Genomic DNA, 112474 nt, shown 5'->3' on the forward strand with positions numbered 1-112474 from the left:
ACGACCGAGTAGAGATCGGGCTGTCGCTGCTCGCGGTCGTGGCGGGCGCCGCAGCCGCGTACTACACCGGGAAGACCGGCGAGCCACACCCGCTGTTTCTGGTGTGTACAGGACTGACGCTGTTCGTCCTGTTCTTCACAGGCGACGAGTAGGGCTTCCGGAGAGGTAGTTTCACGACGGGGGCGGGGCAACCGTCATCCGTGTCCCGCGACCAGTTCCTCCCCACGAAGCTGCTCTTGTTCGTCGCCCTCCTCGTAGTGGTGCCGTCGTACGGCCTCTACACCGGCAAGATCGGGGTTCTGTGGACCGCGTTGTGGCTCGGTGGCGTGCTGTTCGTCTGGAAGTGGCGGTGGTGGTGGGAGCCGATCCGGAATCGCGTCGGGGCCGACCCGGAGCAGCAGTAGCGCTCACTCACTCGAAACCGACTCGACCGTCGCGTTCGCGAACTGGCCCGGCGGCGACGGCCCGAGTCCCGCGGGCACGCAGCGATCCGGCACGGGACAGCGCTCCCGCGTCGGCGACAGCGCGCGCACCTCGTCGCCGCTCGTGTCGACCGGGAACACCAGCTGGTAGCTGTACCCCGTACTCGGGCCGGTCGAGACGAACACGGTGACCCGGAGCTCGTCGCGGTCCTCGACGGCGAAGGTCCCCGACTCCCGGACCCCCTCGCCCGCGAGCGTCGCCGTCCCCCGTCGACAGTGAGCGTCAGTTCCAGCGACCCCGCGCTCGCGTTCGCGGCGGCGTACGTCTGTCCGGCGTCGCCGCCGGCCCGGATGGAGACCGACTCCGCACTCTCGGGAACACCGACGGCGGCGTCGAGTCGGACCGTCGCCCCCGAGACGCGCTCGACCGGCCGGAGTTCGGCGGTCACAGCCTCGCCGTCGACGGGGTTCCACGCCCCCGAATCACGTAGCGCCGGAGCTCGTGGTCGGGGTTCGCGGCAGCCACGTCGAGTTCGTCGTCGTCGCCGAGCGCGTACAACGAGCGCCCGTCGAAGCCGGGATCGTTTCGCACCGCCTGGAACGGGTGGTTCAGCCACGGGCCGTACACCGGCGGGAGGAAGGTGAGCGTTCGCTCGTCGGTCCGGTTGCCGTCGAGTGCGGCGTTCCCGGCCGAGAGCCCGCCCGCCTGCTCGAACGGCTCGTAGGCGGCTGCGAGTTCGTCGCTGGTAGCGGCGTTGTGCTCGATCGGTCGCTCGGCGGCCGCGACCGCGACGGGCGCGCCGGCGCCCGCCGCGACGACGATCACGGCGACAGCAACGCGCTGGCCCGTGGCGACCGCCGGGAGTCGCCCCGCGAGGGCCGCTCCCAGCCAGTCGGCCGCCCACACCGCCGCGACGGCGCCGAAGACGGCTGTCGGGACGAGCAGGTCGTAGTGGTAGTACGGCCCGAGGCTGTGGATGAGCCCGTCGTCCTCGACGCCGAGCGCGCCGAGGATGTTGAAGTTCCCCCAGAACGCGACGTTGCCCGCCGCGATCGAGAGGTACATGCCGGCGACGGTCGCCCGGCGGGCCACGAGCGCCGTCGACGCTCGGTCTCGCGCGTCACGAACCCACCCGCGAATCGCCGAGCCGGCGGTCGCCAGCACGCCAGCGGCCGCGAGCACGGCGCCCGCAGTCCCCATCGCCACCCAGTCGGTGAACAGCTGGGTGAGCACGCGCCGGTTCGACTCGATCCCGAGTGCGAGCGTGTACGTCTCCTCGTGGCCCAGGATCTGCCGGTGGCCGAAGCCGATCCCGTCGTGGGGGCGAACGCCTGGTACGGGAACACGAGCGGCTCGCCCGTGACGAGAACGTTGTACCCCAGCGCGGTGAGCACGCCGAGGATACCGAGGCCGGCAGTCGCGAGCCGGCGGCCGAACAGCGCCCGCTGCCCGTCGTCGACCGGCCCGAACCGTACCCCGTCGACCCGCGAAAGCGGTGCGCGCCAGCCGCCCGAACGGGCCAGCGTCGCGATCGCGTGGAGGATGAACGGTGTGGCGAACAGCACGGCAGTGTACGGGCGGGCGACGAAGGCGACGGCGATGGCGGCGCCGGCGACAGTCGCGAGCCGCCGGCTCCCGGTACGCTCCCCGCGGAGGTAGGCGACGGCGAAGCAGAGCTCCAGCGCCGCCGTCAGCGCGTAGGGGAGGTACACCCCGACTGAACCAGAAACAGCGGCGACGCCAGCACGAGGACGCCGGCGACGGCGCCGACGCGCCAGTCGAACAGTTCACGGGCCAGCGCGGCCGTGCCGCCGACGACGCCGGCGGCGATCGCCGCCAGCGCGAGCGGGTAGCCGCCGAGGAGCCGGCCCAGCGCGAACACCGCGGCCGGGACCGGCTGATACTTCGAGTACAGCCCCCGCCCGCTCTCGACGAAGAACCACGGCCGGAACGGGCCGTCGACGGGCGGGCGGAGGAACAGCCGGCCCGAGAGCAGCAGTTCGGCCTGCTGGAGGTAGACGCCCTCGTCGTGGTTGATCGAGTGGTACGGGAACACCCGGGTCGCGATCAGGAACGACGCCACCGCGGCGACGAGTGCGAGCAGGAGGATCGCGACTCGCCCGCGGTCCAGTCGGTCACGGGCGCTGGCGACGACAGTCGAGAGTGATGGAGGCAGCGACGCGGAGAACGAGGCCCGACTGGACATCTACGCTGCGGGGTACCACGCGAGCGTGTGGTCGGCCACGAGTCGGACGCTCACGCGCTCGCCGATCTCGACCTCCTCGGCGTGGTTGTGGAGACAGCGAACCACGGGGCCGTCGTCGAGCTGTACGTGGTAGACGAAGGAGGGCCCGGTGTACTGTCGCTGGACCACCTCGCCGTCCGCGGAGGCGACCGACGTCCCACCGTCGGCCGTCGTGACCGGCTGGGTCTCGGCGGATATCGGGCCGGCCTCGCCGTCGGCGGGGCTGAGTCGGAGGTCGTCCGGCCGGACCAGCACGTCGACCTCGGCCCCGACGTACTCGTCGGTCACGCCCTCCAGCAGGTCGCGGCCGTAGGAGCCGATCGTCGTGTCGACCGAGCTTTCGGTGATCTTGCCGGGGACGAAGCTGGCCTGGCCGAGGAAGGAGGCGACGAAGCGGGACTCGGGGTGTTCGAACAGCGACGCCGGGCTACCGACCTGTTCGATCTGCCCGTCGGACATCACCGCGACGCGGTCGGAGATCGAGAGCGCCTCCTCCTGGTCGTGGGTGACCGACACCGCGGTGACGCCGGCCTCGTTGAGGATGCGGGCGACCTCCTCGCGCATCTCGACCCGCAGCGCCACGTCGAGGTTCGAGAACGGCTCGTCCAGCAGCAACACGTCGGGCTCCGGGGCGAGCGAGCGCGCGAGCGCCACCCGCTGGCGCTGCCCGCCCGAGAGCTCGGTCGGCGAGCGGTCGCCGTAGCCGTCGAGCCCGACGAGATCGAGCAGGTGCGTGACCCGGCGATCGGCGGCCTCGCTGTCGGGGTCGTCGAGGCCGAACGCGACGTTCTCGGCGACCGAGAGGTGGGGAACAGCGCGAACTCCTGGAACACCATCCCCACGTCGCGCTCCTCCGGCGGGATCTCCCGGCCGTCGCCGGCGACGATCTCGCCGGCGACCCGGACCGTTCCCTCGCTCGGCGACTCCAGGCCGGCGATGGTGCGCAGGGTCGTCGTCTTCCCGCAGCCGGAGGGGCCGAGTAAGGTGAGCAGTTCGCCCTCCCTGACCGCGAGGTCGACGCCGTCGACGGCCCGCTCGCCCGCGAACTCCTTCACGACGTTCGAGAGCTCCAGCACCGCGTCCGCGTCGGCGACCGTCGAGTCCGTGCGGTCGGCTGCTCGCTTCGCCCTCGGCCCGTCGGTCGTGGATGTGGGTTGGTTGCTCATTTGTCGCGTCCCTGAACGAGGAGGGGGATCATCGAGAGCCCGGACACCACCACCAGCACCAGCGCCGGCAGCGCCGCCCGGCCGTAGTAGCCGCCCTCCTGAACTCGCCAGATGTAGGTCACCAGCGTTGTAAACCCTGTCGGGTGCAGGATCAGCGTCGTGTCGAGCTCCTTCATCGTCGTGAGGAACACGAGCGCGGCGCCTGCGAGCACGCCCGGCGCGATCAGCGGCAGCGTCACGCGGCGGAACACCCGCCGCGGCGGCTCACCGAGTACGCGCGCCGCGCCGAGCAACGCGGGGTCGACGCCGAGCACCGACGACCGCGAGGCGCCGACAGCCTGCGGGAGGAAGCGCACCACGTACGCGAACACCAGCAGCGGGAGCGACTGGTAGACGGCCCGAGCCGCGCCCGGGCCGAACCACTCCGCCAGCTGATTGCTACTGAAGAACACCAGCGCGAGCGCGAGCACGACCCCCGGCATCGCGTAGCCGAGGTACGTCGCGCGCTCGGCCAGCCACGCGAACCGTGCCCGCGAGCGCCCCGAGTAGTACGCGACCGGGATCGCGAGCGCGAGCGTCGCCGCCGCCGCCAGCGCGGCGACGTAGACGGAGTTGAGCGCGAACCCCCACTCGAACGCGCGGCCCCCCACGTCGTACTCGAGCGCCTCCGCGCGGACGAACCACATCGTCAGGATGCCGACCGGGAGCGCCAGCGTGAACGTCGACACCAGCGCCGGCAGCAGCATCGCCGGCCAGCGCAGCCGGCCCAGCGGGATCATCGCGGTCGACGACGACGCCGCGCCGTAGCCGGAGTCCTCGCCGCTGCCGATCCGTGACTCCAGGGCGACGACGACGGCGGTGACGGTGAGCAGCTGGAGCGACAGCAGCGTCGCGTTGTTCCGGCCGTCGCCGAAGCTGTTGAGTTCGACGTAGATCATCCGCGTGAACACGTCGTACTGCATGATCGACGGCGTCCCGAAGTCCGAGAGCGCGTACAGCGCGACGAGCAGCCCCCGGCGGTCACGGCGGGGAGAATCTGCGGCAGGATCACCCGGCGGAACGCCGAGAGGTAGCCGACGTTGAGCGTCCGGGCGGCCTCCAACTGCGTCTCGTCGAAGGAGAGCAACGCCGCCCGGGTGGTGAGGAACACGTACGGGTAGACGAACAGCGTCAGCACCAGCGCGGTGCCGCCCAGCCCGTACACTTCGGGGATCTGGACCCCGAAGGGCGCCAACGCGTCGGCGAGCGCCCCGTCGGGGCCGAACGCCGAGATGTACGCGAACGCGCCGACGTAGCTGGGAATCACCAGCGGGAGCGCGATGACGACGGTCCAGAACCGCCGGAACGGCAGGTCGGTCTGGACGGTCAGCACCGCGAGTGGCACGCCCAGCAGGACGGAGGCCGTCGTGACGACGGCGACGAGCGCGAGGCTGTTGGCGAACACGTCGCCCGAGGAGCCGATCAGCGAGAGCGCCTCGTCGGTCGGCACCTCGCTCGCCCGCAGCAACAGCCAGACCAGCGGCGACAGCACCGCGGCGGCGATCGCCCCGGAAAGCAGGACCAGTGGCGTCGACACGCCGTCGTCGTCCAGCCCCAGGAAGCGGCGGAGTCGCTGGCGAACCCCCGCGGACTCGGCCGCGGCGTCGCCGATGGCGCCCATCAGAGCACGCCCACCTCCCGCATGAGGTCCACCGTGGGGCCGATGTTCGACAGCTCGGCGAGGTCGAACTCCGGCGGGTTGAGTTCGTCGATACGGGGGAGGCCACCGACGGGCGGGACGCCCGGAATCATCGGGTAGGCGTACGCGCGGGTGGCAAAGTACTCTTGGACTTCGGCCGAGAGCAGGTGGCGCACGAAGTTCGACGCCAGCTCCTGCTGGGGGCTCGCCGAGAGCACCGCGGCGCCGGCGACGTTGATCAGCGCGCCCGCGTCGCCGCTGGTGAACGCGAGATCGATCGGCGCGTTCGGTCGCGCGGCCTGCACGCGGAGGGGGTAGTAGTGGTTCGCGAAGCCGGCCTGGAGTTCGCCGTCGGCGACGCCGTTGGAGACGAAGAACTCGTTTGCGTACTCCGTGACGCCGGCGTCGACCATCCCTGCAGCCACTGCCGGGTGGCGTCCTCGCCCTCGGTGAGCCGCATCGCGGTGATGAACGCCTGGAACGCGCCGTAGGTCGGCGCCCAGCCCATCTCGCCCGCGATGCCCGAGTCGGGCAGTTCCATCACGTCGTCCGGGATCTCGCTCTCGTCGAGCGCCTCGGTGTTGTACGGGATCGCTCGTGCGCGGCCCGCGGTGCCGACCCACTCGCTGTTGGGGTGGAACTCGTCCGGTACGGGGTCAGTCACGTCGCTCGAGAGCTCCGTCGTCAGGTCCTCGGCGGCGACGGCCGCCAGCGAGCCGGCGTCGACCGACCAGAACACGTCCGCGGGCGTCGCCGCCCCCTCGCTGATGAGGGTGTTCGCGGCGTCGGCGGTGCCGGAGGCCCGTGGCGTCGCTTCGAACTCGGGGTAGATCTCCTCGAGTTTGTTGATCAGGTCGCGGTAGAGGCCACCCTCCCCGCCGCCGAGGTAGATCGTGAGTTCGCCTTCGAGGTTCGGCAGGTCGCGGATGCGGGTGCCGCTGATCTCCTCGCGCCCCTCCGCGAGCGCGCCCGAGCCGCGGAACTCCGAGAACTCGGGGTCGCCGATGGTTTCGCTCCCGTCAGCCGGCGTGTCGGTGCCGTCGCCACCGGGGCCCTCGGTTTCGGTGCCACCGCCGCCACAGCCGGCGATACCGACGAGGCCGGCGCTCGCGATGCTCGCGAGCAGGCGGCGGCGACGCTTGGAGGTCGGTCCCTCAGTCATCGGCGGGCACCTCCACGGTGTCCGCGGCGGGCTGTTCGAGCGTATTCAGACAGTCGAGCCAGTCGTTCATGTACTCACCACAGTAGTTCAGGAACTCGCCGTTGTTCCACTCCGTGAACTCGCCGGTCGCCAGCGCGTCGGCCATCGACGCGAACGCCTCGCGGTAGGAGCTCGCGTCGGCGGCGGCGTCGTCGATCACCTCCCAGACGTGCTCGTTGAGTTCGAGGCCGGCGACCTCGTTCTGCAGGTCGTCGAACGTCGAGCGCGGGGCCTTGTTGTGCTCACACAGCGGGCCGCCGTTGTACACCTGCTTGCCAAGCACGTCGCAGGCGCGCTTGAGGAACAGCCCCGACCAGATGTCGTCGAAGCGCCCCACGTCCCAGCGGTTGTCGTCCATCGGCAGCTGGTAGAACGCCGGGATCACCTCGCGGCGGAACGCGAGGTTCATCGAACAGACCGTCAGGTACTGGCCCTCGGCGGCGACGAAGTCCTCGCCGAAGTCCGCTCGGGAGGTCCGACTCTGGGCCTGCCCCTGCAGGTCGCCGTCCATCAGGATTCGCACTGCGTCTAGGTCAGGGACGTTGGTCCAAAGACCCTGCGAAGCGACGACGTCGTCGACGCGGGTGGGCTCGCGCTCGAGTTCCTCGTCCATCGCCGCGTAGGGGTAGCCACGCGGGTAGAGGTCGGCGTCGGCGTCGGCGAGCACGTTCACCCAGGACTCGTCGGACTCCCGGGCCTCGATCTCGCCCTCGTAGGCGAGGTTCTCCATGTGCGTGCCGAAGAAGTCCTCGTCGTGGGGCAGCGTGTCGTCGTCGATGAACACGCCGTACTCGAAGCGCTCGTTCGCCCACATGTAGAGGAGCCCGAACGAGGTCTGGGCGTGGCTCGCTTCGGGGATCAGGTGGCTGTACTCGCTCGCGCCCTGCTCGGCGAACCACTCCTCGCGGGCGGTGCCGTCGAAGACGGCGCCGTCGACGCCGAGGTCGTCGAGCATCGCCGCCATCCCGTCGGTGTCACAGAAGTCCTCCGTGACGAGCACGACGAACAGGCGGTCCGTATCGAACCCGTGGTCGCGGGCGTTCGCGATGTACTCCTCCATACACTCCCACTCCCGGATCGTCGGGACGATCACGCAGATGTCCTGCTTACTCATTGCCCGTCGATTGTTTAGGGAGTCCTAAAACCCTGCCGGTTTTTCGGTCGGCCAAAACCCGTCGGGTGGCTGAAGCGACGGCGGCTCAGAGCCGAGCGTCGATCGCGTCGGCGGCTTTCAGCGCCAGCGCGGCGATAGTGAGCGTCGGGTTCATCGCGCCGCCGGTGACGAACACGGAGCTGCCGGCGATCGTGAGGTTGCCGAGGTCGTGAGTTCTGAGGTCGGTGTCGACGACGCTCGACTCGGGGTCGGCCCCCATCCGGGTCGTGCCCATGTGGTGGTACGCCGGCCCGGTCGAGTCGGGGCCCACGACCCACTCGATGTCGGCGCCCAACTCCTCGAGGACGGCGCGCTGGATCTCGTTGGCGCGCTCGATGGTCCGGCGCGTGCGCTCATCCAGCGACCAGACGACCTCGGGGACCGGGTTGCCGTGGTCGTCGGTCCGCGACCGGTCGAGGGTGATGCGGTTCTCCGCGCGCGGGAACTGTTCGACCAGCGCGCCCATCGCGATGTGGTTGCCGTACCCCTCGCGGACCTGATCCAACAGGTCGTCGCCGAACTGCTCGGCACCCATCGCGATGTCCGCCGGCGCGGGGCCGGCGTAGTTGAGGAACTCCAGCTTGATCGCCCCCCGACTCGCGTCCTCGCGGTCGTAGAACTGGTGGCTCTCGGTGGTGTTGAAGCCGACGTGCTTCTGTCGGGTCCGCTGGTCCAGCCGCCCGCCGGCGCCGGCGAACAGGTGGTCCATGAAGTATCGCCCCACCGCGCCCGAACTGTTCGCCAACCCGTCGGGGTACTGCTCGCTCTCGGAGAGGAGCAGCAACCGCGGCGTCTCGACGCCGCCAGCGGCGAGTACGAACTCGTCTGCCTCCTGCCGGTACTCCTCGCCCTCGGGAGTGACGTAGACGGCCGCAGTCACGCGGTCGCCGGCGTCGTCGTGGTCGAGCCGTTGGACCGGTACCTCGTCGATCACTCGGGCGCCCTGCTCCTGTGCGCTGTCGACGTGCCGGGTCGCGTCGTACTTCGCGCCGGAGGGACAGACCGGCCGGCAGGTACCGTACCCGACGCAGGCGCCCGCCTCCTCGGTCGGCTCGGAGTTGCGTGCGTTCGGGACCGAGTGGGTGGCGATGCCCAACTCCTCGCAGGCGTCCGCGAACAGCGAGTCGCTGTGGGAGGGCGGGAACGCTGGCAGCGGGTGTGGCTCCTCGCGCGGCGGCGCGAAGGGGTTGTCCGACGCGCCAGCGACCCCGAGCGCCGCCTCCGCGGCCGCGTAGTAGGGCTGGAGATCGTCGTAATCGATGGGCCAGTCCTCGGCGACGCCCACCGCCGAATCGAGCCGGAAGTCCTGCTCGTGCATCCGCATCACCATCCCCTGCCAGTGCAGCGTCGAGCCGCCGACGCCTTTCACCCGGGCGGCGTTGAGCGGGTAGAACCGATCCCCGGCCGAGGTGTAGGCGTCCCGCGGCCCGCCCATCCCCCAGATCGGCGTGTCGTCGCCGGGCCGGAGGTGAGTCTCCATGCGCTCCTCGCGCTCCTCGGGGTCGAATCGGGGGCCGGCTTCGAGGACGACCACCTCGTGGCCGGCGCTCGCGAGCCGGTCGGCGACGAGCGCGCCCGCCGGCCCGGCGCCGACGACGCACACGTCCGCGTTCTCGGTCGGCGTCCGATCCTGGGACGACTGTGTCCCGCTCATTCCGGCCCCCGCTGCTTCCCGCGGTTGTCCGTCACCGCCGGGCCCTGTTGGTAGCTCGCAGTGCCGCCGGGGTGGCCCGGGGGTTCTCCAGTCCGGCCAGCGAGGCGCCCGTCGGCGACGCGTAGAGGCCGAACAGCAGGTCGTTCACCAGGTAGTAGCGGACGCGCTCGTCGTCGTCGCCGTGGGGGTCGGGGTCGGCGGTGTCGACGGCCATGTAGGTCAGCAGTTCCTCCCGTTCCGCGGCGTCGAGCGCGGCGTAGCGTTCGCCTTCGAGGGTCTGTGCGTACTCGTTCAGCGTCTCGATCGCGTCGAGCAGTCCGCGCCCGTGCGCCGGGCGGCCGCTGACACGCGGACGGACGTACGCGTCCACGAACTCGGCGACGTTCTCGACCTCGCTCGGGTAGAGCACGTCCGCGAGCGCCACCAGCGTCTCGCGGTCGTCGTCGGCCAGTTCCGGCGCGTCCCGCTCGCTCGTCGTCGGGTCGTCGCTTCCCTCCGTGTCGGGCGCCGAACAGCCGGCGACGCCGGCGGCACCGACCGCCGACAGCGCCGCGAGTGCATCCCGTCGGGTGAGCCGCATCTACTCCGGGTTTTGGTTGGCCTAAACAAGAGCGTTGTGGTCCTTCCGCCGACGCTCGACGACGATCTCGCTGCCGGTGGGTGGCGGCGGGGCCGTTCGAGGTTCTGTTGAGCCGACAGCTCACGACCCGGCTCGGCGACGGCGAGCGGCGCGGCGAATCCGTCCTTTGAAGCCAGTCCGCATCGGCAGGAAGCATATGGACGGAAACGACCGGCGGATCGTCGGGCTCGCGGGCACGGCCCACGCGCTGGTCCACACGTACGAACTCTCGGTACCCATCCTCGTCGGCATCTGGCTCGCCGAGTTCGCGACGACGACGGCGGAGCTCGGGATCGTCGTCGCCGTGGGGATGGCGCTGTTCGGCATCGGCGCGCTGCCGGGCGGGGTGCTGGCGGACCGCTACGGCTCGAAGAAACTCATCGCGCTCTGTCTGGCGGGCATGGGTGGCTCGTTCCTCGTGCTCTCGGTCGCTCCTTCCGCGGCCGCTAGCGCCCTCGACGGGCTCCCCGTGCTCTCGACCAGCCCCGCGGTCGTGGCGATCGCGATCGCGCTGGTGCTGTGGGGCGCCGCGGCCAGCGTCTACCACCCCGCCGGGCTCGCACTCATCAGTAAGGGCGTCTCCGAGCAGGGTCGCGGCTTCGCGCTGCACGGGATGGCCGGCAACATCGGCATCGCGGCGGGCCCGCTGGCGACGACGGTGATGCTGGCGTTCATGGGCTGGGAGACGGTCGCGGCCGTGCTCGCGGTGCCGGCGTTCGTCGTCGCCGGCGCGGTGCTGTTCGTCGAGGTGGACGAGTCGAGCCACACCGAGTCCGATACCGACGAGGACGATACGCCGGACACGATCGGCGAGTTCCTCGGCGTGTCGGCGATGGTTGTCAAGAGCGCGTTCGCGTTCGTGTTCGTCGTCGTGATGATGAACGGGCTCTACTACCGCGGCGTGCTCACCTTCCTGCCCGAACTGCTCGCGGGACTGGAGACGTTCCAGCCGATCGACATCGCCGGCGAACCCCAGGAGCCCGCGAACTACGTCTACTCGGGGCTGCTCGCGGTCGGGATCGCCGGCCAGTACGTCGGCGGCCGGCTGACCGACTACCTCTCGCCCGGGAAGGGGATCGCCTACGCCTTCGGCAGCCTCGCGGTGCTCGCGGTGATCTTCCTCCCGCTGGCGTCGATGGGCGCGGCGCCGCTGCTCGCGGTGAGCGCGGTGCTCGGCTTCGCGATGTTCGTCGTCCAGCCGATCTACCAGGCCGCCGTCGCCGAGTACACGCCCGAGGAGGCTCGCGGGCTCTCCTACGGCTACACCTACCTCGGCAACTTCGGCGTCGGCGCGCTCGGCGCGGGGCTGGCCGGCGCGATCCTGACGTACTCCAACCAGACGGTGCTGTTCCTCGTGTTCGCGCTGATCGCCGGGATCGCGAGCGGGATCGGCGTGCTGCTGATCCGGCGGTAGCGGCGCGCTACTTCTCGACGGGAGTTCGCTCGCCCTCGGACGCGAAGATCGCGTCGACGACCTCCTGTACCCGGTTCGCTTCCGCGAAGCTCACCAGATCGCCGCCGTCGCCGTCCGAGCCGGCGGCCGTCGACTGCCGCCTCTCACTATCCGAGCCGGCGGCTGACGACTGCCGCCTCTCACTATCCAACTCGGCGACGAACTCGTCGACCAACTGCAGCGTGTTCTCGCCGGGGTCGTCGACGACGACCGCCTGCTCCTCCCCCTCCGCGCTCTCGGCGAGGCGGTACCAGTCGAGCAGCGTCAGCGACCCCTCGGTCCCGACCACCGTCATCGAGTTCTGCTCGTCGACGCCGCAGTCGGTCAGCAGGTCGATGGTGCCGGGGATCCCGTCGACGCCGAAGTAGCCCGTAATGGACTCCTCGTAGCGGTCGGGAGCGGTGTAGTCGACCTCGGCGCTCACCCAGTTGATGGTGTCGAACGCCTCCTGGACGCCGAAGAGGTAGTGCGTCCCCACTTCGCGCAGCGGCCCGCCCTGCTCGCGACCGGCGAGCCAGTCTACGTCCTGCCACTCGCGAGGCCACTGGGGGAACCGGAACGTGAGTTCGATGCGCTGGGGCTCGCCGATCTCGCCGGCGTCGACCCGATCGATCAGCTCTCGGACGCCGGGCGTGTAACGGAACGGGAGGTTGATCGCGGTCGGGCGGTCGGTCGCCTCCTCGAGCGCGACGAGTTCGGCGCCGACGGTGGCGTCCTCGGCGATCGGTTTCTCACAGATGACCGCCTTCTCGGCGTCGAGGGCGGCCGCCACGACCTCGTGGTGGACCGTCGGCGGCACGCCGACGTAGACGATGTCGACGGCCGGCTCCGAAACCATCGTCTCGTAGTCGGTGTAGGCCGCGGCGTCGTACTCCGCGGCGAACGATTCGACCTTCGAGGCGACGAGGTCGCAGGCGCCCCAGACAGTCGTCTCCTCGTGTTCGGTGAACGCGTCGGCGAGGCGGTGGCCGATGACCCCGCAGCCGACGATTGCGACGTTGTACACAGCGGATCGAAGGCACGGGGTGGCTTCAGCCTTCGGCACTCGGCATGGCTCCGGAGGGGTTATGTCCCACGGCGGCGACCCCGGAACTGTGTCGGCGACCGACCACGACGTGTTCGATCGGCTCCCGGAGCGATACGCCACCGCCTACCTGGTGGTGGCGTTTTTCGTCCTGCCCGCGGTGGCGGTGATCCTGAGCGGCGGCGGCGTCGAACGCCCGCCGGGCCCGATCGCGACGGCGCTGCTCTGGGGCGTCGTGATCCACCACAGCCTCTTTCTCGTGGTGGCGGTCCTGTTCGATTAGCTCCCCAGCGGCGGCTCGCGGCCGTCGGCGACGACGTAGGCGTCGTACACCGCGTACAGCCAGACCGCCGGGTAGAGAACGAACCCGATCAGCACCGCCATCGAGAGCACCGACAGGAAGCTGGCGACGATGATCGCCGCACCCTTGCTGGGCTCGCGGTTGTAGAACTGGCCCAGCCCCGGCAGGATCGCCGAGTAGACCGCAGCGACGAACGGGTTCTCGCCGTTGGTGAGCACCTCGATCACGGCGTCGAGCGACGACTCCGGCGACTGCTGGCGCACGCCACACTCCGGGCAGATCTCGGCCTTCTCGCTGATCACCGCGCCGCAGTCACGACAGTACACTTCGCCCGCCCCGGGCGTCGACGACCCGTCCGCATCCGCACTCGTCGTGGCGTCGCCGTCCGTGGCTGGCTCGCCCTCGTTGACGGGTGACTCGGCCTCGCCCGTGGGAGTCTCAGCCCCGTCGGCGACTGGTTCGGCCTCCTCGGCGGCCGACGCCTCCTGGTCGGCGACTGCCTCACCCTCGTCCTCGGCCGTCTGGTCGTCACTGTTGCTCATACTCCGACAGTGGGCTCGACTGCGGGTAGCTCTTGTGGCCTGCCGAACACCGAACCCTTTCTACGATAGGGTGTCTCAGCAGGAGCGATGGCTTCGACCGCTGTCGCCCGATACTACGCCTACAAAGCCACGAAAGCGGTGGAGCTGTACCGGCCGATCATGTATCTCTACTTCGCCAGCGCGGGGCTCTCGTTCTTCCAGATCACCGTGCTCGAAGCCGCCTACAACGTGACGACGGTGGCCGGCGAGATCCCGACGGGCTATCTCGGCGATCGCCTCGGCCGACGCAACGGGCTCGTGCTCGGAACCCTCGTGATCACACTCACCCTGGCAGGGCTCGGCCTGGCCGGGCGGTTGGCCGACCCGTTCCCGGCGTTTCTCGCGCTGTACGTCTGCTGGTCGCTCGGCTACACGTTCCGCTCGGGCACCGAGGACGCGTGGATCTACGACTCGCTGGTCGGTGACGGCCAGTCGTTCTCGGATCTGCGGGGCCGCGGCGAGTCGTTCGCGCTGACCGCTGGCGTGCTCGCCGCCGTCGCCGGCGGGTATCTCGCGTCGGTCGAACTCGCCTACCCCTTCTTCGCTGCCGCCGCGGTAACGGGCGTCGGCGCCGTCATCCTCCTGACCGCCGACGACGACAGCGCCGACGCCGGGGATCCGAGCGACCGCACGACGCTCGCAGCCAGCCTCGAGACCGTGCGAGCGGCGTTTGCGGATCCGCGACTCCGGGCGTTTCTCGTGCTCTACTACGTGCTGTTCTCGGCGGCGACGTATCTCGCCTTCATCTTCCTTCAGCCCCGGATCGAGGCTGTGGCGGCTGGCTACCCGCTGGGCGACGTGGAGACGCTGCTGGGCTGGTACTACGCCGCGATCAGCCTCGCGGCCGCGGGGTTCACCTACCGTGCGGAGTGGATCCGGAAGACCGTCGGCCTCCGGCGCTGGTTCGTCGCCGTCCCTCTCGGCGTGGGCCTGCTGCTCGTCGGCCAGTGGGTGCTCCCGGTGTCGGCGTTCCTCGCGTTCGTGCTGATCCGCGGGCTGTCGGAGGCGACGCGGGTGTTCGCGAGCCAGTACGTCAACGACCGCATCGACGCGGTCGGCCGCGCGACGACGCTGAGCGCGATGTCGATGGTCAGCGGGCTGAGCGTGATCCCGTTCCAACTCGGCAGCGGCCTGCTCTCGGACGCGCTCTCGCCGGGGATCGCGCTGGCGGCCGCCGGCGGGCTGCTGGTGGTCGGGGCGGCTATCGTCCACCTGCTGTCGACGCCCGTCGCCGAGTGACCTGACTGCGCCGGGGTATCGACGCGCCCCCGGCGCTGTCGAAGCCGGCGAGCCCGGCAGGATGGGTAAACCCTTTCGCGGTCGGGCTAGAACGCCGGGACGGTGTCCCGTACTGCCGCGGTCCTCCGGCTTCCGATCCTCTACATCGGGCTGGCGCTCGCCCGCGCCGGGCTGATCGACCGTGAGCGCGCGGTCGAGACCGCCGATCTGGCCTGGCCCCGGATCGTCACTGGCGTCGCCCGCATGTCGAAAAACGCCGCCGACGTGGCGATGGTGGGCGCGGTGCTCGGCGCCGACGCGATCGCGGGCGTCGGCGTCGCCGGCCCGTTCTGGGGGCTGGCGTTCGCCATCGGCGGCGGGGTCGCGGGCGGGACGATCGCGCTGGTCTCCCAGCGTTACGGCGCCGACGCCTACGAACAGCTCGGGCTCGCAGTCCGCGCCAGCACGGTGCTGGTCGTCGTGGTCTCCCTGCCCGTCGTGGTCGTGTTTTGGCTGTTCCCGACCGAGCTCGTGCGCCTCATCAACAGCGACCCGACCCAGATCGAGTACGGCGCACGCTACCTGCAGATCGTCGGGCTCGGCATCCCCTTCGCCGGGCTGAACCTCGTCGGCAGCCGCGTGCTCGTCGGCGCCGACGACGCCTACACCGCGATGCAGGTCCGGGCCGGCGGCGCCGTCGTCAACATCGCGTTGAACGCGGTGTTCATCATCGTCCTCGGCTGGGGCGTCGCCGGCGCGGCGCTGGGGACGGTGCTCTCGAACGTGTTCGCCGTCGGCGCGTTCGCGATCGGGCTCTCCCGGGGCAGCGCGCCCGGCTTCGGCCAGTTCCCGGTGGAGATCAACCCCGTCGGGACGTACGTCGACGGCGACACGCTGAAAGATCTCGTCCGGATCGGCACCCCAGTCGGCGCGCGTAACCTCGTCTGGACGGCCGCGGAGTTCCCGATGCTCGGGATCCTCGGGACCTACCGCGACGGCACGCTCGCGGCGTTCGTCGTCGCCCGCCGCATCTGGGGGATCATGAACACGCCCGGCTGGGGGTTCGGCCTCGCCTCCTCCAGCCTCACCGGGCAGGCGCTCGGCCAGGGGAAGGAGGCGCTCGCGGAGGCGTACGGCCGCGACATCATCCGGTTCTCGGTCGCGACGTACGCCGTCTCGGCGCTGATCGCCGCCGTGTTCGCCCGGCCGATGGTGAGCCTGTTCATCAACCCCGACTCCCCGCCGGCGACGGAGCCGATCGCGGTGAGCCTGATCTACGCGGCCTGTGTCGCGATGCTGTTCCGCGGGATCTCGGGCTCCTCGATCGGCCCGCTCGACGCCAGCGGCGACACGCGCGTGCCGTTTTTGAGCCAGCTCCTGGGCATGTTCGGCGCCTCCATCCCACTGATCTACATCGGCTCCGTCACGCCGCTGGGGATCTGGGGGGTGTACCTCGCCTTCCTCGCGGAGACGACCGTGCCGGCGGCGATCAACTACTGGCGGTTCAACAGCGGCAAGTGGAAGGAGATCAGTCGCGAGATCCGGCCCGAGCAGGACGAGGGCGGCGCCGCCGGTTGACCCCGGAGATCGACCCCGTGGGAACGCTTAACCCCGCGCCACCCAGTCGCCCTGTATGTCCGAACTGCTGCTCAGCGGTGGGACGGTCCACACGCTCGACGACGACCGGACGACCGCCGAGGCGGTGCTGTTCCGTGACGGCCGCGTCGCCGCCGTCGGCGACGCCGGGACGGTCGCTGCGGCGGCGAGCGACGCAGAACAGGTCGACCTCGACGGTCGCACAGTCCTGCCGGGGTTCAACGACGCCCACACGCACGTGTTTTCGGTCGGCATCGGCCTGCTGGAGACCGATCTCTCGGCGGCTGACGACCGCGAGGCCGCGATCGACCTGCTCGCGGCGAACGCCGACTCGACGCCGGCGGGCGAGTGGGTGCTCGGCTTCGGCTACGACGAGAGCACCTGGCCCGCCGGCGAACGCGGCTACCTCACCCGGGCCGAACTAGACGCCGTCTCCGAGGACCACCCCATCGTCGCCGTGCGCGTCGACGGCCACTCGGCAACCCTCAACAGCCGCGGGCTCGAGGCGGTCGATTTCTCGGGCGTCGAGCACGACGTGCGGAAGGAACACGGCGAGCCGACGGGCCGGGTCGTCGAGGACGCCACCGGTCGCGTGCGCGCCGCGTCGTACCCCGACGTGCCCAAGGCGCGCGAGGCGCTCGACGCCGCGATCGACCGCTACCACGAACTCGGCGTCACGTCGATCCAGACGGTCGCGGGACTCACGCGGGTTCGCGACCACGGCTCCGTCCAGCAGGAGGCGCTGTTCGCCCACTGGCGCGACGACGACCTGAACCTCCGGACGACGTTCTACGTCCCGCAGTGGCAGGCCCAGTCGCTCTCGGACCTGGAGTTCGCCTCGGGCTTCGGCGACGACTGGCTGCGCCTCGGCGGGCTCAAGACGTTCTCGGACGGCTCGATCGGCTCGGAGACCGCCAAAACCCACCGCGAGTTCGACGGCGGCGGCTTCGGCGAGATGGTCAACGACCGCGAGCAGCTCCGGGAGTGGTTCGCCCACGCCGCCCGCACGAACCAGCAGATCGCGACCCACGCGATCGGCGGCGAAGCGATCGACATCGTGATCGACGAGTACGAGCGCGCCCTGGAGCAGTACGACGACCGCGTCGACCCGCGGCTCCGGGTTGAGCACGCCGAGCTCGCGACCGACGAGGCGATCGAGCGCATGGCCGACGCGGGCATCGTCGCGTCGATGCAGCCGAACTTCCTGCAGTGGAACGGCGACGACGGGCTGTACGAGAACCGCCTCGGCGCCGACGTGCGTCAGGAGAACAACCGCTACCGCGACATGCTCGACGCCGGCGTCCCGCTGGCGTTCGGCAGCGACAAGATGCCGCCGGGACCGCTCTACGGGATGGGGTTCGCCGTCGGTTCACCACACGAGAGCCAGCGCCTCACCGTCGACGAGGCGCTCGCGGCGTACACCCGCGGTGCCGCCTACGCCGAGTTCCGGGAGGACGAAAAGGGCGTCCTCGAACCCGGGCGCTTCGGCGACGCCGTCGTCCTCGACGCCGACCCCTACGAGGTCCCGGACTCCATCGACGGGATCGGCGTCGAACTGACGATCGTCGACGGCACGGTGGTCTACGACGACCGATGACGCTCCACGACCTCTCCCACCCGATCGAGCCCGGCATGCCGGTGTACCCCGGCGATCCCGAGGTCACCGTCGACGCCGCCGACACGTTCGCGGCAGACGGCTGCCGGGTCAGCCGACTCACCTGCGGGAGCCACACCGGCACCCACGTCGACGCCCCCGCACACACCGAAGCCGACGGCGCGACGCTCGACGCCTACCCAGTGTCGGCGTTCGTCCGCGACGCCGTCGTCGTCGACTGCAGCGATCTCGACGCCCGCGAACCGATCCCCGCCGGGCGCGTGCCGGCGGCCGAGCCGGCCCCGGATGTCGACTGCGTCCTCTTCCGGACAGGCTGGGACCAGTACTGGGGCGAGGCGCGCTACCGGGACCACCCGTACCTCTCGGTCGTGGCCGCCGAGCGCTGCGCCGAGCGGGAGCTCGCGGTCGGGATCGACGCGTTCAGCCCCGACCCGACGCCGCCGGCAGCGGGGAGATGGACCTCGGGGATCGTGACCCCTTCGGTGCCCACCACGCGCTGCTGGGCGAGGGGCTGCTCGTGTTCGAGAACCTCACGAACCTCGCGGCGGTCCCGTCGCAGGTCGAACTCCGCGCTCAGCCGATCGCGCTCGGGGGCGACGGCGCGCCCGTGCGGGCCGTCGGCGTCGATCGCCCGTAACGCCGCGGACGAAGCCTGTATGGGACTCGACGCCGAACACGGGGTGTGAACCGACGCGAGTACCTCGCCGCGCTTGGGGCGGCGTCGACGGCGGCAGTCGCCGGCTGTACGTCCGGCGACGGGACGCCCAGCGGGGACGCACCGTTCGAGCACCCCGGCACGCTCGAAGAGACGTTCGTCGCGAACGGCGACTACCCCGACGACGACGATCCAGCCGACGGCTACCCGCCGTCGTTCCCCGACCCGCCGGCCGCGCCCGAGGTCGACGACGACGCCCTGGAGACGATCTCGGTCAACGACGAGACCGTCCGGCTGCTCCCGATCGACGACGCCATCGCGTGGTTCCGCCGCGCGGACGCACGGTTCGTCGACGCGCGCGGGCTGGACCAGTACACGCGCTCGCACCTCTACGGGAGCGTCCTCTCGCCGGCCCAGCAGGGCTCCTCCGGCGGCGGCATCGAGGGGTGGCCGGCCGACGATCGCGTCGTCGCCTACTGTGGCTGTCCCCACCACCTCTCCTCGGTGCGGGCCGCGGGACTCCAGAAAGCGGGCTTCGAGAACGTGTACGTCATCGACGAGGGGTTCTACGAGTGGTCCGACCGTGCGTACCCGATGGCCGGGACGACGTTCGGCGACGCCACCGCCGCGGACGTTTCGGAGTGGTTCATCGACGGCGAGATCGACCCGGCGTACGCGGGCTCGTACGCGTGGGCGGCGGTCGGCCGCCAGTACGAGGCGGCCCCGGTCGGCGACGACGGGCGCTTCTCGATCCACCTGCGCTTTACCGACGTCGACGCCGAGACGCCCGTACAGATCACGACACCGGCCTTTACGCGCACGGACCCGCTCGGGGAGCTCGCCGACGGCACGGTTCAGTGAGCGGCGAGCGGCCCGCCAACCCGGTAACACCCGTGTCACCCGGTTACCTCAGGGTCAAGAACGGCTTAAGGGTCGCGCGCGCATACGGGCATCCGTGCGCGAGAACATTCCGATTGGGCTGATCGAGACTGCGGCCCCGCGACGACCGGACGCCCGACAACTACCAGCAGCGAGGGGCGACAGTGAGCGACGTCGCCACGGAGGCGGAGATGGCCGACCTTCCGCCCAGCGCGAAGCTGGTCCACCTCGTGCTGCAGGAGCACGACCGAATGACCCAGAGTCAGGTCACCGAGGAGACCCAGCTCGCCGGTCGCACCGTGCGCGACGCGCTCGGCCGACTCGAGTCGGCGGGCCTGGTGACCGAAGAGATCTGCCTGAAAGACGCTCGCAAGCGAGTGTACACCGCGAACAGCCCCGACACCGATCACGCCGCCGCCGAGGCGGAGACGGCCGAGGGCGCCGCGAGCGGGGACTGACTCAGCTTCTGCCGGCCAGCGTCTCGATCCCCTCGGGGAACAGCTTCTCGATCGACTCGTGTTCGACCGAGCCGAGGCGCTCGCCGTTCAGCCGTTTGAGGTGGGTCCGGACGACGCCCTCCCGGCTGGCCTGTCGATACAGCGGCACCGCGTCCGTCGACCGGTAGGTGCCGGCGATCAGGAGCGCGGTCTCGGTCGCCGGGTCGAGCAGTTCGACGACGAAGAAAAACTCCCCGCCGACCTGTCGGCGGTAGGCGTCGTACTGCGGGAACGCGGCGCGGTCACAGGCGGCCGACACCGCGTCGGCGACGCTTTCGGGAACGACGTGGACGAACCCCGAGTAGCCACGGTCGGCGTCCTCGGGCACCGGCGCGGTGTCGACCGCCGGGACGACGACGGCCTCCCAGCCGTTCTCGCGTCGTTCGTCGGCCAGGCGGCGCGCGTCCTCGACGGCGGCCACACTCCCCTCCCTCCGCGTCTCGTGATCGGCCTCCTCGACGGCGTCGTCACGGGTCATGTGCGGAATCGGGGGAAGCGAAGGGAAAAACCCTCTCCCTCACCAGAACACGACGATCTCGAGCCCCAGCGACGCCAGCAACAGCATCGCCGCCGCCACGAACAGTTTCGCTGCGGGCGAGAGCCGGGCCTCGGGTTCGAGCCCCAGCGTCGGCAGCGGCGGCACGCGCTGGACGGCCGCCTGGAAGCGGGACTCGTCGCGGCTCCCGACGACGCGGCCGTTCTCGTCCGGGCGGACGATCTGGTACCCCTCCTCTTCGAACTTCACGTCCCAGCGCTTGGCCGGCCGGAGCTGGAACGCCGCGTACGCGAGCAGCGAGACGCCGAGGAAGAACAGCACCAGCTCGACCCCGAACCAGCCGACGCCGAACGCGAACGAGACGACACCGCTGCCGACGAACACGACCAGCGTGAACGCCAGCCCGTACACGAGCGCGTCGACGGCCTGGCGCAGTCGGAAGCGCGCGCCGCTGTCCGCGGGCGGGCGGCCTGGAGGGCGCCAGTCGTCGCTCATCACTCCGCGTCGCCGACGGACGGGCCGACCGCCGCGGGCTCGTCGTACTCGTCGTCGTGGCGGTGACAGCGGCTCTCACGCCCCGTAGCGTCGACGCCGTGTGCCGTCGGCTGCTCGTGGTCACAGACGCTGCCCAGCTCCGCACGGAGGTGCTCGAGCGCGGCGTCCTCGTCGCCGTCGCGGGCGAGATCGCTCGCGCGCTCGACCGGCTCCCGGATCGATCCGGGTAGCTCCCGGTCGGCGAACAGCTCGTCGACCACCTCGTCGACGGTGGCAAAGCGCGTCTCGAAGCCGAGGAGCCCCCTGGCCCGCTCCGAGAGCGAGCGCTCCGCACGGCCGCGGGCCCGCAGCGTCTCCCGGAACACCTCGATCGCCTCCCACGTCTCGTCGTCGACCGCCTCGAACCCCTCGGGGCGGATCTTGACCGGACAGCGCGTCGAGAACGGACAGCCAGTCGGCGGGTCGCGCGGGCTCGGCGGGGTTCCGCGGAGGGTCATCCGGTCGATCTCGGCGGTCGGATCCGGCTCGGGCACGGCAGACAGCAGCGCCCGTGTGTAGGGGTTCGCCGGGTCGTCGAACAGCTCCTCGGTCGGGCCGAGCTCCATCACGTTGCCGAGGTACATCACGGCGACGCGGTCACAGATGTGCTCGACGACGCTCAGGTCGTGGGCGATGAACAGGTAGGTGAGCCCCAGCTCCGCCTGTAAGTCCATCAGGAGGTTCAGAATCTGGGCCTGGACGCTCACGTCCAGCGCGGAGACGGGCTCGTCGAGCACGACGAACTCCGGCTCCAAGGCCAGTGCGCGGGCGATGCCGACGCGCTGGCGTTGGCCACCGGAGAACTGGTGGGGTAACGGTAGTAGTGCTCCTCCTGCAGGCCGACTTTCTCCAGCAGGCTGCGCACGCGAGCGCGGCGCTCGGCGGGCGTCCCCCAGTCGTGGACGTCGAGCGGTTCGCGGACGATCTCGCCGACGGTCATCCGGTCGTTCAGGCTGGACTCGGGGTCCTGGAACACCACCTGGGCGTTCCGGCGCCACGCCTGCAGGTCCTCGCCGGAGAGTTGGGTCACGTCGTCGTCGCCCACGCGGACCTCGCCGCCCGTGGCGGCTTCGAGCCGGACCAGCGTCCGACCGAGCGTGGTTTTCCCACAGCCCGACTCGCCGACGATGCCCAGCGTCTCGCCTTTCTTCACGTCGAAGCTGACGCCGTCGACGGCTTTCACGGGCTGGCCCCCGATGAGCTCGCCGGACTCGTAGTACGTCCGGAGGTCACGCACCGAGAGCAGCGTCTCGCCGGGGTCACAGTCCAGCCCGGCGAGCCCGGTCGCCCCGCGCTCCTGCTGGCTCATCGCGAATCACCTCCGGCGTCGTCGGCACCGACGTGGGGTTGTGCGGCCTCGCCGGCATGGCGATCGACCGCCTGCTCCCGGGGCTCGTCCTCGGGGTAGAGCAGACAGGCGGCGGTGTGGTCGTCGACGCCCTCGGTCGCGACGGGGACCGCCTCCGGGTGGACCTCCCGGCAGGCGTCGAACGCCTCGGGACAGCGCGGCGCGAACCGGCAGTCCGTCGCGGGCGCGTTCGGCGTCGGCACCTCGCCCTCGATCGTCTCGAGCCGCTCCGCGCCGCGCTGGGTGCTCGGGATCGAGCGCAGCAGCCCCCGGGTGTAGGGGTGGCGCGGGTTCTCGAACAGCTCCACGACCGGCGCCTGTTCGACGACCTCGCCGGCGTACATGACGGCGACGCGGTCACAGACCTCCGCGATGACGCCCATGTCGTGGGTGATGAACAGGATCGCCAGCCCGTGTTCCTCCTGGAGCTCCGCGAGCAGTTCGAGGATCTGGGCCTGGATCGTCACGTCCAGCGCCGTCGTCGGCTCGTCACAGATCAGCAGATCCGGATCGCACGCGAGCGCCATCGCGATCACGGCACGCTGGCGCATCCCGCCGGAGAACTCGTGGGGGTACTCAGACACCCGGCGGGCGGCGTCCGGGATCCCCACGTCCTCCAGCAGTTCGATCGCCTTCTCGGTGGCGTCCATGCCCGAGAGCCCGCGGTGTAGCGAGAGCGCCTCCTCGATCTGGTTGCCGACGGTGTAGACGGGGTTGAGCGTCGACAGCGGGTCCTGGAACACCATCGCGACGCCGCCGCCGCGGACGCGCTCGTACTGCTTCTCGCTCAGCCCGGTCAGTTCCCGGCCGTCGAACCGGATGGAACTGTCGGGCAGGAGTTCGCCCGGCGAGTCCACCAGCCCCATGATGGAGCGAGCGGTGACGGACTTCCCCGAGCCGGACTCGCCGACGAGCCCGAGCGTCTCGCCCTCGGCGATCCCGAAGGAGACGCCGTCGACGGCGCGGATCGTCTCGCGCTCGGTGTGGAACACGGTCTGGAGGTTCTCGACCTCCAGCAGGCGGTCGTCGCCGGCCTCCGCGGCAGCCCCGGCGTCGGCGGCCGATCGCGACGGATCGGCAGCCATCAGGCACCACCCCTGCGGCCGCGGACTGATCCTGTTGCCCGGTGTCGACGTCGCTCTGTGGGTCGATCGCGTCGCGGATCCCGTCACCCAGGGCGTTGAAGCCCGTGACGACGATCACGATCAGGATTCCGGGGAGGAGCGAGATGTGCCACGAGGGCGTGGCGACGTACGGCTGGCCCGCGCTGACCGCCCGTCCCCACTCGGGCGTGGGGGCGTTGATCCCCAGCCCGAGGAAGGAGAGCCCGGCGACGCCGATGATGACGCCCCCAGCGTGAGCGAGGCGTAGATCAGCAGGTAGCCCACCACGTACGGGAGCATGTGTTTCCGCATCGTAACCGAGGGGCGCTGCCCGAAGCTCTTGGCGGCGTCGATCCACTCCCGCTCGGAGACCTGGAGTGCGGGGCCACGCACCGCCCGCCAGAGCCCGGGCCAGCCCGTCAGCCCGAACAGGAGCGCGAGCACGACACCCCGTTGTAGAGGTTCGCCAGCCAGGTGCCCGAAAGGACGAACGAGGCGAGCATGATCACCAGCAGTTGGGGCATCGCCTGGATCGAGTCGCTCGTGATCACGATCCCCAGATCGACCAGCCCCTTGTAGTACGCCGTCGCGAGCGCGAACACGACCGCGGCCCCGCCCGCGAGCGCGAGGCTCGCGACGCCGATGAACAGCGACACCCGCGCCCCGGCCGCCATGAACGTGAACAAGTCCTTCCCGCTCGGCAAGGTTCCGAAGGGGTGGAAGCGGTCGTACTGGTCGTAGCTCAGCGGGCCGACGTTCTCGCCGCCCTGGCCGCGGGACTGGGCGTCGCCGTTGGCGTCGCCGACGTACATCTCCTCGACGCCGCCGGTCTCCTCGCTGTAGTACTCGATGGTGTGGAGGTACGGGTCGGCGATGTTGGCGTCGACGGTCGTCGGGCCGAGCGCCGGCGCGAACACCGCAAGCACGACGAAGGCGAAGATGATCGCCAGCCCGAACAGCCCCAGGAGTGGTTGCGGAAGCGCCCGACCATGTCGTCGACGGGCGCCCAGTTGGCGTGGCGGTAGTTGTCGCGGTAGACGAGGTAGCTCCACCAGCCGACGAGCAGCCAGACGAACCCGTAGGCGTAGATCAGCACGACACGGATCGCCCACGCGACCGCCGGCGAGAGCCCCATGAACGTCCCCTCCCACTCGCCGGAGGGGAGCTGGTAGCCGGCGTTGTCGATCACCGAGCGCGAGAGCAGCGTCGGGAGGCCGGCGAGCGCGTCGCCGACGCCCGCGAGCGTCGCCGCGACCCCCTGCACGAAGCCGGGCAGCGCCGCACCGACGGCGTCCCACGGGAGGCTCATCACGAGGTTCGCGAGCGCGCCGAACTCGACGGCGACCAGGGCGGCGACGACCGCGAACACGCGAAGCGCGGGGCCGGGCTCGTCGGTCAGCCGTTCGCGAAGCGTCGCGTCCTCGTCGTCGACGACGCTCATGCGCCATCACCCCCGTAGCCGACGCGGGGATCGATCAACGTGTACAGCAGGTCCTGGACGATGTTGATCCCGACCGAGAGCAGGATGAAGAAGAACATCAGCGAGCCCACCAGCGGCAGGTCGGCGTTGATCGTCGCCGCGTAGAACAGGTAGCCGAGCCCGTTGATGCTGAACACGGTCTCGACGAGCACGCTGCCGCCGAGGAGCAGGAACGCCTCGCCGGTGATGATCGGCACCAGCGGGATGAGCGCGTTCCGGAACACGTGTTTGTAGACGATCTTCCGGCCGGGGACGCCCTTCGCGCGGGCCGTTTCGACGTAGTTCTCGTTTTTCGTCTCCAGTACCGCAGTCCGGCCGATCCGCATCTCGTTGCCCATCGACGCCGACCCGAGGACGAGCGCGGCGGGCAAGATAGCCTTGAACGCCCCGAGGAAGTTCCGGGGGCCCAGAGTTCGGAGAGATCCGGCGGCGTGACGATGTTCGTCTCGACGAGCCAGGACTCCCACTGGAAGCCGAACAGCTGTTCGGACTGGGTCAGGACCGCCACGAAGATCACCGCGAGCCAGAAGTTGGGCATCGCCCGCCAGACGATGCCGCCGAAGGACGCGACGTAGTCGCTCAGCGTGTTGGGGTTGAGGCCGGCGTAGAACCCCAGCGGCAGCCCCACGAACAGCGGGAGCATCACCGACCAGAACCCGAGCCAGATAGTTCGGGGGCGTAGACGCCGATCAGCTCCCAGACCGGCCGGCCGCGGTTGACGACCCACGAGTAGCCGAACTGCAGCGTGAACAGATCACCGAGGTAGTCGACGTACTGGAGCCAGAGTGGTTGGTCGAGTCCGAGGCTCCGCCGCACGGACTGGTACGCCTCGGTGTCACCCGACGCCCCGATCACCGCCGCCGCCGGATCGATCGGCCCCATCCGGAGAATGACGAAGGTGATGGTAGTCCCGAAGAAGACGATCGGGATCATCAGGAGGACCCTGCGCGCGAAGTAACTCCAGCGACTCATTCGTGGGCGGATCAATTAGCCGCCCGTTAATACGTCTTCCCCAGCCGTCCGAATCGCCTGGGGGAACGTATTTCTCCTCAGAAACGAGCCTTGTGAAACCACCGCAACACCTAACCGTTGGCTCAAACAGAAACGGGTATGGCTGATTCAGACGAACTGCAACGACGGCAGTTCCTCAAAGCGACAGGCGGGCTGGCGGCCGCGGGGGCGCTCGCGGGCTGTACCGATGGCGGCGAGGAGACGCCGCCGGGCGAACTGGGAACCGACACGGACACCGACACCGAGACCAGCGGCGACGACACGCCGGCCGGGAGCGACGATCAGACGACGCTCCGGCTCATCAACGAGTCGGCGAACACGCTCGATCCGATCGCGACCGTGCTCACGACGGAGTCCGAGAAGGTCGCCCAGATGTTCGACGGGCTCGTGGGCAAGCCCCACGGAACCGCGGACGTGACCAACGCGATCGCCGAGAGCGTCGACGTCTCCGACGACGGCACCGTCTACACGTTCTCGCTTCGGGAGAACGTGGTCGCGCACAACGGCGACGAGGTCACCGCCGACGCGGTCGTCTACTCCTGGGAGCGACTGGCCGGGTCGAGCAACTCCACCTCGGACTACGTGCTGCTCGGCGACCTCGGCGTGGAACACGAGACCGACGACGAGGGGAACTACGTCCCCGGCAGCCTCGGCGTCGAGGCCGTCGACGAGTACACCGTCGAAGTGACGCTCTCCTCGCCGTACTACGCCGGCATCGACATCATGGCCGACTCCTCGTTCGTCATCGTGCCGGAGGGGATCGTCGGCGACATCGACGGGTACGACGGCCAGATAGCCTACGACGAGTTCACCAGCGAGCCCGTCGGCACCGGGCCCTTCGAGTTCGAGAACTGGAGCCCCGACAACGAGGCGTCGGTGGTCGCGTTCGACGACTACTACGGCGACGAACCGAGCATCGACCGGGTCCACTGGCAGGTGATCGCCGACCCCAACGCCCAGTTCAACTACGCGATGAACCGGAACGTCGACGCGTTCCCCATCCCCAACGCACAGTACGACCCGGGGAAGGTCACCGTCGACGAGACCGACGACATCGGCCGCCAGATCGGGACGTACGGCCCGCTCCAGAACGACGAGACCGTCGACTACCTCCGGATCGCCGGGCTCTCGACCAGCTTCATGCTGTTCAACACGAACAACGTGATCGAGCCGGCCCGGAAGGCGGTCGCGTACGTGATGAACCACGAGGAGTTGGCCGACGACGCGTACAAGGGACGCCAGACGCCGGGCTACCACATGACGCCGAAGTCGCTCTGGCCGGGCGGCCCGGAGGCCGCCGAGGAGCACGCCCGCGAGAACTACCCCTACGGCTACAACGAGTCCGACATCGAGTCCGCCCGCCAGCTGATGGAGGAGGCCGGTTACAGTCAGGACGACCCGTACGAGTTCGAGATCATCAACACCCCCGGCTCGACCAACAGCCAGATCGCCGGGGACCTGCGTGACCAGCTCTCGGCCGCCCACATCGAACTCACGATCAACACCGCGGAGTTCTCGACGCTGCTCGACCGCGAGTTCGCGGGCAACCGCGACTCCGGGCTCGGCTCCTGGGGGATGGCGTGGGCCGACCCGATGAACGTGCTCGCGCTGCTGTACCCGCCGAACACGCAAACCACCAACCAGGAGGGCGTCGACGCGCCGCCGCTCGTCGGCCTGAACTGGACCGAGACCGACGCCTCCCAGCGCGCCCGCGAGGCCTGGCAGACGATGCAGAACAACAAGCGTGACACCGAGGCGGACCGGCAGGCGCGCGCCGAGGCGATCCGCAAGCTCGAGGAGGCCAACTGGGAGGACTGTGCGCTGATCAACTACGGCTACCCCGCAAACGAGCGGTTCAGCTACGACTGGGTGGACATGCCGCAGTTCGGCCAGCTCGGCGCGCTCGGCAAGTACAGCGACGTCGAGATCGACACCGACGCCCAGCCCAACTGATCGGGGCCCTTTTTTAAGAACGACCGCCGCTACTCCGCGTCGCGTTCCGCGAGGATCTGCTCGACGACCTCCTCGGGGTGGTCCGCGAGCACACGCACCGCGGCGTCGTGGAACTCCCGCCCGGTCACGTCGCGGATCCCGTGCTCCCGGCGCAGCAGCATCTCCACCTCGAACTCGGCGTCCTCGAGCGTCTCGAGGGTCTCGGGGCGGACGTAGATGCTCTTGGCCGTCGTCGCGTCGAACTCGAAGGCGGGGCCGCCGCCCTCCTCCGCTTCCTCATCGGCCGGTTCCTCGGCGTCGTCGGCGCCCTCGTCGGCATCTGAGAGGCCGGCGAATCGGTTGTCGTCAGGCATCGTTCTCCACGATCTCGGCGAGTTGGTCGAGTCTGTCGAGCATGTCGTTGTCTGGGTCGTACTCCCGGAGCGTCTCTCCGTCCCGCCACGCCCGGCTGAACGCGATGCGGTGGCGGATCCCCGGCCCCGGGGAGTCGGGGTCGTCGAACTCGTCGGACTGGCAGAACGCCGGGAGATGTTCCTCGAACGGCGAGTCTTCCAGATCCTCGATGATGCGTCGCTCCTCGTTGTTGCCCGAGAGGTCGTTCGGCACGACCGCGAGCAGCTCCAGCTCCACCTCGTTCCGGATGGGGACGACCTGCTGGTCCCACATGCGCTCGAAGCCGCTGACGCTGGGCTCGCTCATCAACAGCGGCACGATGACGCTGCCCGTCCCGATCAGCGCCGCGTCCGAGAGCGGCCCGAGACTCGGCGGCGAGTCGACGACGATGTAGTCGTAGGCGTCGTCGAGCAGCGGTTCGACGATCCGGCGCCGGACCCACAGCATCCCGAACGTGGAGTTCCGGATGCGGTCCTCGATCTCGTCGAGATCCACGTGGGCCGGCAGCACGTCGAACGCGTCGCGTTCGACGACGACCTCCGACGCGTCGACGGGGTCGTCGTCGGTGAGCACGTCGCCGACGTGGGGGCTATCGCGCTCGTAGGCCGCCTTCAGGCCGACACCCTCCGTGGCGTTGCCCTGTTGGTCGAGGTCGACCAGCAACACGTCGTGGCCCCGGTCCGCGAGGGCGTCCGCGAGGTTGATCGCGATGGTGGTCTTGCCGACGCCGCCTTTCTGGAGCGAGACGCTGACCGCCCGCCCCATCAGGCAGCCACCTCACGGCGCGGGCGTCGTGTGTCCCGACGCGTCCCCCTTCGCACGACCGCTGCGTCCGGAAGCATACGTTCGATGCTCCGGCGGCGACTACTTAAGAGTTCTCACGATGCGTAGACCGTCGATACACGCTGGACATCTTCAAATTTCCAAAAATTTTGCTAGCCAACCCACGCCGCCTCACGGCCCACCGTTCGTTTTGCCCGACAAGCGGCGGATCCGTGCAGTAGACGGCTTCTCACGCGCGTTTCACCGCCAGAGCGGGATCGGGGCTGAATCGGCGGTAGCGCCGCTCATCCCGACCAATTCGGCCGTGTCTTCGCTATCCTGTGGTTTTTACCGAACCCGGTGTTCGCTCAGTCCAACTGGGATGAACACGAGAAAGCTCGCAGTGTTGGTCGCTGCAACGATACTGACCCTCCCGTGGTTGGGCGGGTGGCTAACCGGGAGCGCCCACGGACTGACGGCGGGACCGACCGTGGCCGTCGCCGGTATCGGCATCCTCGGGGCGTCGTTTCTCCTGACGTGGGGCGCCGAAACCGCAGAGAAGGACGTGCCCCGGGCCTTCGCCATCGCCGTACTGGCGGTGCTGGCCGTCGCCCCGGAGTACGCCGTCGACGCACTGTACGCCTGGCAGGCGGGCGTCCAGGCCGGCACGCCCGCCGGCGCCGAAGCCGGCAACCTCGCCGTCGCGAACATGACCGGCGCGAACCGCATCCTGATCGGAATCGGCTGGGCCGGCATCGCGCTGTTCACCGTCTACCGCGCCGGGGCGAGCAAGGATCCTGCGGTGAAGAGCAACAGCGGGTTCCTGAAAAACGCCGTCTCGCTCGATCGAGACATCAGCCTCGAAGTCGCGTTCCTGCTGGCGGCGACGCTGTGGGCGTTCCTCGTCCCGCTCGGCGCCGGGATCGACATCTTCGACATGGCGTTTCTCGTGGGGCTGTACGTGCTCTACATCGGCGTCGTCCTCCGGGGTGAGCCCGAGGAGGACGTCGAACACGTCGGCGTCCCGGCGATGCTGGGGCGAATCCCGAACCCGTTCCGGGCGCTGACGGTGATCGCGCTGTTTCTGTTCTCCGGGCTGATCATCTTCACCGCCGTCGAGCCGTTCGCTCACAGCCTCGAGCTACTGGGCGAGGACATCGGCGTCCCTTCCTTCTTCATGATCCAGTGGATCGCGCCGTTGGCCTCCGAGTCGCCGGAACTCATCGTCGTCGTCGTGTTGGTGCGGAAGGCCCGCTCGACGGCCGGGTTCAACGCGCTCATCTCCTCGAAGCTGAACCAGTGGACGCTGCTGATCGGGACGCTGGTGATCGTCCACTCGATCGCGCTCGGGAGTACGGCGCGCTGGCGTTCGACGCCAAACAGGCCGCCGAGATCTGGATCACGGCCGCGCAGTCGCTGTTCGCCATCGCGTTGATCCTCAACTTCGAGATCGACGTCCGTGAGGCGATCCTGCTGCTGGTACTGTTCATCTCGCAGGTGATTCTCGAGTTCCTCGCGCTCCGGGAGATCATCCACCTCCCAATCACGGAGATCGATCTGCTCCACCTGTTCACGCTGGTGTACGTCGCCCTCGCGCTCGGTCTGTTCGCCACCCGAAGCGGTGAGCTGGTCCGACTCGTCCGCGACACGCGCCAGATCCTCCGGAGTGCCGTCCACGGCGATCCCGAGGAACACCCCTTCAGCGACGACTGATCGTCGCGGCGCCGGTCGGCCGCGGCGGACGACTGATCTCGTCGGCACGCTGTCAGCCGACGAGGGCGACTGATCGCCCAGGCACTGGTCGGCCGCGGCGGACGACATCCCGCGACGCGTACTGACCCACAGAACGGCCGCGGGGCGTACGTTTTTGATCACTCGGTTCACACTCTGCCCGTGGACGAACTCACCCCGAGCGGTTCTACGACTTCTCGATCGCGTCCGGTGCCGCCGTCTCCCCCGACGGGGAGCGCGTGGCGTTTCTGGTCAGCGAGTTCGACGCCGAGGAAGACGACCGCCACACGTCGCTGTTCGTCGCGCCGACCGACGGCTCAGCGGAGCCGTACCGACTAACCCGCGCCTCCAGCGCTTCGAGCCCACAGTGGTCGCCCGACGGCGACCGACTCGCGTTCGTCGCGGCTCGCAACACCGACGCCGGCCTCGCCGTGGAGAACGGCTCCGAAGTCGAGGAGGAAGAGGAGGACGAGGAGGAGAACGGCGAGCCCGTCGGCGACGGCCCGAAGCCACAGGTGTGGTCGTTCGACATGACCCGCGGCGGCGACGCCCGCCAGGTGACTGACCGCGACTACGGCGTCGCGGAGTTCGACTGGGCGCCCGACGGCGAGCGCCTCGTCGTCGCCGCTCGCGACCCGACCGAAGAAGACGAGGAGTACCTCAGGCAGCGTAACGACGACGGCCCCATCGAGATCGATCGCCTCCAGCACAAAGGCGACGGGGCGGGCTGGATGGACGAGGTGACGACGTACCTGTTCGTCGTCGATGTCGAAAGTCGGGAGACCGTCCGGTTGGACCACGCGTACGACGACGAGGAGAAGGGCGACCGGAACGGCCTCCAGCCGGCGTGGTCGCCCGACGGCGACCGCATCGCCTTCGTCGCCCAGCACGAGACGGACCCCGACGACACCCACGTCCGGAACGTGTACACCATCCGCCCCGACGGCACGGGCTACGAGCAGGTCACCGACGCCGGGCTTCGGCTCGCCGGCCTCGAGTGGTCGCCGGACGGCGAGCGGATCGCGCTCGGCGGCGGCGAACCGTACAACTGGTACAAGCCGACCGAGGCGTACGTCCTGGACGTGGAGACGGGCGAGCTCGACTCCGTCTCCGAGTCGCTCGACCGGACGATCGCGTTCGGCGGCAACCCCCAGTGGCTCGACGACGACACGCTCGTGGGGCTGTTCGGCGACGAGGGGAACACCCGGATGGTGCGCCTCGACGCCGACGCGGACGACCCCGAGCGCGTGTTCGTCGCCCAGGGTCGCAGTCGGTCCGTGTCGGGGCTCGCCGCCAGCGACGACGGCAGCACCCTCGCGTTCCGGATGGACGATCCCGAGGACGGCGCCGACATCTACGCGATGGGCCGCGAGGGGCTGGATGCGGAGAAAGGCGCCGAAGCCGACGAGGCGGGGCTCGCACAGGTCAGCCAGGTCAACGCCGAGCTCGTCGACGAACCACACGACTGTGTCCGGGTCTCGTGGGAGAACTCCGACGGCGTCACGATCCACGGCCTCGCGTACCTCCCGCCGGGGTTCGACCCCGAGGATCCCGACCCCCATCCCGTGGTCTCCTCGGTCCACGGCGGGCCGATGTCCTACGACTCGCCGGCCTTTGGCTTCGACCAACTGTTCTGGACGAGCAAGGGGTACATCGTTCTCCGGACCAACTACCGTGGCTCGACGTCCTACGGTCAGGAGTTCGCCGAACGCCTCCGGGGCACCCGGGGCGACAAGGAGGTCGACGACGTGAAAACCGGCGTCGAGCATCTCGTCGAGGAGGGCTGGGCCGACGAGGACCGCCTCTACCTCACGGGGTTCTCCTACGGCGGGATCACCACGGCTGCGGCAGTCACCAAGACCGACATCTTCGCCGGCGCCGCCGCCGAGCACGGGATCTACGACTTCTACGCCACGTTCGGCACCGACGACAACCACCTGTGGCACGAAGACGAGTTCGGACTGCCCTGGGAGAACGTCGACACCTACCGCGAGATCTCCTCGATCACCGACGTGGACCAGGTCGACACGCCCCTGCTCATCACGGCCGGCGAGGAGGACTGGCGCTGCCCGCCGACGCAGGCCGAACAGCTGTTCGTCTCCGTCCGGAAGCAGGGCGTCGACTCGCGGCTGGTGATCTACCCCGGCGAGCACCACAACATCGGCGACCCCGACCGCGCGATCCACCGACTCGAAGAGCTGGAGAGCTGGTTCGAGGACCACTGAGCGTCAGGGGACTACTTTTCGGCGGCGACCACGAGCGTCGGCGGCACCTTCGCCATCAGTTCCGGCTCGAAGCTCCCGAAGTCGCTCTCGTAGGCGTCGGGGTCGGCGTACCCGGGCTCTTCGATACGTTCGACCTCGAACCCGGCGTCGACGAGCGCGTTCACGATTTCGCTCACGCGCCGTCGATACACCACCATCTCCGCTTCGAGCGACTCGCTGTACCCGCGGCGTGGCTCGTCGTCGAAGTAGCTCGTCGCGATCTCCCCCGTCTCGGGGTCGAGAAGCTTGTAGTAGGGGTGGTCGACGCTGAACACGAGCCGTCCCCCGGGCGAAGCACTCGGTAGGCCTCGTCGAAACAGGCCTGTAGGTTTTCTACCCACTGGAACGCGAACGCCGAGAACGCCAAATCGAACGCCCCCGACTCCACGTCCGCTAGGTCGGTCACGCTGCTTTGGACGAACGCCATATCGACGCCGCGCTCGGCCGCGAGGTCACGGGCGTGTGAAAGCTGTTCAGCCGAGATGTCGACGCCGGTCACGTTCGCGCCCTGCTCGGCGAGCGCGATGCCGAACTGCGCACCGCCACAGCCGAGTTCGATGGCGTCCGAACCGTCGACGTCCCCGAGGAGCCCCAGATCGTCACCCTCCGGGGCCCGGGCCCGAAGGCGATCGCGATGGAGTGTCCGCCCTCCTCCTGAAACGTCTCGGCCCACGCGTCCCACCAAACTCGTGCTTGCTCCTCGTCTGTCTCGTTCGACATGGAACCGAGGAGGGCGCGGTGGCCAATAGTGATTTTCAGCAACGCAGTACTGTTGTTCATCTGACCTTTCCTCCGCCTGAGCCAGCTATAAATCTCGGAGGCCGTAACCACTCGGCACGGATGGAGGAGCAGACGCCGTCGATACGCCGACAGTCAGCGGCGGAGGTGTTCGGCCGCCTCGCCGACGAGACACGAGTCGAGGCCCTCCGGGCACTTGCAGATCCCCCGACGAGCGCAAGTCGTTCTCCGAACTGTTCGACGCCGTGTCGATGACGGATACGGGGAACTTCAACTACCACCTGTCGCGGTTGGTGGGTTCGTTCGTCGCCAAAACCGACGAGGGGTACGAACTCACCTACGCCGGCCGGATGGTCGTCGGCGCCATTCTCGCCGGCACGTACGACGCCGAAGCGACGGTGGCCCCGATCCCGCTCGACTGGGACTGCCTGCAGTGTGGCGGAGCGTTCACGCTGGGCTACGAGGACGGATACGCCCGCCTCCAGTGCCAGACGTGTGACTCCGGGGCAGTCATCCCGATCCCGCCCGGCGCGCTGGATTCGGTCCCGGTAGACGAACTCCCGACGGCAGTGATGCAGTGGTACCGCGCCAGAGTCCAGCGAATCCGGTCTGGCTTCTGCAGTGTCTGTACCGGCCGAACCGAGCGTCGACTCACCGACGGCGTCGACCCCGAAGCCGACGATCCGACCCCTTCGACGGTTCGCTTCGAGTGCCGTCGGTGTGACACCGTCACGACGCTCTCGGGGGCGACATTGGTTACCTACCACCCGATCGTCGAGGGGTTCTTCCGCGAACACGGGATGGCGACAGACCGACGACACCCGACTCAACTGTGGAACAGTATCGAGTCACGCGTTCAGACAGTGTGCGACGAGCCACTGACGGTCGAAGTCACGTTCGGCACCGATTCGGAGAGTGTCAGCGCCCGGATCGAGGCCGACGGGCGCGTGACGAACGTGGAACGCCGGCACTGAGCCGACAATCGCTATCGCGAGAGAAAGTGTACGAGTCGAGTTCGCGACGCCCGAACGACAGTCACCTGACACCGAGCGCCGTCCCGAGATCCCGCCCGACGCCCGCGGCCACGTCTTCGGCAGCGTCGATCGCCATCGTCGCGAACCCGTGTACCTGCGACGGGTAGTTCTCGTAGCGCACGTCGACGCCGTCGGCGAGCAGTTGCTCGGCGTACCCGTTGCCCGCATCCCGGAGCGGGTCGAACCCGGCCGTGATCACCGTCGCCGGCGCGACCGACGAGAGATCGGCCGCGTTGCTCGGGTCGGCGTAGGGGTTGCGACGGTGGATCTCGCTGTCGAGGTAACACTTCTCGAAGAACGCCAGGTCCGACTCGTCGAGGACGATGCCCGCGTTCTGCTGCACCGACTCCTGGCTCGGTTCGACGCCCGTGGCCGGGTAGAGCAGCGCCTGATGGGCGAGCTCGGGTCCGCCGCGCTCGGCGGCCATCAGTGCGACGACGGCCGCGAGCGTGCCGCCCGCACTGTCGCCGGCGACCGCGAGCCCGTCGGCGCCGCCGAGCCGCGCCGGGTTCGCGGCGGCCCACTCCGTCGCGGCGTAGCAGTCCTCGACGGCCGCCGGGAACGGGTGTTCGGGCGCCAGGCGGTAGGCGACAGAGAGCACCGCACAGCCGCTCTCGCGGGTGAGCCGCCGACAGAGCACGTCGTGGGTCTCCAGCCCGCCGATCACGTAGCCGCCGCCGTGGAAGAACACCACCGTGGGTACGTCGCCGTCCGTGTCCGGCCGGTAGCGTCGCATCCGAATATCGCCGCCTGGCCCCGGGAGCACCAGGTCCGTCACCGAGCCGACAGCGGGCGGTTTCGAACCCGGTAGCGGCTCGCGAGCCGGGCGACGGGCCGGAGGAGTTTGAGCCCGATCCGACTGTGCGGGAGTGAGACCCGTCGACGCTGCAGCGCCGCCTTCGCCTGGGGGTCGATCGCGTCCGCTTGCACGGAGCGGGGTTCGGCGCGCCGGCGCATATAAGCATCGAGCGGAAAGTTCACACCGCTCCAGCGTAGAGGGGATGATATGGCGCAGATCGAGGTCGACCTCCCCGACCGCATCACCGGCGAACTCAACCGTCTCGTGGAGTCCGGCGAGTTCCTCAACCGCGAGCGCGCCGTCGAGGATCTCCTCCAGCGCGGCGTCTCGGCGTACGACATCGAAGAAGAGCCCACCGAAGAGATGGACAGCGACCTGTTCACCCAGACTGTCGAGGACCAACAGGACCCCGCGATGCAGGAAGGCGGAAGCGACGACGAACCGACGTTCTAACGCGGCTACCCGGGTGAATCGGTCACCGGCGCGGAGTCACTTTCTCGCAGGAACTTCCAGACACAGCGGCCAAAAGCAAGTAAGGAAGACCACGCCCGGTGTGACGCGGGCGAGGACGTGTCCGTCACTCCGAACCGTTACGATGTGGGGTGGTGGGGGGATGCCGGAATGCGTCGGCGTCACGGTTGGGTGTCTTCCTTACCGCATCGGCGCAGTACGGTGTGAAGACCATTAAATGATGGCTATATCGAGGAGTTCACCCGGGGGAAAACTATCAGATGAGCCCGGTTCGGTGGGGGCGCTCGCCGCCGATCCCTCGATCGATACGGGAGTCAGTCCGATCGGCGCAGCAGTGACACCCAGCCGACGGAGCGGACGGTACCGCATCCCACGACGGCCGGCCGAAGCTCAGGGTGTAAGGTGGGTGAGCGCGATTCGACCGTACTGCGTGCTGAATCGTACTTTTTGCCCCGCTATCCTCGTAACAGCACCTTCGTACAGAAATCGAGTTTCGAACACGCACAGTGTTTTTGTTGTTTGGCAATTTCAGTTGCTACAAGGCTGTATTTCCTTTTTCAATCAGAAGACCATTACCGAGTTGAACAACCTTAATACGCGGAAGGGTCATCTGTTGTACGATGGCTAAGACCAACCAAGAGTGGTGGCCACAGCTACTCAACGTGGACATCCTCGACGACAACGCACGGGACGTGAGCCCGTACGGGGAGGAGTTCGACTACGCCGAGGAGTTCCAGAAGCTGGACTTCGAGGAGGTGAAAAACGACATCCGGCAGGTGATGATGGACTCGAAGGACTGGTGGCCGGCGGACTACGGCACGTACGGCCCGTTCTTCATCCGGATGGCGTGGCACAGCGCCGGGACGTACCGGACCGCCGACGGCCGCGCCGGGGCCTCGGGCGGGCTGCAGCGGCTCCCGCCGGAGAGTAGCTGGCCGGACAACATCAACCTCGACAAGGCGCGGCGCCTCCTGCAGCCGGTCAAGCTGAAGTACGGCCGGAAGCTCTCCTGGGGCGACCTGATCGTCCTCGCCGGCAACGTCGCCCTGGAGACGATGGGGTTCGAGACGTTCGGTTTCGCGGGCGGCCGCGATGACGAGTTCAAGTCCAACGAGGCGACCGTCTGGGGCCCGGAGGAAGAGTGGGAGGAGACCTCGCCCGAGCGCTACGAGGACGGCGAAGTTGGCAACCTGAAGGACCCGCTCGCGAACACCGTGATGGGCCTGATCTACGTCAACCCCGAGGGCCCGTACGGCGAGCCCGACGTGGAGGGTTCGGCGGCGAACATCCGCGAGGAGTTCACCAAGATGGCGATGAACGACGAGGAGACCGTCGCGCTCATCGCCGGCGGCCACACGTTCGGGAAGGTCCACGGCGCGGACAACCCCGAGGAGCACCTCGGCCCCGAGCCGGAGGCGGCCCCCATCGAGGATCAGGGGCTGGGCTGGGACCAGGACCTCGACGACATCGGCGGGATGATCACGAGCGGTATCGAGGGTCCCTGGACCGACTCGCCGATCGAGTGGGACATGGGCTACGTCGACAACCTGCTCGACCACGAGTGGACCTCGGTCAAGGGCCCCGGCGGCGCGTGGCAGTGGAAGCCCGTCGACGCCGACAGCGTCGAGGACGCGCCGGGCGCACAGGACCCCTCGGAGTCCGAGGAGCCGATGATGCTGACGACCGACGTGGCGCTGAAGCACGACGACGACTACCGCGCGGTGCTGGAGCGCTTCCAGGAGAACCCCGACGAGTTCCAGGAGGCGTTCGCGCGAGCCTGGTACAAGCTCCTCCACCGCGACATGGGCCCGCCCGAGCGCTACCTCGGGCCGGAGGTCCCCGACGAGACGATGGTCTGGCAGGACCCGATTCCGGACGCCGACTACGAGTTCGTCGGCGACGAGGAAATCGCCGAGCTGAAAACGGAGCTCCTCGACTCGGAGCTCTCCCGCACCCAGCTGGTCAAGACCGCGTGGGCGTCGGCGTCGACGTACCGCGACAGCGACAAGCGCGGCGGCGCCAACGGCGGCCGCATCCGGCTCGAACCCCAGCGGAGCTGGGAGGTCAACGAGCCTGAAGAGCTGGAGACGGTGCTCGAGACGCTCGAAGGGATCCAGGCGGCGTTCAACGACTCCCGCGACGACGACGTGCGCGTCTCCCTCGCCGACCTGATCGTGCTGGGCGGCAACGCGGCCGTCGAGCAGGCGGCAGCCGACGCCGGCTACGACGTGACGGTGCCGTTCGAGCCCGGCCGAACCGACGCGACCGCCGAGCAGACCGACGCCGAATCGTTCGAGCATCTCGAGCCGAAAGTCGACGCGTTCCGGAACTACCTCGGGAGCGGTGACTACGACGACATGTACGAGAACCCCGAGCACCGGATGGTCGACAAGGCCGAGCTGCTGAACCTGACGGTGCCGGAGCTGACGGTGCTGGTCGGCGGCATGCGCACACTCGGCGCGACGTATCAGGACACCGACCGCGGCGTCCTCACCGAAGAGCGAGGAACGCTGACGAACGACTTCTTCGCGAACCTGCTCGACATGCAGTACGAGTGGGAGTCGGCCTCCGAGGACGACGAGCTGTTCGAGGTCCGCAACCGCGAGACCGGCGAGGTCGAGTGGGAGGCGACCCGGCTGGACCTCATCTTCGGTTCGAACGCTCGACTCCGCGCCACCGCCGACGTGTACGCGGCCGACGACGGCGAGGAGCAGTTCGTCGAGGACTTCGTCGACGCCTGGACGAAGGTCATGCGGAACGATCGCTTCGACCTGCAGTAACTCCACAAACGGCCGCCGCCGCTCGTTTTTTCCCGGCCCCTGATTCGCTTTCGAACTCCCCGATTCCGGCTGGCCAGCGCCTCAGCGGGGAATACTCATTAATTGGGGGAACCAATAAGCATTAATGTACGAACAACTGAAGCGGCTCCGGGAGTTCGGTACCCGTTCGCTCGTCGTTCACTCGCTGATGGCCGTGACGTTCGTCGCCGCGATCGCCTCGGCGTTCCTCCTCTCGGGCCAGCTCCAACTCGTCTCGTTTGTGGCGTTCGTGAACTTCACGGCCGGGCTCTGGGTCTCCCACTCGGTCCACTCGCTCGGGAACACGTTCACCGAGGACGAGTACGAGGGCGTCACGGGTGAACTATGAGCGCGGACAGTTCGGCCCAGCCCACCATGTTCGAGGAGATCGCGTGGGAGCGGTTCCTCCGCATCGTCACGGTCATCGCCGCCGTGACGGCGACGTTCGTGTTCACCGCGACGACAGTACTCCCCCCGGCGCTGTCGACGATCGCCGTTGGCGCGATCGGCTCGATCGCGGTGGTGACGGCGATCATCGCGTTCCTCATCGGCGCCGCATCGACGTTCGAACACGCCGAAGAACGGTCACGGGAGAAGTGACGGAGCGGCCTCAGCGAGCCCACCTGCCCGCCACCCGGATCGCCCCGGCGCCGACGACCGCGGCCACGCCGGCGACGAAAAACGCCGGGTCGTACGTCCCCAGCGCGTCGTAGGCCGCGCCGGCCGCCGGGGGTGCGAGCAGCCCCGAGACGGCGAACGCCATCGAGAGCAGGCCGAACACCGCGTTGATCTGCTCGCGGCCGAACAGCGACGCCGTCAACGGGGAGAGCAGCGCCCCGTTGCCGCCGTAGGCCAGCCCGTACGCGACCGCGAACGCGAACACGCCCGCGGTCGAGTCGGCGACGACCAGCCACAGCGTCGCACCCCCCATCGCCGCCGAGCAGACCACGAACGTCCGCAGTCGGCCGGCCGTGTCGGCGATGTGGCCGATTCCGACACGACCGACCGCGCTCGTGAGACCGATCGTCGCCAGTGCCCACGGGCCGACCCAGCCCGGGACGCCGAGCCCCGCCGCGTACAGCACCAAGTGGGCGAGCACGGCGTACAGCGTGGCGTACACCAGCAGCCAGCCGACGGCCAACAGCCCGAACGCCGGCGTGAGCGCGACCTGCTTCACGCCGCCGAGCTGCTCGCGCAGGGGCTGACGGTTCGGCGTCGGTGGCGTGCCCGGGAACTCTCCTGCCGGCGGATCGACGTCCACAGCCGTGGGATCGTCACGGATGAGCAGCGACGAGAGCAGCAGAACCGCCCCGGAGATCGCGGCCAGCCAGAGCAGCACCGTGCGCCAGCCCGACTGCGTGAGCAGCCACGCCGCCGAGGGGACGACGACGAACATCCCTACGCCAAGGCCCGCCGAGGAGAGTCCGCCGGCGAGGCCGAGTCGACGGTCGAACCAGCGCGTGACCGTCCCGTAGGCGACGACGTAGACGACGCTCAGGCCCACGCCCGTGAGGGCCCCGTAGCTCAGGATCAACGTCGACAGCGTCGGGGCCCGACTCGCCGCCGCCAGCCCGCCGACCGTCAGGAGCGTGCCGGCGGCGAGCAGCCTGCGGGTGCCGTACCGATCGACGAGGACGCCTAGCCCGCTCGCACCGACGTAGATGGCGACGGTCTGGACGCCGAAGGCGAGCGAACTCAGCCCCCGCGAGCCGCCGAAGGCGTCGGCGATGCGTTCGAGGAAGACGCCGAAGGAGTAGCTCAGGCCGAACACGACGAACGTGCCGAGAAACGAGGCCGCGACGACGGCCCAGCCGTAGTACGGGCGACGCATGGTGGAGGGCGAGTCGGGGTGCGGTTCAGTACGGTACGGCCCACAGCACGATCGCGAGGAACGGGATCAGCGCCAGCAGCATCGCGATCGCGTAGCCGAACATCTCCCGGGCCTTCACGCCCGTGATCGCCAGCAGCGGGAGCGCCCAGAACGGGTTCAGCAGGTTCGTGTGCGCGTCACCGACCGCGTAGGCGATGGTCGCCTGGCCGTAGGGGACGCCCAGATCCTGTGCGGCCTGCAGCACCGACGGCCCGACGACGAGCCACTCGCCGCCGCCGGAGGGGACGAACAGGTTCGCGATGGCGCCCGTCAGCCACGCGATAACGGGGTACGTTCCGGCCGTGGACACGCTGAGCAGCGCCTCCGCGAGCAGCGTCGCCAGCCCAGCGCCGGTCATGATCCCCTGGATCCCCGCGAAGAACGGGAACAGGAGCACGATGCCCGCCGCGGCGCCGGCGGCGTCGTTGAACCGCTCGCGGTAGTACGACGGTCGCTGATACACCAACAGTCCGGCGAACAGGAAGCCGAAGTTGACTGCGTTCAGCGTGAACGCGCCCATCCCGCTCTGGGCGAACTGTGCAGCGAGGATCAGTACCCCAAGCAGTGCGACAAGCCCCCGAGCACGCGGCTGTTGTTCAGTCGCTCGGACGGAAGCCGGCCGTCGCCTGCCGGTCCGTCGTCGACGGCTTCCGCGGCAGCCTCGGCGGCCGCCTCGTCGCCGGCGCCGCCGCCGGTCGCGTCGAACAGTTCCCCCTCGTCGACGTACTCGGTGATCCCCTTCGCACGGTCGCCCGACGGCGCCAGGACGTACAGCACCAGCGTCGCGAAGATGATCGACAGGATGGTGAGTGCGATGGCGTAGGGGTGGAAGATGGTCTCGGCCGCGGGGATCGTCGACGTGAGGAAGTCGAACCCCGTCCCCTCACCGATGTTGTTGGCGTCGGTCAGCTGCAGCGGCGCCGACGCGGAGAGCCCCCAGTGCCACGTCAGCCCGAGGCCCATGTAGCCACCCACCGCGAGCAGTGGGTAGTGGGCGTCGATCCCCTCCTCGTGGGCCGCCTTGCCCATCTCCCGGGCGAAGATGGCGCCCATGATGAGGCTGAACCCCCAGTGGATCCAGGCCAGCGACATCGAGATGAACCCCACGAACGCCGCGGCCTGTGCCCCGGTCGCCGGGACGCGGGCGAGGCGCTGGAGCAGGTCGTTCACCCGCGGGTGATAGGCGATGACGAACCCGGTCATCAGGATCAACACCATCTGCATCGAGAAGCCGAGGAACGCCCAGAAGCCGTCGTACCAGTACTGGAGCAGGTCGACCGGCCCCGATCCGGTTGCAAGCCCCCGACGAACACGATGTACGTCAGGAGGATTGCGAACACGAACGGGCTCGGCATCCACCGTTCGACGAACTCGGACATCCGGAATCCGATGCGTTCGATAACGCCACCACCACTGTCGCTTGTTGACATACACTCACCGTGCTTGATTGGCGGGTATAAATAGTTCAGGATAGTGAGAGTAGCTCCCCATATCGTCTCACGGCTCCGACAGCCATTGCCGACTCCACCGTTCCCGCCACGAACTGGCAGGTCCTTTACAGGGAAGAAGATGGACGACCCCCCGACGGATATCGCGGCTCAGCGGTGCTGGTCCCAGAACCGCTCGACACCCAACTCGAGCATGTCCGGCGAGACAGGCTGAAACTCCTCGCGCTCCCGTTCGGGGAGATACTCCCGAACCGAGTTCCACGACGTCCGGGCGTACCGGGCGTCGACGAGCGCGCGGATCCCCACTTCCTCGGGGCCACGGATGACGCGGCCGATGGCCTGGCGAGCCTTGCGAACTGCGGGGACGGTGAGCGCCGTCTCGAACCCACTGCGGGCCGTGCCCCCCGCCCGCTCCCGTCGCCGGCAGATCCACCGCCGAACTCGCGGTCGTACGCCGTCCGCACCGCTCGGGTCCGCGGGGACGCGGTGTTGATGATCGGGACGCCACAGACCACCGCGGCGGCGAGCCGGTCGCCCTGGTAGTCGACGCCCTCGGTGAGCGTGCCGCGGATGCTCGTCACCAGCACCTTCGGCTCGCCCCGGAAGAACTCGGCTTTGAGCTCCTGGGTCACCTCGTCCGTCGAGGAGCTGTCGAGCAGTACGGGCTTATCGAGTCGGTCCTCGAGTTCCGCGGCCATCCACTCGGCTTCGCCGTAGCTGGGCATCCCGACGAGGACGTTCCCCGGGGATCGTGCGATCGTGGCGGCGGCGTCGACGTGGAGTCGCCGACACTCCGTTTCCTCCCCCGGGTCACCACGGTTCCCGTAGGTGAACTTCGGGGCGTCGACGGCGAAGGACTCGCGGTGTTCCTCAGGGAACCCCAGGCCGTAGCTCCGGGTCGTGACGGGGCGACCCTCGCGTTCGAGGTGGTTCAGGCCGGTCACCTCCCGGAACACGTCGAGCGGTTCGAGCGTCGCCGACATCAGCACGCCGCCGCCGAACTCCGCGAGCCGGTCGCCGATCGCCCGGCTGGGGACGCAGTTGTGCAAGGCGAGCCGAGCGTTGTACGCACGGCGCCACGAGTCCGGGCGTTCGGCCTCGTCCCACGTGCGCTCGAGTTCGATCTCCCGGAAGAACGACTCGTGGTCCTCGCGGTACCAAGCGTTCAGCACCCGACCGACCGCCGTGACGGCTCGGGAGGTGTCCTCGTCCTCGAGTTCGTTCAGGATCCGGGCGACGACCGCGCCGACGACCTCGGCGCGCGACCAGACCGCCTCGTCGAACCCCTCCCGTTGGGCCCACTCGGTTATCTCGTCTGTTTCGGGCGTCTCGGGGTCCCGAAGCGGGAGTTCGGCGTCGTCGAGGTCTGTCAGCTCCGCCCGCCAACCCGGCCGCTCGCTGTCGAGGTGGGCCGTCACCCGCCGGCCCAACTCCTCGCGGAGCGACTCACAGAGATCCCGAAGCGTCCGGAGTTCGTCGAGTTTCACGTCGCTCTCCTGCAGTTCGCCGCGGACGAGATCGGCGTCGTCGCCGCCCGTGGACGGGGTGGCGGCGTCGTCGAACTCGACGGCTTGGACGATCCGAGTCAGCTCCGAAACCGCGTCACGGAGCGTCCGGTCGCCCACGCCGTCGCTCACGAGCGCCCGCACACGTGGTTCGAGCATGTGGGCCTCGTCACAGACGACGAACGTCGACTCATCGACGAGCGCCCCGGTGAACTGCCCCGACGTGGTGGGGTCGAACGCGTGGTAGTAGTTCCCGATCACGACCTCCATGTGGCCCAGGATCGTGCCCATGATCGAGTGCGGGCAGCTGCCGTGGCCCGCGGCGAGACTGACCAGTTCCTCGGTGTCGATCAATCCCCGATCGGTGAAGTCGAACGGGACGGCCTCCGCCGGGTCGCCGTCCTCGGGAGGTCGGCGAGGTACTGCGCGTAGAACGGGCAGTACTCCGTGCTCCCGGTTCCGGTGCCGTACTCCTCCGTCTCCGGCCGGTACGGGGTGGGCTCCCCGGCGGTCTCGAGGTAGTCGGCGCCGCCCCTCCCCGAGTCGGCGATCCCGACCTGCTGGCTGCGGGCCTGACTCGCTAGCGCGTCCGCCGTGGTCGGCCCGCCGTCGCCGACGAGGTTCCGGGTCCGCTCGCGAAGGCCCTCACACCGGTCGTAGACGTTCTCGTCGTCGACGCCGCCGCGGTTCTCGCGGGCGTAGGGACACACGTCGGCCTTGCCGACGAGGGTGAGTCCCGAGACCGGATCGTACTCGTCCGGGAGGTGCTCGTTGATCGTCCGGAGGTCGTCCTCGAACTGGCGCAGTTGCTGCTTGACGCTCGTCAACACCAGCACGCGCTCGAACGTCGAGTCCGGATCGCGCACGCGATCCAGCCCCGCCGAGAGCGCGAGCATCGTCTTCCCCGTACCGCAGGCTCCCTCCAGCGCGAGAAAGCCGTCGTTCTCCGCCGCTTCGACGGCCGCCTCGATGCCGTCGCGCTGCTCGGGGTAGGGTTCGGGGTGGCCGAACAGGTCGCGCCAACTCACTACCGACGACTGGGCGGCGGCCAGTTTAGGCATGTCGGACGTGGTCGCGCCTTCCTACTTGAGTAGCCGGACGAACCCTCAAGCGTGATGGCGGGACCAGCGCCCACGTGACCTGAAACCCGCCGCGTGGGAGACGGGGCCGGAGTGCGAGACATCCCACGTGAGACGAGCCCTCGCCTGTCAGCCAAACGCTTACCCGTGGTGCCGCCGCGCTCTGGGGCATGACGAGCAACGCCGTTGGGGCGAGTCGGGGCGTCCCCAACACCATCACGATCACGACGGGAGGTGGCTGAATGGCCGCCGAAACCGAGGAGGAGCCGGACGTCGACGACTTGCTCGATGAGCTCGAAGCGCTCGAGCTCGCGGTCGCCGACGAGGACGAGGACACCCAGTCCCGTGTGCGCGACACCATCCGGATGGCCAGACGCATCGACGAGACGCCGCCCGTGTTCGGCCGAGTGATACGTGGGTTCGATCGCCACGACGCCGCGGAGGCGCTGGTCGGGAGCGTCGTGTTCGGGATCCCGATGGCGATCGAGGGCGGGACCCTGGAGGCGGGCGAGTACCTCGCACTCCATCCGCTCTACTTCGTCGGGACCGTCCTGTCGGGGATCGCCATCGTCGCCGGCCTACTCTACGTTGCGGAGATCCAGGACGTCCGCGTCGTGGATCCGTACTTCGGCGTGATCCCGCGCCGCCCGGCTGGCCTGCTCACGATCGCCGCGCTCGCCGCGTTCGCGATGATGACCGGCTGGGGTCGGGTCGACTGGACGGAGCCGTGGGTGGCGCTCTGCCAGACGGCTATCTGTTTCGTCGGGATGGCGATCGGTGGGGCACTCGGGGACATCCTCCCCGGGAGCTGAGCCCTGCCAACTCCCCGACGACGTGTCGTTCTCGCGCCACGACGGCCACGAAGTTTATACTTGTCTCCCGGGAACTGCCCTTCATGGAGCTAACCCGCCGAGCAGTTGGTACGCTGACGGTCGCCGGTATCGCCGGCCTGGCTGGCTGTAGCGGATCGACGAGTTTCAGCGCCGAGTACGCGGTGACCGACACCGGCGAGACGGGGTACGAACAGACCGACCAGCGCGAGCCAACGATGACGCGGACGTTCGCGGGCCAGGACGTGGAGATTACCAACACGGTGACCGAGTACCGGAAAGAGATCGACCTCGGGATGTTTGGAAGCTCAGATATCGGGGTGTTCGCGGCGTTCACGTCTCCCCAGGTCAACGTCGCGGGGCAAACGTTCAACCCCATCTCGAACATGAGCAACAAGGAGCTCGCCCAGCGCTTCCAACAGCGGTTCGACGGCATGAGCGACGTGAGCCGCGAGTCCGAGGAGGAGGTCGACGTGCTCGGATCGAGCCGAACCGTGACGAAGCTGTCTGCGACGGTCACCGTCGACGGCAACGAGGTGCCGGTGTTCCTGCTCATCGCGAACTTCAACCACGAGTCGGACGTGGTGGTACCCATGGGGATCTTTCCGCAGGAGCGGGAGGACGAGGAGGGACCCAACATCCGCCAGCTGATGGCGAACCTGACGCACCCCGCCTGAGTCCGCGACAAGCTTTATCGGCTATCGGGTCCCACGGAGGTACATGGTCGAAGCGTTCGTCCGTCTACTGTGCCCGGAGTGTAACAAGGAGTGGGAGTCGAGCCCCAGCGACCTTCCAGATTCCGACCAGAACCTCAGTTGCCCGGACTGTCACGCGACTCGCCGGCTCGCACAGTTCATGCGGACCGATCGCGACCTCGAAGTCGTCCAGCAGTTCGAGTAGCGCGCGCTTCGTTCCCGCCGCTCAGTCTCGCAGCGACGCCATGTGGTCGACTCGCGAGTTGACCAGCTCCTCAGTCCCGATATCCTCCCGAACCCGGAGCCCGTCGCCCGCAGCAGCGAGTGCCTCCGAGGCGATCGCTTCCGCCGTCCGGATGTCGTCGGCGACGCCCACGACCGCGAACGACCGCGAGGTGGTGGTAAACAGCCCCCCGTCACGGGCGTCGACTGACGCGTAGAACAGCAGCGCGTCGCCGTCGTGAGCCGCCGCAGCGGCGTCGACGGTCGACTCGTCCACCGCGATCTCGGCGCCCGAATCGGGATCGGTCGGATAGCCCGCCGGAACGGCGTACTTACAGACCGTCGCGCGGTTGTCGAAGCGCGGTTCGGGGAGCGGTTCGCCCGCCCTCGCGGCGACGACGAAGTCGAGCAGGGGTGTCTCCATCACCGGAAGCACGTTCATCGCCTCGGGGTCGCCGAAGCGGGCGTTGAACTCCACCACCTTCGGCCCCTCGGCGGTCAGCATGAACTGGCCGTACAGCACACCCGTGTACTCGGGGAGCGCGTCGACGACCGCCTCGAGCACGTCGACTGCGTCGTGGTACTCTGCCTGCGTCATGAACGGGAGCGTCGGCCCCGCGTCGCTGTAGCTCCCCATCCCGCCCGTGTTCGGCCCCTCGTCGCCCTCGTAAGCGCGTTTGTGGTCCTGGACGGCGGGCGTCGGCCGAACCTCGCCATCGGCGACGAACGCCTGGACGGTGAACTCCTCGCCGACCAGGCGCTCCTCTATCACCCACTCGTCGTGGTCACTCTCGCGAACGTACGCGGCAGCCGCCTCGTGGCTCACCTGGTCGCCGGTCACGCGCACCCCTTTCCCCCAGTGAGTCCCGCGGGCTTGACCGCCACGTCCTGCTCAACTGACGCGACGTACTCTGCTGCCGTCGTGGCGTCGTCGAACGTTTCGAACTCGGGCGTTCCGGGGATGTCGTTGTCGGCCATGAACTCCCGCTGGAACGCTTTGTCCGTCTCGATCCGGGCCGCCTCGGCAGTCGGCCCGAACGTGAACACGCCCGCGGCGTTCAGCGCGTCGGCGACGCCCGCCGCGAGCGCCGCCTCCGGTCCCACGACCGCCGCGTCGGCGCCGACGGATGCGGCGTAACCGACGATCGCGTCGGTGTCGGTCTCGTCGGCCGTCTCGGTTCCGGCCGCGAGCGCGGCGATCCCGGGGTTACGGTTGCTCGAAAGCGCATAGACATCCGCGTCGGGGGCCAGCGCACGCGTGATCGCGTGCTCCCGGCCGCCACCGCCGACAACCAGCACGGTCTCGGACATGCCCGGAACGTATGAGCACGGGAGTGTAAACGTTGCTGTCCCAATCGACACAGAAATACACGAACGTGGATAGTTCAGAGGATCCGCTTCCCGAACGCACTCGCCGCGAGTTCGACCGCGAGCTCGGCGGTCTCGTTGTGCTCGTCGAGCGTCGGGTTGACTTCGACGAGTTCCATCGATCGCATGCCGCCGTCGTCGGCGACCTGCTCCATCGCGTGGTGGGCCTCCCGGTAGTCGACGCCACCGCGCACCGGGGTCCCGACGCCGGGCGCGATCGTCGGATCGAGCCAGTCGAGGTCGAGGCTGACGTGGTACCCCTCCGTGCCGTCGCTCGCGACCGCGAGGGCGTCCTCGACGACGGCGGCCAGTCCTCGATCATCGATCTCGGACATGGTGTAGGCGCTGATCTGGCTGTCCTGCAGGATCTCGCGCTCGGCGTCGTCCAGGGATCGCAGCCCCACGATCGCGACGTTTCCCGGGGCGAGACTCGGGGCGTTCGCCCAGTCGACGCCCTCCCACTCTTCGATACCCAACAGCGCCGCAAGCGGCATCCCGTGGACGTTGCCGGATGGCGTCGTCGTCGGCGTGTTCAGGTCGCCGTGGGCGTCGAACCAGACGGCGCCGATATCCGCCTCCGCGGCGGCGCCCGAGACGGTGCCGATGGCGATCGAGTGGTCGCCACCCAGGACCAGCGGCGTGTGCCCCGTCGCTAGCGACTCCTGCACCTCGTCGGCGAGCCGACTACAGACGTCTTCGGTCTCCCTGAGGAACCGTGCTTTCCCCGCACTCGGTGTCCGGTAGTCCGGGTCTCGCTCTTCGGCCCGCGGGACGAGGAGATCCCCGCTGTCAGCAGTCGTCACGCCGGCCTCTGCCAGTCCGTCACTCAGGCCGCCGTAGCGAATCGCCGACGGCCCCATGTCGACGCCACGGCGGTCCTGCCCGTAGTCCGTCGGCGCCCCGATGACTCTCACTGTGTGCTCGTTACCGCCGGAGTCCGTGTCTTCGGCCATACCGCGGCGTTCGGTAGCGGGCGGGTTAGCTTCGGGGGATATCGGTCGCGTGAGACCACCGAGAGTGCAGCCGGTCGGACCAGTTGCTCGCCAGCGCCGGCGGTCCGCGTGGTGAAACTGGGCCGGGCCGACCGAGGATTTTCGATATAGCGCTATATGATGTACAAGGTGTGGCAACGACACCGCGAGACCGTCGAAACAGGCCCCACTCACCGGCGGGCGAGGAGTTAAGCCAACGCCAGCCTGCCCTGGGGCCGTGAAACAACGACTGTTCGCGGACGTCGACGATCTGGCCGAACGGATGGACGAACTCGCCGTCGAGCAGTGGGAGCACCCGGAGCTGGGCCTCCACGAGGAACGAGCGAGTCGGCTGCTCCGCGATACCCTCAGCGAAGCGGGGTTCGAGATCGAGGCCGGCGTCGGCGACATGCCCACCGCGTTCGTCGCGAGCTACGAAGCCGGCGACGGGCCGACGATCGGGATCCTGGGGGAGTACGACGCGCTGCCGGGACTCTCACAGGCCGTCAGCGCGGAGCGTGAGCCGATCGAGGCCGGCGGCCCGGGGCACGGCTGTGGCCACAACCTCTTCGGCACGGCGGGCGTCGGCGCCGCGATCGCCGTTGCCCGCGCGCTCGAGCGGGGAGACGCCGCCGGCGAGGTGCGGTTCTACGGCTGCCCGGCCGAGGAGACGCTGGTCGGCAAGACGTTCATGGCTCGGGACGGCGTCTTCGACGACCTCGACGCGGCCCTGACGTGGCACCCCAGCGACCACACCGCACCTCAGCGTGGGAGTTCACTCGCCCTGGACTCGCTTTCGTTCACGTTCGAGGGCGAGAGCGCCCACGCCGCCGCCGCGCCGGAGTCCGGTCGGAGCGCCCTCGACGCCGTCCAACTGCTGAACACTGGCGTCGAGTACATGCGTGAGCACGTCCCCGAGGAGGTCCGCGTCCACTACAACGTCCAGGAAGGCGGCAACGCGCCCAACGTCGTGCCGGCCGAAGCATCGGTCTGGTACTTCGTACGCGCGCCCACCCGCGAGGGCGTCGACCGCGTGACAGCGTGGCTGCGCGAGATCGCCGACGGCGCGGCGACGATGACCCGGACGGACGTGACCGAACGCTACTACACGGGCTGTCACCGCCTCGTCTCCAACGGCGTCATCGCCGACACGTTACGGGAGAACATGGCCGAACTGGGACCGGTCGAGTTCGACAGCGACGAGCGCGAACTCGCGGGCCAACTGCAAGAGACGTTCCCCGAGGGGGCACTCGAAGACAGCCTCTCGGAGTTCGAACCCCCACACGACGACGCTGCCGCCGACGCCGCGCTGTACGGTGACCCGATGGACGCCTTCGACGACGGCGAGACCGGCAGCGGCTCGACCGACGTCGGCGAGGTCAGTCAGATCGCGCCGACCGCACAGTTCCGAGCGACGACGTGGGCGCTCGGCACCCCCGGACACTCCTGGCAGGCCGTCGTCGCCAACGGTGACTTCGGCCGGACCGCCGTCCCCTACGCCGCGAAGTTGCTCGCCGGCGCGACGCTGGATCTACTTACTGACGAACAGCGACTGGCCGCGGCTCGCGCCGAGTTCGAAGCGGACGTCGACGGCTACGAGAACCCGCTTCCGGCAGACGCCGAACCGCCGTTCGAGCTCACACAGTAATCGACGCTAACGGGACCAGCAGCTAAGAAACCAGTAATCGACATTTACGGGACCAATATTTGGAGATGTACGAGACCGGTACTGGTCTTTCCGCAGTGCTCGGTACCGAACTAGGAGATTAGTGCCCTAATCCTCTGGTCCGGTACGTTCTTGTAGCCCGCGACTGAGCCACGACCCATGGGCGCAGACGCCGATAGCGAGACGGTCCAAGTCAAGACGCGAGTCCCAGCCCACCAGCGAGCGGCGTGGCGCGAGGCCGCCGACGAACTCGGGATGAGCCAGAGCGAGTTCGTCAGGACGATGGTCCAGGCGGGCCGTAGCGGCTTCGAAACGGCCAACGAGTCCGCCGGATCGAGTAACCCCGGGGAAGCCCATTCTCCGGACGCCGACCCCAGGGGTGACGCCCTCGAAGCCCGTGTCCACGAGACGCTCTCGGCGAACGACGCAGTCGACTGGGACGAGCTGGTCGACGCCGTGCTCGGCGACTTCGAAGACCGGCTCGACCGGATCACACAGGAGTCCGACGACATCCGCTACAGCGGCCGGAAAGGGGGTACGTCCTCGATGGCGAGTAGCCAGGTCGGCCCCGGACTGAGCGACCCCGTCGACTACTACCTCGAGGACATGGAGATGCACGGCCGGGCCGAGCGAACCCGTGACGCGTACGAACGGGTGCTCAGGGGGTTTGCAGCCTTCCTCGACGATCGCGGCGTCGACGTCGGCGCAGCCGGCCACCGCGACTGCCTCGCGTGGGTCCACTCGCTCCGGGACGAGCTCTCACCGAGCACGGTGGCGACGTACGCGACCACCGTCAACCGGTTCTACGACTACATGAACCAGGTCGGGGCGTTCGACGAGAACCCCATGGCGTTGGTGATGGAGGAGATGGACGAGTCGATCGAAAAAGACCCCGAACGGCGCGACGTGGACGTCGCGACGATGGGGGCGTTTCTCGGCCGGATCCGTCACCCGCTCCACCACGCCGTGGTGCTGACACTGTTGAAAACCGGGATGCGCGTTGGCGAACTCTGTAACCTCGATTGTCGGGACCTGCGGCTGGCAGCTCCCGGCCTTGAGGGGTACGATCTCGACGGCCGGCCACAGTTGGACGGTCGCGGCGACGCCGTCTACGTCGACAGCGCGCCCGCACGCGGCGACTCCTACAACGGCGAGGTACGTGCGGAGTCGAACAAGCGCAAGCGGTCGACGGTGATACCCGTCGACGATGAACTTCGACGATCGCTCCGGCGCTGGCTGGCGATCCGCCCGGACACGCCGAGCGACGCCGACCCGTTGTTCGTCTCGACGGCCAACGACTGGGGCGAGCGGCTCTCTGCACGCGCCGTGCGACACTACGTCCGCGGCTACGCCGAGGAGATGGGCTGGTACGAGACCGGCGCCGGCGCCGGAGAGAACGTCACGCCCCACTACTTCCGGCACTTCTTCACCACCCACCTCCGCGACAGAACCGGGGATAGAGGCGTCGTGAAGTACCTCCGCGGGGACGTGGCCAGCGACGTGATCGACACGTACACCCACAACTGGGGCGACCAGGTTCGGGAAACGTACCTCTCACACGTCTACCGCTTCGACTGAACGACGACGTGTAAACAGTATTTCGCGATATCGAACGCAGGGGTGGCCAGTCAGCTCACTGCCCTCTGAATCGTCGTCAAAAATCGCCGAGGCGCCCCGTGTGGGGATTACTTGTCGCGGTTGCGGTAGGCACGCAGCAGCGCGCCGGCGCCGATGGCCGACAGGGCCCCGGTCGCAGTGAACCCGGGGCCGCTGGCCTCGGTGGTCTCGTCCGCCTCGTCGGTGGCGGTCGCGGTGGCGGTGGCCGTCGGCGTGCTTTCCGGCGTCGCCGTCCCGTCGCTACCCGTGAAGGCGTCGTACGAGATCGATCCCTGCTCGACGATCGCACTCGATTCGGGCAGGTCGCCGTGTTCGGGGCTACTCCCCACGGCCGGCCCGCCCGGTTCGCCGACGACGAATCGGCCGACCATGCCCAGCGCCTGGTGGGGCATGCAGTAGTAGTCGTACGTGCCTTCCGTCGAGAAGGTCATCTCGTGGGAGCCTTCGCTGATGACTTCGGTGTCGAACGTGTCGGCGCCCTCGGGGATGCGGTCGTCGTAGGAGACGACGTTGTGGGAGCCGCTCTCGATCGTCCACCGGATCGTGTCCCCCGGCTGGACGTGGAGGCCGATGGGGTCGAAGTAGTACTCACCGTCGTCGCTCGAGACCATGCTGACCTCGTGGGTCTCGCCGTCGGTGGTCGTCTCGGACTGCTGTGCGCTCGCTGTGCCAGCGACCACTGAGGTCGCGACGGCGCCGGCACCGATCGTTCGGAGGATGGACCGTCGGCTCGCGCTGTCAGGTACGTTCACAATCTCGTAGTAGGGCTGTGACCCGTTTATCGGTTCCGTTCCCGGAGCCCCGAATCGGCCGAAATCGGGCGCGAGAGTTCCTGTTAGGCGTTACCACGAGCCTATGACCCATCCGCTACGTTTATTTCCGACGGGGCCGCGATAGCGCCCGTGTCACGGAGCCGACGCTCGGTCCTCGCCTCGCTCGGTGCTGGCGCCCTCACCGCCGGCTGTGTCGGCCTCCCGAGCAGCGCCGACAGCGTGAGCCTCCTGTTGAACTGGACGCCCAACGGCCTCCACGTCCCCTACTACGCTGCCAGAGCACAGGGGTTCTACGAGGACGAAGGGATCACGGTCTCGGAGATCCGCGGCGGCGACGGGTCGGATTTCGCCGCCCGACAGGCGGGATTGGGTAACGCGACGTTTGCAGTGACGAGCAGCGATCAGGTGCTGCTGACCAACGGTGGCGGCGTCGCCGTCTCCTCTGTCGGAGTCATGATGCAGCGAACCCCGACGGTCGTGTTCGCGACGCGGGAGTCGCTGGGCGAGCCGCTGGACGACCCCCAACAGCTCGCCGGCACCCGGATCGGTACCGGCCCGGGGATGGTGCGGAAGCTGACCGAACTGTACCTCGAAGCGGTCGGCGTCCGGGAGGAGGTCGAGCTCGTCGACGCCGGCTACAACACCGTCCAGCGCCTGCTCGAGGGCGATGTCGACGCCGCAGGCGGGGTGTTCGGTGACGCTATCGACGCCCGGTATCAAGGGGCGACGGTCGACAGCTTGCAGGTGGCGTCGGCAGTCCCGGCGTACGGCCACCTGCTCGCGACCGCGCCCGACTACGCCGCGGCGAACCCCGAAACGGTCCGTGCCTTCCTCCGCGGAACCGCCCGCGGCGCCGCCTGGGCGACGAACAACCCGGAAGCCGGCGTCGACGCCGTCGTCGAGGCGAACGAGAGCCTCGCCGAGGTCCGCGAACAGACCCGAGCCACGTGGGAGCGGATGGCCGAGAGTCACGTCGTCGGACCGGCAGTCGAATCGCACGGCTGGGGCTGGCACGAGTCCGATCCCTGGACCACCGTCGCCGACGCGCTCCGGGCGGCTGACTCGGGGGAGGTCGCCGATCCCGCCGCCGTCTGGACGAACGAGTACCTCGACACCGACGACGAGTACGTCGGTGGGTACGCCGAAGAAGTGTCGTGATCGGCGGATGACCGCTCGCCCCGGGCTGGCCGAACGACTGGGGCCGCCGGTGGGCCTGTCGGTGGTCCTCCTGGGGCTGTGGGCCGTCGCCGCGGCGGCGACGCCGCCGATCCTGCTCCCCACCCCGTCGGCCGTCGTCGACACCGTGCTAGCCGAGCCAGCGACGTTCGGCCGCGCGGTCGCGGTTTCGGGGGTCACGGCGATCGGCGGGCTCGCGCTCGGGACGGCGGTCGGCCTGGGGCTGGCGTTCGTTGCCGTCGGCTCAACCCCGGGGCGGGCGATCGTCGAGCCCGCGGTCGTCGGGGTCCGGATCGCGCCGCTGACCGCCGTGGCACCGCTGGTGTTGCTCTGGTTCGGGACGGGGGTTCCGGTCCGGATCCTGCTCGTCTCGCTGATGACGACGTTCCCCGTCACCGTCGCCTCCATCGACGGGCTCGCGTCGCCGCCGCCGGCGTACCTCGAGTTGCTAGCGTCAATCGGCGCGTCGGAGTGGCAGGCGTTCCGTGCCGTTCGCGTGCCGGCAGCGCTCCCTAGTGTGTTCGCGGGCGTGAAGCTCGGTGCCGCGCTCGCAGTCACCGGCACCGTCGTCGCCGAACTCCTCACGCTTCAGAGCGGGCTCGGCGCCGGTGTTTGGGAGGCAGGGAGGTTCGTCCGGACGGCCGAACTGTTCGCGTACCTCCTCGGCATCGCCGCCTTCGGGGTGACGTGCTACGGCGTCGCGGCGGTCCTAGAGCGAGCGGTTACCCGTCGGTGGGGAGTCAGGGACTGATCAGCCACCTGCACGGCGGAACCGCGCCCCGAGCAGGCCGACGGCGCCGTAGAGCGAGAACCCGACGAGGAACACGACAGACAGCGCGGCGAGCAGAACGTCCGGGCGGACGTTCTCGGCGGCGACGAGGATCAGGTAGCCGAGGCCGCTGTCGGCGACGAACCACTCCGCGAGCACCGCGCCGACCACGGCCAGCGTCGCCGACTGTCGGAGGCCGCCGATCACGTCGGGGGCCGCGTAGGGAAGCCGGATCGCCAGCAGCACACGGTGCCGCGGGGCGTCGACGGACGCCGCGAGGTCCAGCGCCGCCTGGGGAGTCTGCCGGAAGCCTGCGGCGGTGCTGACAGCCATCGGAAACAGCACCATCAACGCCACGAAGCCGACTCCGGTGGCGAAACCGGTGCCGAAGTAGATCAGCAGCAACGGGGCGATCGCGACCACCGGGAGCACGCGCGCCGCGATCAGGTACGGCGAGACCGCTCGCCAGAGCGGCGGCACCTCGCCGACGGCGACGCCGAGGAGGAACCCCGCCAGCGTACCCGTGGCGCCGCCGACGATGACTTTCACCGTCGTCGCGAGCGCGGCGTCGGCGTACAGTCCCGGATTGCCGAGGAGGCGACGCCCCACCTCGAGGGGGTGGGGAAGCAGGTACGCCGGCACGTCGAACAGGCTCACGAACCCGGCCCAGAGCACGACGGCGCCGACGAGCGCCGCGACCGAGTACCCCCACTCGGGAGGCCGAACGGGGTTCATCGATCCGCCAGAGTGGTGCGATGCCGTCTGAGTATCTGCCTGATGCCGGCGACCTGTTCAGTGAACGCGGTACTGTCCATCGTCGCCTCCGCTCGCGGTCGAGCGAGTGAGACCGACACGCTATCGACGATCCGGCCGGGGCTGTCGGCCATCACGATCACTCTGTCCCCCAGCAACACGGCCTCGGGGACGCTGTGGGTCACGAACAGCACCGTCCGGTCGGAGTCGCGCCAGCTATCGAGCACCGAGGCCGCCATGTCGTACCGCGTCAGCTCGTCGAGCTCCCCGAACGGCTCGTCCATCAGGAGCGTCGACGCCCCGAGATGCATGGCTCGAACGATGGCCACGCGCTGGCACATCCCGCCGGAGAGCTCCCGCGGGGAGGCATCGACGACGTCGCCGAGTCCTGCGGCCACGAGGCGCTCGCGAGCCCGGTCGCGTTCCGGCTCCCGGCCGGCGAGTGTTCGCAGGAACGTGACGTTCTCCAGTGCGGTTTTCCACGGAAACAGGGTGTGAGACTGGAAGACGAAGCCGAGATCACCCGCGTCCTGGGCAGACTCGGGGTCGTCGCCGCCGACGCGGACCTCGCCAGCCGTCGGCGACTGGAGCCCGCCGACGCTGCGCAGCAGCGTGGTCTTTCCACAGCCCGAGGGGCCGACGACCGTGACGAACTCGCCGGGGTCGACCGACAGTGACACCGAATCGAGCGCGCAGACGTCGTCGAACCGGACCGTCAGGTCGCGCACGTCGATCGCGGGCGCTTCGGCCTGTCGGCGAGGCATGTGTCGGGGTGTTGGGCCGACTGCGGAAGGACGTAACGGTCGGTTTGAGCTCGACTTGTGCCCCTGACCGTCTGCGGTTGGCTCGTGGGAGTGGTGCAACGGCGACTTGTAAATCGTTATTCGCAATACAGAATACGCCGCCACAGGATTCAACTTGCCACCGACGGGAGTGGGGTGTATGCCCTCCACCACGCGGCGGCGTCTGCTTGGGGCTCTCGGAGCCAGTGTAGCCCTTTCTGGCTGTCTCACGCTCGAGTCGAACTCGTACGAACTCGGGCCGGTCGACGGCGAGTGGCGCATGGACGGCCGGGACGCCGGCCATACGCGCCGGGTCGACGACGGCCCCACAGAGCCAGCCACCGCCTGGCGGACCGAGTTCGACGACGTACGCGGGGTCGGAACGCCGTCGCTGGCCGACGGGGAGCTGTACGTTCCCGCCGACGCAGTCACCGAGACGGCACGCTCACGCTATCGGCTGTACGCACTGTCGGCCCGCGACGGCGGCGTTCGCTGGCAGGTTCCACTCCGCGTGGAGCCAAACGGCGCCCCCGCCGTGAGCGCGGACCGAATCGTCGTCGGCGCGAAGCGGTCGGTGAAAGGCGGGCGTCTCGTCTGTTTCCACCCGCGATACGGCGAGGAACAGTGGCTCTACGACGTTGGATCCCGGCTCACGGCACCGCCGACCGTCGCCGAGGGCGTCGTCTACGTGGGCGACTGGAGCGGCCGCGTCCACGCCATCGGCACACTGGCGGGGACGGTCCGCTGGACTCGCCGGATCGACGCCGGCGAGGGGGGCGATCGTTCGCGACCGCCGGGGCCGTCCACGACGGAACGCTGTATCTCGGTTCGCAGTCGGGGAACACGGGGCTTGTCGCCCTCGACGCTGACAGCGGCGCGGAGCGCTGGCGCGTCACGACAGGCGCCGTGACCGGGGGGCCAGTGGTGGCAGACGACCTCGTCGTGGTTCGGAGCTACAGCACGGTGAGGGCGTTCGACACTGCAGGGGAGCAGCGCTGGACAGTCACCGTGCCGGAGCCCGACCCACAGGCCATCGCGATCAGTGACGAACACGTGTTCATCCCTGCGGGCGACCGCCTGTACGCGATCGACCAAGGTGGGGCGGAGGCGTGGCGACACCAGGTCGACGACGGGCGGGTGGGGACGCCCACGGTCGCCGGCGACGCAGTCGTGTTCCAGGACGGCGAGGGAGGCCTGACTGCGCGAGCGGTCACGGACGGGAGCGAACGCTGGACGGTCACGACGGAGGCGGACGGCCAACCGATCGTCACGGCCGAGGCGCTGTTTCAGGCGAGTCGTCGCGGCGTCGTCGGCTGCGGTGAGAACTAAGAGCGGGGAACTAGAGCCGGAATCGGTGCGTGGGCGTCAGGCGATGTCCCGCGAGGTGTCGATGTTGACGCTCTCGGCCAGGCGGAGCTTGATCGGTTCGGCCAGCGCCTTGCCGCCGCGGAACTTGGGGACGACGAGGCGGTTCTCGATCTCCGCGTTGGTGATGGTCGTCTGCAGGTCGAACACGACATCCGCGACGTGGGCGGTCACGTCGCGGTTGTCCGGCACGTCGACGCCGTTCAGCCCGTGGAGGATCGCGAGGCCCCCGTGTTCACCATCACCGTCTGGAGCTCGTTGAGGAAGCGCCGGAAGCGGGCCCGGTCGTAGCGCTCCAGGCTGTCGACCACGTCGATGATCAACGTCGCGCCCTCCGGGAGCGTGCCGATCAGGCGGTTCGCCTTGTCCAGCGGCGCGTCGCCGCCCACGTCGCGGACGTTCGGATCGCCGGTACGGGTGTTCGTCCGCTCGATCCCGTCGATAACGGCCTGATCGGACCGGACAGTCGTCAGATACAGCGTCGGCCGCGCGGCCGTGAGTTCGTAGAGGAACAGCTCCGACTGGCTAGCGGGCTCTGCGGAGAGCAGCACGATAGAGCCCGCTGGCAGACCCCCTCGAGCTCCCTGTCGAGGACGTCGATACCGGTCGAGAGCCGCCGAGCCATGATGGCTGTTACTGGTGTTGGGGCCAAAAGCGTTCCGCGCAGTTATCAGTCGGCCACAACGTCGCGGTCGAGGAGCGCGGCCGCGGCTCGCTCGTAGCTCGTTCGAACCGACCGCGTGTAAAGCGGACGGTCGTCGACGGCCGGGACAGTGGCGAGCACTGGACAGCCCAGCAGATCGGCCGCGTTCGGTGGGCGGACGGTCGTTTGGGTCAGGACGGCGCCGACGACGGGCGTGTCGACTGCCCGAGCCATCGCCGCCGTCTTCGCGGCGTCCCGGAGCGCCGGCGCACAGGCCGTGCTGACTACCACGACGCCGTCGGCGACCCGTAGCGGCGTCGCGGCGTCGACGCCGGCGCCCGCTGGCGTGTCGATCAGTACTGCCGGCCGGTCGGTGCCGGCTTCCTCCCAGTCCGCCCGGACTGCTGCCAAGCGCTGCTCTGCAGGCGGGAGCGCGCCACTGGGAACGGGGAGAACGCGACAGTCGTGCTCGTCGGCCAGTGGGGGGCGTCGATTGTGGCCTCGGCTCGCCCCGCGCGGGGAACGCGAGCGAGCGCGTGTAAGTCGGGCATGTCCCGGTCGGCGTCGACGACGAGGGGGCGGTCGGGGAGCGCGGCGGCCAGGCCGAGCGACGTGGTCGTCTTTCCAACACCGCCTTTGCCACCGGCGATCGCGAGCATGGGGCTACTGGTCGCGTGATCAGTGAAGAACTCTCGGCCGGAGGCCGGCCGCCCCCGACCGCGCCGCGGCGTCCAGTGTTAGTCTCGACAGCAGCCGCCGGCCTCGCCGCCGAAGTCGATGACGAGCTCCGAAGAGATCGCGTTGTTCACCGCCTGCAGCCGGGCCTGAAGCTCCTCTTCGGCCTCGAGGTACTCGGCCATCTCCGGGAGCGAGTGGAGTTCGTGCTGGGCCTGCCGGACCTCGTCGACGAGCGCCTGGTCGGCCTCGCCGGTCTGGCGGGCCGTAGTGAGCTCGGCGCGGAGCGAGTCGAACTCCGAGATCCGCTGCTGGGCCTCCTCGCTCTCCTCGACAGCTCGCTTGGCTTCCTCGAAGCGCTCGTACTCGTCGGTGGCGGCGATCCGCTCGCCGAGTTCGGCACCGAGGTCCTCGACGGTCTTGGCAACGCTCATGATCTCGATTTGGGAGTGCGCGCGTTTAGGGCTACCGACCGCGGCTGAACGGGGGCCCGGGCCGTTTCACTGATCGCGGCAGACAATTGCCGCGGGCCGCTTCACCGATCGCGGCAGACAATTGCCGCGGGCCGTTTCACCGATCGCGGCAGGCAATCGCTGGGGGACACCTGATCGCCATCGCGCCACGGCCTCGGACGGTGCCGTTTTGAGGGGGCCGTTTGAACGCCCCTCTATGTCGGTGTTGCTCGCGACCGTCGTGACCCTCGTGGCGACGGCCGTCGTCTGGCAGGGGTCGGATATGCTGGAGGAGGCCAGCAACCAGCTCTCCGGCCACTACGGCCTGCCTCCCGTGATACAGGGATCGGTGGTCGCCGCGATCGGCTCGAGTTTCCCCGAGCTCTCAATCGCCGTGCTGTCGGTGGTGATCCACGACACGTTCGACCTCGGTATCGGCGCCGTCGTCGGTTCGGCGGTGTTCAACGTGCTCGTGATACCCGGCCTCTCCGCGCTACTGTCCGAGGACGAACTGAACGCCAACCGCGACGTGGTGTACAAGGAGGCGCTGTTCTACATGCTCTCCGTCGCGGCGTTACTGCTCGTGTTCTCGCTCGGCGTCATCTACTACCCCACGAGAGCGGCCGGCTGGTCGCGCACATCCCGCCGTGGCTCGGGATGCTCCCGATCGCCCTCTACGGCCTGTACGTGTTCATCCAGTACGCCGACACCGTCGAGTACGTCGCCGAACCGCTGTCGAAGTCGGTGAACGTGCGGCGCCAGTGGGGCTCACTCCTGCTCAGCCTCGCGCTCGTGCTCGCGGCCGTCGAGGGGTTCGTCTACGGCGCCGACGTGTTCGCGGCGGCGTTCGGCATCCCCGAGGCGGTCTGGGGGCTCACCGTCGTCGCCGCCGCCACCTCGCTCCCGGACACGTTGGTGTCGATCCGCGCCGCGCGGAAAGGCCGTGGCGTCACCAGCCTCGGGAACGTGCTCGGGAGCAACGTGTTCGACCTCCTGGTGGCTGTGCCGGCGGGGATCGTGCTCGCCGGCGGCGCCGTGGTGAACTACGGCCTCGCGGTGCCGATGATGGCGTTCCTCGTCGTCGCGACGGTGCTGCTGTTCACGACGCTCCGGACGGACCTCCATCTCTCCGACCGCGAGGCGCCGGTGTTGCTCGGCGCCTACGTGGTGTTTCTCTGCTGGATGGTGCTCGAGACGGTCGGCGCGGTCGCGTTCGTGCCCGGGCTCTGAGGCGGCGGGCGCGCCGTCGCCGGTGCCCTTTTGCGGTCGTCAGCCGAGTACCCACCAATGCCGCCGGTTTCCGTCGGTACGTTCGCCAGCGAGTTCCGGGGCCGATCCGCGAGCGACCGGACCGCGTTCGTCGCCGCGCTCTGGGACGCTCGCGGCTGGGAGACAACCGTGGAGGCCGACACCGTCGTCGCCGAGCAGGAGGACGAACGACGCCGCATCCGCGTCGTCGACCCGGGTCGGTTCGGCACGCCGGATCTGGACGGCGTCGACGTGCTCGTCACCGCACGCGATCGTGCGGCCGTCCGCGACGCCGCCGCGGACGCCGGTGTCGCGTACGTGCCGCCCGCAGAACTGCGCGACCTGCTGCTGTACGGGATCGATCGCGACACTGCCGCACGGCTCTACACGGAGTGGATCGATCACCCCTCCAGCGGTCGGTCGACAGCGACGGAACCGGGTCGACCGTAGTCGACAGAGTGCGGGCCGGCTCCCCGCGATCGGGGAACATCGCCGGGCGATCGTCGCGGTGCTCGCGGTCGCACTCCTCGGCGTCGTCGTCGCCGGCCCGCCGCTCACAGGTTGGGGGGATCCGGGCCCGTCGCCGATCACGGCAGCCAACGTGACACCGGACGAGGCTGCCGGGGGCGCGATCGACGCCGAGAGCCCGACAGCAACTGCGATGCCTGGGCTCAGCCCCGGCGTCACGCGAGCGGGCGTCGTCGATCCGGTTGCGCTGGCCGAGGCCCACGTCGCGGGCGTCAGGAACCGCTCGCGGACCGTGTCGTGGGAGCTCACGTCGACCGCGGACGCCACCACGGTCCGGAACGCGACGGCACGGATCGCGAATGCGACCCAGTACCAGCGACGGACACTGATCGTTCACCCGACCGATAACGGCACGAGCCGGGTCGTGGACGAGAACTACGCCGGCGGCGACGGCGTGTTCCGCCGGATCAGCTTCCCGAACGAGACGCGCTACGCACGCTACGACCTCGGGGCGTACCCGGCGACGGAGATCGACGCCGGCGTCGAAACGTACCTTTACCGCTACTTCCTCGGCGCCGACGCCGTCGTCACGTGCGCGATCGAGTACGACACCGACTGTCCGACGTACCGAGTGGAGATCGACGGCGAGACGCCGGCCGCCTTGCCGGAAGAAGTCGAGGAGTACGAGGCACTGCTGATCGTCTCCGACCGAGGCGTGATTACGACGATCCGGGCGAGCTACACGCTGCCCGACCGCGACGACGACGGCGAGCGCGAGCAGGTCCGGTTCGCACTCGACTACCAGTTCGAGGACGTCGACGTGACGGCGCCGGCGTGGCTACCCGAGGCACGGAACGCGACCGCGACCGGCACCACCACGGGGACAGCGACACCGACGGAGAACGCGACAGCGACCGAGAGTTAGTCGTACTGCTCGACGAACGCGGAGACGGCCTCGAGTTCGTCCGGGGTGATCCCGTGCCCGCCCGCGAACGTTTCGAAGGTCACGTCGGCGCCCGCCTCCCGCATCCCGTCGGCGGCCGCCTCACAACGGCTCGCGGGGATGATCTGGTCGGCCGCGCCGGCGCCGACGAAGACGGGCTTGCCGGCGATCCCCTCGGGCGAACGGCCGGCGTGGGACTCGGCGAGGTAGCCGTGGTGGGCCGCGACCCACGCGAACGTGTCCGGCTGCTCGAGCACGAGCGAGAGGCTGGTGATCGCGCCCTGACTGAACCCCAGCAGACCGAGGGCGTCGGGGTCGAGGCCGTAGGCGTCGACGGCGGCGGCGACGGATTCGGCGACGAGATCGAGGCTACGACGGAACCCTTCGGGGTCGGGCTGGCTCGACTCGAGGCCGCCGGCCGAGAGGTCGAGGTCGTACCAGGTGTAGCCGCCCTGCAGGCGGTCCGGCGCGCGGAAGCTGATCACGTGGCGGTCGCCCGGGAGTCGCTGGGCGACCGGGAGGAGGTCTTTCTCGTCGGCGCCGCGACCGTGCAAGACGAACAGGGCGGCGTCGGCGTCGCTGTCGGGTTCACGGTGGACGTGTTCGAGCGGAACGTCGGTCATGGACCGAGGTTGGCGGGGCGGCGGTTTGAACGTCTCCCTTGTGGCACGTTGGCCGGCGACCCGGTTCTCGCTGGGAGCGCTCAGCCGTGATCCCGGACGAGATAGACGGCGAGGAAGACGACCGCGAGGCCGGCTGCCGGAGTCGCGTACGGTCGGGCGCCGAGGGTGAGAACGGCCGCGGTGACGCTCAGCGCCCCAGCGAGCACCGCGTAGCCGAGCGCCGGGTCGCCCCCCGCCCTGCCGTCGGCTGGCTCGGTCCGGACGACCACCTCCCCGCGTTCGAGCTGATCGAGCGCCCGGTCGAACCGGGTCGGGAGACGGGCCAGCGCGGGGACCGACTGCTGGGCGTCGTCCAGCGTCTCCCCGACGAGCGCCGCGAGCTCGCTCTCGATGAGCCCCTGCTCGAGCAGGAACGTTCGGACGGCCGCGAGGAAGTCGAACTCGGGGTCGAGCTGCCGACAGACGCCTTCGCCGACGGTACCGACGCGGAGCAGCAACATCACGTCGGGCGGGATCCGGAACGGGAACTCCCGGAGCGACGCCATCAGTTCGGTGATGATGGCCCGCCAGGTGACGTTCGACCGGCCCGAGAGGTTCTCGACGACGAGTTCGAGGACGCGTCGAACTTCGGTGCGGTCGACGCTCGCCTCCAACACGTCGAGCGCGATCAGCGCGTCGACGAGCCCGTCGAGGTCGCGCCGGACCAGCGCTCGGTAGAGATCGACGATTTCGTCCTGCACCGGCGGGGGGAGCCGCTCGCTCATCCCGAAGTCGAACAGCAGCAGGCGCCCCTCGTCGGTGACCGCGAGGTTCCCGGGTGCGGGTCCGCGTGGAACACGCCGTCGACCAGCCCCATCTTCAGGTAGATCTCGGTGATCCACCTCGCCATCTCGTGGTGGTCGACGTCGACGCTGTCGAAGGCATCCTCGTCGGTTACCTTCCGGCCGGTGAGGAACTCCATCGCCAGCACGCGTTCCGAGCAGAGTTCCGGGTAGCTGGCGGGCACGACGACCCGGTCGTCCTCGGCGAAGTTCTCGCAGATCTCGTCCATGATCTCCCGCTCGCGCGCGAAGTCGAGTTCGTCGAGGATGATCTCCTCGAAGTCGTCGGCGACGTTCCGCACCGAGTAGCGCTGTCGCTCGTCGAGGAACGGGGTGACCACCGGGAGCAGCCCGCGGATCACCCGGAGGTCGCGCTCGATCATGGGCTCGAGCCCGGGGCGGCGAACCTTGATCGCGATCCGCTCGCCGTCGTACACGGCCGTATAGACGAACGCGAGCGACCCGCCGGCGACGCGTTCGAGCGTCGAGAGGTCGAGCTCGTCGCCGAGCTCCGTCTCGAGGACCGTCCGCGGGTCGCCGCCCGCGCCCTCGGGTATCTCGTCCTGCAGCGTGCCGAACACGTCGGTGTACGTCGGCGGAACGATGTCCGGCCGCGTGGAGAGCACCTGCCCGACCTTGATGAACGCGGGGCCGAGCTCCAGCATCGTATCCCGGATGCGTTCGGCGCGTTCGCGGTGGACCGCATCGCTCACGCGCCGACCTGGGCCGAACAGCAGGAACCGACGACGGTCACGGAGGAAGCTGATCGCGAACGGGAGGAACCGGAAGACGACCAGGAGATACCGGCGGACGAGCCCGGCCATCTCAGCGCACTCGCGGGCTCCGGTTATGCTCCCTCTGACTGACCATACGCCGGGGTTCGGCTAGGGGCCGTATATAGGCTGGTGAGCGACGACGGCGTTCCGACAGCCCGACTGCCGGACCACCGGGTTGATAAGCGACCCAACACTGCCAAGACGTATGGACGAGGAGGTCCCGGACCAGTACGACCCGCAGGCGGTGGAGGACACCGTCTCGGCGTACTGGGACGACCACGACGCTTACGAACGGACCAAGGAGGCACACGCCGACGACCCACCATTCTTCTTCGTCGACGGCCCGCCGTACACCTCCGGCCAGATGCACCTCGGTACCGCGTGGAACAAGACCCTCAAGGACTCGGTCATCCGGCGCAAGCGGATGGAGGGCCACCACGTCACCGACCGGCCGGGGTACGACATGCACGGGCTGCCCATCGAGACCAAAGTCGAGCAGGAGCTCGGCTTCGAGTCCAAACAGGACATCGAGGACTACGGGATGGAGTCGTTCATCCAGGAGTGCAAGCGGTTCGCCGTCGAGAACCGCGAGAACATGGACGAGGACTTCCAGTCCATCGGCGTCTGGATGGACTGGGAGAACCCGTACCAGACCATCTCGCCGGAGTACATGGAGTCGGCGTGGTGGGCGTTCTCGCAGGCCCACGACAACGAACTCGTCGAGCAAGGGAAGCGCTCGATCACGCAGTGTCCCCGCTGTGAGACCGCGATCGCGAAAAACGAGGTCGAGTACCACCAGGTCGAGGACCCCTCGATCTACGTGCAGTTCCCGCTGGCCGACCGCGAGGGGAGCCTCGTCGCGTGGACCACCACGCCGTGGACCGTCCCCGCGAACACGTTCATCGCCGTCGACGAGGGCGCAACGTACGCGAAGGTACGCGCCGAGAACGACGGCGAGGAGGACGTGCTCTACGTCGCGACCGAGTGCGTCGAGGACGTGCTGAAGAAGGGCCGGTACGACGAGTACGAGATCGAGGCGGAGCTGCCGGGCGCTGACCTGATCGGGTGGCAGTACGACCACCCGCTGGCCGAGGAGGTGCCGGAGCACCCCGCTTTCGACGGCGCCGGCGAGGTGTACCACGCCGACTACGTCGAGACCGACCGCACCGGGCTGGTCCACTCCGCGCCCGGCCACGGGCAGGAGGACTTCGAGCGCGGCGAGGAGCTCGGGCTGGAGATCTTCTGTCCGGTCGGGGGCGACGGCGTGTACGACGAGCGCGCCGGCAAGTACGCCGGCCAGTTCGTCCGCGACGCGAACGACGACATCATCGACGACCTCCGCGCGAACGGCTATCTGCTCGCCCACGAGTCCTACACCCACGACTACGGGCAGTGCTGGCGGTGTGACACGGACATCATCTTCCTCGCGACCGAGCAGTGGTTCATCACGGTCACCGACGTGAAGGAGGACCTCCTCGACAACATGGAGGACAGCGAGTGGCACCCGCCGGAGGCGCGGGACAACCGCTTCCGGAACTTCATCGAGGACTCGCCGGACTGGAACGTCTCCCGGCAGCGCTACTGGGGCATCCCGATCCCGATCTGGACGCCCGAGGACAGCACGGCCGAGGAGACGACCGAGGACGACTGGATCGTCGTCGGCACCCGCGAGGAGTTGGCCGAGCGCGCCGATCAGGACGTCGACGCCGACGAGCTCGACCTCCACCGGCCGACCGTCGACGACCTCACGATCACCGAGGGCGAGACGACCTACACCCGCGTCCCGGACGTGTTCGACGTGTGGCTGGACTCCTCGGTGGCGTCGTGGGGGACGCTCGACTACCCCGGCGAGACCGAGGCCCACGACGAGTTCTGGCCCGCCGACGTGATCGTCGAGGCCCACGACCAGACCCGCGGCTGGTTCTGGTCCCAGCTCGGTATGGGTACCGCCGCCGTCGATCAGATCCCCTACGACGAGGTCGTGATGCACGGGTTCGCGCTGGACAGTGACGGCCGGAAGATGTCCAAGAGCCTCGGCAACATCGTCACGCCCCACGAAGCAATCGAGGAGGTCGGCCGCGACCCGCTTCGGGCGTACCTGCTCAGCCACGACCAGCACGGCGCCGACCTGCGCTTCGAGTGGGAGGGGCTGCGCGAGATGCAGTCGACGCTGAACATCCTCTGGAACGTGTTCCGGTTCCCACTGCCGTACATGGAGCTGGACGACTACGACCCCGGCGAGGCCGACCTGCGCGACGGGGAGCTCAGCGTCGTCGACGAGTGGGTGCTCTCCCGGCTCCAGACCGTGAAACAGGAGACCGAGGCGGCGTGGGATGAGTACGCCGTCCACGACGCGCTCAACGTCCTGCTCGACTTCGTCACCGAGGACGTGAGTCGGTTCTACGTGAAGGCGATCCGCGAGCGGATGTGGGAGGAGTCCGACTCGGCGAGCAAGCGCGGCGCCTACGCGACGCTGGCGACCGTGCTGAACGAGGTCGTCCGCCTGCTCGCGCCGTACACGCCGTACCTCGCCGACCGGATGTACCAGACCCTCGACGGCGAGGCCGACACGGTGCATATGCTCGGGGCGCCGACGCCGGACGACGAGTGGCACGACCCCGAACTGGAGCGAAACATGGCCGTGCTCCGCGAGGTGGAGGAGGCCGCCGCGAACGCGCGCCAGCAGGGCGGGCGGAAGCTCCGCTGGCCCGTTCAGGAGGTCGTGATCGAGACCGACGACGAGGCTGTCGCCGGCGCCATGCGCGACCTCGAGGAGCTGTTCCTCGAGCGCGTGAACGCCCAGTCGCTCACGGTGACAGACCACTACGAGGATCTCGTCGAGATCGCGGACCCGCAGATGAGCGTGATCGGGCCCGAGTTCGGCGGCGACGCACAGGACGTGATGGCCGCGGTGCGCGGCGAGCCCCGCGAGGCCGTCGAGTCCGGCGTCGACGTGAACGGCGAGACGGTCGAACTCGGCGACGAGATGGTCGCGTACGACACCGAACCGCCGGAGCACGTCTCCGGCGCCGAGTTCGAGGGCGGCAGCGTCTACGTCGACACCGAACTCACCGAGGAGATCGAGCGCGAGGGGTACGCCCGGGACCTGATCCGCCGGGTGCAGGAGACCCGGAAGCGCCTCGAACTCGACGTGGAGGAGGAGATCCGCGTCGCGGTCGAGATCGACGACGACCGGGTCGCCGGCTTCTTCGACGACCGGCGTGACCTCGTGGCCGACGAAGTGCGAGCGGCCGCGTTCGTCGACGTGAGCGAGATCGACGGGGAGCGCGGTCTCGTCGAGGAGTGGGAGATCGAGGGCGTCGACGTGACCATCGGCGTCGAACCCGTCGACGACTGACTCGCGCTCCCGGCGACGAACTTTTTTGACCGATGACGGGGCCAACCCGTCGTGTGATCTGAGAACCGGGGCGCGACGAACGAGGCGGGAGTCCGGAGCCCGTCGCGCCGACCACCGCTCTCCGGCTGTTCGCTACTTTCTGATCACGTCGCTGTCAGCGGGGCCGATGGCGCTGAACTCCCGCGCCAACTGGTCGAGCCGTCCCGGATCGTCGGCGCCCGGCAGCGGCTCCTCGGCGGTTCGGCAGGGTTCGTCGACGCCCAACGCTCCACAGACGCGATCAGTAACGGCCTCGGCCATGCGGCGGTAGGTCGTGAGTTTCCCGCCGACCACGCTCACGAGCCCCGGCGCAGCGTCGTGGTCGACGATCGCGAAGTCACGGGAGATCCCCCGCCCTTCGCGGTCGAGTTCGTCCGGTTCGTAGAGTGGCCGGAGCCCCCAGTAGGTTCGGTCGACGGCGGCGTCGGCGAGCGCCGGGAGCATCGCCGCGCACTCGGAGACCGTGCGCTCGACCTCCCAGTCCTCGCGGTCGAACGCGTCGGGGTCGTCGACGGCGACGCTTGTCGTCCCCAGCACCGCTTGCATGCCGTGTGGGACGACGATATCGCCGTCAGCTGGCTCGCGGCAGCGGTTCAGCACGGGTTCCAAGCCGGCGTAGTCGACGGCGACCATCACGCCCCGAGTGGGCCGCATCCCCAACTCCGCCCCGGCCATCGCGGCGACTTCGCCGGCCCACGGCCCGGCGGCGTTGACTACCGCGTCGGCGGCGATCGACGCCCCGTCCGCGACGGAGACAGCGAGGCGCTTGGACGAGTCCGGGCCAGAGCCGATGTCGACCACCGGCGCGTCAGTGTGGATGTCCGCCCCGTGCTCCCGGGCGCTGGCTGCCGTCGCGGCGACGAGCCGTGCGGGAGAGACCACCCCGTCCGGCACCGCGAACCCCTCCTCGACGCGATCGGCGATCGCGGGCACGCGCTCCCGGATTTCACCGGCGTCGAGTCGTCTGGGCTCCATCCCGAGCGTCTGGCAGGCATCGAGCTTCCGGTCGAAGTACGCCGGATCGTCGGCGGCGAGGCGGACGAACAGGCCACCGGCGTCGTCGATCGCTGCGGGCGCGATCTCCCGGAGCGTACGGTTCTCCCGCAGGCAGTCCGCGGCGCCCTCGGGGTCGGACTCGGCGTAGCGCGCGCCGCTGTGGAGGACGCCGTGGGAACGGCCCGACGTGCCGGCGTTGAGCCCCGCGTCGCGTTCGAGCAGCGTCACGTCGACGCCGCGCATCGCGAGGTCTCTGGCGACACCGACCCCGGTCGCGCCGCCACCGATCACGACTACCTCCGTCTCGACGGTCATCGGCGGCTCTCGGGTGCGGCCGGACTTGAGCGTTCCCGCTCGGACCGAAAAAGTCGACCCCGCGGCGCGTCGAGAGGGCGTATGCACGTCCACGTCAACGCCGCCGAGAGCGTCGACGGAAAGCTCTCCACGCACGAACGCGAGCAGGTGGCGATCTCCGGCCCCGAGGATTTCGACCGCATGGACGCGCTCCGAGCGGAGTCCGCGGGCGTGCTCGTCGGCGTCGGCACCGTCCTGGCCGACGATCCCTCACTGACGGTGAAAGACGCCGAGCGGCGCGAGCGGCGGACAAACGACGGGAAGGCTCCGAACCCCGCTCGTGTGGTCGCCGACTCCCGTGCTCGCACGCCGCCGGACGCCGAGATCCTCGACGATTCGGCGGCGACGTACGTGCTCGCCAGTGAAGCCGCCGACGAAGCGGAGGTCGCCGCGCTTTCGGCCGCCGGCGCGACGGTGATCACCGCCGGATCGAGCCGCGTCGACCTTTCGGCGGCGTTCGAGCAGCTCGAAGCTCGTGGCGTCGACCGCCTGCTGGTCGAAGGTGGCGGCGAACTCATCTTCTCGCTGTTCGATGCCGGCCTGGTGGATCGGCTCACGGTGTACGTCGGCTCCGTCGTGATCGGCGGTCGTGACGCACCGACACTCGCCGACGGCGAGGGGTTCACGGACCCGGAAACGTTCGCGGCGCTGTCGCTGACGGACGTGGCGCGGTTCGACGACGGCGTCGTACTGACGTACGACGTACAGAAGGAGTAGTTACTCGAACGCCGCGACGAGGTCGTCGTGTGCGTGCCCGTTGGAGGCGATGATCCCGTCGGCACCGGGAGTCCAGCGGTCCCCCGCGAGATCGGTGACGGTGCCGCCGGCTTCGCGGACCAGATGAACCCCGCCCACCGTGTCCCACGGGGAGAGCGACATACTCGACACGGCCGCGTCGAGTTCCCCCGCGGCGACCGAGGAGAGCGCGAACTGGGAGCTCCCGAACCGCCGACAGTCACCGAACTCGTCGACGATGATCGAGGTGTACTCCGAGAGCTTCCGGCGGTTGGCCGGCGAGAGGCCGAATATCGGGTTGATCGTGAACGTCTCCGGACGCGTGCGCTGACTGACGCTGATCGGCTCACCGTTGCGCGTCGCCCCCTCGTCGCCGGCGGCGAAGCAGTCGCCGAGCGCGGGGAACTCGTTGACCGCGGCGACCCCTCGGCGCCCTCGGCGGCAGCGACCGAACAGCACCAGATACGGTTGCCGGCGACGAAGTTGTTGGTGCCGTCGATGGGGTCGACGATCCACGCCCTCCCCGATTCCGGGAGTGTCTTCTGGGTCTCGATCTCCGGCAGCTCCTCCTCACCGACGATGACTGCGTCCGGCTCGTCGGTTCGGAGGATGTTGGCAACGCGTCGCTGGACCTCCCGATCGAACTCCGTCACCGAATCGAGCTCGTTTGCCTTCGTCTCCACCGTGAGCGGGCCGCGGAACCCGCCGTGTGCGACCTCGCCGCCGGTCGTGGCGGCCTCACGGGCGAGAGAGAGCGATGTCGTCGCGTCCATACCGCTCTCGTACGGCCCGAGATGCAAGGGTGGTTCGGTCCGACAATGGCTTCGAGGGACTCCTCGCCGACGCGACCGGGACCGCGCGGACGAACGCTTATTAGCTATCGCGGCCCAACTCCCCACGATGGACGTAGATAAGCACGCCGACGAGCTTGCCTCCGCTCTCGGTGTTGACAAAGAGGAGGTCAAAGAGGATCTGGAGAACCTGCTCCAGTACAGCGTCCCGATCGACGAAGCCAAACAGAGCGTCCGCCGGAAACACGGCGGCGGTGGCGGCGGCGGCGACGCCACGCCCGAATCGCTCGACGTGGCGGACCTGACGACCGAGCACGACAACGTCACCGTGACGGTTCGGGTGCTCACCAAGGGGACTCGCTCGATCCGGTACCAGGGCGAGGACATCACCATCCGCGAGGGCGAGTTCGCCGACGAGACCGGCACGGTCTCCTACACCGCCTGGCAGGAGTTCGGCTTCGAGCCGGGCGACAGCATCACCGTCGGCAACGCCGGCGTCCGCGAGTGGGAGGGCCATCCAGAACTCAACCTGGGCGACAGCACCAGCGTCGCCCTGGAGAGCGACGAGGTCGAGGTACCGTACGGGATCGGCGGCGAGCGCGACCTGATCGACCTCGAACCCGGCGATCGCGGGCGAACCGTCGAGGTGAACGTCGTGGAAGTGGAGGAGCGAACCATCGACGGCCGGGACGGCGAGACCGAGATCCTCTCGGGCGTCATCGGCGACGAGACCGGCCGGCTCCCCTTCACCGACTGGGACCCGCATCCGGAGATCGAGACGGGCGAGAGCGTCCGGCTCGCGGACGTGTACGTCCGGGAGTACCGCGGCGCCCCCTCGGTGAACGTCTCGGAGTTCTCCACGGTCGAAGCGCTCGACGCCCCCGTCACCGTCACCGACTCGGCGCCGTCGATGTCGATCGGCGACGCCGTCACGGCGGGCGGCCTGTTCGACGTGGCGCTGTCCGGTAACGTGATCGAAGTCCGTGACGGCTCCGGGCTGATCGAACGCTGTCCGGAGTGCAACCGCGCGATCCAGAACGGCGAGTGTCGCTCCCACGGCGACGTGGAGGGCGTCGACGACCTCCGGACGAAGGCGATCCTCGACGACGGCACGGGGACGTGTACGGTGATCCTCGGCCGCGAGCTCACCGAGTCGATCTACGGCGGCGACCTCGACGACGCGCGCGATGCCGCCCGCGAGGCGATGGACCGCGAGGTCGTCGCCGAAGACATCGCCGCGGAACTGGTCGGCGACGCCTACCGCGCCCGCGGCTCGCTGTCCGTCGACGAGTACGGCGCGAACCTCAACGCCGACGCGTTCGAGCCGGTCGACGAGGATCCCGAGACGGCCGCGCGCGACCTGCTCGCGGAACTGGGGGTGGGCGCATGAGCGCCGACGGCGGTCCGGGGAACCGCGAGGTCGCTCGCCGACTGTTCGCCGCGGAGTTCGACGACGCCAGCCTCTCGTACTCCGAGAGCGACGAGGAGCGTGCCCCCAACTACGTCGTGACGCCGACCGGCGCACGCGTGAACCGCCTGTTCGCCGTCGGCGTCCTCACCGAGGTCGAGCAGGTGAACGAGGACAGCCTCCGCGGGCGCGTCGTCGACCCGACGGGCGCGTTCGTCACCTACGCCGGCCAGTACCAGCCCGACGAACACGCGTTCCTGAACCGGACCGAGCCGCCGACGTTCGTCGCCCTCTCCGGGAAGGCGCGCACGTTCGAGCCGGAGGACTCCGACCGCGTGTTCACCTCCGTCCGGCCGGAGAGCATCAACGAGGTCGACGCCGACACTCGGGATCGCTGGGTGGTTTCGGCCGCCGAGCGAACCCTGTACCGGATCGCGATCTTCGCCGAGGCGCTCGACTCGGGGCTGCGCGGCGACGACCTCCGCGCGGCGTTCGAAACCACGAGCGTCGATCCCTCCCTGGCCGCCGGTATCCCGAAAGCCATCGAGCACTACGGCACCGGAACGGCCTACCTGGAAGCCGTCCGCGAACTCGCAGTCGAAGCGGTCGAACAGGTCGCCGGCGAACGCGACGCTGTCGGCGCGCTCGAGGCCGAACCGGGCGAGGGGGGCCCGTCGAACTAGGACCGCTTCCCGAGGTCGCCATCGATCTCGGCGGCGCCGCGAGCCAGGTCGAGGCCACGACCGAGGCACCGACGGAACCCGAGACCACCGAGACCGCCGAAGTGGAAACGGCGACAGAAACAGCCGAGGAGGCGCAACCGGCGTCCGAACCCGCCGAGGAAGCGGAGCCCCCAGCTGACGAGACTGCGCCAGACGAAGACGAGCCGGCAGCCGGCGAAGACGTGTCCACAGACGCGGAAGCGACGACTGCCGAGGCGGCGGAACCGACAGCCACGGCCGACGACGAGCCGGCCACGGAGACGACACCGACAGGCGAGCCAGCCGACGAACCGGCCGCTGCCGACGCGGACGACGAGTCAGCCGAAATCGCCGCCGACGGCGAGGAACTCGGGGACTTCGACGCCGGCGGGTCGGTCCAGGAGACCGTCGAGAGCGAGGCCGAGGAGCTCGAGGATTTCGACCCCGAGGAAACCGTCGACGACGAGGAGGCGCTGACCGAAAGCGAGCGCCAGGAGGTCAAAGAGGAGTTCGGCACCGAGTTCTCGACCGGCACCGAGGTCGACGAGCCCGGCGAGGCCGGCATCGACGTGCCCACCTCCGAGGAGGAACTGGAGGAGATCGAGTCCGAGATGGCCGACGAGGAGGAGCCGGCCGAGGAGTCCGCCGACGAGGCGGCGTCGGAGGAGCACGAGTACGACCTCGAGGACGCCGTCGTCGACGCGATGGCCGAACTCGACGACGGTGACGGCGCCGACCGTGACGCCGTGGTCGACCGCGTCGTCGACGAGTACGGCGCCGACCCCGACGCCGTCGACGACGCGATCCAGGGGGCGATGATGAGCGGGAAGTGCTACGAGCCCAACGACGGCACCCTCAAGGCGATCTGATGGGGCGGCCAGCGGTCGATCCCATCCCCGACGCCCCGGCGGCGACACTCGATCTCGGCGCCGAGCGTGCGCTGGCGGTCGCCGACTACCACGCGGGCATCGAGGTCGGCCTGCGCTACGAACGCGGCGTCGAACTCGACTCCAACGCCGACCAGCGCCGGGAGCGACTGCTCTCCCTGCTGGATCGAACAGCTGCCGACCGCGTGGTCGTCCTCGGCGATCTGGTCCACCGGATCGCCGAACCCGGCGGCGACGAAGCCGAGGAGGTACGCGACCTGCTCGACGCCCTCGACGCTCGCGGCGTACCGCTGACGCTCGCCCGGGGCAACCACGACGGCGGCGTCGCCGACGTGTTCCCCGACCGGATCGACCTGCTTCCTGCCGAGGGCGTCAGGAGCGGCGACGTGGGGCTGGTTCACGGCCACACCTGGCCCGGCGCCGAGGCGCTCTCGGCGTCGACGCTCTGTATGGGCCACGAGCATCCCTCGGTTCGCCTGACCGACGAGGTCGGCGGGAGCCGGGTCGAGCGGGCGTGGCTCCGCGGCCCGCTCCGACGGGAGCCGTTTCTCGAGGCAGTTGACGAAGCCGCCGACGGCCTCGACTGGAACGATCCGGAGCTGGTGGTGTTCCCCGCGTTCAACGATCGTTCGGGCGGGACGTGGATCAACGTCGAGGGGGAGTCGTTCCTCGCGCCCTTCCTCCCCGAGGCACTAGCCGGCGGGGAGGCGTACCTGACCGACGGCACGCGGTTGGGCCCGTATCGGGAGATCTAGACGAACAGGGCGATCGTCCCGACGACCGCGGCGGCGACGGCAGCCCACCACACCGCCGTGGGCTCGTCGGGGCCGCCCGCCCACTGGGGACGGGCGACGCCGAGGAGGGCGACGACCGTCAGCAGCAGGAACCCGACGAGTGCGGCGGCGTTCCCCGGCCACACGCCGACACGAACCACCGCGACCCCCCACGAGAGGCTCTGCGTGGCGCCGAGCCAGCAGAGAGCGAGCCAGAACGTACGGCGGGTGGAGAGTGCCACGCTCGGAAGGGGGCGCGACCGCGGAAAAACTGTCGGGCGAAATCCTGAAGCCGGCGGCGGGGGAGGCTCGGCTATGAACGTTCGTGACGCGAAGCCGGAAGACGCCGCGGAGATCGCTGCGGTCGCCAGCGCGTCGTGGCACGCCGCCTACGACGACCTGTTGGGTGCCGACACCGTCGAGGCGACCGTCGACTCGTGGTACGACGCCGACTCGCTTCGCGAGGAGATCCGGGAGACGGGGGAGGGGGCGGTTGCTTTCTGGTCGCCGATGCCGACGGAGTGATCGGCTTCGCCAACGCGGGGCCGGCGCGAGACCGGGAGGGCGATCCGGCGGGGCCGGAGGCGTTCTTTTCGCGGCTCTACGTCGCGCCCGACTCCTGGGGCGAGGGCATCGGGACGAAACTCACGGCGACGGTCGCCAGACAGCTGGCGGACGCAGGGCTCGAACGGGTCTGGCTGGAGGTGTTCGAAGCCAACGAGCGCGGCCGGTCGTTCTACGAGTCGGTCGGGTTCGAGCGGATCGGAAGCGTGACCGAGACGTTCGGCGGACGGGACGTGACGACGGTGCATCTGTCGGCACCGGTCCCAGCGCTGGTCGAAGCGACGCCGGCAGTCGAATAGAGTACCGACGGCGCAAGCTTCATCCCGGTGAGCGGCGTCCACGTCTGCATGAGCGACCTCCTTCGCACGCCCGAGCGCCGCACTTGCGAGCGCTGTGGGCGGGTCGAACAGTACGACGACGGCGTCTGGCGAGCCGAGGGGCTCGGGAATCTGTACTGCATCCACGAGTGGGATATCGACGGCACGTTCGTGCCGATCAAACGCGACCGGTCAGTGGCTGCCGAGGAGTGCTGACCCGACTGTTCTACTCGCCCTCTGCGTTCCGTACCGCCCGAAGCGCGTCGAGAGTGCCGTCGATGTAGCCACGGTCGAGCACGAAATCGGCCGCCCGGGCCGCGGTCTCGTCGGCGTTGGCGACGGCGTAGGCCTCCCCGACCACGTCGAACATCGAAGCGTCGTTCTCGCTGTCGCCGACGGCGACGAACGCGGCCGGGTCGTAGCCGAGCACCTCGGCGACGCCCGTCAGGGCTGCCCCTTTGCTCACGCCGGGCGTCGTGAGGTGGAACGCGTAGCCCGTGTCGACGAACTCGAGTTCGAACTCCCCGGCCACCGTCCGGAGGAGCTCCTCGTCGGCGGTTCGGCTGACGGCCACCTCGGTCTCCCGCCACCGGTTGATCGTGTCGACGCCGTCCCAGCCGAGCTCGCCGCCGCGGTCCTCGAACGCGGTGATCGCGGCGTCGACGCGTTCGGGGTCGCCCGCGTAACGCAGGTCGCCGTCCGCGAGCGCGACACCACCGTTCTCGGCGACGACGCGTTCGGGATGCCGGCAAACTGACAGAGCGCGACCGGGTACGGGAACGACTTCCCGGTCGCGAGCACCACCGGCGCGTCCCAGTCGGCCAGCACTGAGAACGCTCGCGGCGCGATCGTGTGTTCGGGCGTCGTCAGCGTGCCGTCGATATCCAGCGCCAGCGGCGGCGTCATGGGTCGAGGGCCGTGGGCGAGGGGCAAAACCCTCCCGAATAGGGGGCGAGAGAACAACCCTTTTCGCCGTGGCCCCGGAACCCCGAGGTATGGCAGACGAACCCGACGACACCGAGGACGCCGTCGAGGAGAACGGTGACGAGGAGGAGAAGTCCTTCCGCGAGCGCGTCGAGGAGATCCGCCAGCGACGCGAGGAGGAGCGCGAGGAAGGCGAGGCGCCCGGTCCGGGCGGGATGGGCGGCGGCCCGCCCGAGATGGGCGGCGACGGCCCCGGCGGCAACCCCTTCGCACAGATGATGTCCGGCATGATGGGCGGCGGTGGCGGCCCCGGCGGGATGGGCGGCGGCGCGCCCGGCATGGGCGGCGGTCCCGGCGGCATGGGCGCGGAAGGCGCCGAGGAGGGCGGCGACGCCGGCGGCCGGCAGGCCCAGGCGACCGAAGACATGGTGCGGGAAGTGCGACAGCTCCGCGACGAGGTCCGCGACGCGACCCGCGAACTGCGACGGATCGCCGACGCGCTGGAAGACTGAGGCGACGGTTTTCTGCGGACGTTTTCGACCGACTACGGAGCCGCGCCGCTCGCGACCGTGTCGTCGCCCGCAGCAACAGGGACCCGAACCCGGCCGGTCAGTCCGCGCTGGTCGGCTGCTGGTGGAACGGCGCGCTGGCGATACGCTCACGGAAGGAGGGGAGCGCGTCCCGACCCTTCGAACTCATCGCGCTCACGACCGCGAACACCTCCTTCCGGGACACTTTCACGCCCGACTCCGTCAGCACGTCCTCGGGGTGTTCGCGCACCTCACGGAGCGTCCCGACCGCGAGGAGGAACGGGACCGCCCACGCTTCGAGGGTGTTGCCGTCCCGGAGCGGCACGTGCTGGAGGTACGTGCCGGCGTCGTCGAGGTACGAGCGCGCGAGATCCGTCGTGCGGCGGACGACCGAGGTGGCGCCCTCGCGTTTCTCGGGGTCGAGCACCTCGTCCTGTTCGACGCCCTCCTCGGCGAGCCACTCGGCGGGGAGGTAGACGTTGTTCTCCTCGCTGTAGTCGTCGTACACGTCCTTCGAGACGTTGACCAGCTGGAGCAGCAGGCCGAACTCCTCGGCGGTCTCGTAGAGCGTCTGCTCGCGCTCGGCGTCGATCTCGCCCCGGGTGACGAGATTGGTGATGAGGTTGCCCACGGTGCCGGCGGCGTAGTAGCAGTACTCCTCCAGTTCGCGCTTGTCGTCGATGCGGAGGCCGCCGTCGTCGGCGTAGCGCTCGACGAAGTCGGCCATGCCGTCGACCATCTCCCGGACCGGCGGGGTGATCGCCTCACGCACGTCGGCCGGCAGCGCGTCGAACGTCGCGACGATGCGGGGAGCGCTGGCGACGACAGCCCAGTCGGCGTTGCGTTCCGATTCGGGAGGCACCCACTCCGCGACCGAGTCGGCGAACGCCTCGGCGTCGGTCTCGTCGGTCGGGTCGATGGCTGCGTCGTAGGTCCGCAGGAGGGCTGCCTGCTCCGCGGGCGGGATGTGTGAGGCGTCCTCGACGGTGTCCGCCACCCGACAGAGGAGGTACCCGAGACAGATGTACGAGTCCATCGGCTCCTCGAGCACGTCGACGGTGAGCGCGAACGTACGGGAGACGTCTTGGACGGCCTCGTGACACCACGCGAGGTCTTCGGACGGAACGTCTGCGAGGGGGTCGGGTCCGGGCATTCGGTTTGTGGGCCCTATGACGAGCGGCGTTAAAAGTCTCTCCCAAGCGGGCCGCAAGCACGTTTCCGACCGCTCGCGGGGGGTCAGGACGGGGTAGAAAACCCTAAGCCCGCGCCGAAAGGACTCAAGGGTATGGACTTTGGGCTGAACGCCGAGCAGCGACAGATCCGCGACACCGTCGCCGAGTTCGTCGACGAGGAGGTCGTCCCCGCGCCCCCGAGATCGACGACACTGACGACCACCCCGACGATCTGGTCGACCAGATGGCCGATCTGGGGCTGATGGGGATGCCGTTCCCGACGGAGTACGGCGGCGCCGGGCTCGACTACCACAGCTACGCGATCGGGATCGAGGAGATCTCCCGGGGCTCAGGCGGCCTCGGCACCATCGTCGCCGCCCACACTTCCCTGGCGGGGAACATGCTGTACGAGTTCGGCGACGAGCACCAGAAGGAGGAGTACCTCACGCCCCTCGCGGCCGGCGACGACCTCGGCGCGTTCGCGCTCTCGGAGGCGGGCGCGGGCAGCGACGTGCCCGCGATGACGACGACCGGGGAGAAAGACGGCGACGAGTACGTCATCAACGGCGGCAAGCTCTGGACCTCGAACGGCTCCGTGGCGGACACGGTCACCGTGTTCGCGAAGACCGACCCCGATGCGGGCAACAAGGGGATCTCCGCGTTCGTGGTCCGGCCCGAGGAGGACGACGGCTTCATCGTCGAGAACACCGAGCACAAACTCGGCGACAAGGGCTGTCAGACGGCGGAGCTCCGGTTCGACGACCTCCGGCTCCACGAGGACCGACTCATCGGCGACGAGGGTGACGGGTTCGTGCAGGCGCTCAAAACGCTCAACGGCGGCCGCATCTCCATCGCCGCCCGCGGCGTCGGCATCGCCCGCGCCGCCAAGGAGGCCGCCGCGGACTACGCCACCGACCGCGAGCAGTTCGACCAGCCCATCTCGGAGTTCCAGGCGATCCAGCACAAACTCGCCGACATGGACACGAAACTACAGGCCGCGAAGCTGCTGATGCACAAGGCCGCGGACCTGAAGATGCGCGACGAGGACTACATCAAGGAGGCCGCCCAGGCGAAGCTCTACGCCAGCGAGGTGAGCCGTGAGGTGGCCAACGAGGCGATCCAGGTCCACGGCGGCTACGGCTACACGAAGGACTTCCCTGTCGAGCGCTACTACCGCGACGCGAAGCTGAACGAGATTTACGAGGGCACCAGCGAGGTGCTGCGGAACACGATCGCCCAGCAGCTACTGGACTGAGCCGATTCCCCCGGCTGGCCGAGCCGGAAGCTCACTTCCCCGAATCGCTCCGCGACGCCCGCCGGAGGCGAACCCCGATGCACGAGCCGTCGGGGCCCGTCCGCGAGACGAGGTCGCCGTCCGACCGCTTGACGATCCAGTGGACCAGCCAGAGGCCGATACCGGAGCCGTGGCTCAGGTCCGTCTCCTCCTCGGCGTCGAGCACTTGGAGTTCGAACCGGGGGATGCCGGGGCCGTCGTCCTCGACGAACAGCGTCACCCGCTCGTCCTCAACTGACGCGTAGATGTCGACGTTCGCCGGGCCGGTGCCGTCGTTGTGGACGACCGCGTTCTCGACGAGCTCCCGGATCGCGACATGGAGTTTCGGGTGGGCGGTGACCCACACGGCCGGCACGTCGACGGATATCGACGAGGGCGTCTCCCCGAGTTCGAGGCTGGCGACGGCGCGGTCGACGACCCGATCGAGCGAAAGCGATTCGGCCTGTTCGTCGGTGAAGATCTTTGCGACGTCTTTCGTCTTTCGGGTGGTCGCAATGAGCTCCTCGGCCGACGAACGGATGCGGCTGGCGTACTCATCGACGTCCTCGTCGGAGTCGAGCATCCCCGCGTAGCCGGCGATGACGTTCAACCGGTTGCGGAAGTTGTGCCGGAAGACGCGGGTGATGACCTGTTTGAACAGCTCCAGATCCTGCTGGCGGTTCGTTATCGGGGTCACGTCGGTCAGTACGACGACGCGTCCCTGCATCCCCCGGTAGTGTGTCACCGGCGACTCCTTGACGGAGTAGTACCGGATCTCGTCATCGCGTGTGATCGAGAGGATGCCCGGGTCGGTATCGATCTCGGTCTCACGGTGTGCTCGAAGCACCGAGGAGAGTTCCTTGGCGACCACGTCCGGTCCGAGGAGATCGGCGGCCTTCCGGTTCGCGTCCAACACTTCGCCGTCCGGACTGGTGATGAGAATGGCGTCCTCTACCTGTTCGAACGCCTGCTCACGGGCGATCGTGACCGTCTTGAGGAAGCCGTTTTGCTGTGTCGAGACCGCGAACGCGAGCCCCGAGAGGGAGAACACGATCGGAGTGGGGTAGAAGTAGATCGGGACGAACCCGGCCACCTTCAGTAAGGTCGAGAGGGCGAGCATCGTGAACACCAACAGGAGATACGCGATCTGTCTCCGACGCGCCCCCGTGGTTCGGATCGCCTCACCGAGCAGCATCCCGGTCGCCAGGCTGACCAGGAGGTAGCCGTACACCTTGACGACGAGCACTTTGACCGGTCCCCCGAACTGTGGGTAGTGGAGGATTCCCGCGGCGTCGACGTAGTACTCTCCCGTGTAAATCAGGTTCTGCGGGTTCCACCACGAGAGCACGAACAGCACACCGACCGGAAGAAGGAGGCCGGCGACGAGCGAGCGGCTTGGGGGCTTCGTGCCGACGTACTCGTAGACGAAGAGGAACATCGCCACCGATGCCCCCGGGATGACCGCCCAGAAGACGTTCGCCAGCGCGAGCGTCGATTCGGGCGATTGGAGGAGCGTGAACGTGCCGACTAACAGCGCCCAGACGCCCCAAGCACCATCGTCACGATGAACCAGAGCACGCCGGGTTTGTGCCGATCGTCGAAGAGAAAGTAGACGATGAGTAGCGCCGGACCCACACCCAGATACGTGAGGGCCGCCGCCATGGTCGGTGATAACCCCGGCGCCATTGCCCCATTATTGAACTACCGGTGTGTTAACGGTACGTATCTCCCGCCCACCGGTCCGGTACTCCGGGCGGCGGGCCGGCTGCGCTCGCGGCCGCTGTGAGCCACCGAAAGCCGGCGAGGTACGCGAAGTAACAGCCCAGCAGGACGACGATCCCCGGCCCGCCGACTACCCAGAACAGACCGGCGCCGGCGGCTTTCGCCCCGACGACGAACAGCCGGGTGCGGGCGGCGCCGAGCCGGCTCGCGAGCGTTCCGTGGTCGACCTGCTCGTCGCCTTCGACGTCGGCGGCGTTCCGTGACTCTACGCCGCCAAAGACGACGAGCGTCCACGCGAGGAACGTCGCCCCCACCGAGGCTGAGAGCCCAACGTCGCCGACGGCGACGACGGTGGCGACGATCAGCGACGACCAGGTACCGGCGACGGCGAGGGAGTCGACCACCGGAACCGCTTTCAGCCGGAGATAGACGGCCAACACCACGAACGGGAGATGTGCGACTGCCAAGGCTCCCAGCCCATCGGGCCGGTGCAGGGGGAGTGAGGCGACGAGCAGGCTCTCGTAGGCGATCACCGCGACCAGCTCTGTCGCCTGGAGCGGGCGGTCGTATCGTGTCACCAACCGGCTCCGGACCGGGTGGTTCAGCCTGTCGTCGTCGGAGACGCCTCGTCGGTCCCTCACGTAGACGGCGTAGACCACGAAGGCCGGCAAATAGAGCCCCCAGCCGAGCGCCTCGAGGGAGACCCCAAGCGCCATCGCTGTCACCGCCACCATCAACACCGAGGCGACCGCGAGCCAGACGCTCAACGTCAAGAAGAGCCGAAGCGCGTCCCAACAGATCGGAACCACGCCCCCACGGTCGCCGCCGGTCGCGTGCGCCGACGAGGGAAGCTGTCCTGGTGGCATTCGACTACTGGGCGAGAACGAGGCCGGCTAGCACCGTTGCCAGCCCTGCTGGGTCCAAACCGTTCGCGGCGATGTCGGCGATAACGTAACTTCGGTTGTCAATCAATTTAGGCACGAACGTTGGTTAGGAATACTGACTCTTGAAAGGATGGGTCACACGCGGCACCGGACGACCGACACCGCACGTGGTCGCCCGAGAGCGACGAGCCGGCCGCAACCGCAGCTCAGTGCTGGACCATCTCCGGCGGCAGTTCGATCCCGCCCGAGATGTCCCGCTGGGGAACGGGATCTCGATGCCCGCCTCGTCGAACCGCCCCTTGACGTTCCTGACGTACTCCGAGCGGATCTTCACGAAGTCCGCCCGCGAGGGGTTGTCGATCCAGATGCGCGAGCGCAGGCCGACGTAGGAGTCCGCGAGTTCGGTCAGGCGCACGCTGGGTTCGGGATCCGAGAGGATCTCCGGGTGGCGCTCGGCCTCGTCGACGATGATCTCGGTCGCGCGGTCCACGTCGTCGTCGTAGCCGATACCGAACGTGAACTGCAGCCGGAGGGTCTCCTTCGCGACGGGGTTTTTGATCACGCCGTCGGTGAGCTGGGAGTTCGGCACCGTGAGCAGCTCGTTGTCGAACGTTCGCACGCGGGTGACGCGGAAGGAGATATCCTCGACGATGCCGGAGTTGCCGTCCCACTCGATCCAGTCACCGATGCGAAACGGGCGGTCGGTGTAGATGAACAGGCCGGCGACGAAGTTGGCGATCACGTCCTGCAGCGCGAAGCCGATCGCGAGCGTCGCCGCGGCGGCGATGGTCGCGAGCGACTGGAGGAAGTCGCCGAAGCCGGCGAAGCCGAAGGCGACGGTGATCCCGACGAAGACGATCAGCACCGACGTGATCTTCCGGATGGGCCGGCGCGCGTGCGCGTCGAGGCCGCGAGCCTCCAGCACGCGCTCAAGCACGGGGTTGATCGTCGCTTTTCCCCCGAGATACACCGCCGCGAACACGGCGACGAACACGACCGCGGCGCCGACGGCGTTGGCCAGCACGGTCGGGAGGAACTGGTCGAGAAAGGCCGCGACGACTTTGTTCGCGCCGGCGGCGGACCCGCCGGCCGCGGGCGTCGCTGTCGTCTGCAGGATCGGCATCAGTGCAACACCGCCGTGTGGCCGCGCGTCTCGATCACCTCGGCGTCGACACGCTCGGCCAGTTCTGCCGCCAGTTCTTCGGTGTCGTCGGTTCCCCGGGCCGACCGGAGGAACTTGATCTTCACCAGTTCGCGATCGTCGAGCTGGTCGGCGAGTTCGTCGACGACGGCGTCGATACCGCTTTTCCCCACCCAGACGGTGACGTCGAGGTCGTGTGCCTGCTTGCGTAACTCTTCGGACATTCTTACCGGAACCACTGCCCGGGGAAGCTTTGAACCTTCGGTATAGCTACCGGTAGGGGTAGCGATCGGTCGCGCCGCAGTCACAGCGCCGGATCACCCGACCGCGCTGGACGCGGACGCGAACGTTCACCCCCGGGCGCTGGTACACGTCGCAAGCGTCACAGGTCGAGCGCGCGAACTCGCGGGGCAGCGAGAGCCGGTGGCGCTCGGCGAGTCGACGGGCCAACCGGACGTACGCTCGCGAGCGATCGAACTCGCCCTCGTCGGTGGCCGCCGCCGCCAGCTCGGCGAGTCGCTCGATTCGCTCGGCGGCGATGTCGGCGCCCATCAGTCGTCTGTACCCAACGGGGCACCGGTGTTATCGCTTTCGAGGACCGCCTACGGGCGTCGGCGCCGCCCCTGGGACAGCAGGCTGCAGAACTAGTCCGGCACCCGTCAGCCGGAACGTTGATCCATCGGGCCGGCACCCGTCAGCCGGAACGTTGATCCATCGGGCCGGCACCCGTCAGCCGGAACGTTGATTCATCCGACCTGCCAACGACGACGAAACCCGTGCGCGTCCTCGACTACCTCGAACAGGAAGACCGGATCCGTGGCGGGATCGTTACCGCCACCCGCCAGCAGCGCACGGCGCTCGCAGGGGCGGGCGTCGACGTGGTGGAGTCGCCGTGGGTCGGCGACGGCCCCGTCGACGCCGCCCGGTCGCGACTGACCGGCGGGCGCGCGTTCCGGGAGTACGACGTTGCCCACTGCAACGTCGTCGGCCCCGGGAGCGTCGCGGTCGCCCGGCACGCCAAACGCAACGACATCCCGCTCGTTCTCCACGCCCACGTGACCGCCGAGGACTTCGGGGAGTCGTTCCGGTTTTCCGAGCGCCTCGCGCCCGCGCTGCGGCCGTACCTGCGGTGGTTCTACTCGCAGGCGGATCTGGTGCTCTGTCCCAGCGAGTACACCAAGGGGGTTCTCGAGTCCTACCCCGTCTCCGCACCCATCGAGCCGGTGACCAACGGCGTCGACATCGACTCCCTCGGCGGGTTCGAGGAGCTGCGGGAGCCGACTCGCGAGCGGTTCGACCTCGACGGGATGGTGGTGTTCTGTGTCGGCGAGGTGTTCGAGCGCAAGGGGCTGACGACGTTCTGTGAGGTCGCCCAACGGACCGACTACGACTTCGCGTGGTTCGGCCACTACGAGGCGGGCGCCGCCGCCGGCGAGGCGACGCGCTACTGGACGAACAACCCCCGGAGAACGTCACGTTCACCGGCTGGATGGACGACAAGCGCGCCGCCTTCGGCGCCGGCGACGTGTACCTGTTCCCGACAAAAGACGAGAACCAGGGGATCGCCGCACTGGAGGCCATGGCCACCGGGAAGGCGGTCGTGCTCCGGGACATTCCGGTGTTCGAGGAGTTCTTCACCCACGGCGAGGACTGCCTGAAGTGCGAGACGCGCGAGGAGTTCGTCGACGCCCTCCGGCGACTCGAGGCGAACCCCGACCTCCGGGAGCGACTGGGCGAGAACGCGAAGCAGACGGCGGCCGACCACTCGCTGGACCGCGTCGGCGACCGGCTGGTCAAGCAGTACGAACGCCTGCTGGGGGAGAACCATTCCGGAACCCCTTAACGGCGCCTCGGCCAACCGCTCGCCCATGGAGTCGGTCGCGGCGTTCACGGACACCTACCTGCCGACGGTCAACGGCGTCACCTACACGGTCGAGAGCTGGCGCGACCGCTGGCAGGCCCGCGGCGGCCGCATGGCAGTCGTCTATCCGGGTTCGCCAGAGCGGACGCCTGACCGCGGCGAGTACCCCGTTCGGTCGCTCCCGCTGCCGATCTACGCGGGCTACCGCCTCGGCGTACCGCGAGTCCCGGACGCCGTCGAAGACGTGGATATCGTCCACGCGCACACGCCGTTCGCGGTCGGCCTCGCGGGCCTGCGGCTGGCGCGAAAACGCGATCTCCCGCTGGTCGCGTCGTTCCACACGCCGACCGAAGAGTACGCGAGCTACCTCTCCTCGTGGGGCCCCGTTCGCGAGCGAACGGCGGCGATGAGCCAGCGCTACGAGTCGTGGTTCCTCGACGCCGCCGACGCCGTGATCGTCCCTCGGCGTCGACCGGCGAGTACGTCCGCGAGACCCTCGGCGTCGACGACCCGCAGGTCGTCCCGAACGGCGTCGACACCGAGCGGTTCCGGCCGGTCGATCCCGCCGCGTTCCGCGAGCGCCACGGGCTCCCGACGGACCGGACGCTCGTCGGCTACACGGGTCGACACGGCCACGAGAAGTCGCTCCCGGCGATCATCGACGCCTGCGATCGCCTCGATCGAGAGGTGACGATCGTCTTCGGCGGCGACGGGCCGGCGCGGGAAGAGCTCGAGCAGGCGGCCCGGAACCGGAACCTGGACGCTCGCTTCCTCGGCTTCCTCGACCGGGAGGAGCTGCCGGCGTTCTACGCGAGTCTCGACGCCTTCCTGTTCCCCAGCCCGGTCGAGACGCAGGGGCTGGTCGCGCTGGAGTCGTTCGCCTGCGGGACGCCGGTCGTCGCCGTCGACAGCGGTGCTCTGCGTGACACCGTCGACGACGGCGAAACTGGCTATCACTTCGATCGCGACGACGTTGGTGGGTTCGCCGACGCGATCGAACGTACGCTCACCGAGCGCGAGCGCCTCAGCGAGAACTGTCTGGACCGTCGCGCGTCGATCAGCGTCGACCACGCGGTCGATCAGTTGGCGGAGATCTACGCCGCGGTTCGGGAGTAGTGGCTCTGCCGAATCACGCCGCTTAAACCCACGCCCGCGGAACGAGTCGGTATGAGCTTCGAGAAGGGCGACGTGGTTGTCCTCAACGACGAGCACAGCGAGTTCGACGGCGAGGAAGGCGAGATCACGCAGGTCATGGAGACCATGTTCGGCGACCCGAACTACACGATCGTGTTCGAGGACGGCCAGGAGGCCGGCATCCCCGAAGATCAGCTCGATCTGGTCGCGGAAGCGGACGACGAAGACGACGACGCCGACGAGGAGTAACGTAGTTCCGACTCGGCGGGCCGCGAGACCCGTCGAGGAAGCCTTTTGCGCGCGACCACCCTACGAGTAGCCATGCCGAGCGTCCCGTTTCACTACGTCGACCTGCGAACCTTCTGCTACGCCACGGAGGACGAGAAGCGCGTCGAGCAGGCGCTCCGTCGGTTCCTGCCCGAGGAGTACGAGATCGAGCGCGCGGTCAACCGCGGCCACCACGGCGACCGGATCGTGGTGTTCTCCGCGCGCGTCGACAACGCCGACGACGTGCGCTACGTGCTCCGCCAGCTCAGCGAGCTCTCCGACATCGAGGACGTGATGGACGAGCTCGACGAGCGTGTCGACGAGAACTGCGCCTTCTTCCTCCGACTGGACAAGCAGGACGCGTTCAAGGGAGAAGTCGATCGCGGCGAGGGGATCACGCTGCGAGCCAAGGTCGAGGCCTACCCGGCGAAACAGCCTGCCGCCGTCGAGAACGCCCGCGAGGCGCTGGAGCAGGCCCGCGAACAGGCCGAGAGCTAACGCACACCGATCGACGCTCAGTCCTCCGTCCACTTGATGCTGCAGCCCCGCGACGGCCGGTCGGGGATGTCGACCGCTTCGCCGGCGAGCACCGCCTCGATAGCGTCGCGGATGTAGATCTCCGAGGCCTCGTCGTCGGGGTTGAGCGCGTCGTCGAGGCGGCCGTGGTAGGCAAGCGTCCACGAATCCCCTTCCTTGCGGAAGAGGAACGGGTCGGGGGTACAGGTGGCGCCGTAGGCCTCGGCAACCGTCTGGCTCTCGTCGCGGAGGTAGGCGTCGTAGTCGATCTCGCCTGACTCGACGAACGCCCGCATCTTCTCGAAGCTGTCCTCCGGATACTCCTCGGCATCGTTGGGGTTGATCCCGACGACAGCGGCGTCGTCGTACTCGGCGGCCAGCTCGTTCAACAGATCGAACTTCGCCTGTGCGTAGGGGCAGTGGTTGCAGGAGAAGACGAGCAACAGCGCGTCGCTGTCACGGAAGCTGTCGAGGGAGTGGGTGCCGCCGTCGATGCCTGGAAGGGAGAACGGCGGTGCCTCGTCGCCACGGTCCAGTTCGGACTCGGATTCTTTCGCGACCATACACGAAGTTGGACCGCTCACCGGAAGGCCGTTTCGGCGGGCCCGTTACGCGTCCATGTAGTTCCCCTCCCGCGTGTTCCGCATCTCGCGAACGATCTCGAGATACGACTCCGTCGAGCGCTTCCCTGCTTTCGCCTCCCGGATCGCCGCGCGCTTCTCGGGATCGGCGAGCACGTCGACGACCATCGACGCGGTCACCTTCGCGGGGAGGAGGTACGCCATCTCCTCGTCGGCGGCGCCGAACTCGGTGGAGTGGGCCGCGCCCTCGAAGCCGCCCGTCCAGGGGTGGACCGCGGGAACGATCTGGCTCACGTCGCCCATATCGGTCGACCCGGTGACGTGCTGGTGCTCGCCGTGGACCGCGTCCTCGCCGATCACCTCGCGAGCGTTGGCGTCGAACGCCGCCACGAGCGTCTCGTCGGTCCGCAGCGGGAGGTAGCCGGGGAAGTCCTCGATCGTCACGTTCGAGCCGACGGCCATCGCGCCGGACTCCAGCGCGCGGTTAGTCGTCTCGTTGGCGTCCTCGATGGCGTCGACGCTTTTGGCCCGGACGTACGACTCCATGCGCACGTCCGCCGGAACGACGTTGACGCCGTCGCCGCCCTTCGTGACGATCGGGTGGACCCGGACGTGCTCCTCGTCGGGGAACGTCTCCCGGTTGGCGTTGACGGCGTTCATCCCCGCCATCGCGGCGTTGAGTGCGTTGACGCCCTCCTCGGGTGCGCCGCCGGCGTGGGACTCACGCCCGTCGTACTGGACGGTCTTGCCGACGAACCCGTTGGAGGAGAAGTCGCTGGTGACCTCGCGCTCGGGCGTCTCGCTCGCCGCGTGGATCATCGCCGCACAGTCCACGTCCTCGAAGTAGCCTCGGCGAATCAGCTCCTGCTTCCCGCCGAAGAACTCGATCTCCCCGTCGTCGAGCAAGCCGCGGCGGTACTCCAGGTCGAGGTACTCCTCGGCGGGGACGGCGATGAACTCCACCGCTCCCGGGAGGTCGTCGACGACGCCCGACGCGACGAGCCCGTAGGCCGCGCCGACGAGGTTGGCCAGCTGTGCCTCGTGGCCGCAGGCGTGGCAGGCGCCGGTCTCCGGATCCGCGGCCGGATGGCCGGGGTTGACGAGGGCGTCGAGCTCGCCCAGGAGCGCGAAGACGAACTCGTCGTCCGCCTCGTCCGCAGCACCGGCATCCTCGTCCGACGATCCGTCACTACCGGCTCGTGCCCGCGCACCGGTGACGGCGAGTTCGGTCTCCACGTCCAGCCCCAGCTCCCGGAACTCCGCAGCGACTTTTCGGGTCGTCTCGGTCTCCTTGTACCCCAGTTCCGGCTCGCTGTGGACCGACGCCGCCAGCGAGAGAATCGCCTCGTCGTTGTCGTCGATCGCCTCCCGGACGCGCCGTTTGAGCGCCGCCGTGTCAGTCATCGACAATCCCCATGGGCGGGGGGAAGATGAGTGTGGCGCAGGGGGCAATCAAGCCACGTTTCGCTCGTGGAGCAGGTCGTCCCGCTCGAAGCGGTCGCTCCCGAGATCGGAAACGTCGACCGTCGACGCCTCGCCGTCGAGGACCAGCTCCGCGATCACCTGTCCGGTCGCAGGCGCGTGCTGGAAGCCGTGCCCCGAGAAACCGACTGCCTGTACGAACCCGGGCATCGACTCCTCGACGATCGGGTGGTGGTCCGGAGTGACCGCGTAGAGCCCCGCCCAGCCGCGCTTGAGCCGCGTCCCGTCGCCGAAGTAGTCGCAGTAGACGCCGGCGCGTTCGACCGTCTCGGCCGCCCACGCCACGTCGTAGGACTCCGAGAAGGAGTCCGGATCGGGCGTCTCGGGCTCGTCGTCGAAGTAGCCGCCCACGACCGCCGCGCCGTCCCGCTCCGGGCGGAAGTGCGAACTCGTCTCGAGGTCGATCGTGAGCGGGTCGGTCTCCGGCACCGGGCGCTCGGGATCGACGACGAGCGCCTGCCGGCGTTGGGGCTCGATCGGGGTGTCGATCCTCGCCATCGACGCGAGTTCGCCGGCCCACGGCCCCGCGGCGTTCACCACCGCGTCGGCGTCGATCGAGCCGTCGCTGGGGGCGCCGTCGCCCGCCACGTCGACGCCGACGACGCGGCCGGCGGTCCGTCGAACGTCGGTGACGGCGGTGTTCGTCCGGATGTCGACCCCCGCCTCGCGTGCGGCGTCTGCGAACCCCTGGAGCGCGAGGTACGGGTCCGCGAACCCGTCCCGTGGGTTGTACGTCGCGGCCGTGACCGTTTCGGGATCGACACCCCCGCAGTAGTCGGGCACTTCCTCTGGCGCCAACAGCGCCGTTTCCGCGCCGCGTTCGTGCTGGAGGTCGACCTGGCGCTCGAGGCCGGCAGCGGTCTCCGCGGTCCGGGCGAGCATCAGGTAGCCCGTCTGCCGAAAGGCGATGTCGACGCCGAATCGCTCGGCGAACGACTCCCAGACCGGTCGGCTCGCCAGCGAGAGATCGACGTTGACCGCCGTCGAGAACTGGCACCGGATCCCGCCGAGTGCGCGTGCCGTGCTCCCGCTGCCGAGGCTATCCCGCTCACAGAGCACCACGTCGGCCCCGCGGTCGGCCAGCGCAGACGCGCTCGCGAGACCGACGATCCCGCCACCGACGACAACGACTCGCATGCGCGTCTCTCGGCAGGGTGGGGGGAAAACCGTTGTGCCGGCCAACGTGGACTCATCAGGCGGCAGGCACCGACTGGCGAACAGACGACGCGTGGGCCGCTCGCGAGGGGCGCGTCGTGCTCCCGCCCAGACGCCCTCGCGGTTCTGTCGACGGCACTGGTCGCGCGATCGCTTTTGAACGTTCGGCCAAGAACTATCTCGCACGCACCGAACGGGAAGGTATGCGCGTACTCTCCAACGACGACGTGGCAGGCCTGCTCGACCTCCCGGCACTGCTGCCGGAGATCGAACGGGCGTTTCGCAAGCAGGGACGCGGCGAGGTCGAGCGCCCGGACCGACCGCATTTCCCAGTGGGAGCAGGGTTGGACGACGACGAGCCGCTGGGGACGGGACTCACGATGCCGGCGTACATTTACGGCGACGAACGGTACGTGACGAAGTTGGCGAGCGTCCACGAGGGCAACGCCGATCGCGCGCTGCCGACCGTGCAGGCCCAGATCGCGGTCACCGACGCACGGACCGGCGAGCCGACCGGCCTGCTCGCGGGAACGCGGATCACCAACGCCCGAACGGGCTGTATCGGCGGACTGGCGGCGAGGGAACTGGCAGTCGGCGACGGACCGGTCCGGCTCGGCGTCGTCGGCGCCGGCACGCAGGCGCGCTGGCAGACCCGCGCGATCGCGGCCGGACGTGGCGTCGAATCGGCGCGCGTCTACTCGCCCAGCGAGTCGCGGGCGGCCTGTGCGGCCGATCTCCGGGCCGAGGGGATCGACGCCGAGGCGGTCGACTCGCCGCGCGCGGCCGTCTCGAACGCCGAGGTCGTCGTGACGGCGACCACCGCGACCGAGCCAGTGTTCCCGGGCGACGCGCTCGCCGACGGGACGCTCGTCGTCGCCGTCGGCGCCTACACCGCCGAGATGCGCGAACTCGACGCGACGACGGTTTCGCGGGCGGGACAGCTGTTCGGCGATGTGCCCGAGGAAGTCGCCGAAACGGGCGATTTCCCCGACCGCGACGCGACGGCGTTCACGCCGCTCTCCGCGGTGTTCGAAGGAGCAGCCGGCCGGAACTCGGAGGAGGAAATACTGGTCGTCGCGTCGGTGGGGTCGGCCGTGCTCGACGCCGCGGCGGCGACGGCGCTGTTCGAGCGAGCGATCGCGGAGAACGTCGGCACCGACGTTGATCTGTAACTACTCCTGGACGCCGCCGAAGGGGTCGTCCTCCGACTCGTCGGTGAAGGGGTCGTCGCGCTCCGCGTCGTCGAACTGGCCGTCGGCGTCGTCGAACTCCCGGAACAGCGTCTCGAACTCGTCGTCCGACCCCATCTCGTCGATCGTGGTGTCGAGCTCCTCGCGGAGCCGTTCGAGGCGGTCGGTGAGTTTGCCGTACTCCTCGTTCTCGTCGAGTTCGGCGTCGGTCTTTTCGGCTTCGAGGAGGGCTTTCTTCGACGCCAGCGAGAACAGCTCTTGGACCCCCGAGTCGTACGTCCCCCGGCGGTTCAGGTTTTCGACGGTCTCGAGGAGTTCGTCCCGAGCAACCGGCTTGACGAGGTAGTCGTCGAACCCCATCCCGAGCACGTCGAAGTCGGGTTCGACGGCCGTCACCATCGCGACCTGACAGTCGAGGCCGCGATCCTGGATCACGTCCAGCACGTCGTCGCCAGAGAGCCCGGGCATCCGGCGATCGAGCAGCACGATGTCGACCTCAGCGTCGAGGTTGTCGAGCGCCTCGCGGCCGCCGTAGGCGGTTCGAACGCGGTAGCTGTCGCCAAGCCACGCGGCGTAGAGATCTGCCAGGTCTGCCTCGTCCTCGACCACGAGCACGAGAGGTCGATCGTTACTCATCTGAAGGGAAGGGTTGCTATGGATGAAAACGTGTGGCCGGCTATATCAAAATACCCCTTCCGGACTCGCGAGCCCGAAAACGGCCGCGCGTGGTTACTCGTTGGGGCTGTAGTTGGGCGCTTCGTCCGTGATCATCACGTCGTGGGGGTGGCCCTCGGTCTGGCCGGCCGAGGAGACCCGGATGAACTCCGAGCGCTCCTTGAACTCGGGGATGCTCTCGGCGCCGACGTACCCCATCCCGGACTGCATCCCGCCGACGAGCTGGTGGAGCTCGGAGGCCAGCGTCCCGGTGTAGGGAGTCGCCGCCTCGACGCCCTCGGGCACGTACTCCTCGTCGTTCTCCTCTTTGAGGTAGCGCTCGCCGCCGCCGGACTGCATCGCACCGACGCTCCCCATCCCGCGGTACTGCTTGTACTTCTTGCCGTTCATCGTGATGACGCGGCCGGGCGCCTCGTCGGTGCCGGCGAAGTAGGAGCCGAGCATCACCGCGTCGGCGCCGGCGGCGATGGCCTTGATCGCGTCGCCGGAGTAGCGAATCCCCCCGTCGGCGATCACGGGCACGTCGTGCTGGCTCGCCACGTCGGCCACCTCGGCGACGGCCGTGATCTGGGGCATCCCCGCGCCGGAGACGACCCGGGTGGTACAGATGCTCCCCGGCCCGATCCCGACCTTGAGGCCGTCGGCGAAGTCGACGGCGGCCTCCGCGGCCGCCCGGGTGCCGACGTTGCCGAGCACCACGTCGGCGTCGACGGTCTCGGTGATGGCCCGTGCGGAGTCGAGCACGTTGAGGTTGTGTGCGTGGGCGCAGTCGATGAACAGCACGTCGGCGCCGGCCTCGTCGGCGGCGACGGCGCGCTCGTCCTCGAAGGGACCGACCGCGGCGCCGACGCGCAGGCGGCCGTCCGCGTCGCGAGCCGCGTTCTCGTTCTCGCGGCGTGCGAGGATCCCCTGCATCGTCACCAGGCCGACGAGGTGCTCCTCGTCGTCGACGATGGGGACGCGCTCGATCTTGTGGTCGTACATGAGTTCGAGCGCGTCACGCGCGCTCACGTCCTCGCTCGCGGTGACGACCTCGTCGGTCATCGCCTCGCGCACCTCGTCGCTCTCGCCGACCTCGAGGTACGGGCGGATGTCCGTGCCGGAGATGATCCCCAGCACTCGGTCCTCGTCGTCGACGACCGGGGCACCCGAGACGCCCTCGTGTTCCATCATCGCGTCCACGTCGTTGACCGTCTGCTCTGGCGCGGCAGTGACGACGTTCTCCCGGCGGATCACCAGCTCGTCGGCGCGCTTGACCTGAGCGATCTGGGCCTCCATCTCCGCGGTGTCCATGCTGCGGTGGAGCACGCCCAGCCCGCCCTCGCGAGCCATCCCGATAGCCATCTCGGCCTCGGTGACCGTGTCCATCGCCGCCGAGAGGATGGGAATCTGGAGTTCGACGTTGGTCGAGACGCGCGTGGATACGTCCGCGGCGTCCGGTTCGACACGACTCTCCATCGGCCGCAGGAGCACGTCGTCGAACGTCAGCGCCTCCGGCACTCGAAGCTTCTCTGAGAAGGGTTCCGACCCGTTACTCGCCATGTTGTCGGTGGTGAGGCTCGCCCCAAAAACGTTCCGAGTCGGGGAACCGTGTGGCCATGATGCGCACACTATCCTGGCGGGACGGGCCGAGTGACAGCCTCGTCCGTCGCGTTCGGGGCCCCGATCGACGTTTCTTCAGTTCCTGCGTATATCTCCCGATGGTTCTTCGACTTTTGTCCAGTTTCACCGATAATCTGGCCGTGGTTATGGGGCTCTCTCTCACGCAACGTTTATCGGCTTATCGGCGGAACTACTGTGTATGGACGTCGACAGTCTCGCCGCATCGCGCATCGTCGGCCAGTCGCCCAACAGCGCCGTCGACCAGCCGAAACCGATGTGGCGAACAGTTCGATGTCTTTTCCCGACATTTGCAGGATTTGACGGCCGTCGCGGCTATCCGGACTCGGGAGAACACCACCGTTTGGCCACGGGTGAGGCCGCGAGCTAGTCGTGAGCGTCTCAGACCATCCGATCGCGTTACGCCTCGAACAGCGCGTCGGCGGCGCCACGAAGCTGCTGGCGACGGTGATGGGGCTCCCGCTCGTCGACGGTATCTTCCCCGCCCTCGTCGTCGCCGGTGCCCTGACGACCGACACGGGCGGGATGGACCCGTGGGGCGTGCTCCAGACCGGACTGCTCATCTTCGGCGGCTCCGCTACGGTCGCGGTGGTCCTCGCCGAGATGGAGGGGAGCCCCGTCGAGAAAGCCACGTCAGTCCTCCTGATCGGCGTCGGCCTCATCCCGCTCGCCGTCGTCGAGGCGGCGTTCGCCCAGACGCTGTACTCGATGTTCGATCCGGACGTGTTCCAGCGGTTCGCCGGGCTGGTGATTCTCGCGATCGCCGCCAAGACCGCGAGCGCGGAAGTCGGCACGTACCTCCCGGGTCCCGGTGCGATCGTCGCACTGGGGATCGTCGCCAGCTACCGCCCCTCGGGCGCCGAGTTGACGACGAGTTTCGAACTGTCGACGCTGCTGCCCGCCGCGGCCGCCGCCGGCACGGGGATCGCGTTCGCGCTCGGCGTCGCCCTCAGCGCCCCGCAGCTTCAGGGCGCGGTCGATATCGACCGGTTCCGATTCGGGAGCGCCGTCGCGCTGGGGATGCTCGCGGTCGACGTTCTCGGCGTGCTGGCGACCGATCAGCCGGTCGCGCTCGCCGTGCTCGCGGTGACCGCGCTACTCTCCTACGATCCGAACTCGGAGCCCAGCGATACGGGGCCGACGGTCGAGGACGACGCGCCGCCGATGTACAGCCCCGACGCCGATAGCGAGGACAGACCGGTCGATCTGCCCGCCGAACTGGCTGCTGCCAGTCGGGGCAACGGCGCCGATGCGGAGTCGGCCGTCGGCGCGGCCGACGGCGGGACGATCGAGTCTGAGGCGGAGGCAGCCGCGGAGTCGGACGAGCCCGAACGCCCGCCGTATCTCTGAACCGGGCTCACCGGTTTCTCAGCCACCAGACGGCACCGATACCGAGCAGCATCGCCAGCCCGCCGAGGAAGAACAGCACCCCCGGCGGGAGCGCCAGCGCGTCCTCCGCGGTTCGGACGGTGTCGGCCATCGCCGTCGCCGTGGGCTCGGGGGTCGAGGTGGTCTGGGCGATCCCGATGCCGCCCTCGGTCTCCGTTGGGGTCTGGGTCGCAGCCTGATTTGCGCCGGTGTCGTAGTCGTCGGCGCCGCCGGTCCCCGCGAACGGGAGCGACAGCTCGCCGAGATACGCCTGCACGAGGATGCTCATCATCCCCAGCGCCGCGACGGCGCCGATGAGTCGTGAGAGCGCGGCTTTCAGGCCGGTCGTGTCGTCCTCGGTGCCGGCGTAGACGATCAGCGGCGCGTCGGCCGGACCGTACACCGTCATCTCGCGGCCTTTCTCCGAGTACACCGTGTCGACCGGTTCGATCAGGCCGGCCTCCTCGAGGTTGCCGATGTGGTACTGGGCGTTCTGCAGCGAGAGATCCAACCGATCGGCGATACCTGAGGGGGTGGCCGGTTCGTCGTGGAACTCGCGCAGCATGCCCCGAGCGGTGTCCGAGGAGAGCGCGGCGAGGGTCTCGCCCGCCTCGTCGCTGTCGACGCCGAGCACCCGAGGGTCCGGGTCGGGGTCGGCGTCCGGGGTGGAGGGCAGTATGTCGACCATGCAGCTTTTCGTTTTACACGGGTGGTTGAAACTCTATCCCCTTCCAGTTCGACCGGCGTTCACGTCGGTACGTTGCGCCGCCGTCGTCACGTCGCGCTCAGTCGCGCTGCCCGGGCACGACCAGCACCCGGAGATCGTTCACGTTCGTCCCCGTCGGGCCGGTCACCAGCGCCGCCTCCTGATCGTCGAGATAGCCGAGGGAGTCGTTGCGCGCGAGCGCGTCGCGGGCCGTCGCTCGATCCGTCACCGTCCCGGCGTCGACCAGCCCGCCCGCGGCGTCGGTGGCGCCGTCCCGACCGTCGGTGTCGACGGCGGCGACGACCACCGCCTCGGCCGCGTTGTCGACGCCGGACGCCAGCGAGCACGCCGCGGCGAGCGCGAACTCCGTGTTCGGGCCGCCCGCGCCGTCGCCCTGCACGTCGACGGTCGTCTCCCCGCCGGAGAGAACGACTGCGGGTGGGTCGACGGGATCCCCAGCGGCCGCCGCCTCCTCCGCGACCGCGACGTGAGTCGGCGCCGCCGCGCGCGCCCCACCGCGAACCCGCGAGGAGAGCACACAGGGCTCGTAGCCGCGTTCCTCGGCCGCGGCCGCGGCGGCGTCGATGGCCGTTCGCGCGCCGGCGACGACGTGGGTGGGAACCTCGGCGACCGCGGGGTCGGCCGGGCCGGGGGTCTCCGGCCGCTCACCAGCGGCGCCGGCTTCCAGGTGCTCGCGAACCGCCGGCGCCGCGACCGCGTACCGCGAGAGCACGTCGAGCGCGTCGTCGTAGGTGGTCGCGTCCGGCGCGGTCGGCCCGGACCCGATCACCGAGGGCGGGTCGCCGGCCACGTCGCTCACGGCGAGGGTGAGAACCGTCGCCGGCGCCGCGGCCGCGGCGAGCCGGCCACCCTTGACTCGCGAGCAGTGCTTGCGGACGGCGTTGAGCGCCTCGATGTCCGCGCCGGCGTCGAGTAGTGCGCGGGTAACGTCGCGGAGGTCGTCGACGGAGAGATCACCAGCCGGCGAGGCGAGGAGGGCGCTCGCGCCGCCGGTGACGACCGAGAGCACGAGCGTGGACTCGTCGGCCGACTCGGCGAGATCGAGCAGTCGATCGGTCGCGTCGGCGCCGTCGGCGGTCGGAACGGGGTGTCCGCCGGCCGCGACGGCGACGGCGCCGATCGACTCGCCGACCGCAGGGTCGTCGGCGGGGACGACGATCACGCCGTCCGAGATCCGGTCGCCGAGGCGGGCCTCGAGCGCGCGGACCACCCCCGGCGCGGCCTTCCCGCCGCCGACGACGAGCACGCGGTCGAACGCCGAGAGGTCGAGGAGCGATCGCTCGCCCGTGGCGATCTCGAGGTCGGCCCCAGTCAGGGCGAGCGCCTCACGGGTCGCGCGCTCGGGATCGGCGCCGCGGATGCCGGCGGCGAGACAGTCGAGCGCGACCTCGTGGGCGGGTGATCGGGCGTGGGTCGCGCGGTTCTCGAACACGACAGAGCACGCGGCGGCAGAGGGGAAAAACGGTTCGGGAGGGGCCACCGCGCTTCGTCACGGTAAAGGCCCGGCAGCGCCGAACCGTGCTCAATGAGTGAGTCGGAGGGGAGCGTGCAGGTCGTGGGGACCGCGCACGTCTCCGCCGAGAGCGTCCGGGAGGTCGAGGAGACCATCGAGACGGAGCGTCCGGACGCCGTCGCCGTCGAGTTGGACGAGGGGCGCTACAACCAGATGCGCGGCGGGGAGCCCGAGGATCTCTCCGCTGGCGACCTGCTCGAGGGCAACACCGTCTTCCAGTTCCTCGCGTACTGGATGCTCTCGTACGTGCAGGCGCGGCTGGGCGACCGCTTCGACATCCAGCCCGGTGCAGAGATGCTCGCAGCCGTCGAGACGGCGGAGGACCTCGGCATCGAGGTCGCGCTGGTCGACCGGGACATCCAGGAGACGATCCGGCGGTTCTGGTCGCGGATGGGCTTGTTCGAGAAGCTCCAGGTCGTCGGATCGCTCGCGTTCGGCGTCACCGACCCGCGGATCGCCGGCGTCGTGTTCGGGCTGTTGGTCGGGGTCGTCCTGGGCCCGCTGCTGGGCGTTTTCGGCGGCGCCGTCGGAATTACGGAGTCGCTGCTGGTCGGGCTCACCGGGAGCGCGCTGGTGGGCCTGCTTTCGGCGTACGTGCTCGCGGAGGTCTCGTTCCGCACGCTCGAGGACGACGCGCTGGCGCTCGCGGTCGCCGGCGGCGGCGGGTTCGCCGTCGGTACCCTCGCCGGCGTCGGCCTCGGGCTGACCGACGCGCTGGTCACGGGGTACCTCGGCGACTTCGTGATCAGCGCCGTGGGGTCGATGACGCTGGGGCTCGCCGCGGGGCTGGCCGTCGGCGTCGCCGTCGCGGGCGCGATGAGCCTCCTCGGCGAGGGCGGCGAGCCGGCCGACGAGGAGATGGAGGAGCTACTCGACCCGGACGACCTCACCGACACCGACGTGGTGACGGCGATGATGGAGGAGTTCCGGCAGTTCTCCCCCGGCGGTGCCGAGGCGCTGATCGACGAGCGCGACGCGTTCATCGCGCACAACCTGCTCGAGCTGCGCGCCCAGGGGAAGGATGTGGTCGCGATCGTCGGCGCCGGCCACCGCGCGGGAATCGAGGAGTACCTCGCCCACCCCGAGCGACTGCCGCCGCGGGAGTCGCTCACGGGACAACGGGAGCGCCTCCTACCGTGGGGGAAGATCGCGGCCGTCGCCATCACCGGCGCGTTCGTCGCGTTCTTCGTGCTGCTGGCGATGGCGGGCGTCGAGGACCGGTTCCTGCTGGAGCTGTTCGCGGCGTGGTTCGTCGTCAACGGCGTGTTCGCGGCGGGGCTGGCCCGACTGGTCGGCGCCCACTGGCCGTCGGCGCTGGTCGGCGGCTCGGTCGCGTGGCTCACCTCGGTGAACCCGCTGCTCGCGCCCGGCTGGTTCGCCGGCTACGTCGAACTCCGGTACACCACCGTGAACGTCGGCGACATCGAGACGCTGAACGCGATGCTCGACGACCAGGAGACGCCGCTGCTGGAGCTGATCGACCGGATGTTCGACGTGCCGCTGTTCAAGCTCATCATGATCGTCGCGCTGACCAACGTCGGGAGCTTCGTCGCCTCGTTCCTGTTCGCGCTGTACGTCCTGCCGCCGTTCTTCGGCGACATCGGCGGCGTGGGCGCGGTGCCACAGCTCCTGATCGATGGCGCACAGAACAGCGCCCGAACCATCTGGGGGTGGCTCGCGTGAGCACACCCGGTGGCGGCCGTGGCGGAGCGGGCGGCGGCCGGTTCGAGCCCGACCCCTCGCTGCGGTTCTCGGCCCAGGAGATTCAGGACCTGCTGATCGCGTGGCTCGCCCTCGGCGTCGCGTTCGCGATCTTCTTCGCCGGCGGCGGGCAGCGAGCGATCGCTCTCGTGACGGGGAGTCCAACGGCGTTCGCGGTCGCGCTGGTCGTCTCGCTGCTGACCGCCGGCGTGGGGTTCCTCCTCCACGAACTCGGGCACAAGGTGATGGCGGTTCGGTACGGCAACGTCGCCGCGTTCCGCGCTGAGTACAACATGCTGTTTCTGGCGATCATGAGCGCGTTCCTCGGGTTCATCTTCGCGGCGCCGGGCGCGGTCCACCACCGCGGCCGGCTGACCGAGCGCCAGCACGGGCTGATCGCGCTCGCCGGCCCCGCCGTCAATCTGGTGCTCGCGGTCGTGTTCGTGCCGCTCTGGATCGCCGGGGGCGTCGCCGGCATCGGCCTCCTGGAGCTGCTGGGCGGTCGCGGGCTCGCGGTGAACCTGTTCCTCGCGGCGTTCAACATGATCCCGATCGGCGCGCTCGACGGGAAGACCGTGGTCGGCTGGAGCAAGACGGTCTGGCTCGGCGTCGCCCTGCCGAGCATCGCGGTGACGGTGTACGTGGTGTTCGTGCTGGGCGTCGGCTTCTGACCGGTTCGCGTGCGCGGCGGAGCGGAGGACTTTTGCGCGGCCCTCCCGCCGCTTCAGCCATGACCGAGGAGGAGGGGCTGACGTACTCGGACGCAGGGGTCGATATCGCCGACAGCGAGGCCGCCACGGCCGCGCTCGTGGGCGCCGCGGGCGCCGCGGGCGAGGGCACCGACAGCGACTACGCGGGACTGCTGGATATCGGCGACCGCTACCTCGCGCTGGCGACCGACGGCGTCGGGACGAAACTGCTCGTCGCCGAGGCGATGGCCGACTACTCCACCGTCGGCATCGACTGCATCGCGATGAACGCCAACGACCTCGTCGCCGCGGGCGTGCGCCCCGTCGCGTTCGTCGACTACCTCGCGGTCGACGAGCCCGACGAGACGTTCGCCGAGCAGATCGGCGAGGGGCTCGCCGCGGGCGCCGACGCCGCGGATCTCGAACTCGTCGGCGGCGAGACGGCGGTGATGCCGGAGGTCGTGAAGGGGCTCGACCTCGCGGGCACCTGCGCGGGGCTGGCCCGGAAGGACGCGGTGTTCGAGGGAAGCGCCGAACCTGGCGACGCGCTCGTCGGCTGGGCGTCCTCCGGGATCCACTCCAACGGCCTCACCCTCGCGCGCGAAGCCGTCACCCGGGAGTACCAGTACACCGACCCCTACCCCGGCGAGCGCTACGACGCCGTCGGCGACGCGCTGCTGGAGCCGACCCGGCTGTACACGGACCTGCTGGACCCCATGCGCGAGCACGGCGTCCGCGCCGCCGCGCACGTGACCGGCGGCGGCTGGACCAACCTCGAACGGCTGGGCGACTTCCACTACGAGATCGACGACCCGTGGCCGGCCCAGCCGGTGTTCGACTTCGTCCAGGACCTCGGCGACGTGAGCGACGAGGAGATGCACCGGACGTTCAACATGGGCACCGGCTTCGTCGCGGCGCTGGATCCGGACGTGGCCGAATCGCTGGCGGAAGCGACGGGAGGGCGCGTGATCGGCCACGTCGAGGCGGGCGAGGGCGTGGCGATTCGCGGGCTGGAACTGTAGCGCGCTCGAAGCGCTGTTTCTCGCGGCGATCGCCGCGCTAGGAGAGGTGGCTTGCGATGTCGGCTTCCGTGATGATCCCCACCGCCTCGCCGCCGTCGGTGACGATCACGGCCTTGTAGTGGTCGAGCAGGTTCCGGACCTCGTCGACGGTCGCGTCGGCGCCGACGGTCGGGAACGACTCGCTCATCACCTCGGCGACGGGCAGGTCGCCGACGTTCTCGCCGGCGTGGACCACGTCGGACTGGGAGATCGAGCCCACGGGGACGCCGTTCTGGATCACCGGCAGCTGTGAGTACGCCTCCTCGTCCATCAGCTCCACGGCGTCGGTGACCGAGTCGTCCGGCCCGACGTTGACGACGTCCTCGTGCATCAGGTCCACCGCGCGGACGACCTCGCCCTCGGCCTCGTCGAGCGCTTCGACGATGCGCCGGAGCGTCGAGAGCCGCGGGTCCACGTCGTCGTTCTCGACGCGGGCGATCAGCGGCTGGGACACGTCCGCCCGCTCCGCCAGCGCGGACTGGGTCAGCCCGACCGCGTTCCGCCGCTCGCGTAGGTCCTCGGGTGTCGGCAGCTCCATGCGGGGGAATAACTACGGGTAATTTGAAAGCGTTTCGGAAGAACACTCGGCAGCGAGCGCGCAGTTTTCGGCGCCACACGACCACGGCGAGGCGCTCCGAGACTGCGCGACGGGACGCGCAGGCGGTCGCCAGCCGTGGCCGGCTTACTCCGCGGCCTGTTCGTCGTCCGCTTCGGTCTCGATCGTCTGGATGACTTCGAGGGGCACGTCACGGAGCGCGCCACCGACCTCGCTTTTGGCGATGCGGGTGGCGTGCTCCTCGTTCTCGGCGTTGAAGATGTCGATCTCCAGGACGAGGCCCACCAGCGCGGTGCCGGCGGCGATGAACGCGGAGTCGAACGGCTCGCCACAGGCCGGGCAGTCGGTCAGGCCGACCTCGACGTCGACGTACTCCTTGTCCGCCTCGTTGAGTCGGCGGCCCGACTCCGAGACGGCGACGCCGATGGCGTCGTCGATATCTTCGACGTCTCGCACGAGCCACGCAGCCTCCATCACGACGTGATAGTTGCTCATACTGGGACGAGTAGCCTGCGGACGTTAACTCCAGCGAAGCGCGACGAGGAGTTGCTGGCGGCTCGACCGACTCTCAGGTCCGTCCCCACGTCCACTTCGCGTCGAAGAAGTAGCGGTAGACGCCGCTGATGAGGATCCCGGCCGCGTTCGCCAGCAGGTACTGAATCCCCAGCCAGTCGACCAGCGCGTACAGCACCGCCAACTGGATCGGAATGGCCGTCCCGCGCACGACGTTCGTCTTCACCAGCCCGGTGAGGTACTCCGACCAGCCGGTGTTCTGCATCGCCGCGAACGTCCAGGCGTTGTTGAGCACGTACGTCATGACGATCGTGATCTCGATCGCGACGGTCGCGCCCAGGAGGTAGTTCACGCCGCCGGAGTCGACGAACAGCCAGAGCAGCAGCATCTGCACGCCGGCCGTCGTCGCGCCGACGATGACGTAGCGCCTGAGTCGAACGGCGAGCGGGCCGCTCAGGAGGCTGCGGAGAAACGAGCGAATCATCTAGCGGTAACCCAGCGCCTCGAGTCGGTTCTCCAGGTCCGCGTCGACGCCGTCCTCCTCGGGCCCGGCCGCGGTGTCCGCCTCGGCGGCGGCACGCAGCAGGTCGGCGTGGGCGTCGACGATGGGAGCGAACTCGGCCATCACGTCCGCCTGCTCGGGGTCGGATCCGTCGCCAGATTCGTCTGCTGGGTCGGGTCGTCGGGACGGTGGTAGAGCTCGGTCGCCTCGGCATCGCCGGCGTCGTCGGCCGTGACGTTCTCGACGTAGGTCCAGTCGCGGCCCCGGACGCTCACCAACAGGTCGCCGTCGTCGAGCGATCGCGGGATGGGCTGGCTGGTCACCTCCTCACCGCGGACCGTCACGGAGACGACGGGCTCGTCCGCCGGCTCCTCGCCGTCGAGCACGCTCGGGGCGACGCTCGACCCGGTCCAGGCCGCCGGCACGTCGACGCCGAGCAGGTCGGTCACGGTCGGGGGAATCGCGTCGAGGCCGACCTGCCCCTCGATCCGCGCGCCGTCGGCGCCGGGGACGTCGACGATCAGGGGACGTTGATCAGTTCGTCGTACAGCTTGGGGTAGTGTGCGAGGTGACCGTGCTCCTGGAACTCCTCGCCGTGGTCGCCGGCGACGACGACCGCCGTCTCGTCGTCGACGCCCGCGGCCTCCAGGGAGTCGAGCACGCGGCCGACGCTGGCGTCGACCTGTCGGACCACCGCCTGGTACAGCGTGCGGAGATCCCGCAGCGTCCGGTCGCCGACGTTCCAACCCAGCCCAGTCCGCGTGTGGGCGTGGATCATCCGGTGGGTGCCGAGCAGGCCGTCGGACACTTCGCGGATGTACCGCGGCGCCGGGACGTAGGGCGTGTGGGCGTCCATGTAGTGGATCCAGAGGAAGAACGGCTCCTCCGTGTCCTCGATGAAGTCGGTCGCGGCGTGTTCCACGTCGAACATCCGCGAGGTGTCCAGGAACGGACGCTCGTCGGTGCCGCCGCGGAGCCACGAGCCGAACCGCCGCACGGGCGAGGTGGCCAACTGGAGCCACGCCTCGACGGTCGGGTGGGTGGCGAGATACTTGCTGTAGATGCTCGACCCCACGCTGGCGACGAACGGTTCGAACTCGTCGAAGCCGTCGTCGTACCCCCAGTGGGAGGTGAGAAAGCCGTTGGCGGCGTTGAACCCCGCCGTGGCGAACCCCGCCGCCGAGAGCGCCTCCGCGAGCGTCGTCGCGTCCTCGACGCCGATACGCCCGTTGTCGGCGAACACGGGCCGCGAGGACAGGATCGACGGGAACGAGAAGGGTGTCCAGTTGCCGGTAGCGAACGCGCGGTCGAACGTCGTCCCCCGGTCGGCCAGGTCGTCGAGCACGGGCGTGTGGCGGTCGTCGTCGTAGGCGCCGAGCGCGTCGGCACGGAGCGAGTCGACCGTGACGAGGACGACGTTCGAGAGGTCGGTGTCGGTCATGATGGGTCCCCGACTGCGAACGGGTACTGTCGATTCCCGCTGACAGACGGGAACGACGCGTCGGACGGGTATATACGTACTACGCGACGGCCCGGGGCTAAAAGTACCACTATCCCGCGGTCGCGTTCGGCCGCCGAGTTACACACGTGAGTGGAGGATCCGGACCGGTGGTTACGAAATTCGTAAACCTGCTTCGGAACTCGTAGCTATTCGCCGAGCTTATTACGATACGCGTATTCCGATGGGGTAATGACGGATACCGGCAGTGACGACGGAGCGACGAACGCCCCGGAACCAGTCACAGACGGCGGCGACACGGGCGCCGACCGGACGATCCTGCTGATCGGGAGCGGCCCGATCCAGATCGGGCAGGCCGCGGAGTTCGACTACTCCGGCGCGCAGGCCTGCCGCGCGCTGCAGGAGGAGGGCGCCGAAGTGGTGCTCGTCAACTCAAACCCGGCGACGATCATGACCGACCCCGAGACGGCCGACCGGGTGTACGTCGAGCCGATCACGCCTGACGCCATCGCCGAGGTGATCCGGAAGGAGAACCCGGACGGCGTCATCGCCGGCTTGGGCGGCCAGACCGGGCTGAACGTCACCGCCGAACTCGCCGAACAGGGCGTCCTCGAGGAGCACGACGTGGAGATCATGGGGACGCCGCTGGACACGATCTACGCCACCGAGGACCGCGATCTGTTCCGCAAGCGGATGGAGGATCTGGGCCAGCCCGTTCCGAAATCGACGACGATCACCCTCGACGAGGACGAGTCGGCGACGGAGCTCGACGAGGCCGCCCTGCGTGAGCGCGTCGAGGCTGGCGTCGAGGCCGTCGGTGGCCTCCCGGTGATCGCCCGCACGACGTACACGCTGGGTGGCTCAGGATCCGGCGTCGTCGGCGAGATGGACGAACTGCTCGAGCGCACGCGCAAGGGACTGCGCCTCTCACGTAACGACGAGGTGCTCCTCACCGAGTCGATCTCGGGCTGGGTCGAACTCGAGTACGAGGTGATGCGCGACGCCGGCGACTCCTGCATCATCATCTGCAACATGGAGAACCTCGACCCGATGGGGATCCACACCGGCGAGTCGACGGTCGTCACGCCCTCGCAGGTGATCCCCGACGACGGCCACCAGGAGATGCGCGACGCGGCGCTCGAAGTGATCCGCGATCTGGGGATTCAGGGCGGCTGTAACATCCAGTTCGCCTGGCGCGACGACGGCACGCCCGGCGGCGAGTACCGCGTCGTCGAAGTGAACCCCCGCGTCTCCCGCTCCTCGGCGCTGGCGTCGAAGGCGACGGGCTACCCGATCGCCCGCGTCACCGCGAAGGTCGCGCTGGGCAAGCGCCTCCACGAGATCGACAACGAGATCACCGGCGAGACGACCGCCGCCTTCGAGCCCGCGATCGACTACGTCGTCACCAAGGTGCCGCGCTGGCCCCTCGATAAGTTCCCCGAGACCGACTTCACGCTCTCGACGGCGATGAAGTCGACCGGGGAGGCGATGTCGATCGGCCGCACGTTCGAGGAGAGCCTGCTGAAGGCGCTCCGGAGCTCCGAGTACGACCCGGCGGTCGACTGGACCGCGGTCGACGACGACGAACTCGCGGAGTCGTACCTCGTCAGGCCGAGCCCCGATCGCCCCTACGCGATGCTCGAGGCGTTCGTCCGCGGCTTCTCCGTCGAGGAGGTCGCCGATCTCACCGGGATCGAGGACTGGTACGTCGAGCGCTTCAAGCACGTCGCCGACGCGGCGATCGAGGCGGCCGACGGCGACTACACTGCGGCCGCCGAGGTGGGGTTCACCGACAACGAGATCGCCGCCATCGCCGGCGGCGAGTTCCCGGACACGCACGCGTCCTGGCTGCCGGCCTCCGAGCCGGCCGTCGCCGACGGCGCGCCGGCAGCCGCTGACGGGGGCGAGACGGTGCCGGCGACGCCCCAAGAGATCGCGAGCGAGACGCCGGATCGCTCGTTCAAGCAGGTCGACACCTGCGCGGGCGAGTTCGCGGCGTCGACGCCGTACTACTACTCCGCGCGCCGCCCCGAACTGTTCGACGATCCGGGCGCGGCGAGCGAACTGCAGATCGACACCGACGTCGAGAGCGTCGTGGTCGTCGGCGGCGGCCCGATCCGCATCGGGCAGGGCGTCGAGTTCGACTACTGTGCGGTGCACGCGGTCCGTGCGCTGGAGGAACTGGGCATCGACGCCCACGTGGTGAACAACAACCCCGAGACGGTGTCGACGGACTACGACACCTCCGACGGGCTGTTCTTCGAGCCGATCACGGCCGAGGAGATCGCCGACGCGATCGAGGCGACCGACGCCGACGGCGTGATGGTCCAGTTCGGTGGGCAGACCTCCGTCGACGTGGGCGAGCCGCTGGAGGCGGAGCTCGACCGCCGCGGGCTCGACTGTGAGATCCTCGGCACCGGCGTCGACGCGATGGACCTCGCGGAGGACCGCGACCGCTTCAACCGCCTGCTGGCCGAGCGCGGGATCGAGCAGCCGGCCGGCGGCTCGGCGACCAGCGAGGCCGAGGCGCTCGATCTCGCCCACGAGATCGGCTACCCCGTGCTCGTCCGCCCCTCCTACGTGCTCGGCGGGCGCGCGATGGAGGTCGTCCACAGCGACGACGAGCTCTGTGAGTACGTCGAGGAGGCCGTCCGCGTCTCCCCGAGAAACCGATCCTGGTCGACTCGTTCCTCGAGGACGCCGTGGAGCTGGACGTCGACGCCGTCAGCGACGGCGAGGACGTGCTGATCGGCGGCGTGATGGAACACGTCGAGAGCGCGGGCGTCCACTCGGGCGACTCCGCCTGCGTGATCCCCCGCGCTCGCTCGACGACGAGACGCTGACCCGCGTCCGCGAGGTCGTCGAGGAGATCGCCGAGTCGCTCTCGACGGTCGGCCTGCTGAACGTCCAGCTGGCGGTGCAGGAGGGCGACGACGGGCCGACCGTCTACGTGCTCGAAGCGAACCCGCGCTCCTCGCGCACCGTCCCGTTCGTCTCGAAGGCGACGGGCGTCCCGATCGCCAAGCTCGCCGCCCGCGCGATGGCCGGCGAGTCGCTGGCCGAGATCGACGCCGCCGAGCAGATCCCCGAACAGCCGAGCGTGAAGGAGGTCGTGCTGCCGTTCGACCGCCTGCCGGACTCGGACCCGCGTCTCGGCCCGGAGATGAAGTCCACCGGCGAAGTGATGGGCACCGCCGACAGCTTCGGCGCGGCCTACGGGAAGGCACAGATCGCCGCCGACAACGAGATCCCCGAGTCCGGCACGCTCGCGGTCGACGGCGACTGGCCCGCGGCCGTGATCGACGAGTTCACGGAGTATCTCGACGCGATCGACCCCGACGACCTCGACGCGGCGCTCAAGGAGGGCCGCGTCGACTTCCTGCTGTCGACGGAGCGAGACAGCCTCAGGACGGCCGTCGACGAGGAGATCCCCTACCTCTCGACGGAGGCGTCGGCCCGCGCGGCGCTCGCAGCGCTCGAAGCCGGCGCGGAGGCCGACGGCTCGTTGGCGGGCGTCGACGTGGCCGCGCTCTCTGATCGCCCGACGCGCGAGGAGAACTGGGGCTGAACGCGCGGCGCTGCTCGCTACTCGAGCTTGTTGAGCGCCTCGAAGAACTCCGTGTCCGGTCCGGCCAGCCGGATCGGCGTGTCGGCGGTCCGGATCGTCACCGTCGTCGGCGGCTCCGGGCTCCGTGTCACGCGGCCATCGACGATCACGTGCGCCTCCGGTGCGCCCGCGAGTCGAACCGTTATCTCGCTATCGAGTCCCACCGCGAGCGGCGGCATCCCCGACTCGGCACACATCTCGTTCAGGACCACCGCCTCGGCCTCGGGATGAACCAGCGGCCCGCCCTCCGAGAGGTTGTACGCGGTCGACCCCGTCGGCGTCGCCGCGAGGACGCCGTCGGCCCGGCCGGAGGAGAACAGCGAGCCGTCGACTCGGGTCTCGAGGTCGATCCCGCCGGCTGGGCCACGCTGGGCACCCTGCAGCACGATCTCGTTCACGGCGGCGGGGCTCACCCAGTCGTCGCCCTCGGCGACCAGCCGGGGCGCCTCCCGAACCGTGAGCTCCCCGGCGCGGAGCGCCTCGACCTCGTTCAGCACGGCCTCGACCGCCTCCTCCGGCCCGATCGCGTTGAGGAAGCCCACCTCACCCAGATTGATGCCGACGATCGGCGTGTCGCCGACGCCGCGGGCCGCGAACAGGAACGTCCCGTCGCCGCCGATCGCGACGACGAGATCACACGCGTCCATCGCCGACACCGGATGGCCCGACTGCTCGTGCGCCTCGGCCGTGGCTTCGTCCAGCCACACCTCCACATCGGCGTTCTGGAGACGGTCACGGATGTCCGCCGCCAGGAACGACGCCCGCCTGTTGCCTCGCCTCGCGACGATACCGACCAGCATGGGTCGCGGTTCCAACCCCGCCGTCAAAAGCGCGCGGATACGCCACGCCACGGACAACCTTCATTTGCGGGCGCGCCGAGTGTTCGATAATGACCGGCCGCCTCGGGGGGTGGACACGCCCACATGAGCGACGACGAGGAGGAAGACTGGTTCGAGCGCGCGATGCGCGAGGCCGAGACGGCGTCCGAGGAGGAGTCGGACGACGAGAGCCCGTCGGACGCAACCGACGAGGGGCCGACCGACGACGGGGCAGCGACCGAAGCGCCGGACGGCGACGAGGGGCCGACCGACGACGGGGCAGCGACCGAAGCGCCGGACGGCGACGAGGGGCCGACCGACGACGGGGCAGCGACCGAAGCGCCGGACGGCGACGAGGCGCCGGACGACGAACCGCCGGAGGAGAGCTCGGTGTCGGGCCCCTTCGGCGAGAGCGGCGAGAGCGGTGCGGGGCCCGAAAGCGACCCGTTCGACGGCGACAGTCGGGGCGGAGGGATCGGCACGGAGTCCGATCCATTCGGCGGCGTCGCCGGCAGCCGCGAGCGGACGGACCAGACAGACCCGTTCGGTGATGCCCCCGGGTTCGGCGAGGAGGCCGGAGCTGCCGAGCAGGGAACCGACGACGCGTCGGGCGGATTCGGCGGCGGTGGGTTCGGCGGCGACGACGGCGGGTTCGGCGACAGCAGCGACTTCGGCGGCGGGCAGGAGTCGTTCGAGGACGCCGAGCTCGACTCCGACATCGATCGCATCAACGTCGGCATCGAGGGGCTGGACGAGATGATCCTCGGCGGCGTCCCCCAGCGCTCGCTGATGGTGGCAATCAGTTCCGCCGGGACCGGGAAGACCACGTTCGGCCTCCAGTTCCTGACCGAGGCGCTCGAGGACGAAGGGCGGGGGATCTACATCACGCTGGAGGAGTCCCGAGAGGCGATCCTCTCGACTGCCGAGGAGAAGGGCTGGCCGTTCCGCCAGTGGCGCGACGAGGGCCGCCTCGCCATCGTCTCGATGGACCCGATCGAGATGGCGAACTCGCTGTCGTCGATCCGGAACGACATCTCGCGGCTGGTCGAGGAGTTCAACGCCGACCGACTCGTGCTCGACTCGGTGTCGCTGCTGGAGATGATGTACGACCACCCGGCCCAGCGCCGATCGGAGGTGTTCGACTTCGCGCGCTCGCTCAAGCGGGCGGGCGTGACGACGATGCTCACCTCAGAGGCCAGCAGCGACGACGCCTACACCTCGCGGTACGGGATCATCGAGTACCTCGTCGACGCGGTGTTCATCCTCCAGTACGTGCGCCCCTCGGACTTCCGGGAGACCCGACTCGCCGTCGAGATCCAGAAGATCCGGGACGCGAACCACTCCCGCGAGACGAAGCCCTACGAGATCACCAACGAGGGGATCTCGGTGTACCGGCAGGCGAACATCTTCTGACCGTCCGGGTCGCCGTCTACCGGGTGACTCGGTCGGCGCCGGCGGTGATCGTCGACCCTCGAAAGCCGTCGGAGTAAAGGCGCCGGACGGCGTCGCGGAACTATGACCAGTTTCGCGCGGCGGCTGTTTCGGCGGCTGTTCAACCGCCAGTTCCGGCCGGCCGACGTGGCCCAGCAGATCGTCGGCGGCTTCCTGCTCGCGGGGCCGTTCGTCGTGACCGAGGAGGTCTGGGTGCTGGCGGGAGTGATGGGCCCCGCTCAGTGGGCGGTGACGGTGACGATGGTGTTCGCCATCGGCTGGGGGCACTCTACCGCGCCGACAGCGACCGCGATGCCGACGACGAGACGGAGGTCGCCGGCATCCCGTATCGGTTCCTGACGCTGATGGTGGTTTCCTTCGGCTCGGTGCTCGCGCTGGCGTTCAGTTTCGCCGCGCCGGAGGCGTTCGGCGCGGACAGCTACCAGACCGCCAAGGCGGTGAGCATCGGCGCCGTCTTCGCGGTCGTCGGGGCCGCCACCGCCGACAGCGTGTTCTAACCGTCGACGGCGCGTGACCGCTCGCGGCCTCCGTGCCGCGAGCACGGAACTCGATGCCGTCGACGTGTGAGAACCACCGCCGGCGCGTGACCTGCCGCGCGCTCCGTCGGGCGACGCCGACCGACCGCGTCGCGGCGTCGGCCGGCCGCGTCGGTCCGCCGTACTCCCCCGGTTTCCACCCCCTACCGACGACGGAGTTAAATCCCCGTCACGACTACTGCCGCCAAGCGTGAGCGCGACCGTCGAGACGCGCCGGGACCCGCGGGGCGACGCCACCCACGAGTCCGCGGCGTGGCAACTGAAGGAGCAGATCCGCCGGGAGGAGGGCGTACTGAAGCAGCGCCGGAGCTTCTTCAGGGACGCCTATCGCCGCGCGGACTGCCGACTGCTGTTCGTCGACGACGACCTCGCCGGATTCGTCTCGGCCCGCCGGGACGGCTACATCCTGTTTCTCGCCGTCTCGCCCGACTACCGCGGCGAGGGGTTCGGCGAGCGCCTCGTCGCCGCCGTCGCCGAGGACCACGACTCGGTCAGCTGCCACGCCCGCGCGACCAACGACGACGCACTGGCGTTCTACCGTCACATCGGCTTCGAGGACATCCGCCGGATCGACAGCTACTACGAGGACGGCGGCGACGCCTACTACCTGAAGCTGGGCGAGGATCGGACGCTGTCGGAGAAGCTGTCGGAGTTCGTACGCAGATAACCCGCGACCTTTCTACTCGACCAAAAGCCTGCGAGCTCCCGTTGGTCTGCGGGCGACCCCCGAGTCGCTCGCAGGACCTGAGAGACGGCAAAGCCGTCCCTCTCTGATCGGCTCTTGGCCCACTCACTTGCTTCGCTCGTTCGCGGTCGGTAGTTCTACAAATCCACCCGCAGCCCGATTACTCAAGCGCCGCCTCGAACGCCTGCTCCAGATCGCCCTTCAGGTCGTCGACGTGCTCGACGCCGACGCTCACCCGGATCAGCCCGTCCTTCAGCCCCGCCGCCTCGCGCTCTTCTTTCGGGATCGCGGCGTGGGTCATCGTTGCCGGCTGCTCGATCAGGCTCTCGACGCCGCCGAGGCTCTCGGCGAGCGTGAACACGTCGGTCTCGGAGACGACCGTCTCGGCCTGCTCCAGCGTGCCGTCGAGTTCGAAGCTGAGCATCCCGCCGAAGTCGTCCATCTGCTCGCTCGCCAGTTCGTGGTCCGGGTGACTCTCCAGGCCAGGGTAGTAGACGCGGTCGACGGCGTCGTGGTCCTGCAGCCAGCCCGCCAGTTCGTTTGCGTTCTCGCAGTGGCGGTCCATCCGGACTGGGAGGGTCTTCGTCCCGCGGAGGACGAGGAAGCAGTCGAACGGCGACGGCGTCGCGCCGACGGAGTTCTGGTAGAAGCCGATGCGCTCGTCGAGCTCGGCGTCGTCGACGATCAGCGCGCCGCCGACCACGTCGGAGTGGCCGCCGAGGTACTTCGTCAGCGAGTGGGAGACGATGTCGGCGCCGTGTTCGAGCGGGCGCTGGAGCATCGGCGTCGCGAACGTGTTGTCGACCGCCGAGAGCGCGTCGTACTCGTCGGCGATGTCGGTCAGCGCGTCGATGTCGTTGACGTTCATCAGGGGTTCGTCGGCGTCTCGACCCAGAGGAGTTCGGTGTCCTCGGTCATCGCCTCGCGAACGGCCTCGTGGTCGGTGGTGTCGACGAAGTCGAACTCCAGGTCGTAATCCTCGTACACCTGGGTGAAGATGCGGTGGGTGCCGCCGTACACGTCGTCGCCTGCGACGACGTGGTCGCCAGACTCGAGCAGGTTCAGGACGGTGTTGATCGAGCCCATCCCGGAGGAGAAGGCGCGACCGAACTCCCCGCCCTCCAGCGCGGCGAGGTTCGCTTCGAGGTCGGTCCGTGTGGGGTTGCCCGTGCGGGAGTACTCGTAGCCGCGGTGGTCGCCGGGCGCGTCCTGTTTGTACGTCGAGTTGGCGTAGATCGGCGTCATCAGCGCACCGCTCTCGGCTTCGGGTTCCTGGCCGGCGTGGATGGCCCGGGTCTCGATGCGCTCGTCGTCGCCGCGGTCGTCGTTCATACCGGCGTGTCGAGCGGCGGGGGCGTCATAGTTCCGCTTCCGGATCGGTGGGGTGGGGTCTCGGCCGGTGCGGCCGGTCGGAAACTCGACCCGAGAACGCATCGTTTATACACCGACCGCGAGTACGCGACGACAAGACCATGCCTAGCTCCAACGGGCCCAACACTGGCACTCGCAACAAGCTGTCCAACCACCCCCGAGACCGCGGCACGTCGCCGCCCCAGCGCGCCATCGCCGAGTACGACGAGGGCCAGAAGGTCCACCTCGTGCTCGACCCCTCGGTCGAGGACGGGCGGTTCCACGCCCGCTTCAGCGGCCACACCGGCGAGGTCATCGGTACGCAGGGCGACGCGTTCAAGGTCCAGATCACCGACGGCGGGAAGGAGAAGACGATCATCGCCAGCGCCGCCCACCTTCGCGCACAGGAGGAGTAATGACGATCTTCAAAGAGAAGCTCGACGAGGAGTACCTCACGGCCGCGGAGGTCAAAGAGG

The 112474-nt window shown here is 69.1% G+C and carries 99 protein-coding genes and 24 pseudogenes (2 of these 123 cut by a window edge); 62 read left to right on the top strand and 61 right to left on the bottom strand.

Annotated elements, in window-relative coordinates; genetic code table 11:
* Positions 1 to 152 carry the 3' portion of a hypothetical protein gene (locus tag SY89_RS10205; RefSeq protein ID WP_054584139.1) on the top strand. It extends 34 nt beyond the left edge of the window, so only the last 152 of its 186 coding nucleotides appear in the window; the start codon falls outside the window, past its left edge; the stop codon is at positions 150 to 152.
* A gap of 48 nt (positions 153 to 200) precedes the next feature.
* Positions 201 to 404 carry a hypothetical protein gene (locus tag SY89_RS10210; protein WP_054584140.1) on the top strand — a complete coding sequence of 68 codons (204 nt, stop codon included), beginning with the start codon at positions 201 to 203 and terminating at the stop codon, positions 402 to 404.
* 3 nt (positions 405 to 407) lie between these two features.
* Here SY89_RS10210 and SY89_RS16590 read toward each other — a convergent pair whose 3' ends face one another.
* The 10 genes and pseudogenes from SY89_RS16590 to SY89_RS10260 form a co-directional block, all read right to left on the bottom strand.
* Positions 408 to 608, bottom strand: a complete 201-nt coding sequence (locus tag SY89_RS16590; RefSeq protein ID WP_054584141.1) for a hypothetical protein — start codon at positions 606 to 608, stop codon at positions 408 to 410.
* 92 nt (positions 609 to 700) lie between these two features.
* A pseudogene (locus SY89_RS16595) lies at positions 701 to 1623 on the bottom strand (DUF7846 domain-containing protein); the annotation flags it as partial.
* A 490-nt stretch (positions 1624 to 2113) separates the two neighbouring features.
* Positions 2114 to 2629 carry a hypothetical protein gene (locus SY89_RS16600; protein ID WP_054584144.1) on the bottom strand — a complete coding sequence of 172 codons (516 nt, stop codon included), beginning with the start codon at positions 2627 to 2629 and terminating at the stop codon, positions 2114 to 2116.
* Positions 2630 to 3834: pseudogene (locus SY89_RS10235) on the bottom strand (ABC transporter ATP-binding protein).
* Positions 3831 to 5494: pseudogene (locus tag SY89_RS10240) on the bottom strand (ABC transporter permease). Before SY89_RS10240 ends, SY89_RS10235 begins: the two co-directional pseudogenes overlap by 4 nt.
* A complete protein-coding gene (locus SY89_RS19635; protein ID WP_394325736.1) occupies positions 5494 to 5817 on the bottom strand; it encodes a type 2 periplasmic-binding domain-containing protein in 324 nt (107 codons plus the stop codon). Before SY89_RS19635 ends, SY89_RS10240 begins: the two are co-directional and overlap by 1 nt.
* Complete coding sequence (locus SY89_RS10245; RefSeq protein ID WP_394325737.1) at positions 5751 to 6674, bottom strand: type 2 periplasmic-binding domain-containing protein; 924 nt, start codon at positions 6672 to 6674, stop codon at positions 5751 to 5753. Before SY89_RS10245 ends, SY89_RS19635 begins: the two co-directional genes overlap by 67 nt.
* A complete protein-coding gene (locus SY89_RS10250) occupies positions 6667 to 7827 on the bottom strand; it encodes an alpha-1 4-glucan-protein synthase (protein WP_054584145.1) in 1161 nt (386 codons plus the stop codon). Before SY89_RS10250 ends, SY89_RS10245 begins: the two co-directional genes overlap by 8 nt.
* An 85-nt stretch (positions 7828 to 7912) precedes the next feature.
* Positions 7913 to 9520 carry a GMC family oxidoreductase gene (locus SY89_RS10255; protein WP_054584146.1) on the bottom strand — a complete coding sequence of 536 codons (1608 nt, stop codon included), beginning with the start codon at positions 9518 to 9520 and terminating at the stop codon, positions 7913 to 7915.
* Positions 9521 to 9551: 31 nt separating this feature from the next.
* Complete coding sequence (locus tag SY89_RS10260; RefSeq protein ID WP_321163903.1) at positions 9552 to 10100, bottom strand: gluconate 2-dehydrogenase subunit 3 family protein; 549 nt, start codon at positions 10098 to 10100, stop codon at positions 9552 to 9554.
* A gap of 196 nt (positions 10101 to 10296) precedes the next feature.
* On the opposite strand from SY89_RS10260, the gene SY89_RS10265 reads away from it, so the two are divergent.
* Positions 10297 to 11553 (top strand): MFS transporter, encoded by a 1257-nt coding sequence (locus tag SY89_RS10265; RefSeq protein WP_054584147.1) that lies wholly within the window; start codon positions 10297 to 10299, stop codon positions 11551 to 11553.
* Positions 11554 to 11560: 7 nt separating this feature from the next.
* Here the strand turns inward: SY89_RS10265 and SY89_RS10270 are convergent, their stop codons facing one another.
* Positions 11561 to 12598: a Gfo/Idh/MocA family protein gene (locus tag SY89_RS10270; protein WP_080506669.1), complete on the bottom strand. Its 1038-nt coding sequence runs from the start codon at positions 12596 to 12598 to the stop codon at positions 11561 to 11563.
* Between the two features lie 88 nt (positions 12599 to 12686).
* Between SY89_RS10270 and SY89_RS10275 the strand changes: the two genes are divergently transcribed.
* On the top strand, positions 12687 to 12899 hold the full coding sequence (locus SY89_RS10275) for a hypothetical protein (protein ID WP_144427186.1): 213 nt from the start codon (positions 12687 to 12689) through the stop codon (positions 12897 to 12899).
* Here SY89_RS10275 and SY89_RS10280 read toward each other — a convergent pair.
* Positions 12896 to 13459, bottom strand: a complete 564-nt coding sequence (locus SY89_RS10280) for a DUF5683 domain-containing protein (RefSeq protein WP_054584150.1) — start codon at positions 13457 to 13459, stop codon at positions 12896 to 12898. The genes SY89_RS10275 and SY89_RS10280 overlap by 4 nt on opposite strands.
* An 87-nt stretch (positions 13460 to 13546) precedes the next feature.
* Between SY89_RS10280 and SY89_RS10285 the strand changes: the two genes are divergently transcribed.
* The 6 genes and pseudogenes from SY89_RS10285 to SY89_RS10310 all read left to right on the top strand — a co-directional run bounded on the left by SY89_RS10285 (position 13547) and on the right by SY89_RS10310 (position 19919).
* Positions 13547 to 14737, top strand: coding sequence for an MFS transporter (locus SY89_RS10285; RefSeq protein WP_054584151.1), 1191 nt, complete (start codon positions 13547 to 13549; stop codon positions 14735 to 14737).
* A gap of 102 nt (positions 14738 to 14839) precedes the next feature.
* On the top strand, positions 14840 to 16294 hold the full coding sequence (locus tag SY89_RS10290; RefSeq protein ID WP_054584152.1) for an MATE family efflux transporter: 1455 nt from the start codon (positions 14840 to 14842) through the stop codon (positions 16292 to 16294).
* A gap of 55 nt (positions 16295 to 16349) precedes the next feature.
* Positions 16350 to 17909, top strand: coding sequence for an amidohydrolase (locus SY89_RS10295; protein ID WP_054584153.1), 1560 nt, complete (start codon positions 16350 to 16352; stop codon positions 17907 to 17909).
* A pseudogene (locus tag SY89_RS10300) lies at positions 17906 to 18564 on the top strand (cyclase family protein). Before SY89_RS10295 ends, SY89_RS10300 begins: the two are co-directional and overlap by 4 nt.
* Positions 18565 to 18609: 45 nt before the next feature.
* Positions 18610 to 19443 (top strand): rhodanese-like domain-containing protein, encoded by an 834-nt coding sequence (locus SY89_RS10305; RefSeq protein ID WP_054584154.1) that lies wholly within the window; start codon positions 18610 to 18612, stop codon positions 19441 to 19443.
* A 182-nt stretch (positions 19444 to 19625) separates the two neighbouring features.
* On the top strand, positions 19626 to 19919 hold the full coding sequence (locus SY89_RS10310; RefSeq protein ID WP_080506671.1) for a helix-turn-helix transcriptional regulator: 294 nt from the start codon (positions 19626 to 19628) through the stop codon (positions 19917 to 19919).
* Position 19920: 1 nt separating this feature from the next.
* On the opposite strand, the gene SY89_RS10315 is transcribed toward SY89_RS10310, so the two are convergent.
* The 6 genes and pseudogenes from SY89_RS10315 to SY89_RS10340 form a co-directional block, all read right to left on the bottom strand.
* On the bottom strand, positions 19921 to 20436 hold the full coding sequence (locus SY89_RS10315) for a DUF7529 family protein (RefSeq protein WP_054584155.1): 516 nt from the start codon (positions 20434 to 20436) through the stop codon (positions 19921 to 19923).
* Positions 20437 to 20475: 39 nt separating this feature from the next.
* Positions 20476 to 20949, bottom strand: a complete 474-nt coding sequence (locus tag SY89_RS10320; protein WP_054584156.1) for a DUF7555 family protein — start codon at positions 20947 to 20949, stop codon at positions 20476 to 20478.
* A pseudogene (locus SY89_RS10325) lies at positions 20949 to 22297 on the bottom strand (ABC transporter ATP-binding protein). The gene SY89_RS10320 and the pseudogene SY89_RS10325 overlap by 1 nt, the downstream one beginning before the upstream one ends.
* Positions 22294 to 23421, bottom strand: a complete 1128-nt coding sequence (locus SY89_RS10330; protein WP_054584157.1) for an ABC transporter ATP-binding protein — start codon at positions 23419 to 23421, stop codon at positions 22294 to 22296. Before SY89_RS10330 ends, SY89_RS10325 begins: the two are co-directional and overlap by 4 nt.
* Before the next feature lie 10 nt (positions 23422 to 23431).
* Positions 23432 to 24880 (bottom strand): annotated as a pseudogene (locus SY89_RS10335) (ABC transporter permease); the annotation flags it as partial.
* A pseudogene (locus SY89_RS10340) lies at positions 24877 to 25891 on the bottom strand (ABC transporter permease). The pseudogenes SY89_RS10340 and SY89_RS10335, both read right to left, overlap by 4 nt.
* 138 nt (positions 25892 to 26029) lie before the next feature.
* On the opposite strand from SY89_RS10340, the gene SY89_RS10345 reads away from it, so the two are divergent.
* Complete coding sequence (locus SY89_RS10345; protein ID WP_054584158.1) at positions 26030 to 27883, top strand: ABC transporter substrate-binding protein; 1854 nt, start codon at positions 26030 to 26032, stop codon at positions 27881 to 27883.
* A 29-nt stretch (positions 27884 to 27912) separates the two neighbouring features.
* Here SY89_RS10345 and SY89_RS10350 read toward each other — a convergent pair whose 3' ends face one another.
* Together SY89_RS10350 and SY89_RS10355 are read right to left on the bottom strand one after the other, a co-directional pair.
* Complete coding sequence (locus tag SY89_RS10350; RefSeq protein WP_054584159.1) at positions 27913 to 28236, bottom strand: hypothetical protein; 324 nt, start codon at positions 28234 to 28236, stop codon at positions 27913 to 27915.
* On the bottom strand, positions 28229 to 29041 hold the full coding sequence (locus tag SY89_RS10355) for a ParA family protein (RefSeq protein ID WP_054584160.1): 813 nt from the start codon (positions 29039 to 29041) through the stop codon (positions 28229 to 28231). Before SY89_RS10355 ends, SY89_RS10350 begins: the two co-directional genes overlap by 8 nt.
* Positions 29042 to 29420: 379 nt before the next feature.
* On the opposite strand from SY89_RS10355, the pseudogene SY89_RS10360 reads away from it, so the two are divergent.
* Together SY89_RS10360 and SY89_RS10365 are read left to right on the top strand one after the other, a co-directional pair.
* Positions 29421 to 30751: pseudogene (locus tag SY89_RS10360) on the top strand (sodium:calcium antiporter).
* Positions 30752 to 31008: 257 nt separating this feature from the next.
* Positions 31009 to 32994, top strand: a complete 1986-nt coding sequence (locus SY89_RS10365) for a S9 family peptidase (protein WP_239685596.1) — start codon at positions 31009 to 31011, stop codon at positions 32992 to 32994.
* 11 nt (positions 32995 to 33005) lie between these two features.
* Here SY89_RS10365 and SY89_RS17720 read toward each other — a convergent pair whose 3' ends face one another.
* Together SY89_RS17720 and SY89_RS10370 are read right to left on the bottom strand one after the other, a co-directional pair.
* Positions 33006 to 33170 (bottom strand): hypothetical protein, encoded by a 165-nt coding sequence (locus SY89_RS17720; protein WP_204374446.1) that lies wholly within the window; start codon positions 33168 to 33170, stop codon positions 33006 to 33008.
* Positions 33167 to 33706, bottom strand: coding sequence for a class I SAM-dependent methyltransferase (locus tag SY89_RS10370; RefSeq protein WP_204374447.1), 540 nt, complete (start codon positions 33704 to 33706; stop codon positions 33167 to 33169). The genes SY89_RS17720 and SY89_RS10370 overlap by 4 nt, the downstream gene beginning before the upstream one ends.
* 280 nt (positions 33707 to 33986) lie before the next feature.
* On the opposite strand from SY89_RS10370, the pseudogene SY89_RS19855 reads away from it, so the two are divergent.
* Positions 33987 to 34127: pseudogene (locus SY89_RS19855) on the top strand (DUF7347 domain-containing protein); the annotation flags it as partial.
* A complete protein-coding gene (locus SY89_RS10375) occupies positions 34122 to 34745 on the top strand; it encodes a DUF7351 domain-containing protein (protein ID WP_463467457.1) in 624 nt (207 codons plus the stop codon). The pseudogene SY89_RS19855 and the gene SY89_RS10375, both read left to right, overlap by 6 nt.
* A gap of 61 nt (positions 34746 to 34806) precedes the next feature.
* Here SY89_RS10375 and SY89_RS10380 read toward each other — a convergent pair.
* Positions 34807 to 35735: pseudogene (locus SY89_RS10380) on the bottom strand (alpha/beta hydrolase).
* Positions 35736 to 35811: 76 nt separating this feature from the next.
* Between SY89_RS10380 and SY89_RS10385 the strand changes: the two are divergent.
* From SY89_RS10385 to SY89_RS10400, 4 genes are all read left to right on the top strand, one after another.
* Positions 35812 to 36057 carry a DUF7120 family protein gene (locus SY89_RS10385; RefSeq protein ID WP_054584164.1) on the top strand — a complete coding sequence of 82 codons (246 nt, stop codon included), beginning with the start codon at positions 35812 to 35814 and terminating at the stop codon, positions 36055 to 36057.
* A gap of 638 nt (positions 36058 to 36695) precedes the next feature.
* A complete protein-coding gene (gene katG / locus SY89_RS10390) occupies positions 36696 to 38855 on the top strand; it encodes a catalase/peroxidase HPI (protein WP_054584165.1) in 2160 nt (719 codons plus the stop codon).
* Between the two features lie 124 nt (positions 38856 to 38979).
* Positions 38980 to 39222, top strand: coding sequence for a hypothetical protein (locus SY89_RS10395; protein ID WP_054584166.1), 243 nt, complete (start codon positions 38980 to 38982; stop codon positions 39220 to 39222).
* Complete coding sequence (locus tag SY89_RS10400) at positions 39219 to 39473, top strand: hypothetical protein (protein ID WP_144427187.1); 255 nt, start codon at positions 39219 to 39221, stop codon at positions 39471 to 39473. Before SY89_RS10395 ends, SY89_RS10400 begins: the two co-directional genes overlap by 4 nt.
* A gap of 10 nt (positions 39474 to 39483) precedes the next feature.
* Here the strand turns inward: SY89_RS10400 and SY89_RS10405 are convergent, their stop codons facing one another.
* The 3 genes and pseudogenes from SY89_RS10405 to SY89_RS10415 form a co-directional block, all read right to left on the bottom strand.
* Positions 39484 to 40704, bottom strand: a complete 1221-nt coding sequence (locus tag SY89_RS10405; RefSeq protein ID WP_054584168.1) for an MFS transporter — start codon at positions 40702 to 40704, stop codon at positions 39484 to 39486.
* Positions 40705 to 40729: 25 nt separating this feature from the next.
* Positions 40730 to 42122, bottom strand: a pseudogene (locus SY89_RS10410) (short-chain fatty acid transporter).
* Between the two features lie 219 nt (positions 42123 to 42341).
* Positions 42342 to 44757, bottom strand: a pseudogene (locus SY89_RS10415) (ATP-dependent DNA helicase).
* 260 nt (positions 44758 to 45017) lie between these two features.
* On the opposite strand from SY89_RS10415, the gene SY89_RS10420 reads away from it, so the two are divergent.
* The 3 genes from SY89_RS10420 to SY89_RS10430 all read left to right on the top strand — a co-directional run bounded on the left by SY89_RS10420 (position 45018) and on the right by SY89_RS10430 (position 46505).
* Positions 45018 to 45587 carry a hypothetical protein gene (locus SY89_RS10420; RefSeq protein ID WP_054584169.1) on the top strand — a complete coding sequence of 190 codons (570 nt, stop codon included), beginning with the start codon at positions 45018 to 45020 and terminating at the stop codon, positions 45585 to 45587.
* Between the two features lie 83 nt (positions 45588 to 45670).
* Positions 45671 to 46282: a DUF6517 family protein gene (locus SY89_RS10425; protein WP_054584170.1), complete on the top strand. Its 612-nt coding sequence runs from the start codon at positions 45671 to 45673 to the stop codon at positions 46280 to 46282.
* A gap of 43 nt (positions 46283 to 46325) precedes the next feature.
* The gene (locus tag SY89_RS10430) at positions 46326 to 46505 is read left to right on the top strand and encodes a DUF7836 family putative zinc-binding protein (protein ID WP_054584171.1); all 180 of its coding nucleotides are present in this window, start codon (positions 46326 to 46328) and stop codon (positions 46503 to 46505) included.
* A 21-nt stretch (positions 46506 to 46526) separates the two neighbouring features.
* On the opposite strand, the pseudogene purD reads toward SY89_RS10430, so the two are convergent.
* Both purD and rocF read right to left on the bottom strand, forming a co-directional pair.
* Positions 46527 to 47833: pseudogene (gene purD / locus SY89_RS10435) on the bottom strand (phosphoribosylamine--glycine ligase).
* A 74-nt stretch (positions 47834 to 47907) separates the two neighbouring features.
* Complete coding sequence (gene rocF / locus SY89_RS10440) at positions 47908 to 48843, bottom strand: arginase (protein ID WP_054584172.1); 936 nt, start codon at positions 48841 to 48843, stop codon at positions 47908 to 47910.
* Between the two features lie 301 nt (positions 48844 to 49144).
* Here rocF and SY89_RS10445 point away from each other — a divergent pair, with 301 nt between their 5' ends.
* The 3 genes and pseudogenes from SY89_RS10445 (at position 49145) to SY89_RS10450 (ending at position 52105) form a co-directional block, all read left to right on the top strand.
* Positions 49145 to 50509 carry an amidohydrolase gene (locus tag SY89_RS10445; protein ID WP_054584706.1) on the top strand — a complete coding sequence of 455 codons (1365 nt, stop codon included), beginning with the start codon at positions 49145 to 49147 and terminating at the stop codon, positions 50507 to 50509.
* Between the two features lie 300 nt (positions 50510 to 50809).
* Positions 50810 to 51052, top strand: a pseudogene (locus tag SY89_RS19640) (DUF5805 domain-containing protein); the annotation flags it as partial.
* A gap of 21 nt (positions 51053 to 51073) precedes the next feature.
* Positions 51074 to 52105: a tyrosine-type recombinase/integrase gene (locus SY89_RS10450; RefSeq protein ID WP_054584707.1), complete on the top strand. Its 1032-nt coding sequence runs from the start codon at positions 51074 to 51076 to the stop codon at positions 52103 to 52105.
* Positions 52106 to 52212: 107 nt separating this feature from the next.
* Here the strand turns inward: SY89_RS10450 and SY89_RS17730 are convergent, their stop codons facing one another.
* On the bottom strand, positions 52213 to 52896 hold the full coding sequence (locus tag SY89_RS17730) for a plastocyanin/azurin family copper-binding protein (RefSeq protein ID WP_204374449.1): 684 nt from the start codon (positions 52894 to 52896) through the stop codon (positions 52213 to 52215).
* A 150-nt stretch (positions 52897 to 53046) separates the two neighbouring features.
* On the opposite strand from SY89_RS17730, the gene SY89_RS10460 reads away from it, so the two are divergent.
* On the top strand, positions 53047 to 54075 hold the full coding sequence (locus SY89_RS10460; RefSeq protein WP_054584173.1) for an ABC transporter substrate-binding protein: 1029 nt from the start codon (positions 53047 to 53049) through the stop codon (positions 54073 to 54075).
* A gap of 7 nt (positions 54076 to 54082) precedes the next feature.
* The gene (locus SY89_RS10465) at positions 54083 to 54844 is read left to right on the top strand and encodes an ABC transporter permease (RefSeq protein WP_054584174.1); all 762 of its coding nucleotides are present in this window, start codon (positions 54083 to 54085) and stop codon (positions 54842 to 54844) included.
* Here SY89_RS10465 and SY89_RS10470 read toward each other — a convergent pair whose 3' ends face one another.
* Positions 54845 to 55597 carry an ABC transporter permease gene (locus SY89_RS10470; protein ID WP_054584175.1) on the bottom strand — a complete coding sequence of 251 codons (753 nt, stop codon included), beginning with the start codon at positions 55595 to 55597 and terminating at the stop codon, positions 54845 to 54847. It abuts the gene before it with no gap.
* Complete coding sequence (locus SY89_RS10475; protein WP_054584176.1) at positions 55594 to 56379, bottom strand: ABC transporter ATP-binding protein; 786 nt, start codon at positions 56377 to 56379, stop codon at positions 55594 to 55596. The genes SY89_RS10470 and SY89_RS10475 overlap by 4 nt, the downstream gene beginning before the upstream one ends.
* Positions 56380 to 56677: 298 nt before the next feature.
* On the opposite strand from SY89_RS10475, the gene SY89_RS18540 reads away from it, so the two are divergent.
* Both SY89_RS18540 and SY89_RS18545 read left to right on the top strand, forming a co-directional pair.
* Positions 56678 to 57307, top strand: coding sequence for an outer membrane protein assembly factor BamB family protein (locus tag SY89_RS18540; protein WP_239685597.1), 630 nt, complete (start codon positions 56678 to 56680; stop codon positions 57305 to 57307).
* The gene (locus SY89_RS18545) at positions 57214 to 57726 is read left to right on the top strand and encodes an outer membrane protein assembly factor BamB family protein (protein WP_239685659.1); all 513 of its coding nucleotides are present in this window, start codon (positions 57214 to 57216) and stop codon (positions 57724 to 57726) included. The genes SY89_RS18540 and SY89_RS18545 overlap by 94 nt, the downstream gene beginning before the upstream one ends.
* A 36-nt stretch (positions 57727 to 57762) precedes the next feature.
* Here the strand turns inward: SY89_RS18545 and SY89_RS10485 are convergent.
* From SY89_RS10485 to SY89_RS10495, 4 genes and pseudogenes are all read right to left on the bottom strand, one after another.
* A pseudogene (locus SY89_RS10485) lies at positions 57763 to 58387 on the bottom strand (RAD55 family ATPase).
* Between the two features lie 45 nt (positions 58388 to 58432).
* Positions 58433 to 58816 (bottom strand): hypothetical protein, encoded by a 384-nt coding sequence (locus SY89_RS18550; RefSeq protein WP_080506673.1) that lies wholly within the window; start codon positions 58814 to 58816, stop codon positions 58433 to 58435.
* Positions 58759 to 59064, bottom strand: a complete 306-nt coding sequence (locus SY89_RS18555; RefSeq protein WP_080506674.1) for a nucleotide-binding protein — start codon at positions 59062 to 59064, stop codon at positions 58759 to 58761. Before SY89_RS18555 ends, SY89_RS18550 begins: the two co-directional genes overlap by 58 nt.
* Positions 59065 to 59142: 78 nt before the next feature.
* Positions 59143 to 59514: a YlbF/YmcA family competence regulator gene (locus SY89_RS10495; RefSeq protein ID WP_054584177.1), complete on the bottom strand. Its 372-nt coding sequence runs from the start codon at positions 59512 to 59514 to the stop codon at positions 59143 to 59145.
* Between the two features lie 235 nt (positions 59515 to 59749).
* On the opposite strand from SY89_RS10495, the gene SY89_RS19645 reads away from it, so the two are divergent.
* From SY89_RS19645 to SY89_RS10510, 4 genes are read left to right on the top strand one after another with little or no spacing between them, the layout of a single operon-like run.
* Positions 59750 to 60280: a sodium:calcium antiporter gene (locus tag SY89_RS19645; protein ID WP_394325738.1), complete on the top strand. Its 531-nt coding sequence runs from the start codon at positions 59750 to 59752 to the stop codon at positions 60278 to 60280.
* Positions 60190 to 60762 (top strand): sodium:calcium antiporter, encoded by a 573-nt coding sequence (locus SY89_RS19650; RefSeq protein WP_394325739.1) that lies wholly within the window; start codon positions 60190 to 60192, stop codon positions 60760 to 60762. The genes SY89_RS19645 and SY89_RS19650 overlap by 91 nt, the downstream gene beginning before the upstream one ends.
* A gap of 57 nt (positions 60763 to 60819) precedes the next feature.
* Entirely contained in the window at positions 60820 to 61230 is a 411-nt protein-coding gene (locus SY89_RS10505) for a hypothetical protein (RefSeq protein WP_054584178.1), read from the top strand.
* Positions 61231 to 61288: 58 nt separating this feature from the next.
* Complete coding sequence (locus tag SY89_RS10510) at positions 61289 to 62173, top strand: hypothetical protein (protein WP_054584179.1); 885 nt, start codon at positions 61289 to 61291, stop codon at positions 62171 to 62173.
* Here the strand turns inward: SY89_RS10510 and SY89_RS10515 are convergent.
* Positions 62170 to 62814 (bottom strand): alpha/beta hydrolase, encoded by a 645-nt coding sequence (locus SY89_RS10515; RefSeq protein ID WP_054584180.1) that lies wholly within the window; start codon positions 62812 to 62814, stop codon positions 62170 to 62172. The two genes, SY89_RS10510 and SY89_RS10515, sit on opposite strands and share 4 nt — an antisense overlap.
* Before the next feature lie 80 nt (positions 62815 to 62894).
* Positions 62895 to 64459: pseudogene (locus tag SY89_RS19655) on the bottom strand (ABC1 kinase family protein).
* Between the two features lie 157 nt (positions 64460 to 64616).
* Between SY89_RS19655 and ileS the strand changes: the two are divergent.
* A complete protein-coding gene (gene ileS, locus SY89_RS10525; protein WP_054584181.1) occupies positions 64617 to 67769 on the top strand; it encodes an isoleucine--tRNA ligase in 3153 nt (1050 codons plus the stop codon).
* Between the two features lie 132 nt (positions 67770 to 67901).
* Here the strand turns inward: ileS and SY89_RS10530 are convergent, their stop codons facing one another.
* A complete protein-coding gene (locus SY89_RS10530) occupies positions 67902 to 69119 on the bottom strand; it encodes an FAD-dependent oxidoreductase (RefSeq protein ID WP_054584182.1) in 1218 nt (405 codons plus the stop codon).
* A gap of 81 nt (positions 69120 to 69200) precedes the next feature.
* Here SY89_RS10530 and SY89_RS10535 point away from each other — a divergent pair, with 81 nt between their 5' ends.
* Positions 69201 to 69875, top strand: coding sequence for a 2,5-diamino-6-(ribosylamino)-4(3H)-pyrimidinone 5'-phosphate reductase (locus SY89_RS10535; RefSeq protein ID WP_054584183.1), 675 nt, complete (start codon positions 69201 to 69203; stop codon positions 69873 to 69875).
* Here the strand turns inward: SY89_RS10535 and SY89_RS19410 are convergent.
* Positions 69876 to 70666 (bottom strand): annotated as a pseudogene (locus SY89_RS19410) (inositol monophosphatase family protein).
* 127 nt (positions 70667 to 70793) lie between these two features.
* On the opposite strand from SY89_RS19410, the gene SY89_RS10545 reads away from it, so the two are divergent.
* From SY89_RS10545 to SY89_RS10555, 4 genes are all read left to right on the top strand, one after another.
* A complete protein-coding gene (locus SY89_RS10545) occupies positions 70794 to 72074 on the top strand; it encodes a Single-stranded DNA binding protein (RefSeq protein ID WP_054584184.1) in 1281 nt (426 codons plus the stop codon).
* Positions 72071 to 72775 carry an RPA family protein gene (locus SY89_RS19350; protein ID WP_321163905.1) on the top strand — a complete coding sequence of 235 codons (705 nt, stop codon included), beginning with the start codon at positions 72071 to 72073 and terminating at the stop codon, positions 72773 to 72775. Before SY89_RS10545 ends, SY89_RS19350 begins: the two co-directional genes overlap by 4 nt.
* Positions 72776 to 72996: 221 nt before the next feature.
* A complete protein-coding gene (locus SY89_RS19355; RefSeq protein WP_321163906.1) occupies positions 72997 to 73662 on the top strand; it encodes a hypothetical protein in 666 nt (221 codons plus the stop codon).
* Positions 73662 to 74435, top strand: coding sequence for a metallophosphoesterase (locus SY89_RS10555; RefSeq protein WP_054584185.1), 774 nt, complete (start codon positions 73662 to 73664; stop codon positions 74433 to 74435). Before SY89_RS19355 ends, SY89_RS10555 begins: the two co-directional genes overlap by 1 nt.
* Here the strand turns inward: SY89_RS10555 and SY89_RS10560 are convergent.
* Positions 74432 to 74695, bottom strand: coding sequence for a hypothetical protein (locus SY89_RS10560; protein WP_054584186.1), 264 nt, complete (start codon positions 74693 to 74695; stop codon positions 74432 to 74434). The two genes, SY89_RS10555 and SY89_RS10560, sit on opposite strands and share 4 nt — an antisense overlap.
* A gap of 73 nt (positions 74696 to 74768) precedes the next feature.
* Here SY89_RS10560 and SY89_RS17285 point away from each other — a divergent pair, with 73 nt between their 5' ends.
* The 3 genes from SY89_RS17285 to SY89_RS10575 are packed head-to-tail and all read left to right on the top strand — an operon-like array spanning position 74769 to position 75550.
* On the top strand, positions 74769 to 74978 hold the full coding sequence (locus SY89_RS17285) for a hypothetical protein (RefSeq protein WP_054584187.1): 210 nt from the start codon (positions 74769 to 74771) through the stop codon (positions 74976 to 74978).
* Positions 74975 to 75316 (top strand): GNAT family N-acetyltransferase, encoded by a 342-nt coding sequence (locus SY89_RS10570; RefSeq protein WP_054584188.1) that lies wholly within the window; start codon positions 74975 to 74977, stop codon positions 75314 to 75316. Before SY89_RS17285 ends, SY89_RS10570 begins: the two co-directional genes overlap by 4 nt.
* A gap of 48 nt (positions 75317 to 75364) precedes the next feature.
* Positions 75365 to 75550 carry an HEWD family protein gene (locus SY89_RS10575; protein ID WP_054584189.1) on the top strand — a complete coding sequence of 62 codons (186 nt, stop codon included), beginning with the start codon at positions 75365 to 75367 and terminating at the stop codon, positions 75548 to 75550.
* 10 nt (positions 75551 to 75560) lie between these two features.
* Here the strand turns inward: SY89_RS10575 and SY89_RS10580 are convergent.
* Positions 75561 to 76240: pseudogene (locus SY89_RS10580) on the bottom strand (HAD-IIB family hydrolase).
* Between the two features lie 89 nt (positions 76241 to 76329).
* Between SY89_RS10580 and SY89_RS10585 the strand changes: the two are divergent.
* Positions 76330 to 76770: a hypothetical protein gene (locus tag SY89_RS10585; RefSeq protein ID WP_054584190.1), complete on the top strand. Its 441-nt coding sequence runs from the start codon at positions 76330 to 76332 to the stop codon at positions 76768 to 76770.
* Between the two features lie 97 nt (positions 76771 to 76867).
* On the opposite strand, the gene SY89_RS10590 is transcribed toward SY89_RS10585, so the two are convergent.
* Entirely contained in the window at positions 76868 to 77941 is a 1074-nt protein-coding gene (locus SY89_RS10590) for a phytoene/squalene synthase family protein (protein ID WP_054584191.1), read from the bottom strand.
* Between the two features lie 132 nt (positions 77942 to 78073).
* Between SY89_RS10590 and SY89_RS10595 the strand changes: the two are divergent.
* Positions 78074 to 79215 (top strand): annotated as a pseudogene (locus tag SY89_RS10595) (acyl-CoA dehydrogenase family protein).
* Between the two features lie 31 nt (positions 79216 to 79246).
* On the opposite strand, the gene SY89_RS10600 reads toward SY89_RS10595, so the two are convergent.
* The 6 genes from SY89_RS10600 to SY89_RS10620 all read right to left on the bottom strand — a co-directional run bounded on the left by SY89_RS10600 (position 79247) and on the right by SY89_RS10620 (position 83532).
* A complete protein-coding gene (locus SY89_RS10600) occupies positions 79247 to 80806 on the bottom strand; it encodes a histidine kinase N-terminal 7TM domain-containing protein (protein ID WP_054584192.1) in 1560 nt (519 codons plus the stop codon).
* On the bottom strand, positions 80761 to 80895 hold the full coding sequence (locus SY89_RS19100) for a hypothetical protein (RefSeq protein ID WP_275575406.1): 135 nt from the start codon (positions 80893 to 80895) through the stop codon (positions 80761 to 80763). Before SY89_RS19100 ends, SY89_RS10600 begins: the two co-directional genes overlap by 46 nt.
* A 50-nt stretch (positions 80896 to 80945) precedes the next feature.
* Entirely contained in the window at positions 80946 to 81722 is a 777-nt protein-coding gene (locus SY89_RS10605; protein WP_144427188.1) for a UbiA prenyltransferase family protein, read from the bottom strand.
* 223 nt (positions 81723 to 81945) lie between these two features.
* Positions 81946 to 82962: a mechanosensitive ion channel family protein gene (locus SY89_RS10610; protein ID WP_080506677.1), complete on the bottom strand. Its 1017-nt coding sequence runs from the start codon at positions 82960 to 82962 to the stop codon at positions 81946 to 81948.
* Positions 82962 to 83204 (bottom strand): YhbY family RNA-binding protein, encoded by a 243-nt coding sequence (locus SY89_RS10615; protein ID WP_054584194.1) that lies wholly within the window; start codon positions 83202 to 83204, stop codon positions 82962 to 82964. The genes SY89_RS10610 and SY89_RS10615 overlap by 1 nt, the downstream gene beginning before the upstream one ends.
* Before the next feature lie 46 nt (positions 83205 to 83250).
* On the bottom strand, positions 83251 to 83532 hold the full coding sequence (locus tag SY89_RS10620; protein WP_054584195.1) for a ribonuclease P Rpr2/Rpp21/SNM1 subunit family protein: 282 nt from the start codon (positions 83530 to 83532) through the stop codon (positions 83251 to 83253).
* Positions 83533 to 83756: 224 nt separating this feature from the next.
* Between SY89_RS10620 and SY89_RS10625 the strand changes: the two are divergent.
* The 4 genes and pseudogenes from SY89_RS10625 (at position 83757) to SY89_RS10640 (ending at position 86740) form a co-directional block, all read left to right on the top strand.
* Positions 83757 to 84823: pseudogene (locus SY89_RS10625) on the top strand (glycosyltransferase family 4 protein).
* Between the two features lie 25 nt (positions 84824 to 84848).
* Positions 84849 to 85957, top strand: a pseudogene (locus SY89_RS10630) (glycosyltransferase).
* Positions 85958 to 86008: 51 nt separating this feature from the next.
* Entirely contained in the window at positions 86009 to 86224 is a 216-nt protein-coding gene (locus SY89_RS10635; protein WP_054584196.1) for a DUF1918 domain-containing protein, read from the top strand.
* A 72-nt stretch (positions 86225 to 86296) separates the two neighbouring features.
* Positions 86297 to 86740 carry an RNA-binding protein gene (locus SY89_RS10640; protein WP_054584197.1) on the top strand — a complete coding sequence of 148 codons (444 nt, stop codon included), beginning with the start codon at positions 86297 to 86299 and terminating at the stop codon, positions 86738 to 86740.
* Positions 86741 to 86757: 17 nt separating this feature from the next.
* Here the strand turns inward: SY89_RS10640 and SY89_RS10645 are convergent, their stop codons facing one another.
* The 3 genes from SY89_RS10645 to SY89_RS10655 are packed head-to-tail and all read right to left on the bottom strand — an operon-like array spanning position 86758 to position 89958.
* On the bottom strand, positions 86758 to 87321 hold the full coding sequence (locus SY89_RS10645) for a thioredoxin family protein (protein ID WP_054584198.1): 564 nt from the start codon (positions 87319 to 87321) through the stop codon (positions 86758 to 86760).
* A 45-nt stretch (positions 87322 to 87366) separates the two neighbouring features.
* Positions 87367 to 88743 carry an amidohydrolase gene (locus tag SY89_RS10650; protein WP_054584199.1) on the bottom strand — a complete coding sequence of 459 codons (1377 nt, stop codon included), beginning with the start codon at positions 88741 to 88743 and terminating at the stop codon, positions 87367 to 87369.
* Between the two features lie 48 nt (positions 88744 to 88791).
* Positions 88792 to 89958 carry an NAD(P)/FAD-dependent oxidoreductase gene (locus SY89_RS10655; protein WP_054584200.1) on the bottom strand — a complete coding sequence of 389 codons (1167 nt, stop codon included), beginning with the start codon at positions 89956 to 89958 and terminating at the stop codon, positions 88792 to 88794.
* 221 nt (positions 89959 to 90179) lie between these two features.
* Between SY89_RS10655 and SY89_RS10660 the strand changes: the two genes are divergently transcribed.
* A complete protein-coding gene (locus SY89_RS10660) occupies positions 90180 to 91148 on the top strand; it encodes an ornithine cyclodeaminase family protein (RefSeq protein WP_054584201.1) in 969 nt (322 codons plus the stop codon).
* On the opposite strand, the gene SY89_RS10665 is transcribed toward SY89_RS10660, so the two are convergent.
* Both SY89_RS10665 and guaB read right to left on the bottom strand, forming a co-directional pair.
* Positions 91149 to 91802, bottom strand: coding sequence for a HalX domain-containing protein (locus SY89_RS10665; RefSeq protein ID WP_054584202.1), 654 nt, complete (start codon positions 91800 to 91802; stop codon positions 91149 to 91151).
* A gap of 93 nt (positions 91803 to 91895) precedes the next feature.
* Positions 91896 to 93383, bottom strand: coding sequence for an IMP dehydrogenase (gene guaB / locus SY89_RS10670; protein WP_054584203.1), 1488 nt, complete (start codon positions 93381 to 93383; stop codon positions 91896 to 91898).
* A gap of 259 nt (positions 93384 to 93642) precedes the next feature.
* Between guaB and SY89_RS16605 the strand changes: the two genes are divergently transcribed.
* Together SY89_RS16605 and SY89_RS10675 are read left to right on the top strand one after the other, a co-directional pair.
* Positions 93643 to 93831, top strand: coding sequence for a hypothetical protein (locus SY89_RS16605; protein WP_144427189.1), 189 nt, complete (start codon positions 93643 to 93645; stop codon positions 93829 to 93831).
* A gap of 2 nt (positions 93832 to 93833) precedes the next feature.
* Entirely contained in the window at positions 93834 to 94811 is a 978-nt protein-coding gene (locus SY89_RS10675) for a DUF5794 domain-containing protein (protein WP_054584204.1), read from the top strand.
* Between the two features lie 7 nt (positions 94812 to 94818).
* Here the strand turns inward: SY89_RS10675 and SY89_RS10680 are convergent, their stop codons facing one another.
* On the bottom strand, positions 94819 to 95517 hold the full coding sequence (locus tag SY89_RS10680) for an ArsR/SmtB family transcription factor (protein WP_054584205.1): 699 nt from the start codon (positions 95515 to 95517) through the stop codon (positions 94819 to 94821).
* Between the two features lie 97 nt (positions 95518 to 95614).
* Positions 95615 to 96988: a glycerate kinase type-2 family protein gene (locus tag SY89_RS10685; protein ID WP_054584206.1), complete on the bottom strand. Its 1374-nt coding sequence runs from the start codon at positions 96986 to 96988 to the stop codon at positions 95615 to 95617.
* A 93-nt stretch (positions 96989 to 97081) separates the two neighbouring features.
* Between SY89_RS10685 and SY89_RS10690 the strand changes: the two genes are divergently transcribed.
* The 3 genes from SY89_RS10690 to purM are packed head-to-tail and all read left to right on the top strand — an operon-like array spanning position 97082 to position 100481.
* Complete coding sequence (locus SY89_RS10690; protein ID WP_054584207.1) at positions 97082 to 98752, top strand: TraB/GumN family protein; 1671 nt, start codon at positions 97082 to 97084, stop codon at positions 98750 to 98752.
* Positions 98749 to 99441, top strand: coding sequence for a zinc metalloprotease (locus SY89_RS10695; protein WP_239685598.1), 693 nt, complete (start codon positions 98749 to 98751; stop codon positions 99439 to 99441). The genes SY89_RS10690 and SY89_RS10695 overlap by 4 nt, the downstream gene beginning before the upstream one ends.
* Before the next feature lie 59 nt (positions 99442 to 99500).
* Entirely contained in the window at positions 99501 to 100481 is a 981-nt protein-coding gene (purM, locus tag SY89_RS10700) for a phosphoribosylformylglycinamidine cyclo-ligase (RefSeq protein WP_054584208.1), read from the top strand.
* A gap of 37 nt (positions 100482 to 100518) precedes the next feature.
* Here purM and SY89_RS10705 read toward each other — a convergent pair whose 3' ends face one another.
* From SY89_RS10705 to SY89_RS10720, 4 genes and pseudogenes are all read right to left on the bottom strand, one after another.
* Positions 100519 to 101058, bottom strand: coding sequence for a CBS domain-containing protein (locus SY89_RS10705; RefSeq protein WP_054584209.1), 540 nt, complete (start codon positions 101056 to 101058; stop codon positions 100519 to 100521).
* A gap of 144 nt (positions 101059 to 101202) precedes the next feature.
* The gene (locus tag SY89_RS10710) at positions 101203 to 101571 is read right to left on the bottom strand and encodes a DUF555 domain-containing protein (protein WP_054584210.1); all 369 of its coding nucleotides are present in this window, start codon (positions 101569 to 101571) and stop codon (positions 101203 to 101205) included.
* Positions 101572 to 101644: 73 nt separating this feature from the next.
* The gene (locus SY89_RS10715) at positions 101645 to 102073 is read right to left on the bottom strand and encodes a GtrA family protein (RefSeq protein ID WP_054584211.1); all 429 of its coding nucleotides are present in this window, start codon (positions 102071 to 102073) and stop codon (positions 101645 to 101647) included.
* Positions 102074 to 103532 (bottom strand): annotated as a pseudogene (locus SY89_RS10720) (sulfatase).
* A 249-nt stretch (positions 103533 to 103781) separates the two neighbouring features.
* Here SY89_RS10720 and carB point away from each other — a divergent pair.
* From carB to SY89_RS19665, 3 genes are read left to right on the top strand one after another with little or no spacing between them, the layout of a single operon-like run.
* Positions 103782 to 106298, top strand: coding sequence for a carbamoyl-phosphate synthase large subunit (gene carB, locus SY89_RS10725; protein WP_394325740.1), 2517 nt, complete (start codon positions 103782 to 103784; stop codon positions 106296 to 106298).
* Positions 106253 to 106393 carry a hypothetical protein gene (locus SY89_RS19660; protein WP_394325753.1) on the top strand — a complete coding sequence of 47 codons (141 nt, stop codon included), beginning with the start codon at positions 106253 to 106255 and terminating at the stop codon, positions 106391 to 106393. The genes carB and SY89_RS19660 overlap by 46 nt, the downstream gene beginning before the upstream one ends.
* Positions 106394 to 106419: 26 nt before the next feature.
* Positions 106420 to 107118, top strand: a complete 699-nt coding sequence (locus SY89_RS19665; RefSeq protein ID WP_394325752.1) for an ATP-binding protein — start codon at positions 106420 to 106422, stop codon at positions 107116 to 107118.
* A 17-nt stretch (positions 107119 to 107135) separates the two neighbouring features.
* Here SY89_RS19665 and SY89_RS10730 read toward each other — a convergent pair whose 3' ends face one another.
* Positions 107136 to 107957 carry an NAD(+)/NADH kinase gene (locus SY89_RS10730; RefSeq protein WP_054584212.1) on the bottom strand — a complete coding sequence of 274 codons (822 nt, stop codon included), beginning with the start codon at positions 107955 to 107957 and terminating at the stop codon, positions 107136 to 107138.
* 123 nt (positions 107958 to 108080) lie between these two features.
* Here SY89_RS10730 and SY89_RS10735 point away from each other — a divergent pair, with 123 nt between their 5' ends.
* The 3 genes and pseudogenes from SY89_RS10735 (at position 108081) to SY89_RS10745 (ending at position 110630) form a co-directional block, all read left to right on the top strand.
* The gene (locus SY89_RS10735; protein ID WP_054584213.1) at positions 108081 to 109388 is read left to right on the top strand and encodes a KaiC domain-containing protein; all 1308 of its coding nucleotides are present in this window, start codon (positions 108081 to 108083) and stop codon (positions 109386 to 109388) included.
* Between the two features lie 102 nt (positions 109389 to 109490).
* Positions 109491 to 109924 (top strand): annotated as a pseudogene (locus SY89_RS10740) (DUF2391 domain-containing protein).
* Between the two features lie 229 nt (positions 109925 to 110153).
* Entirely contained in the window at positions 110154 to 110630 is a 477-nt protein-coding gene (locus tag SY89_RS10745; RefSeq protein WP_054584214.1) for a GNAT family N-acetyltransferase, read from the top strand.
* Positions 110631 to 110808: 178 nt separating this feature from the next.
* Here SY89_RS10745 and SY89_RS10750 read toward each other — a convergent pair.
* A pseudogene (locus SY89_RS10750) lies at positions 110809 to 111980 on the bottom strand (cystathionine gamma-synthase).
* 140 nt (positions 111981 to 112120) lie between these two features.
* Between SY89_RS10750 and SY89_RS10755 the strand changes: the two are divergent.
* On the top strand, positions 112121 to 112414 hold the full coding sequence (locus SY89_RS10755; protein ID WP_054584215.1) for a 50S ribosomal protein L21e: 294 nt from the start codon (positions 112121 to 112123) through the stop codon (positions 112412 to 112414).
* Positions 112414 to 112474, top strand: partial view of an RNA polymerase Rpb4 family protein gene (locus tag SY89_RS10760; RefSeq protein ID WP_054584216.1) — the 5' end (the start) only. Its footprint extends 296 nt past the window's final position; 61 of the gene's 357 nt are visible here — the first part of the coding sequence; it begins with the start codon at positions 112414 to 112416; its stop codon lies off the right edge, out of view. Before SY89_RS10755 ends, SY89_RS10760 begins: the two co-directional genes overlap by 1 nt.

The sequence above is a fragment of the Halolamina pelagica genome (assembly GCF_001307315.1).
Classification (GTDB): Archaea; Halobacteriota; Halobacteria; order Halobacteriales; family Haloferacaceae; genus Halolamina; species Halolamina pelagica_B.

What these genes read in the sequence shown, in the direction of transcription:
- SY89_RS16600 (WP_054584144.1), bottom strand. Translation starts at nt 2,629, where the DNA reads ATGTCCAGTCGGGCCTCGTTCTCCGCGTCGCTGCCTCCATCACTCTCG.
- SY89_RS10245 (WP_394325737.1), bottom strand. Translation starts at nt 6,674, where the DNA reads ATGACTGAGGGACCGACCTCCAAGCGTCGCCGCCGCCTGCTCGCGAGC.
- SY89_RS10250 (WP_054584145.1), bottom strand. Translation starts at nt 7,827, where the DNA reads ATGAGTAAGCAGGACATCTGCGTGATCGTCCCGACGATCCGGGAGTGG.
- SY89_RS10255 (WP_054584146.1), bottom strand. Translation starts at nt 9,520, where the DNA reads ATGAGCGGGACACAGTCGTCCCAGGATCGGACGCCGACCGAGAACGCG.
- SY89_RS10260 (WP_321163903.1), bottom strand. Translation starts at nt 10,100, where the DNA reads ATGCGGCTCACCCGACGGGATGCACTCGCGGCGCTGTCGGCGGTCGGT.
- SY89_RS10265 (WP_054584147.1), top strand. Translation starts at nt 10,297, where the DNA reads ATGGACGGAAACGACCGGCGGATCGTCGGGCTCGCGGGCACGGCCCAC.
- SY89_RS10280 (WP_054584150.1), bottom strand. Translation starts at nt 13,459, where the DNA reads ATGAGCAACAGTGACGACCAGACGGCCGAGGACGAGGGTGAGGCAGTC.
- SY89_RS10285 (WP_054584151.1), top strand. Translation starts at nt 13,547, where the DNA reads ATGGCTTCGACCGCTGTCGCCCGATACTACGCCTACAAAGCCACGAAA.
- SY89_RS10295 (WP_054584153.1), top strand. Translation starts at nt 16,350, where the DNA reads ATGTCCGAACTGCTGCTCAGCGGTGGGACGGTCCACACGCTCGACGAC.
- SY89_RS10315 (WP_054584155.1), bottom strand. Translation starts at nt 20,436, where the DNA reads ATGACCCGTGACGACGCCGTCGAGGAGGCCGATCACGAGACGCGGAGG.
- SY89_RS10320 (WP_054584156.1), bottom strand. Translation starts at nt 20,949, where the DNA reads ATGAGCGACGACTGGCGCCCTCCAGGCCGCCCGCCCGCGGACAGCGGC.
- SY89_RS10330 (WP_054584157.1), bottom strand. Translation starts at nt 23,421, where the DNA reads ATGGCTGCCGATCCGTCGCGATCGGCCGCCGACGCCGGGGCTGCCGCG.
- SY89_RS10345 (WP_054584158.1), top strand. Translation starts at nt 26,030, where the DNA reads ATGGCTGATTCAGACGAACTGCAACGACGGCAGTTCCTCAAAGCGACA.
- SY89_RS10350 (WP_054584159.1), bottom strand. Translation starts at nt 28,236, where the DNA reads ATGCCTGACGACAACCGATTCGCCGGCCTCTCAGATGCCGACGAGGGC.
- SY89_RS10355 (WP_054584160.1), bottom strand. Translation starts at nt 29,041, where the DNA reads ATGGGGCGGGCGGTCAGCGTCTCGCTCCAGAAAGGCGGCGTCGGCAAG.
- SY89_RS10375 (WP_463467457.1), top strand. Translation starts at nt 34,122, where the DNA reads ATGGTCGTCGGCGCCATTCTCGCCGGCACGTACGACGCCGAAGCGACG.
- SY89_RS10385 (WP_054584164.1), top strand. Translation starts at nt 35,812, where the DNA reads ATGGCGCAGATCGAGGTCGACCTCCCCGACCGCATCACCGGCGAACTC.
- katG (WP_054584165.1), top strand. Translation starts at nt 36,696, where the DNA reads ATGGCTAAGACCAACCAAGAGTGGTGGCCACAGCTACTCAACGTGGAC.
- SY89_RS10395 (WP_054584166.1), top strand. Translation starts at nt 38,980, where the DNA reads ATGTACGAACAACTGAAGCGGCTCCGGGAGTTCGGTACCCGTTCGCTC.
- SY89_RS10400 (WP_144427187.1), top strand. Translation starts at nt 39,219, where the DNA reads ATGAGCGCGGACAGTTCGGCCCAGCCCACCATGTTCGAGGAGATCGCG.
- SY89_RS10405 (WP_054584168.1), bottom strand. Translation starts at nt 40,704, where the DNA reads ATGCGTCGCCCGTACTACGGCTGGGCCGTCGTCGCGGCCTCGTTTCTC.
- SY89_RS10420 (WP_054584169.1), top strand. Translation starts at nt 45,018, where the DNA reads ATGGCCGCCGAAACCGAGGAGGAGCCGGACGTCGACGACTTGCTCGAT.
- SY89_RS10425 (WP_054584170.1), top strand. Translation starts at nt 45,671, where the DNA reads ATGGAGCTAACCCGCCGAGCAGTTGGTACGCTGACGGTCGCCGGTATC.
- SY89_RS10430 (WP_054584171.1), top strand. Translation starts at nt 46,326, where the DNA reads ATGGTCGAAGCGTTCGTCCGTCTACTGTGCCCGGAGTGTAACAAGGAG.
- rocF (WP_054584172.1), bottom strand. Translation starts at nt 48,843, where the DNA reads ATGGCCGAAGACACGGACTCCGGCGGTAACGAGCACACAGTGAGAGTC.
- SY89_RS10445 (WP_054584706.1), top strand. Translation starts at nt 49,145, where the DNA reads ATGGACGAACTCGCCGTCGAGCAGTGGGAGCACCCGGAGCTGGGCCTC.
- SY89_RS10450 (WP_054584707.1), top strand. Translation starts at nt 51,074, where the DNA reads ATGGCGAGTAGCCAGGTCGGCCCCGGACTGAGCGACCCCGTCGACTAC.
- SY89_RS10465 (WP_054584174.1), top strand. Translation starts at nt 54,083, where the DNA reads ATGACCGCTCGCCCCGGGCTGGCCGAACGACTGGGGCCGCCGGTGGGC.
- SY89_RS10470 (WP_054584175.1), bottom strand. Translation starts at nt 55,597, where the DNA reads ATGAACCCCGTTCGGCCTCCCGAGTGGGGGTACTCGGTCGCGGCGCTC.
- SY89_RS10475 (WP_054584176.1), bottom strand. Translation starts at nt 56,379, where the DNA reads ATGCCTCGCCGACAGGCCGAAGCGCCCGCGATCGACGTGCGCGACCTG.
- SY89_RS18540 (WP_239685597.1), top strand. Translation starts at nt 56,678, where the DNA reads ATGGACGGCCGGGACGCCGGCCATACGCGCCGGGTCGACGACGGCCCC.
- SY89_RS18555 (WP_080506674.1), bottom strand. Translation starts at nt 59,064, where the DNA reads ATGCTCGCGATCGCCGGTGGCAAAGGCGGTGTTGGAAAGACGACCACG.
- SY89_RS10495 (WP_054584177.1), bottom strand. Translation starts at nt 59,514, where the DNA reads ATGAGCGTTGCCAAGACCGTCGAGGACCTCGGTGCCGAACTCGGCGAG.
- SY89_RS19645 (WP_394325738.1), top strand. Translation starts at nt 59,750, where the DNA reads ATGTCGGTGTTGCTCGCGACCGTCGTGACCCTCGTGGCGACGGCCGTC.
- SY89_RS19650 (WP_394325739.1), top strand. Translation starts at nt 60,190, where the DNA reads ATGCTCCCGATCGCCCTCTACGGCCTGTACGTGTTCATCCAGTACGCC.
- SY89_RS10505 (WP_054584178.1), top strand. Translation starts at nt 60,820, where the DNA reads ATGCCGCCGGTTTCCGTCGGTACGTTCGCCAGCGAGTTCCGGGGCCGA.
- SY89_RS10515 (WP_054584180.1), bottom strand. Translation starts at nt 62,814, where the DNA reads ATGACCGACGTTCCGCTCGAACACGTCCACCGTGAACCCGACAGCGAC.
- ileS (WP_054584181.1), top strand. Translation starts at nt 64,617, where the DNA reads ATGGACGAGGAGGTCCCGGACCAGTACGACCCGCAGGCGGTGGAGGAC.
- SY89_RS10530 (WP_054584182.1), bottom strand. Translation starts at nt 69,119, where the DNA reads ATGACCGTCGAGACGGAGGTAGTCGTGATCGGTGGCGGCGCGACCGGG.
- SY89_RS10535 (WP_054584183.1), top strand. Translation starts at nt 69,201, where the DNA reads ATGCACGTCCACGTCAACGCCGCCGAGAGCGTCGACGGAAAGCTCTCC.
- SY89_RS10545 (WP_054584184.1), top strand. Translation starts at nt 70,794, where the DNA reads ATGGACGTAGATAAGCACGCCGACGAGCTTGCCTCCGCTCTCGGTGTT.
- SY89_RS19350 (WP_321163905.1), top strand. Translation starts at nt 72,071, where the DNA reads ATGAGCGCCGACGGCGGTCCGGGGAACCGCGAGGTCGCTCGCCGACTG.
- SY89_RS10555 (WP_054584185.1), top strand. Translation starts at nt 73,662, where the DNA reads ATGGGGCGGCCAGCGGTCGATCCCATCCCCGACGCCCCGGCGGCGACA.
- SY89_RS17285 (WP_054584187.1), top strand. Translation starts at nt 74,769, where the DNA reads ATGAACGTTCGTGACGCGAAGCCGGAAGACGCCGCGGAGATCGCTGCG.
- SY89_RS10575 (WP_054584189.1), top strand. Translation starts at nt 75,365, where the DNA reads ATGAGCGACCTCCTTCGCACGCCCGAGCGCCGCACTTGCGAGCGCTGT.
- SY89_RS10585 (WP_054584190.1), top strand. Translation starts at nt 76,330, where the DNA reads ATGGCAGACGAACCCGACGACACCGAGGACGCCGTCGAGGAGAACGGT.
- SY89_RS10590 (WP_054584191.1), bottom strand. Translation starts at nt 77,941, where the DNA reads ATGCCCGGACCCGACCCCCTCGCAGACGTTCCGTCCGAAGACCTCGCG.
- SY89_RS19100 (WP_275575406.1), bottom strand. Translation starts at nt 80,895, where the DNA reads ATGGCGGCGGCCCTCACGTATCTGGGTGTGGGTCCGGCGCTACTCATC.
- SY89_RS10610 (WP_080506677.1), bottom strand. Translation starts at nt 82,962, where the DNA reads ATGCCGATCCTGCAGACGACAGCGACGCCCGCGGCCGGCGGGTCCGCC.
- SY89_RS10615 (WP_054584194.1), bottom strand. Translation starts at nt 83,204, where the DNA reads ATGTCCGAAGAGTTACGCAAGCAGGCACACGACCTCGACGTCACCGTC.
- SY89_RS10620 (WP_054584195.1), bottom strand. Translation starts at nt 83,532, where the DNA reads ATGGGCGCCGACATCGCCGCCGAGCGAATCGAGCGACTCGCCGAGCTG.
- SY89_RS10635 (WP_054584196.1), top strand. Translation starts at nt 86,009, where the DNA reads ATGAGCTTCGAGAAGGGCGACGTGGTTGTCCTCAACGACGAGCACAGC.
- SY89_RS10640 (WP_054584197.1), top strand. Translation starts at nt 86,297, where the DNA reads ATGCCGAGCGTCCCGTTTCACTACGTCGACCTGCGAACCTTCTGCTAC.
- SY89_RS10645 (WP_054584198.1), bottom strand. Translation starts at nt 87,321, where the DNA reads ATGGTCGCGAAAGAATCCGAGTCCGAACTGGACCGTGGCGACGAGGCA.
- SY89_RS10650 (WP_054584199.1), bottom strand. Translation starts at nt 88,743, where the DNA reads ATGACTGACACGGCGGCGCTCAAACGGCGCGTCCGGGAGGCGATCGAC.
- SY89_RS10655 (WP_054584200.1), bottom strand. Translation starts at nt 89,958, where the DNA reads ATGCGAGTCGTTGTCGTCGGTGGCGGGATCGTCGGTCTCGCGAGCGCG.
- SY89_RS10660 (WP_054584201.1), top strand. Translation starts at nt 90,180, where the DNA reads ATGCGCGTACTCTCCAACGACGACGTGGCAGGCCTGCTCGACCTCCCG.
- SY89_RS10665 (WP_054584202.1), bottom strand. Translation starts at nt 91,802, where the DNA reads ATGAGTAACGATCGACCTCTCGTGCTCGTGGTCGAGGACGAGGCAGAC.
- guaB (WP_054584203.1), bottom strand. Translation starts at nt 93,383, where the DNA reads ATGGCGAGTAACGGGTCGGAACCCTTCTCAGAGAAGCTTCGAGTGCCG.
- SY89_RS16605 (WP_144427189.1), top strand. Translation starts at nt 93,643, where the DNA reads ATGGACGTCGACAGTCTCGCCGCATCGCGCATCGTCGGCCAGTCGCCC.
- SY89_RS10680 (WP_054584205.1), bottom strand. Translation starts at nt 95,517, where the DNA reads ATGGTCGACATACTGCCCTCCACCCCGGACGCCGACCCCGACCCGGAC.
- SY89_RS10690 (WP_054584207.1), top strand. Translation starts at nt 97,082, where the DNA reads ATGAGTGAGTCGGAGGGGAGCGTGCAGGTCGTGGGGACCGCGCACGTC.
- purM (WP_054584208.1), top strand. Translation starts at nt 99,501, where the DNA reads ATGACCGAGGAGGAGGGGCTGACGTACTCGGACGCAGGGGTCGATATC.
- SY89_RS10705 (WP_054584209.1), bottom strand. Translation starts at nt 101,058, where the DNA reads ATGGAGCTGCCGACACCCGAGGACCTACGCGAGCGGCGGAACGCGGTC.
- SY89_RS10710 (WP_054584210.1), bottom strand. Translation starts at nt 101,571, where the DNA reads ATGAGCAACTATCACGTCGTGATGGAGGCTGCGTGGCTCGTGCGAGAC.
- SY89_RS10715 (WP_054584211.1), bottom strand. Translation starts at nt 102,073, where the DNA reads ATGATTCGCTCGTTTCTCCGCAGCCTCCTGAGCGGCCCGCTCGCCGTT.
- carB (WP_394325740.1), top strand. Translation starts at nt 103,782, where the DNA reads ATGACGGATACCGGCAGTGACGACGGAGCGACGAACGCCCCGGAACCA.
- SY89_RS10730 (WP_054584212.1), bottom strand. Translation starts at nt 107,957, where the DNA reads ATGCTGGTCGGTATCGTCGCGAGGCGAGGCAACAGGCGGGCGTCGTTC.
- SY89_RS10735 (WP_054584213.1), top strand. Translation starts at nt 108,081, where the DNA reads ATGAGCGACGACGAGGAGGAAGACTGGTTCGAGCGCGCGATGCGCGAG.
- SY89_RS10755 (WP_054584215.1), top strand. Translation starts at nt 112,121, where the DNA reads ATGCCTAGCTCCAACGGGCCCAACACTGGCACTCGCAACAAGCTGTCC.